Below are 115,343 nucleotides of genomic sequence, written 5' to 3'. Positions count from 1 at the left end.
TGGTTGTCGCCGCCGTTACCTTCGATGTTGTTGTTCAAAGAGTTACCGGTACCGTTCAGGTTTTGCATACCTTGCAAAATCAGGTTTTCAACGTGATCGGTCAGAGTGTAGTCGATAACGGTACGAACAGTATCGATACCGGCTTGTGCATTGCCGTACTCGATAACTTGGTCGTTGGCATTGTCAACGAAGTAAACATCGTTACCGTCGCCACCGCGCATGATGTCAGCACCGGAACCACCGTTCAGGTAGTCGTTACCGGCACCACCTTGCAGGTAGTCTTTACCTTCTTCACCGTACAGAGAGTCACCGTCGGCATCACCGTAAATGGTGTCGTTACCAGCACCGGCGTAGATTACGTCTGTACCGTTGCCACCGTAGATGATGTCTTCGCAAGCAGTACCATAAATGGTATCTTTAGCATCAGTACCGCGGATAACGTTGCCGTCTTTGCAGTCTTCAGCTCGAATGACATTACCTGGGTTTTTGTCTTCGTGACCGTATGAGTTGTTTTGGTTATGGTCGTCAACACAGTCTTTGCAGTCTGGCTCAGGTTTCGGTTCTGGCTTAGGCTCAGGTTTTGGTTCTGGCTTAGGCTCAGGTTTTGGTTGTGGTTTTGGTTCTGGTTGCGGTTCTGGTTGTGGCTCAGGTTTAGGCTCAGGTTTTGGTTGAGGTTTAGGCTGAGGTTTAGGTTGTGGTTTTGGACATGGGATCGGTTTGATTGGATCGCAGTTGTAAGGTGGGCAAACCGGAACACATTTGTAGTTAGGAGTTTTTGCCGGTGGGCAGAAAGCCGCAATAGCAGAAACCAAACCGGTTACCGCGTTAACTACTGACACGCCGACGCTAGCAATGCTAGCGATGCTGCCGATAGAAACAGAAGATTTTGCTGCAGGAGCGCAGTAGTAAGAAGAGTAGGAAGCCTTAGGCGCAGGAGCGCAGTAAGAACTAACCAGGGGTCTAGCATAATACCCCCCGTAACAGTATGCCATAATAATTACTCCCAAAATAGTTAATAAAGATATCGAGCTGACGGAACGAGCAAATCCGCCCTTGCTCAATTATTATTTTAGTAATATTTTTCAAAATATTTACTCAAAAATATCAAACGGTAGAATTTGCCGACAAAAGGATTGAGTTTCGCCTGTTTTTAAATTCCATTATCCTAGCAACAATAAAAACATTAACATTGATTCACACTCTCTCAAACAGCATAGATCCTTTATCTATCTTGTTAAAAGCTGAATTTTAACTCTAGTTATAGTAAACAAACATAATACCAATAAACGGTTATTATTATGGATAGATAATATCGACAATTTACCCAAATACAACTTCCTCTGCATTTTGTTCTACGCCAATAATGTGAATTTGTCGTATTTACACTATAATGACACAAACACCTATTCAACAGCTATCAGAGGAGATACTCAACCATGCGTACTTTATTGACCGGAGCCAAAGGCCAGCTTGCCCGTTGTCTGCGCGACCGCCTGCCCGAAGATTGGGAACTGATTGCTACCGACTCTACTTCGCTGGACATTACTGATACCGAAGCCGTGCATCACATGATCAAAAATTTCCAACCAGATGCCATCGTTAATGCCGCAGCTTACACTGCCGTCGATAAAGCAGAAGAAAACGCAGAGGCTGCTTTTGCCGTCAACGCAACCGCTGTTCACAACCTTGCCGCAGCCGCCCGCGCCGCACACGCCCGCTTTATCCATATTTCCACTGATTATGTATTCGACGGTGAAGGCAAACGCCCTTACCGCGAAACCGACTACACCAATCCGCGCAGCACTTACGGTCAATCCAAAGTGGCAGGCGAGCTTTTGGCTTTAGCCGCGCATCCGGAAAGTACAATCGTCCGTACTTCATGGCTGTTTAGCGAATACGGCAACAATTTCGTCAAAACCATGTTGCGCCTTGCCAAAGAACGTGACTCCCTCTCTATTGTCCACGACCAAACCGGCTGCCCGACTTATGCAGGCGACTTGGCTCACGCCATCATCAGTTTACTGCAACAGCCTACTTCCCCACGCGGCATCTTCCATTACTGTGGCAATAAGTCGGCAACATGGTACGAATTTACCAAAGCCATCTTTCAGACGGCCCACCAATTAGACGACAGCTTCCGCATTCCGGAACTGAACGCGATTACTACCGATCAATATCCCCTGCCTGCTCCGCGTCCGGCATACAGCATCATGGATTGCTCACGCCTAGAGACCGAGTTTGGTATCAAACCGTCAGACTGGCAAAAAGCCCTGCGCGAAATTCTCCGCAAAATCGACTGATAAGCTGATTCATCTATATCAAGGCCGTCTGAAAACATATTTTCAGACGGCCTCTTTGTTTCTTTTATATCAAATGCTTTATCTATCCAGTCTGTCATTTGAAAAGTGCTACAATAGCCGTTTATTTTATTTTTCAGACGGCCTGACAATATGTGCAACCATCATCCCAAACATTCACACGATAATGACACCATCCGCATCCGCGGCGCACGTACACATAATTTGAAAAATGTCGATTTGGACATTCCGCGCCACAAGCTCGTGGTGGTAACAGGATTGTCAGGCAGCGGCAAATCGTCGCTGGCGTTTGATACTTTATATGCCGAAGGCCAACGCCGTTATGTTGAAAGCCTTTCCGCCTATGCGCGGCAGTTTTTGCAGATGATGGACAAGCCCGATGTCGATTTGATCGAAGGCCTGTCGCCCGCAATTTCCATCGAGCAGAAATCCACCAGCCACAATCCGCGTTCCACCGTCGGCACCGTTACGGAAATCCATGATTACCTGCGCCTTTTGTACGCCCGTGTCGGCACCCCCTACTGCCCCGAACACAAGCTGCCGCTGTCGAGCCAAACCGTATCTCAGATGGTCGATGCCGTCTTGAAGCTGCCGGAAGACACGCGCGTGATGATTCTTGCACCGGCGGTGCGCGAGCGTAAGGGCGAGTTTGTCGATTTCTTTGCCGACTTGCAGGTTCAAGGCTTTGCCCGTGTGCGCGTAGACGGCGAAGTCTATCAGCTTGACGAAGTACCGAAGCTGGAAAAAAACATCAAACACAATATCGACGTCGTCATCGACCGCGTGAAAGTAAAAGCCGACATCAAACAACGGCTGGCAGAAAGTTTTGAAACCGCATTACGCCACGGCAACGAACGCGCACTGGCGATGGAAATGGAAAGCGGCGAAGAACATTGGTTCTCCGCGCGTTTTGCCTGCCCCGTATGTTCATACAGCCTGCCCGAATTAGAGCCGCGCCTGTTTTCCTTCAACAACCCTATGGGTTCTTGCCCGACTTGCGACGGCTTGGGCAACACCAACTTCTTCGATCCCGAAAAAGTGGTTGCCCATCCGGAATTATCCTTAGCCGCAGGCGCGATTGACGGCTGGGATAAGCGCAATCAATTCTATTTCCAAATGATTCAATCGCTGGCGCATCATTATAAATTTGATGTCAACGCCGCTTGGGAAACCCTACCGGAAAAAGTCAGAAAAGTTGTCTTGCACGGCTCGGGCAAAGAAGTCATCGACTTCACTTACCTGTCCGAACGCGGTACCACCTTCAACCGCAGCCATGCCTTTGAAGGTATCATTCCCAATCTCGAACGCCGCTACCGCGAAACCGACAGCGAAACCGTACGCGAAAAACTGCGTGAATACCAAAACCACCGCGCCTGCCCGAGCTGCGGCGGCGCGCGTTTGCGCAAAGAGGCACGTTACGTTTACGTTAGCGGCGAACCGTTGCACGAAGTTTCCGCCTGGCCGCTCACCAAAACCCACCAATTCTTCGAAACGCTGGATTTAGACGGCAACAAAAAACAAATCGCCGAAAAAATCCTCAAAGAAATCACCGAGCGGCTCGGCTTCCTGATTAACGTCGGGCTGGATTACCTGAACTTGAGCCGCTCCGCCGAAACCCTATCCGGCGGCGAAGCCCAGCGCATCCGCCTCGCCAGCCAAATCGGCAGCGGCCTGACCGGCGTGATGTACGTATTGGATGAACCCTCCATCGGCCTGCACCAGCGCGACAACGACCGCCTGCTCGCCACCCTCAAACGCCTGCGCGATTTGGGTAACAGCGTGATTGTGGTCGAACACGACGAAGACGCCATCCGCGAAGCCGATTTCGTGGTCGATATGGGCCCCGGCGCGGGCGAACACGGCGGCAACGTACTGATTGCCGACACCCCTGAAAACGTCGCCAAATGCGAAAAATCTATTACCGGACAATACCTCAGCGGCAAAAAATCCATTGCCGTGCCGTCTGAACGCACGCCCGTCAATCCCGACCGAATGCTCGTCCTCAAAGGCGCGCGCGGCAACAATCTCAAAAACGTTACCCTCGAACTGCCGCTCGGTTTGATTACCTGCATCACCGGCGTATCCGGCAGCGGCAAATCCACCCTGATTAACGACACCCTCGCCAAAATCACCGCCCGCGAACTCAACCGCGCCCAAGAAGAACCCGCCCCATACGACGACATCCGCGGCCTCGAACACCTCGACAAAGTCATCAACGTCGACCAATCCCCCATCGGCCGCACCCCGCGCTCCAACCCCGCCACCTACACCGGCCTGTTCACCCCCATCCGCGAACTCTTCGCCGGCGTACCCCTCTCACGCGAACGCGGCTACAACGTCGGCAGATTCTCCTTTAACGTCAAAGGCGGCCGCTGCGAAGCCTGCCAAGGCGACGGCGTGATTAAAGTCGAAATGCACTTCCTGCCCGACGTGTACGTCCCCTGCGAAGTCTGCCACGGCAAACGCTACAACCGCGAAACGCTCGAAATCCAATACAAAGGCAAAAACATCAGCCAAGTCCTCGACATGACCGTCGAAGAAGCCCGCGAATTTTTCGACGCCGTCCCCACCGTATCGCGCAAACTGCAAACCCTGATGGATGTGGGCCTAGGCTACATCCGCCTCGGCCAATCCGCCACCACCCTCTCCGGCGGCGAAGCCCAGCGCGTCAAACTCGCCTTGGAACTCTCCAAACGCGACACCGGCAGAACACTCTACATCCTCGACGAACCCACCACCGGCCTGCACTTCGCCGACATCGCCCTGCTGCTGGAAGTCATAGGCCGTCTGAAAGGCAAAGGCAACTCGATTGTGATTATCGAGCATAATCTGGATGTGATTAAAACTGCGGATTGGATTGTGGACTTAGGGCCGGAAGGGGGTGATGGTGGGGGGAGGATTATTGCTTGTGGTAGCCCCGAGGAAGTGGCGAAGGTTAAGGGGAGTTATACTGGGAAGTATTTAAAAGGGATGTTATTCAATAACAAAAAATAATTTTCTCAACGTTTCAATTAAGAAAGTACACGATGCAAGAATTTTCATTAGAACATGTTGCTGAAAAAATTTACTTTAGCAAAACGAAGGAATATTTTGAAGAAGTTTTGTCTTCATACAACAATGGAAACTACCGTTCTTCGGTAGTAATGCTTTGGTCTGTTGTTGTGTGTGACATTCTATATAAACTTCAAAATTTAGTTGATTTACATAATGATGGACAAGCAAAGAACATCCTTACTTCAGTACAAGATATTCAAAATAGTAATCCCAAATCATCCGAATGGGAGATGAAGTTAGTTGAAGAATCATGGAAAAAAACAAATTTAATCGACAATATTGAGTACACGAATTTAGAATTTTTGCAAAAACAGAGACATTTATCTGCTCATCCAGTATTAACTGGTAATGCTGAACTTCACTCACCCAATAAAGAAGTAGTCCGAGCCTTGCTAAGAAATAGCTTGGAGGATGTACTGATAAAACCCCCATTCTATACAAATAAAATTTTAGATGAGATTTTACATGACATATCCAATAATTCTTCAGCGTTGCAGACAGAAAAAAATATGAAGCGTTATTTGGAAAGTAGATATTTAGATAGAATGAAATCAGAAACAGAAAGCCAAATTTTTAAATCCATGTGGAAACTTGTATTTAGATTGGATAATGAAGAATGCTCAAAAAACAGACTAATAAATTATTCAGCCTTAAGAGTTATTGCAAATCGAAATTCAAATATTAATCAATTATTTGTTTCCAATAAGGAATATTTTAGTCAGATTGCAGATGATCCTTCTATTATTTCTTTGCTTATTGACTTTATATCAACTTTTGATTTTATTTATGAAAACTTGACTGATGATGCAAAAATAAAAATTCAATATGTTATCGACACAACTCCTAATGGAAAGATAATGGGTTGGTTTGCTAGAGAAAATTTAAAACAGCATTATCAGAAAATAAGTGATTGGATTAGTGGAGATGAGAATCCAATCCTTAAATCAGAACAAATCTTAAAATTACGTAATCTTTCCGATAGCGCGGAATGGGATAGCTTATTTTGTAATTTGATTAGTACGTATTACGGTTCAAGTTGGAACTATGATGGAGCAGACAGTAGATTTCCTGTTTTATCATCATTTCTTGAAATTTTTGATAGAGATTCTTTTGCATTTTTGCTTCAAAAAATTGAGGAAAACAATCAAACATTAGATAGAAGACGTGCTCGTATCGACCATGCAAGCCTAAAGGAAAAAATTTGTGAAAAATATCCTGATTTTGACTTTTCTATTTATCCAAAATTTAACGATTCTATTTAGCAAGCCGCAGCCTGCATACCCAAACCGACCGCGTGCGTGGCTGCGCCACACACCCTACCTATGAATTACGCAGAACTTCAAAACCAACGTGTAGGGTGTGTGCGGTACGCACGCACGCGGTTAGTTTGATTAACTGTTTGCTGTTGTACATTTTAACTTAGTTGAAAACGAACACTTTCAGACGGCATGAGAAATTGCCGTCTGAAAACTGAAAAAGCTCATCTAAAATAACTACCCTAATTCACATAACAAAAAACGGATTCCAAATCATTGGAATCCGTTTTTCTGTAAAGCTTAGCCGTATTATTTAGCTTCTTCTTTTGCGTCTTCAGCAGCTTCTTTGGCATCTTCCGCTGCGTCTTTTGCTTCTTCTTTAGCCTCTTCAGCGGCATCTTTGGCTTCTTCGGCTTTTTCTTCAGGAGTTTCGGCAGCAGGAACGCCTTTCAAAGCGTCCAAAGAAGTTTTACAAGTTGCATCGCGTTGGTCTGCCGGCAGGTTTTTCAACGCTTCTTTGGTTTGTTCAAAAGATTTTTGCATCATGTCTTTGGTTGCGGCATCTACGTCTTTAGTTGCTTCGGCAAATGCTTTTTCGTACTCGTCACAAACGGCAGAAGACGATGAGCCTGAACCGCCGCCGCATGCTGACAGGGACAGGGCTGCCAATAAAGCTGCCAATAAAGCTGATGTTTTCATGTGTCTCTCGCTTTTTTAAATTTAGGTTAAAGGATGTTATATGTTAATTCATTATATGAAGACGTCAAGAGTTTTTGTTTATTTTAATCAAAACTATATCATTGAAAGAGCCTGCCTATCTCAACATAATCAAGGCCGTCTGAAGTTTCAGACGGCCTTATGCTTGAAGTAATCTTTTTTTCAACGATTACGCCGCTTTACGGTGATAATGTCTGAGCGCATGCTCTTTGCGCCGTCCGCTACTGAATGCGGATACGCGTTTCAGATAGCCGATGACACGGGTGCCGTAGTCGATGTCGTGGCTGCCACAGGCAGAGCAGGCGTGCAGGGTGCGTTTGTCGATATGGCCGCATTCGTTGCAAATGGTGATGCGCACGTTCACGCAGAAGTAGTTGCAGCCGGTTTGCGCGGCGATGTCCAAGAGCGAACGGTAGCCGGATTCGGGCAGGGCTTCGTCGAGGTTTAGATGCAGCGCGGAGCCGCCGTCGAGCCAGTCCACCAGTTCCTTGCCGTGCAGCAGGAATTTGTCGAGCGCGTTGATTTCTTCGTCTTCGACGACGTAGAAATAGGAGTTGTAGCATTCGCGGCTGACTTTGTAGCCATCGGCTTTGTCCCATTTGGCGTTTTTCACGCCGAGGTTTTCGGCAGGGACAAACTCGGTGTTGAATTTCACGCCGTAGTGTTTGCTGGCGGCTTGGTTGGCTTCAAATATGGTTTTCAGACGGCCTTGGACGAAGTTGATATAGTCGTCGTTGTAACCGACTTTAATGCCTTGCGATTCGGCGGCTTCCGCCATGCCGTTGATGCCGATGGTGAGGAATTGCTTGTCCAGCGTGATGAAGCCTGCATCGTAAACGGGCAGCATGCCGGCAGCTTGGTATTCTTCCATCAGTTTGCGGTAGGCGTATTGGTATTTGTGGATTTTGGCGACTTCGGCGGCAAGGTCGCGCCCGTCTTGTTCCAACCGGTTCATGTTGATGGTAATGACATTGATGGAACCGGTCGCCACGCCGCCCGCGCCGAGTGTATAGCTGAAGGTGCGGTCTTCGATGGCATTGCGCAGACGGCAGCAGGAAGCCAAGGAGTCGGGGTTGTCGGAAAGATAGACGAAGAAGGAATTGCCTTCCGCCAACTCTTTCGCCATTTCGTCGGCGAACACGGTGTCTTTGCATTTGCCGCCATCGGTCAGCATTGCGGCGGTAACGACGGGGAAGGTCAAAACGGCTTTGGTGCGCTCTTGATTGAACCATTTGAGGAAGAAGTTTTGCAGCTTCGCCACGCTCGTCCACAGCGGTTTGCTGAAATCGGGGAAGACGAAATCGCCGAACATCGCGTCGAAATAGTATTGATCGTAAACGGAAATATTCCAAAACACGCTCTGATAGCCGCGCGCGGCGGCAGGCTGGTTGATGCTGTATACCACCTGCTGCATGTGGTTGGCGATTTCTTTGCCGTGGGTTTCCAAATAATCATCGCCGTAGTCTTTGCGGGCGAAGTAGTCGAAATAGGTCAGAAATTCCACCGTCGCCACCGCGCCGGCAAACTGCGCGCTGATGGCGAACACAAGATTGATAAACGAGCCACAAAACGAAGCCAGATGCTGCGGTGCTTTGGATTCACCGCCGAGTTTGCTTAAACCATCAAGCAGGAAGGGATACAGCGTAACCGACACACAATAAGGCTTGAGACTGGTTTCGTCATGCACATAAATCTCGTGCGCCTCAATCTGGCGGATGTATTCGTCGGCGACGGATTGGTCGAAAATTTCGGCGATTTTGCGCGACACTTGGGCGCGGTTAATCTGCACGAAAAAGTCTTTCATGATTTCCGCTTCCATCGTGGCGATGTTTTTTTGCGTTACGTTGGCGTTGGCGTCCATTTTCGAGCCGTCCGCCGCGTTTTGCGCGCTGATGTAGTCGCGCATGAATTGTAGTTTTCCGTTTAACTGTTCGGGATGCAGCCGAATCATGTTAATTCTCCTGTATGGTTTGGTTGATTTATCAAGCAATGACGGTCAGGCCGTCTGAAACATCGCTGTCAGCGAATACAATAAATTCAATTTAAATCAGTGCAATACAGCATTGAGCTAAATTGAAGCCACTGGAAAAACTTTAGGCGCAGGTTTGTCTTTGATAAACAAGCGGTTCAACACTTCGCCCGTACGCAAATCAATAAACTTCTGATTGGTGGTCGGGCTGTTCAAGCCGCCCAGCTCCATCTGCCAGCGGCCGGTTTTCAGATACGTCAGATAAGGCAGAATGCCGTCTGAAACCGCTTCCAGCTCCTCACGCTCCAGGCCAGTGTACAAGCAGGCTTTCAAACCTTCCTGCGTCACAATGGCCAACATTTTCTGCAAGGCTTCCGGCTGCCATTCCCCGCCCATAAACAACACGCAGCTGATCAATCCGTGATAGCGTTTCAGACGGCCTTTTAAATAATCCTCGGTCAATTCCGTGCCGATGCCCTCTTTCCACGTATCGGCACTATGACAGCCTTTACAACGCAGCGGACAACCGGAAAACAGAAACGCCAGCGACACTTCGCCCGGCACTTCCTGCCAAACAATTTGCTCGATTGTGAATTTCAAACCGCTCATTGCAACGCCATAAAACACAAGATATGGTGTGCATTAAAACACAATACTACTAGATATGGTATTTTATTTAACAATCCATCTTTATTTTGTAATAGGTTTTTATAATTTGATAGATTGTAAATTTCAATAATTACATCTACACGGCTCCCTCGATAAAGGCCGTCTGAAAACAATTTCAGTGCATCAATATAAAAAAGAAAAGCAAACTCCGTTATAACAAAGACGGTTTTAACAAATCAAAAAAGGCCGTCTGAAATCATCTTTCAGACGGCCTTAATTTCAGGTTTTAACCCCGATTCGAACCTTTCACCATATCCATCAAAAACAATCGGCAATCCAAATTACCGTTAAACAAAGGAATTTTCCGCTTCGGAGAAAGGCGCATAAATTTCGGCATATCGCGATCACCGGTAAACATTCCTACCAGCCAGCCGGCGTAATATTGTTTCAACCATGTACCGAGTTGCGGATATAAAGCCTGCAAAGCCTGAACCTCCGCAAGGCGCACGCCATAAGGCGGATTGGAAATCATAATGCCGTGTTCGCCGTTCGGCCGCGCGGCCTGCGCATCTTGCACGTCAAAGCGGATGAAATTATCCACTTCAGCTGCTTGGGCATTGGCCAATGCGGCGCGAATCATATAACGGTCGTTGTCGCTGCCGGAAATGGGCGCGGCGGCCAGTTTGATTTGTTTTTCAGCCTCACGGCGCAGCGCTTGCCATTTTTCTTTATCGAAGTTTTGCAGTTTTTCAAAACCGAAACGGCGCATCAAACCCGGCGCACGGCGTGTCGCAATCCATGCAGCCTCAATGGCAATCGTGCCGCTGCCGCAAAACGGGTCTTGGAAAGGCTGCGTACCATCGTAGCCTGCCAAAAGCAGCAAACCTGCCGCCAAGTTCTCTCTCAATGGCGCTTCGCCAGTATCCTGACGATAGCCGCGTTTGAAGAGTGCTTCGCCGGAAGTATCGATAAAGATTTCCACATTGCGCTCATCGATAAAGGCATGAATGCGGATATCGGGGTTGATTTTGCCCACGCTCGGACGCGCATCATAAATATCGCGGAAAGCATCGCAGACGGCATCTTTGATCTTTAAACCGACAAAATCCAAGCTTTTCACATTGGCACGCTTGCCTTCGACTTTGACTTTAAAGGTCTGCTCCAGCTTAAACCAACCTGTCCAATGCAGATTTCGTGCCAGTTTGTAGATATCGTGTTCGTTGCGATAACCGCCTTTGGTCAAGCGCAGCAAAACACGGCTGGCAACGCGTGAATGCAGGTTGATGCGATACACCTGCTCCATCGTGCCTTTACATGCCACACCGCCGTCAACAGCGCGGATATCCTGACATGCCATGCTGTCGAGTTCCTGCGTCAAAGGCGCTTCCAAACCGCGAGGACAAGTGATAAAAAGTGAATAAACCGTCATATAAAACCTTTCCGGGTAGGGCTATCCGAACCACTCGGATAACAAATAAAAACAATATTATAGCTGAAAACCAAAAGGCCGTCTGAAACTTCAGACGGCCTTTGAATAACGCTTGCTTAGTGATCCAAACTATCGGTTTCCACCTTAACCGCTTTATCAGTTTTGTCTTCCGGTAAAACCAAGTTCAACAATACCGCCATAATACCGCCTGCGGAAATTGAATTTTGGAACAATACCGGCAAGTTTTTGAACACTTCCGGCTCAAACGCCACGCCCAAACCCAAACCGACAGAAGTCGCCGCGATAACCGCTTCACGGCGGCGAATACCGTGGCTGACCAAAATCCGCACACCGGCAATCGCAATCAGGCCGAACATCAACACCATCGCGCCACCCAAAACCGGACTCGGAATCGTGGTAAACGCGCGGCCGATGACGGGGAACAAGCCCAACAATACCAAAATCGCCGCAATATATTTGCCCACATGACGCGAAGCCACACCGGTCATTTGAATCACGCCGTTATTTTGCGCAAAAGTGGTCAAAGGCAAAGAGCCCAACGCAGTCGCAATCACAGATACCAAACCATCTGCCAATACGCCGCCGCGCAGACGTTTGGTGTATTCCTCACCCTCAATCGGCTGCTCGGAGACCATCGCAGTCGCCGTCAAATCGCCAACTGCTTCAAATACGCTCAACAAAAAAATCGCACCGGCAACGATAAACGCGTGCCAATCAAATGCGAAACCATATTTAAACGGAACAGGCAGGGTAATCAGCGGCAGGTTTTGCAGGGCGGAAAAATCCACTTTGCCCAAAAACAGCGCAACAATATAACCGACAATCAAACCCACCGCAATGCCGCTCATGCGCAGCAACGGATTTTTTAAGCAGTTGAAAACCAAAACAATCAGCAACACCAGCGATGCCAGACCCAAGTTTTCCATCGAGCCGAACGTACCGTCTGCTTTCGCACCGAAGCCACCGCCGAAATCGGTAATACCGACATGCACCAAGCTCAGGCCAATCAGCATGACGACCACGCCGCTTACAGTCGGCGTAATCACTTTTTTCAAATAAGGCAAAAGCCAAGCGGAGAAGCACACCAAAAACGCGCCAACAAAGGACACGCCCAAGAGCGTTGAAATCATCACATCTTCAGTCAAGCCGCCCTCTTTCATACCAGTACCGAGCGCAATCATCACGGTAACAAAAGAGAAGTTGACCGACTGAATCGACAACATACCCGAACCGACTGGCCCGAAACGGTTGACCTGCAAATAAGTACCGACACCGGAAGCCACCATCGCCATCGACACCAAATAAGCCGTCATTTCAACCGGCAGCTCCAACGCCCCGCCGACAATCAGTGCCGGAGTAATCATCGGAACAAAAATCGCCAGAAGGTGCGTAACCGCACTCAACAACGCATTCCCAAACGGCGGCTTGTCTTCCAAACCATAAACCAAATCAAGCGATTCCGCCTGTTTTTCAGTCATTCCGGCCATGTTGAACCTTCTCTCAAGAATCGTTAAAAAATATTAAGATGCGTATTTTAACCAATTTGAAATGTATCAGCAAATTCAAAACCATCAGGCCGTCTGAAAGTTCCGCCCAGCCGTTTTCAGACGGCCTCAAACCGCCTTAACACATTTTAATTCTTGACATCATTTTTCCATCTAAAAACAAACAAACCAATGATTTAAAAATGTATTATTCATTAAGATAATGACAAGTCACCATTAAACGGCAAAGCTGCTTAGCGGATATGTTTCACACAAACAACAAAGTAAGCTACAATCCACTGCATAATTCACCTACACCATAAAATTAAAGGTTTCCGTATGTTAAAAGGCAGTCTGGTTGCCCTGATTACTCCGATGAATCAAGACGGCAGCATCAACTACGAACAACTTCATGACTTAATCGACTGGCACATTGAAAACGGCACCGACGGCATCGTCGCAGTCGGCACCACCGGCGAGTCAGCCACCCTGCCTGTCGAAGAACATTTGGCCGTTATTGAAGCCACTGTCAAACACGTCAACAAGCGCGTTCCCGTTATCGCCGGCACAGGCGCCAACAATACTGTCGAAGCCATCGCCCTTTCCAAAGCCGCCGAGCAAGCCGGTGCGGACTACACCTTATCTGTTGTTCCCTACTACAACAAACCTTCGCAAGAAGGCATTTACCAACATTTCAAAGCCATCGCCGAAGCCACTTCAATTCCGATGATTATTTATAATGTTCCCGGCCGTACCGTCGTCAGCATGAGCAACGACACTATTTTGCGTTTAGCCGAGATTCCGAATATCATCGGCGTGAAAGAAGCCAGCGGTAATATCGGCAACAATATCGAATTAATCAACAGCGTTCCTGAAGGCTTTGCCGTTTTATCCGGCGACGATCCTACCGGCCTGCCTTTCATGCTGTGTGGCGGCCATGGTGTGGTAACCGTCGCAGCCAACGTTGCACCGAAACTCTTTGCCGATATGTGCCGAGCCGCCCTTGAGGGCGATATTGCGACCGCCCGTCGCCTAAACGAGCAACTTATCCCAATTTATAACACCATGTTCTGCGAGCCCAGCCCGGCCGCACCCAAATGGGGCCTGAGCTTATTGGGCAAATGCGAACCCCATGTTCGTCTGCCTTTGGTAGCACTGACCGAAGCCGGTCAAGCCAAAGTCCGAGCCGCTCTGGAAAAATCAGGACAAATCTGATCCGGAAATAAGGCCAACTGAATCCCAAACACCCTTTTCAGACGGCCTCCCTGTTAAGAACTTCATCCACAGGAAAACAAGATGACCTATATCAAACCCATCGTAGTAGCCCTCGCCCTGATTAGCATGACTGCCTGTTCCGGCAGCAAAAAAGAACAACCCAAACTCGACTATCAAAGTCAATCACACCGCTTAGTCAAACTGGAAGTACCACCTGATTTGAACAACCCAGACCAAGGCAACCTCTATCAATTACCGGCAGGCAGCGGCGCTGTCCGCGCCAGCGACTTCAACAAACGCCGCACTCAAGCCGTACAACAACCTGCCAATGCAGAAGTTTTGAAATCCGTTAAAGGCGTACGCCTTGAGCGTGACGGCAACCAACGCTGGTTGGTTGTCGATGGCAAATCGCCTCGCGAAATTTGGCCGTTGCTGAAAGTGTTCTGGCAAGAAAACGGTTTCGACATCAAATCTGAAGAGCCAGCCATCGGCCAAATGGAAACCGAGTGGGCAGAAAACCGAGCCAAAATCCCTCAAGATAGCCTGCGCCGCCTGTTGGATAAAGTCGGCTTGGGCGGCATCTACTCTACCAGCGAACGCGACAAGTTCATCATCCGCATCGAACAAGGTAAAAACGGTTCGACCGACATCTTCTTCGCCCACAAAGGTATGAAAGAAGTTTATGCCGACCGTAAAAAAGACACTACGATGTGGCAGCCGGGTGAAAACGACCCTAACCTCGAAGCCGCATTCCTCGCCCGCTTTATGCAATACTTGGGCGTTGACGGTCAGCAAGCCGAACAGGCTCTGACCCAAAGCGTTGCTGCCCGCAGCAATGCTTCTGAGTTGGCCCGTGTGGACAACGGTACTCTGTTGCTGGCAGGCGATTACGGCCGCAACTGGCGCCGTACCGCCCTTGCGCTTGACCGCATCGGCCTGACTGTTATCGGTCAAAATGCCGAACGCCGCGCCTTCTTGGTTCAACAAGCGCCAACTGAAGGCGAAGCAGTTGCCAATAAAAAACCGGGCCTGTTCAAACGCGTATTTGGCAAAGGCAAAGTAGAAGCGCCAAAAACGTATCCTGAAATCATCGTGTATGTTGAACCTATCAACAATGGCGCACGCCTCCATCTGTTGAATAAAGACGGCAGCCCATACAAAGGCAGCGATGCCTCCACATTGTTGAGCCGCCTGCACACAGAATTGCGTTAATCCGTTATTCGACTTAAGGCCGTCTGAAATATTCAGACGGCCTTTTTTAACGAATACGGCATGGTTTCAAACTCCCAATCTGACGTTATAATCAGAACATTTTTCCCCCTTACCCAAACTGCCATGACCCGACAAAAAGCCTATCTGATCCTGACCGCCCTGTTTACCCTGATGTTTATCGTCCTGATTCTGTTGGGCGCTTATCTTCTGAGCATTCACAGCAAACAATTTGCCGTTGCCGCCTTTCTGTTTGCCTTTGCCGCCGTTTTTGCCCAAATCGGTAGCCTTGCCCTTTACATCCGTCACAAAGCACGCGCGCAAATGGCTCGTATGCAGCAAACCGAAAACCATTGAGGAAAAACCATGTTTGAAAAAATCGTCCTTGCCAGTGGCAACGCAGGCAAACTCAAAGAATTTGCCCGCCTCTTTGCCGACTTAAACATCGAAGTCCTACCACAATCGCAGTTCAATACGCCCGAATGTCCCGAGCCGTACCATACCTTTGTTGAAAATGCCCTGGCTAAAGCGCACCATGCCGCCAAATACAGCGGCTTACCGGCACTTGCCGACGACTCCGGCATCTGCACCAACGCCTTAAACGGCGCACCCGGCATTTTCTCCGCACGTTATGCAGGTGAAAACCCCAAATCCGATGCCGCAAACAACGCCAAACTGTCTGCCGATCTTGCCGATAAAGACGACAAAAGCTGTTACTACGTCTGCGTGCTCGTCCTCGTCCGCCACGAAAACGACCCGCAACCCATCATCGCTGAAGGCATCTGGCGCGGCCAATGGCAGGCCGAAGCAGCCGGCACAAACGGCTTCGGCTACGACCCGCATTTCTATCTGGCCGAACATGGTTGCACCGCCGCCGAGCTTGACCCTGAAATCAAAAATGCCGAAAGCCACCGTGCCCAAGCATTGCGTGAATTGTTAAGAAAAATCGAGTCCTTATAAATTGGTAACAGGCCGTCTGAAGCCTTCAGACGGCCTACCTCACATTCATTCCCATGCCCAAACCCTCTCCTGAAGAATTGGCAGCCTTTGCAAAACATGTCGCTGCCTTCATCCCAACCACACCTGACGAACTTCTGCAACTCATTGACGATCAAGAAACTGCTATCGTATTTTTAGGCAAACCAAGCTGTTCATACTGTCGCCGTTTTGTTGCAAAACTGCTTACCGTTTCCTTAAACAAGCAGCTTACCGTCCGCTTTACAGATAGCAGCAACAAAGCGACTTTGAAAGATTTTCGTGAACAACACGGCATCAAAACTGTTCCCGCATTACTCAACATCTCACAAGGCAAAATAAAATCCGTCTGCGATTCCAAATTATCAGAAGAAGAAATAGAAGCTTTTTTGAGCGCTTAGACTGCGCAAATTTCCTACTGATTATTTTCCCGGCCGACATTTCAGTTAAAATAAGGCCCTAAAAATTTCAGACGGCCTCGAGCCTCAACACATATCATGACCCAAATCACCTTCCAACGTCCCGGCCAGCTAACCGCCCTGCCTCCTTTATCACTCTATATCCATATTCCTTGGTGCATCAAAAAATGCCCGTATTGCGACTTCAATTCCCACAGCCTGAAAAACGGCCTGCCGGAAGAAGCCTATATCGATGCCCTATTAACCGACTTGCAACTTGAATTGCCCAATATTTGGGGCAGACCTGTGGAAACCATATTCTTCGGTGGCGGCACACCCAGCCTATTTCAAGCGAAATTAATTGACCGCTTGTTAAGCGGCGTGCGTTCATTAGTGCGTTTGCACCCCGAAGCGGAAATTACTTTGGAAGCCAATCCGGGCACATTTGAAATTGAGAAGTTTCAAGGATTTAAAGACGCAGGTATTACGCGCCTGTCTATCGGCGTACAGAGTTTTAATGACGATATGCTTACTCGATTGGGACGCGTTCACAACGGCAAAGAAGCCCTGACAGCCATTGATACTGCCTTGAAATTATTTGAAAAAGTTAATATCGATTTGATGTATGCCCTACCAAACCAAACCGTTCAGACAGCCTTAAACGATGTGCAAACCGCTATTGCAACAGGCGTATCTCATATCAGCGCATATCATCTGACCATGGAGCCGAACACGCCTTTTGGTCATACGCCACCAAAAGGATTGCCGCAAGATGAAGCGGCATTGGACATCGAAGATGCCGTACACGGCGAATTGGAAGGCGCAGACTTTATCCACTACGAAACATCGGCTTTTGCAAAAGCTAATATGCAGTGCCGCCATAATTTGAACTACTGGCAGTTCGGCGATTACTTGGGCATAGGCGCGGGCGCGCACGGCAAAATCTCCTATCCCGACCGTATTGAGCGAACTGCCCGCCGTCGTCATCCCAACGACTATCTTGCCGCCATGCAAAGCAATCCACATGAAGCAGTTGAACGCAAAACCGTTGCCGCCGAAGACCTTCCATTCGAGTTCATGATGAACGCCCTGCGCCTGACCGATGGCGTACCTGCCGCAATGTTGCAGGAACGTACCGGCGTCCCCACTGCAAAAATCATGACACAAATCGAAACTGCCAGACAAAAAGGCCTGCTTGAATCAGATCCGACCGTGTTCCGCCCGACCGAGCAAGGCCGTTTGTTCTTAAACGACTTGTTACAGTGTTTTTTATAAGTGCTTTTTTACAACAGTTGAAACATTTTTAGATTTGCTTAATTTACGACAAGAAAATACAATCAGAATAGTTGTTGGGAGTGAACAGTCCCAGCGATTATCTACTACTTTTAATCCTACATTAAGGACAAAACAATGAAAAAAGCTCTAGTAACACTGATTGCTCTTTCCCTGCCTACATTTGCATTGGCTGATGCAACCAAAGGTTTTTATGTTCAAGCTGATGCTGGTCATGCTACTGTAAAAGTAAAAAATGATGATGCAAGTGGATCGGTTAAAGGCTTTAGCCCACGCATTTCTGCCGGTTACGATTTCGGCGATTTCCGTGTTGCTGCTGATTATACCCACTATAAATCTTTTAGCGAAGATTCTGAAACTCCAACTACCACTTACAAAGACAAAATTAAATTCCAAAGTGTTGGTTTGTCGGCAATTTACGATTTTGACATCAACTCACCTGTCAAACCCTATGTCGGAGCACGCTTAGGAATTAACCGTGTATCTATCGATGAGAGTGAAAAAAGTAAAGTAAGTAACTATTATTCCGAAGAAAGCTATCGCAAAACTCAAACTGGTATTGGTGTAATGGCCGGTGTAAGTTACGAAGTAACACCTAATATTGCTTTAGACGCTGGCTACCGCTACAACTACTGGGGCAAATTTGAAGAGGCCAAAGTACACTCTCACGAAGTATCTGCCGGTGTACGCGTAAAATTCTAATATTTGAATACTTGGCATGAAGCAACGATTGCTTCAAATATCAAGTAACAAAAGGCCGTCTGAAACCTGTTTCTCAGGATTTCAGACGGCCTTTTAACTTCTTTAAATATGTCTAACTTTTTGCTGCTTTTACTTTTTCTGCAAACCACAGCGCCACAGCCGTACCTGCCATATCGGCAATGCCGTCAGCGATCGAACCTTGGCGCGTAGCAGTCAGAAATGCCTGGGCCAGCTCACTTCCTACTGCAAACAATAAAGCGGCAAGCAGAATGCCTTTATAGGGAATAGTCCTATTGTCTTGAATAAATATTTTTGCGCACAGCCATGCCTGTCCGAAAAACAGTCCGAAATGGCCGACTTTATCAAAATGGGGAAATGGTGGAGCGCTATTGCCGCCCTCTTTGAAAAGCAAGGCATAAATGGCGGCGGCAAACCAAATCAAGGCAGCGGCAGTGAATTTGTTTAATGGTAAGGCTTTCATTTGTCGGCCTCTTCATCCAACCATGTTTGGCAGATATCTGCCAAGCGGACAAATTTCCCACCCCGCGTCTTCAAAATATCACGCCATTGTGCCACTTCTTCTGCATCCGGGGCATCTTCAATACTGCATTCATAAAGGCAGAAGTCTAATGTTTCGCCAACAATGCCTGGGGCTTCGGTCTGCATCAGACTGGTCAGTTCGTTCATATTTACTGTTTCTTTGATTGGTTATCGCTAGCCAGACCGCGCCGTCTATTTTCAGGCCGTCTGAACATGATGTGCAAGACTAACCCGTTTGATTCGGGTACGCTTACTTACTGTGCAAAAAACGTGTTGCTTCTTCCCATTCGCCATTCAACACGGCCGGCAATCCTTGCAGGGATTTGGCGATGGAGTCATCAATTTGCTGTCTGTGTTCCGCCGACGGTTTATTCAACACATAACCGACAACCAGATTACGGTCGCCCGGATGATCAATACCCAAGCGCAGGCGGTAGAAATTAGGCGTACCCAAGCGAGCCTGAATGTCTTTGAGGCCGTTGTGTCCGCCGTTGCCGCCGCCAAGTTTGAATTTGATACGGCCGCATGGAATATCCAGCTCGTCATGAACTACCAAGATTTCCTCCGGCTTGATTTTGTAAAACTGAGCCAAAGCGGCAACGGCCTGACCGGATCGGTTCATAAAGGTCATGGGTTTGAGCAGCCAAACATCGCCATCTGGCGTAGTGGCGCGCGCTACTTCGCCGTAAAATTTCTTTTCGTCTTTAAAATTGACTTTCCATTTCCACGCCAGTTCGTCCAACAACCAAAAGCCGACATTATGGCGCGTTTGTTCGTATTCTTGGCCTGGATTGCCCAAACCGACGATTAATTTAATTTTCAAGCTCATTACTGTTCTTTCAGTTTGACAGACCGTCTGAAAAAGTTTCAGACGGCCTTCGATTTATTCTTGCCCAGCGCGTTTACGTCGCGCTTCTTTCGGATCAATCAACAATGGACGATAAACCTCAATCCGATCGCCATCGCGCAACACAGTCTCACTTTTCACGACCTTGCCGAAAATACCCAAAGGCGCTTGCTGTAAATCCAACTCTGGGAACTCCACCTCCAAACCGCTTTGCAGGGCAGCTTCGCGTACGGTTGTACCTTCGGCAACGGTCATACCCTTCAACACTTGCCTATCGGCTAGTCCGTAAACAATTTCAATCTCAAGCATAGCGGCGGTCGGCCTCTTTAATAAAAGCATCCACCAATGTACCAGCAAGATGGCCGAACACCGGGGAAATCATGGCAAAGAGTACGGCATTGGAGAAATCGTATTCCAATCTGAATTCAACTTTGCACATATCATCGCCCAAGTCGATAAATTTCCAAGTGCCGCGCAGGGTTTTAAACGGCCCTTCGAGCAAATCCATACGGATTTCCTGCCCCGGTATATTGTGGTTGTGCGTCGCAAACGACTGCTTGACACGCATATAGTCCATAAACAGGCGCGCTTTGAGCTCATTGCCTTTACGTTCGATGACTTCGGTCTTGCTGTACCACGGCAAAAATTTTGGATAGTCCTCAACTTTGTCCACCAGCTCAAACATTTCCTTAGCGCTATGCAGCACCAATACGTTTTTCTCGACTTTTTTCATGTGGTTGTAGACCTTGTTTTGAATACTTGGGGTTCAGACAGCATGATTTAGAAAAATATCTACCCTACTTTGGGACAAAATTCCTAATTTAAACCGCTTCGCCATTTTGTTTCGCTTCCAGCCATTCCCAGCGTTCCAGCTTTTCCAAAAGCAGCATTTCAATTTCTTCAGCCCTGCTTTGCAATGCACCTGCTTTTTCGTAATCTTTGAAAATTTCAGGATCGGAAAGCTGGGTATTGATTTCAGCCTGCTCGGTTTCCAAAGCGGCGATTTCATCAGGCAGGGCGTCGAGTTCGCGCTGTTCTTTATAGGAAAGTTTGACCGTGCGGTTGGCTTTGGGTTTGACTTTTTCAGGCTCGGCAACCGCTTTAGGCGCAGAGGCCGTCTGAATTTTATCTTCCCGCGATTTTGCGTCGATATAGTCCTGATAGCCGCCGATGTATTCTTTCAGACGGCCTTGTCCTTCGAAAACAATGCTTTGGGTAATCACATTATCCAAGAACATACGGTCATGCGAGACAAGGAATACCGTGCCTTGGTAATCACGCAGCAAGTCTTCAAGCAGCTCTTGGGTGTCGATATCCAAGTCATTGGTCGGTTCGTCCAAGACCAAAATATTAGCAGGACGGGTAAAGAGTTTTGCCAGCAGGAGGCGGTTACGTTCGCCGCCGGAGAGTGATGAAACGGGACTTTGTGCGCGGGCTGGATGGAACAGAAAATCTTCCAAATAGCTCATCACATGCTTTTTCTTACCGCCGACTTCAACGTAATCATTGCCCTGCCCGAGTGTGTAAAACACAGTATCGTTTTCGTTCAAGGCGCTGCGGAACTGGTCGAAATAGGCAACTTCCTGTTTACTGCCGATACGGATTCTGCCGTAGGTCGGCTGCAATTCGCCCAAAATCAGCTTAAGGAAGGTGGTTTTACCGATACCGTTTGGACCGATTAAGCCGATTTTGTCGCCGCGTTGCAAGATGGCGGAGAATTTGTCCATGATAACTTTGTCGCCATAGGCAAACGAAGCGTGTTCCAATTCGGCGATGATTTTGCCGCTTTTTTCGCCACTGTCGAGCTTAAAGTTGACCTGCCCTTGTACGTTTCGGCGTTCGGCACGCTGGCGACGTAGCTCTTCCAAACGGCGCACGCGACCTTCGTTACGGGTACGGCGCGCTTCGATGCCTTTGCGTATCCATGCTTCTTCCTGTGCGTGGAATTTGTCGAAGAGGCGGTTATGTTCCGCCTCGACTGCCAACTCTTGCGCTTTTTTCTCGCTGTATTTGGAGAACGAGCCAGGATAGGAGCGCAGAATGCCGCGGTCAAGTTCAACGATGCGCGTGGCGATATTATCCAAAAAACGGCGGTCGTGGGTAATCACAACCAGGCTGCCTTCAAACGCCTTGAGCAGGTTTTCCAACCAGATAATCGCGTCGATGTCCAAATGGTTGGTCGGTTCGTCCAGCAGCAATACATCGGGCTTTTGCACCCAAGCCTGCGCCAAGGCGACACGCTTTTTTTGACCGCCGGAGAGGTTGCCAATTTTTTCGTTTTCCGGCAAACCGAGTTCCCCCAAAGTCTGCTTGACTGCCGCATCCAGCTTCCAGCCGTCCTTCGCTTCGATTTCAAGTTGCAATTCGTTGAGCTCTTTCAACAAAGCCTCACTCGAACCATTTTCCAACTCATGGCTGACATGATGATAACGGCGCAATAAATCACGAATTTCGCCCAAACCTTCGGCAACGGTATCAAATACAGTTGCATCCTTATCAAAAAAGGATTCCTGCGGCACATAAACGATTTTAAGGTTGTTTTGAACAATAATCTGCCCGTCGTCGAGCTTTTGTACGCCGGCCAGAATTTTTAAAAACGAAGACTTACCCGCACCGTTGCGGCCGATTAAACCGATTTTCTCGCCGCTGTCGAGTTGAAAAGAAGTTTTGTCGAGCAAGGCGACGTGGCCGACGGCAAAAGAAGCATTTTCTACGGATAAGATATTCATGGGGAAACTTCAAAAAAGAAAAGGGGAACATTTTAACCGATTATCGGCAGATATTTGCCGAAAATCATATGAAATTGAAAGTATCAGGCCGTCTGAAAGCGGTTTTCAGACGGCCTTCATTATTATTCTTGAACCTTCAAACCGAAATGCAGATAGGCTCGTTCGGTTGCTACGCGTCCGCGCGGTGTACGTTGCAAAAAGCCCTGCTGAATCAGATATGGTTCAATCACATCTTCGATGGTATCGGTCGATTCTCCAATCGCAGTAGCCACGTTTTCCAAACCGACAGGACCGCCGCTGAATTTGTGCAAAATCGCCTCAAGGAATTTCCTGTCCATCACATCCAAACCTTGCCCATCCACATCCAGCATACTCAAAGCCGCATCGGCAATTTCCGCATCAATGACGCCATTGTTTTTCACATCGGCATAATCGCGCACACGTCGCAAAAGGCGGTTGGCAATACGCGGCGTACCGCGGCTGCGCTTGGCCACTTCCATCGCCCCCTCGTCACCCATATCCAACTGCAATAGTTGAGCAGAACGGGCAACAATAGTTGCCAAATCTTTATTCTGATAAAACTCTAATCGGGATACGATACCGAAACGGTCGCGCAACGGATTGGTCAACATACCGGCACGGGTCGTCGCGCCCACCAATGTAAACGGCGGCAAATCGATTTTGACCGAACGCGCGGCCGGACCTTCGCCTATCATGATGTCCAACTGATAATCTTCAAGCGCAGGATAAAGGATTTCTTCAACCACTGGGCTTAAACGGTGGATTTCATCGATAAACAGCACATCATGCGGCTCGAGATTAGTCAACAAGGCCGCAAGGTCGCCAGCACGTTCCAAAACCGGACCGCTGGTTTGACGCAAATTAACGCCTAACTCTTTGGCGATAATGTGCGCCAAAGTAGTTTTGCCCAAACCCGGAGGGCCAAACAGCAAAGTGTGGTCAAGCGCTTCGCCACGTTTTTTCGCCGCCTGAATAAAAATGGCCAACTGCTCTTTTGCTTTATCCTGCCCGATATAGTCGTCTAAAGTTTTCGGACGTAAAGCGCGTTCAAGCAATTCTTCCTGAGCGGAAATATTTTGAGCAGTGATAATGCGCTGAGGTTGTGCAGAAGTAAGATTATCAGTTTGTAACATAATGTTTCTAAATTCTAAGACCGTTCCCGACCCGTTATTTCAGACGGCCCGAACAATCAGATAAAGCGGTTAAATTATGATTTTGGCCATTATACCCGATAAGGCCGAGCCGCTTTTCCCTCAAATCTAAATCACACAAAAATTTTCGTTTTCAGACGGCCAAAGCAACGTATAATAAACGGTTAATTCAAATACCTATCGCATTCAGGAGAACACATGAGCCTCAAGCAAAAAGTTATCGCCATCGACGGCCCCAGCGCATCCGGCAAAGGGACGGTTGCCTCACGCGTAGCCGAAGCCTTGGGTTTTCTTTACCTCGACTCCGGTGCGCTTTACCGCCTGACCGCGCTTTACGCACAAAAACAAAATGTTGCCTGGACAGATGAAGATGCCGTCAGCACACTGGCAGAAACCTTGCCCGCACAATTTGAAGGCAGCGTCGTATTATTGAACGGCGAAGATGTATCCGAGCAAATCCGTACCGAAGCGATCGGTATGGGCGCATCTGCCGTCGCGCAGTTGCCTAAAGTGCGTACCGCCCTTTTGCAGCGCCAACGCGATTTCTTAACCGAAAAAGGTTTGGTCGCCGACGGCCGCGATATCGGCTCGGTTATTTTCCCTGATGCCGCATTAAAAATTTTCCTGACCGCAAGTGCCAATGTCCGCGCCCAACGCCGTGCCAAACAACTCGGTATCCCATGCGAAGGCGTTGCATTCAAGCGCATTTTGTCAGACATTGAGGCGCGCGACGAAGCAGACCGCCGCCGCCCTGTTGCTCCGTTGAAACAGCTGCCCGATGCTCTGCTTTTAGATACTGATAACCTTTCTATCGAAGAAGCTGTAAAAAAAGTGCTTGATTGGTATCATAAAGTTTAAAATTTGGAGTATAATCGCGAAGTTTTCATTTCAGACGGCCTGTTAATCCTATAACAAGGCCGTCTGAAAACATTTCCCAACCTGCCGCGCCAAGGACGGCAGGTCATTTCAAACCTAACCCGCACCCCTTGGCGGTGTACCGAAAAGAGTATATATGACTATGGAAAATTTTGCCCAGCTGCTGGAAGAAAGCTTTACCCTGCAAGAGATGAACCCAGGTGAAGTGATTACTGCCGAAGTAGTCGGCATCGATCAAAACTTCGTTACCGTTAACGCAGGTCTGAAATCAGAATCTCTGATTGATGTTGCTGAATTCAAAAACGCTCAGGGCGAGATTGAAGTTAAAGTTGGCGATTTCGTTACCGTTACCATCGAATCTGTTGAAAACGGCTTCGGCGAAACCAAACTGTCCCGCGAAAAAGCCAAACGCGCTGCCGACTGGATCGCTTTGGAAGAAGCTATGGAAAACGGCGACATCCTGTCCGGCGTTATCAATGGCAAAGTCAAAGGTGGTCTGACTGTTATGATCAACAGCATCCGCGCATTCCTGCCGGGTTCTTTGGTTGACGTACGTCCTGTAAAAGACACTTCTCACTTCGAAGGCAAAGAAATTGAATTCAAAGTGATCAAACTGGACAAAAAACGCAACAACGTTGTTGTGTCTCGCCGCGCTGTTCTGGAAGCTACTTTGGGCGAAGAACGCAAAGCCTTGTTGGAAAACCTGCAAGAAGGTTCAGTTATCAAAGGTATCGTTAAAAACATCACCGATTACGGTGCATTCGTTGACTTGGGCGGCATCGACGGTCTGTTGCACATCACCGACTTGGCATGGCGCCGTGTGAAACACCCAAGCGAAGTTTTGGAAGTTGGTCAAGAAGTAGAAGCTAAAGTCCTGAAATTTGACCAAGACAAACAACGCGTTTCCCTGGGTATGAAACAACTGGGCGAAGATCCTTGGAGCGGCCTGACCCGTCGTTACCCACAAGGTACCCGCCTGTTCGGTAAAGTATCCAACCTGACCGACTACGGTGCGTTCGTTGAAATCGAACAAGGCATCGAAGGTTTGGTACACGTTTCCGAAATGGATTGGACCAACAAAAACGTACACCCAAGCAAAGTTGTTCAACTGGGTGACGAAGTTGAAGTAATGATCCTGGAAATCGACGAAGACCGCCGTCGTATCTCTTTGGGTATGAAACAATGCCAAGCTAACCCTTGGGAAGAGTTTGCCGCCAACCACAACAAAGGCGACAAAATCTCCGGCGCAGTTAAATCTATCACTGACTTCGGCGTATTCGTAGGTCTGCCCGGCGGTATCGACGGTCTGGTTCACTTGTCTGACCTGTCTTGGACCGAAGCTGGCGAAGAAGCTGTACGCAAATACAAAAAAGGCGAAGAAGTTGAAGCCGTTGTATTGGCAATCGACGTTGAAAAAGAACGCATCTCTTTGGGTATCAAACAACTGGAAGGTGATCCGTTCGGCAACTTTATCAGCGTAAACGACAAAGGTTCTTTGGTTAAAGGTTCTGTGAAATCTGTTGACGCCAAAGGTGCCGTAGTCGCTCTGTCTGAAGAAGTTGAAGGCTACCTGCCTGCTTCTGAATTCGCCGCTGACCGCGTTGAAGACCTGACTACCAAACTGAAAGAAGGCGACGAAGTTGAAGCCGTTATCGTTACCGTTGACCGCAAAAACCGCAGCATCCGTCTGTCTGTTAAAGCGAAAGACGCTAAAGAAAACCGCGAAGCACTGAATTCAGTTAACGCTGCTGCAACTGCCAATGCCGGTACTACCAGCCTGGGCGACTTGCTGAAAGCCAAACTGTCCGGCGACCAAGAATAAGGTCGCAGACATGACGAAGTCTGAATTGATGGTTCGCCTTGCAGAAGTGTTTGCCGAAAAAAATGGCAACCAACTGCTGGCTAAAGATGTCGAATACAGTGTAAAAGTCTTGGTTGATACCATGACCCGCTCACTGGCTCGTGGACAACGTATCGAAATCCGCGGCTTCGGCAGCTTCGACTTGAACCACCGCCCTGCCCGTATCGGGCGCAACCCGAAAACCGGCGAACGCGTGGAAGTGCCTGAAAAGCATGTTCCTCACTTCAAACCGGGTAAAGAGTTGCGTGAGCGTGTAGACTTGGCATTGCAAGAAAGTGCTCATTAATACTTAGTAGCAAAACGCCGCAGAAATGCGGCGTTTTTTTGTTTTCGCAAGAAATACAAAGCCAGCTCTTTTCACACATACCTTAATCGCACACTATTTCAACTATATTTACTACAATGCTTTTGCAAAAAACGCAGGCCGTCTGAAATCATTTATAATAGACCGACTATTCTGTAATGAAAACATCATTCCAACTACCGTCTAAACTATTGCGGATGATGTTTCAACTATCGCCAGTAAAGCATAATAAAGGTTACACATGAGCAATAGAGACCAACTATTCACACCACCTCCATTTGAAAACCACAGCCCATTGACTTGGTATCAAGCTGCAGCCGAACAGCCCAACTTTATCCGCGACGAAGCCCAAGCGCGAGCCATTGAATATTTGGATCGTTTATGGACCGAGCTGATGATGTTCAAACGCAAACGCAACCGTTTTCTCGGCCGTAGCTTGCGTTCCCCTCAAGTACCTAAAGGACTCTATTTTTATGGTGGCGTAGGACGCGGTAAAAGCTTTTTGATGGATGCTTTTTTCGGTTGCCTCCCTTATCGCCGTAAGCGTCGCGTGCATTTCCATGCCTTCATGGCCGAAATCCATCAACGTCTTAAAGTCTTGAAAAGCGAAGCCAATCCCTTAAAAGCCGTTGCAACAGAAATTGCCAAAGAAACACGCGTATTATGTTTTGACGAGTTTCACGTCAGCGATATTGCCGATGCCATGATTTTAGGCCGTTTGCTGGAAAACCTGTTGAGCGAAGGTGTAGTCTTGGTAGCCACTTCCAACTACGCCCCATCCGAACTCTATCCTCAAGGCCAAAACCGCAGCAGCTTTCTGCCAACCATCGCCCTTATCGAGTCCAACCTAACCGTTTTAAATGTGGATGGCGGCGAAGATTACCGCTTGCGTACGTTGCGTCCTGCCGAAATTTTCTTTGTTCCTAATAATGAAGAGAACGAGCAAAAACTGGCTGCTTTATTTAAGGAAATGAGCGGAATCTCTGAATTAAACCCAGGCATCAGCATTATTCATGGACGAGAAATTCCTCACAAAGCCCAGTCAGAACGCGCCATCTGGTTTGATTTCCGCGCATTATGTTTTGGCCCACGCTCACAAGCTGACTACCTGTACTTGGCCGAACATTACGAGATGGTTTTCCTTTCAGGATTGGAACGCCTGACCCCTCAAGAAAAAGCAGAAGCACGCCGTCTGACATGGTTAATTGACGTTTTATACGATTTCCGTGTGAAATTGTGTGCCACCAGCGCAGTTGGCGTAAACGATATTTACGTTGAAGGCGATTTCGCCGAAGAATTTACCCGTACAGCCAGCCGTATGATCGAAATGCAATCCGAAGTCTATTTGGAACAACCACACCTGACTTTAAGCAAATAATGCCTTTCCCAAAAAGGGGCGAAATTTGGTAGAATACACTTCCCTCGCCTCTTGGCTACGGCAACTTACCTATTAATAAAAACAAGGACATAACATGGCCATCGAACGTACGATTTCCATCATCAAACCCGATGCAGTAGAAAAAAACGTCATCGGCAAGATTTACAGCTGCTTTGAAGAAAACGGCTTGCGCATTATTGCGGCGAAAATGAAACATCTCTCTGAGCGTGAAGCAAAAGAGTTTTATGCCGTACACAAAGACCGCCCTTTTTATGAAGACTTGGTTAAATTCATGACTCGCAATCCTGTCATGATTCAAGTATTGGAAGGTGAAAACGCCGTTGCCAAAAATCGCGAATTGATGGGCGCAACCAATCCAGCCGATGCAGCTCCTGGCACAATCCGTGCCGACTTTGCAGAATCTGTCAGTGTCAATGCCGTACATGGTTCTGACAGCATTGAAAATGCTGCAATTGAAATTGCTTACTTCTTCAGCCAAAGCGAAATCTGCCCACGCCAAGAGTAAAAGCCTATAGCCGCTTTACGGCCGTCCGATTTATATCGGACGGCAAAACTGCTTTGTATGTCCTACAAATTAAAGGCCGTCTGAAAACCCAAAGGCTTTTAAAGCAAAGCTGCCCAATAAGCCTCTTTGCTTTAAAAGCTTTACTGAGAAACATAAAAATACATGAAAACCAATCTACTGAACTACGATTTAAACGGACTGACGCAACACTTTGCCGAAATGGGCGAAAAACCTTTTCGCGCCAAGCAGGTAATGCGTTGGATGCATCAAGCGGGTGCACAAAACTTTGAAGAAATGACTGACTTGGCCAAATCATTGCGCGCCAAGTTGAATGAACAAGCCACAATCGAAGTGCCTAAATTAATGATGGCACAAGAATCTACTGATGGTACACGCAAATGGTTGCTGGATGTCGGCACGGGCAACGGTGTAGAAACCGTTTTCATTCCCGAAGCCGAACGCGGTACTTTATGTATCTCTTCCCAAGTCGGTTGCGCATTGGAATGCACCTTCTGCTCTACCGGACGACAAGGTTTCAACCGTAATCTGACTGCAGCTGAAATTATCGGTCAGCTTTGGTGGGCCAATAAAGCCATGGGCGTTACCCCTAAAAACGAACGGGTTATCTCCAACGTGGTGATGATGGGCATGGGCGAACCCATGGCAAACTTTGACAATGTTGTTACCGCTTTGAGCATTATGCTGGATGATCACGGCTACGGCTTGAGCCGCCGCCGCGTGACTGTTTCCACTTCGGGCATGGTTCCACAAATGGACAGACTGCGTGATGCAATGCCTGTTGCTTTGGCCGTGTCTTTACACGCATCCAACGATGAAGTGCGCGATCAGATTGTTCCCCTCAACAAAAAATACCCGCTCAAAGAATTGATGGCGGCCTGTCAACGTTATTTGGTCAAAGCACCCCGTGACTTTATTACCTTTGAATACGTTATGCTCGACGGTATCAACGATAAAGCGCAACATGCGCGCGAATTGATTGAGTTGGTTAAAGACGTACCCTGCAAATTCAATCTGATTCCGTTCAATCCTTTCCCAAATTCCGGCTACGAACGTTCTACCAATGAAAATATCCGTGTCTTCCGCGATACTCTGCAACAAGCCGGCTTTGTCGTTACTGTCCGCAAAACCCGCGGCGATGACATTGACGCTGCTTGCGGACAATTGGCCGGACAAGTACAAGATAAAACACGTCGCCAACAAAAATGGCAACAGATTTTGGTCGAACAATAAGGTTAATTATGAAAATCAAGTTCGGATTCGCTTTACTTACCGCACTGACTCTTTCAGCCTGCGCTTCCTCTTCCGGCCCAAGCCCTAAAGAACGTGCCATTCAGGTTTCTAATATCAAAACCCAACTAGCTGTAGAATATATGCGCGGCCAAAACTACCGCCAAGCTACTGAAAGTATCGAAGAGGCGCTTAAATCCAATTCAAAAAATGACCTTGCTTGGTTGGTACGAGCCGAGATTTATCAGTATTTGAAGGTCAAAGATAAAGCTCAGGAAAGCTTTCTTAAAGCATTGTCTTTAAAACCTGATAGTGCGGAAGTCAACAACAACTACGGTTGGTTCTTGTGCAATCAAATGAATGCACCAGCCGAATCTTTGGCTTATTTTGATAAAGCACTGGCCGACCCAACCTACCCAAGCCCCTTTATTGCCAATATGAATAAAGGCATTTGCAGCGCAAGGTTAGGCCAATACTCTTTAGCCCAAGCCTATTTAGAAAGGTCTTTAGCAGCGAATCCGCAATTCTTCCCTGCTTTCAAAGAACTTGCCCGAACCAAAATGATGGCAGGAAATCTGAACGATGCCGACTATTATTTCCGCCAATACCAAAGCAAAGTTGATGTCCTGCAGGCTGACGATTTGCTTTTAGGCTGGCGCTTGGCCACTGCCTTGGGCAATAAACACGCCGCATACGAATACGAAGCCCAACTTAGGGCAAACTTCCCTTATTCTGACGAACTACAAACTGTTACAACAGGCCACTAAATGGAAAATAACGATAAAATCAACTACGACACACAAGCCGCCAAAACACTGGGGGATGAATTACGAAAACACAGAACTGATGCCAAAATCGATATTGAAGATGTTGCTTCACGTTTAAAACTGTCTGCCGAACAAATTGATGCTTTGGAAAAAGGGGAATATTCAGGCTTTCCCGGCTTAGTCTTTGTTTCAGGCTATCTGCGTTCATATGCACGATTTCTGAAAATCGACGAACAAACCATCGCCAAACATTTGCTCTCCATTACTCCGCAACTTGAAGACCATGTATACGCGGTAACACGCAGTGCCAACACCGGCTTAAGCTACAAAGACACTGAGAAACAAGGCTTCCCAAAATGGATATTGGGGATAGCCGCATTGGCTTTGGCTGTAGGCGGTGTTTACTTTTGGCAAAGTAAATCCAGCTATGAAAACGAACAGGCAAATATTCAAAACAGCAAAGATGTTGCCGATACGATGAAAACGCCTGCTTTGAAAACGGATAATGTTGCCGTTAGCGAAATGACCGAAGAAGGCAAAAAAGAAATTACCAATAAGCCTGAAGTGGCTAATGATCAAGCAGCCTCAGCAGCTTCCGCCGTCGTACAAGATGAGAAGCCTGCCGTCAAAGTTGAGAAAGACGAACTTTGGATTAAAGTCCAATACCGAAGCAATCTGATTATTACAGACAAAGATGGAAAAGTTGTATTCAGCCGTATCGTTCCAGCCGGAAGCGAACAACGTCTGAGAGGCGGCGCACCTTACAATGTTTGGATCGGTATTGCAGCCGGCTCGGAAGCCAATTACGGCGGCACACCTATCGAACCTTTGAAATACCGTGTTGCCGGTGAAAAATCCGCCTCTTTTGTTGCAGGAAAAAACTAAAATGACCACACCTAAACGCCGTCAGACACATCAAGTCAAAATTGACCATCTCATCATCGGCTCCGATACGCCCGTTGTTGTGCAATCTATGACCAATACCGACACCGCAGATGCAGAAGCAACCGCCCGACAGGTCAAAGAGTTGAGCGATGCCGGCTCGGAAATGGTACGCATCACGGTCAATACTCCGGAAGCTGCTTCCAAAGTCGCCGAAATCCGCAGCCGCTTAGACGATATGGGTTATACCACGCCTTTGATTGGTGATTTCCATTTTAATGGCGAACGCTTATTGGCCGAATTTCCTGAGTGCGGCAAGGCCCTGTCTAAATACCGCATCAACCCAGGCAATGTCGGCAAAGGCTCAAAAGGCGATGAGAAATTTGCCTTTATGATTCGTACAGCGGCAGAAAACAATAAAGCCGTACGCATCGGTGTGAACTGGGGTTCACTTGATCAAAGCCTTGCCAAGCGCATGATGGATGCCAACCTAGCTTCTGCCACACCGAAACCGCCTGAAGAAATCATGAAAGAGGCTTTGATTGTTTCTGCGCTGGAATCGGCAGAAAAAGCCGTGGCTTTGGGCTTGCCCGAAGACAAAATCATTTTGTCGTGCAAAGTAAGCGCCGTACAAGACTTGATTCAGGTTTACCGCGAATTGGGCAGCCGTTGCCGCTATCCACTCCATCTTGGTCTGACCGAGGCTGGCATGGGCAGCAAAGGCATTGTGGCTTCCACCGCAGCTCTGGCCGTATTGTTGCAAGAAGGCATCGGCGACACCATTCGAATTTCCCTTACGCCCGAACCCGGCTCCCCACGTACACAAGAAGTCATTGTCGGTCAAGAAATCCTGCAAACCATGGGCTTGCGCTCCTTTACGCCAATGGTTACAGCCTGCCCCGGTTGCGGCCGCACCACCAGTACCGTATTCCAAGAGTTGGCTCAAGACGTACAAAACTATTTACGCCAAAAAATGGCTGTTTGGCGCACTGAATATCCAGGCGTTGAATCATTGAACGTCGCCGTAATGGGTTGCGTAGTCAATGGCCCGGGCGAAAGCAAGCTTGCCGATATCGGTATCAGCCTGCCCGGTACAGGCGAAACTCCGGTTGCGCCGGTTTATGTAGACGGCGAACGAAAAGTCACCCTCAAAGGCGACAATATCGCTGCAGAGTTTTTACAAATCGTTGAAGATTATGTCAAAACCAACTACTGCGAAGGTGGCGCAAAACGTAAGCAAAACCGCGTTATTCCGATTCAATCTGCCTAAAACATTCTCAAGATAAAGAGGCCGTCTGAAAATATGTTGGGCAAACTGGATACTTGGCTGACTGAACATCCCAAACGCAAGGATTTGCATGGTTGGCGACGCTTTATCGTTGAATTTTGGTTTTTCAGTTTGAAAGAAGCACGAGCCTGCTTATTTGCAGGCTTGTTTTTCATTGCCATGTTCCTCGTTCCGAAAACAGGCTGGTTAGGAATTTCACGCTACGACCTACTGCTGATTTTTGCCGTCTCCGTTCAAGCAGCCATGCTGTATTTCAAGCTGGAAACTTGGGATGAAGTGAAATCGATTACGCTGTTTCACTTGGTAGGCTTTGCTTTAGAGTGGTTCAAGACATCAGGCGATATCCAGTCTTGGAGCTATCCGGATGAGGCATACACCAAAATCGGCGGCGTACCACTGTTTGCGGGCTTTATGTATGCCGCAGTCGGCAGCTATATCATTCAAGCATGGCGGCTGTTTGACCTCAAAATCAAAAGCCATCCGCCGTATTGGTTGGGCACTTTGTGCGCACTGGCGATTTATATCAATTTTTTCACCCATCACTATATCGGCGACTATCGCTGGTACCTTGCAGCTTTTGCTCTCGGCCTATACGCCCGGACAACGGTCTTATACACGCCCTATGACACCGCTCGCAAAATGCCGCTCCTGCTCGCTTTCGTCCTGATCGGATTTTTTATTTGGCTGGCAGAAAATTTGGGAACCCTATTCGGCGTTTGGCGTTATCCCAACCAAATCGGCGCGTGGGCATCGGTACATATCAGCAAATGGAGTTCATGGGCATTACTGGTGATGATGACTTTTACCATCGTTGCGAATTTAAAACACATCAAACATACCATCAGCGTATCAAAAGATTAGTTGCTTAATATTTTAAAAGGCCGTCTGAAACTTTCAGACGGCCTCTAATTTTCAACAATCAATTAAACAAACTTAAGGCTTTCACAAAAACCATAATGACGCCATAGCCCAAAGGGATACAGACCAAAGCCCAGCGCCACCATACGCCGATACCGCCCGCTGATACTTTCTTGCTGATCAGATAGGCATCGGATACAGCGGTTTCATCATCGGGGTTGCCGCTATGTGCCGCGACCTTAATGTCTTTTTCGTGATGCTTTTCGTGAACCGAACGGACACTCAAATTACACAACAAACCGACAATCAACAAACCTGCCATAATGTACATGGTAATGCTATAAGCCTCAGCAGCCGGAACACCGCTTTCAATTTGACTTTGGCGGATATAGTTGACCAACACCGGGCCAATAACGGCCGCAGTTGACCATGCCAGCAAAATCCTGCCGTGGATTGCACCGACTTGATAAGTGCCGAACAAATCCTTCAGATACGCCGGAATCGCTGCAAAACCGCCGCCATACATGGAAATGATGACGCAGAATCCAATAACAAACAAAGCCTTGTTCCCGCTCTCGCCAATCGACGGAATGGCAAAATATAACAGCGAGCCGAGCACAAAGAAAATAGTATAAGTATTTTTACGCCCGATTTTGTCGGACACGCTGGACCACAAAAAACGGCCTCCCATATTAAACAGGCTCAACAGGCTCACAAAACCTGCCGCCGCACCCGCGCCAATGGCAGCCTGTTTACCGACAGAAGTTTCAGAAAACAGCTCCTGAATCATGACAGAAGCCTGACCTAAAACGCCGATACCTGCCGTCACGTTCAGACACAATACCCAAAACAAGAGCCAGAATTGCGGCGTTTTCATGGCTTGTGAGACATTGACATGATTACTGCTGACCAATTTGCTTTTGTTTTTCGGCGCAACATAACCTTTAGGTTTCCAGCCATCGGCAGGTATGCGGATGGTAAACGCGCCGAACATCATCAACACCAGATAAAACAATCCTAAAACAACAAAAGCCTGCGCTACGCCAACCGAAGTTTCACTGGAGAAAAAACTCATCAGCGACACGGATAAAGGCGAGGCCAACATCGCGCCGCCACCAAAGCCCATAATCGCCAAACCTGTCGCCATACCCGGTTTATCGGGAAACCATTTCATCAAAGTCGATACAGGCCCGATATAGCCCAAGCCCAAACCAACCCCGCCAATTACACCGTTGCCCAAATAAAGCAAAAACAGATTGTGCGTATGAACGCCGATCGCCGACACAAAAAAGCCTAAACTAAAGCAGCAGGCAGCAACAAACATCGCCTTACGCGGCCCAACGCGTTCCATCCATGTACCGAACATGGCCGCTGACGCGCCCAACATCGCCAAGGCAATACTGAAAATCCAACCTACCGTGGTCAGCTTCCAATCTCCTGCAGCCGACTCAGTAATACCGATAAGCTTGGTCAGCGGCGCATTGAACACGGAATAAGCGTATATCTGCCCGATGGCAAGATGCACAGCCAAAGCGGCAGGTGGTACCAGCCAACGATTAAAGCCGGGTTTGGCAATGGTCGCCTCACGGTCTAGAAATTTCATAAAATCCTCTTGTTTATGTGTATCAAACGCTGATTCCATATCATGCGGAATCAAAAAATTGTTGACAATATTTTAGCATAATCTCCCGTTTATCCTTTTTTTCTGCTCCATGATAATTTTGCGCATCAGACAGAAAAAACATTCATCTAAACCATCTCTTCACGCCCATATCGACAAAAAGGCCGTCTGAAAATTCTTCAGACGGCCTTTTCATTCACATCGTTTTATGCGGCGAAGCGTTTGGCAACTTCATCCCAGTTAACAATTTCCCAGAAACCTTTCAGGTAGTTAGGACGGCTGTTGCGGTAGTCGATGTAGTAGGCGTGTTCCCATACGTCGCAAGTCAACAGCGGAGTGTTTTCAGTAGTCAGCGGAGTACCTGCATTGGAAGTAGAAACCAAATCCAATTCACCGGCAGGCGTTTTCACCAACCATGCCCAACCGGAGCCGAAAGTACCGGCCGCGCAAGCATTGAACGCTTCTTGGAATTTCTCGAAGCTGCCCCATTTGGCGTCGATGGCTGCAGCCAATTCACCGGCAGGTTTGCCTTGACCTTTAGGAGTAAAGCCCAGCCAGTAGAAAGTGTGGTTCCAAGTTTGGGCAGCGTTGTTGAACATACCGCCGGAAGATTTTTTCACGATTTCTTCCAAAGGCATTTCTTCAAACTCAGTGCCTTTGATTTGATTGTTCAAATTGGTGATGTAAGTTTGATGGTGTTTGCCGTAGTGGAACTCCAAAGTCTCTTTGGTCAGATGGGGGGATAACGCATCCAGTTCATAAGGCAATTGTGGCAGCTTGTGTTCCATTTTTATGCTCCTAATTATTGATATTTATATTTTGGTAGTGTGCGTTGTCAAATCGACAACATTGCTATTTTACCTGCTTTAGCCTAAACAAACCAATTGAACTTACACTGCGCTATAATAGTGGATTGCAATTTTCCAGCCAGAGATGCCCGTCATGAGCAATTATTCCGATATGCCGTCTGAAGACCGTGAAATCAGCGCATTGTCACTGCCGCCACATTCCACCGAAGCGGAGCAATCCGTATTGGGCGGCCTGATGCTGGAAAATTCTGCTTGGGACCGTATTGCCGATGTCGTTTCCGGCGAGGATTTTTACCGCCACGAACACCGCCTGATTTTTCGTGCAATTGCCAATCTGATTAATGAAAGCCGTCCTGCTGACGTCATTACCGTTCAGGAAAGTTTGGAACGCAATGAAGAATTGGAAGCGGCAGGCGGATTCAACTATCTGATTACGCTGGCGCAAAACACGCCATCTGCTGCCAATATCCGCCGCTACGCCGAAATCGTGCGCGAGCGTTCCATCATGCGCCAGCTTGCCGAAGTCGGCACGGAAATTGCACGCAGCGCATACAATCCGCAAGGGCGCGATGCAGGCCAGCTTTTGGATGAGGCGGAAAACAAAGTATTCCAAATTGCCGAAAGTACCGCCAAATCCAAACAAGGCTTCCTTGAGATGCCCGATCTTTTGAAAGAAGTGGTCGAGCGCATCGATATGCTTTATTCGCGCGACAATCCTGATGAAGTAACCGGCATATCGACAGGTTTTATCGACCTCGACAAAAAAACATCAGGCCTCCAACCGGGTGATTTGATCATCGTCGCAGGCCGTCCGTCTATGGGTAAAACCGCTTTTTCGATCAATATTGCGGAACACGTTGCCGTAGAGGGCAAGCTGCCTGTCGCTGTATTCTCGATGGAGATGGGCGGTGCGCAGCTGGTTATGCGTATGCTGGGTTCAGTCGGACGTTTGGACCAAAGCGTTTTAAAAACCGGCAGATTGCAAGACGAACACTGGGGCCGTCTGAACGAGGCAGTCGTTAAACTCTCCGATGCACCCATGTATATCGATGAAACTCCGGGTTTGACCGCGCTCGAACTGCGCGCCCGCGCCCGCCGTCTTGCGCGCCAGTTCAACGGCAAATTGGGTTTGATCGTCATCGACTACCTGCAATTAATGTCAGGCTCCGGCCGTTCTGACAACCGCGCTTCCGAGCTTGGCGAAATTTCCCGCTCACTCAAAGCATTGGCGAAAGAGTTGCAAGTTCCCGTCATTGCCCTGTCGCAGTTGAGCCGTACCGTTGAACAGCGTACCGACAAACGCCCGATGATGTCCGATTTGCGTGAATCCGGCGCAATCGAACAAGATGCCGACTTGATTATGTTCATGTATCGTGATGAATACTACAACTCAGAATCACCCGCAAAAGGCTTGGCGGAATGTATTATCGGCAAACACCGTAACGGTCCCGTCGGGAAAGTATTCCTCACTTGGATGGGTCAATTTACCAAATTTGATAATGCTGCCTATGTTCCAGAATCCATGTTGATGGAAGATTGAGACAGGTTATCTGAAAAACTAACCGAATTTCATATTTTATTAGTCACGCATTCCAAAATCGTTTAGAATAAATCCAATAAAAGCAAAAGCATTGCCACAGGCAAATGCAAAAGAGAAAACGTCGGTTACCCCAACACATTACTACCAAAAATCACTCATGTATCAGACACAAAAAGGCTTCACCCTAATTGAGTTGCTGATCGTCATTACTATTGCAGCAGTAATGGCCGTCATCGCACTTCCCAATATGAATCAATGGATTGCCTCCAGACGTGCAGCATCGCAAGCAGAGCAAATTGCCAATCTGCTGCGCTTCGCGCGAAATGAGGCCGTCCGTCTCAATCTTCCCGTTTACATCTGCCCGGTCAAAATCAAATCCGATGGCTCGCCCAATAATGGTTGCGATTCCAAATATGCCGGTAATGGTATGTTGGCCTACGCCGATAAAAACGAAGACTTACGCTATCAAAACGATACTGTCGATTTATCCATCCGCTCCATTATTCTCAATGGAGACACCGACAAAGTGGAATACAGCTTCAACTATATTCCTATCGGCAATGACCGTTCTGCTCTCTCTGCTTCAGCTCCCAAAGAAGTCTGGTGGAGATTTCTTCCCAATGGTACATTTGGCCATTCAACCGATGGCAAGAATTATCAATTTTCAGACGGTCACATCAAAATCAGCCTAACAGATAAATCCGCCGCCGATACTGAAACCAAGAAAGCCCGTGCTACCGTACTTTTAATCAATGGCAATGGGCATGTCGAAATCTGTGCTAAAAACGATGAGCGCAAAATGTGCGAATACTCTTCCAAATAATAACAATGGTATCTTATGAACATTACAAATTCTACTCATCTCAGATCATTTAAAGGCCGTCTGAAAACGAGCTCAACAAGCTTTACCCCAAAACTTCAATCAGGCATGACCCTGATTGAAGTTTTGATTGCCATGTTTGTCCTTGCCATCGGTGTGCTCGCCCTTCTGGCTGTCCAACTGCGTACCGTATCCAACGTGCGTGAGTCTGAAAATCAAACCACTGTCGCCCAAATTACACAAAATCTAATCGAAGGCATGCTCATCAATCCGACGCTCTCTGAAGAAACCGATACTGCAGGCGACAAAACCTCCCGTTATAAAAAATCCTACGATGCTTACATCACATCAAGCTCTGAACAGCTTAAAGACTCAAAGCAAACTAATGAATTTAAAGATAAAATGACAAAAGCGCAACTTGCGCAAGCTCAAATTGCACAGTTTAAAGCCGATTTAGCCAAAGCCCTTCCCGAAGCCCAAGTCTTCTTCACTATCTGCAAAGATTCTTCCGGTGCAGAGCCGACTTACAACAATGACATCCAAGACATCCAACCAAACTGCGAGGACGATGGCAAAGGCGACACGACCATCGTGAAAGTTTTATGGTTGCAAGATGTCGAAGAAGAAAATAGCGTAAAAAATCTCAATACATCGGGGCATCACGTTGTCTATACCTACCAATCACGCGTAAGAGACTAACAATGAACAATAAACGCTTACTCAACCATATTCCCAATAAAACCGCTATTCGAGGCTTCAGCATCCTTGAATTTTTGGTTGCCAGCCTGCTCAGCATGATTGTCTTAATGGCGGTCAGCTCCACCTACTTTACTGCGCGCGGATTGAACAAATCTGCCAATGCCCGTATCGGTATCCAACAAGATTTGCGCAACGCCGCCAATATGATCGTCCGTGATGCGCGTATGGCAGGCAATTTCGGTTGCTTCAATATGTCGAATTCTCCCGCCTCTGCAGTAATAGAAGACAAAAGCTCGGATGAATACACATTGAAAACAGCTAGTGTGAATAAGCTGTTACCGGTTAAAGAAATCAATAAATTAGGCTATGCAGGTTTTGCTCAAACCGGCAAAGCCCTGCTGTTTCAATATGGAATCGACAAAGCAAACCCTGCTGCAAAAACTGCTATTGTCAGTAGCTGCTCAGGCATTGCAAAGCCTCAAACAGAAATTAAAGATTTGGCGGCGGCAAAATTGGCTTTAAAAATTAACGACTCTGATCAAGACGGCAGTATCGCCATCATGAAACATGAAATGATTGCCTACGCTGTCGGCAAACTTGGCGAAGAGAGCGGTTTGTTCCGTTTCCAATTATCAAATGATGGCTCATGGAGTAATCCGCAGCTGTTGATTAAAGGCATTACAATCATGGATATCCACTATATCTATGCAGAATGTCCTAATTCTGAAAATGCATCTGCCAGCGGAGTAAATACAGAATCATTTGATTACAAAAACGCATTGGATATCTCAGCTGAGGCTAAGTCTCCGGCTTCTATCCAAATCGTACTGAATAACGGCAGTATTGACCCATCAAAAGAACAAGACAATAAAGTCGATATCTATAATATTAATGCCACCATCCGCGGAGGAAACGTATGTGCCGACCGATCACTCTAAACAAACCTAACCAGCAGCAGGGCTATGCTTTGTTTATCGTTTTAATGATGATGGTCGTCATCGCCCTGCTCGTGGTCACAGCTACCCAGTCCTACAATACTGAACAGCGTATCAGTACCAATGATGCCGACCGCAAACTGGCAACCACCCTAGCCGAAGCGGCACTGCGTGAAGGTGAAAATCAAATTTTTGATATTGAAGGTAAAAAGACTACTTTTACCGCAAAATGTGAAAAAGGTTTATGTTCCACACCAAACGTAAAATCCAATGGCGATTTTACTGAAGAAGGTAGCCCAACCGTAGATGCTTGGAAGCGCAAATGCGACAAAAACCTGTGTATTGACACCAATGGTACGGAATATCCTTTAGATAAAAAAAGCGGCATCACAAACAATCCACGCTACATCATCGAATATTTAGGCAAATCTACTGAGGGTCGAATTACCTACCGCGTTACAGCCAAAGCATGGGGTAAGAATGCCAATACCCAAGTCGTTCTTCAGTCTTACGTTGCCAGCGAATAATATAATGAATAAAACCTCTACCAAACAACTAGGCTTTACGCTGGTTGAGATGATGATTGCCGTCGCCATCTTAGCCATCCTGAGCGTCATTGCTATTCCGTCTTACAACCGCTACATTGAGCGCGGCTACCAATCACAAGCGCATGCCGAGTTAGTCGCCATCAATTCTGCTTTTAAAAACCAGATGGTTAAAAATCCAAAGTGGAAAACTGATGAGATTAAAACTCAGTTGAATGACTTTATTTCCTCATACAAAGGCCATAAAGATTTGGCAGACAAATACAAATACTCCGCCGAAATGATTGATGCCAGTACAAGCCGAGCCTATCGTTTGAAAGCCATTCCCACAAAAACAGGCTATATCCTTTCCGTTTGGATGGATAGTTTGGGCAATGCTTACAAATGCACTGATATTGATTCTGCCGATAAATTCAAAACCGCAATGACCAATGGCAAAGGTTGCGAATCGGTTTCCAAAAAGAAATCTTCTTAGTCTGGCAAACATAAAAAAGCAGCGTCATCTTACTGACACTGCTTTTTTTTATTTTACTGCTTCCAATCATCGTCTCGGCGTTGGCGTTTCAACAAAATCCTGACTGCGCCATCATTGCCTTGTCGAGGCTCGACATAAGCCAACACGTCAGGATGCTGCATCAACCAGCGGCGCGTCATATTTTTCAAAACCGGTTTATAGCCTGCAGAACCCAAGCCGCTGCCGTGGACAATCTCGCCGCAAACGCCGTGTTTTTTCGTAAACTCAATAAATTCGTTCAATACCTGCTGCGCTTCCTCCTGCGTATAGCCGTGCAAATCTACATCCGCTACCACAGGATAATGACCGTTTCGCAAACGCATCAAATCATTTTTACCCTGCCCGTTTTTACTGAACGAAGCCGGCGGTTCTTCCCAGCCGCCGCTGCCTACATAAAAATAATCTTCCTGCTCCAAAGTCGCCATTTCTTTGGGGCGCGGCTTGATAGGCGATTTATCGCGGGGCTGTTCATAATAATTGCCGGCATTTTTTAACGGCGTAACCTTACCAACCGCCTTGCTGAAATCCACATCCTCTACCTGCTTTTTAGCCTTTGCTTCCGCTTCCCGCTCCGCAGCTTCCTTTTTCGCCTGTTTGCCCAAAGCCTTCAGCGTTTCTTGAAAGTTTGCCGTCATGGTTTGTCCTTTCCAAAAAATTGATTGCACCCATTATAGCAAACCCGGCTATAAGGCCGTCTGAAAGACTCTTATCATCGCTTCTTGTTTAGGGTATAGTATTAACGCATTGCCAGTCTTATAAAAGAGAGAAAATATGTTTAAACGCCCGGAAGAAATCATCGTCTTGATACTTGCCCTATTATGGGTCGGACTCAGCTACTACTTTGCCGCCATCCTGATTTCAGATGCCTACACCATTCTCCTGATTACCATACTGACTTTTGTTTGGGCGGTCATCTGTTTCCTTTTATGGCAACGCAACTTAAGCCGTCATATTTGGCCGCTGTTCCTCGGCAGCCTGGTTGCCTGCTGGTGGCCATACTTCACTTGGCTTGCCAGCGATGTTCCCGAAGGTACATGGTATTCAGGCTGGACATTCAAATCCATTATCGCCCTGATTCCCGTTGTTGCCGCTTATATTTTCAAGTGGAAACGAAGCCGGAAAAACAAAATCTCCAACACCATTGCCTGATACCTCGCGCCGTCTTTTTCAGACGGCGTTTTCCATATCTGACATAACGCTCAGACTGTCAACAATTCCAATAAAATGCTATACTCTTCACACGATTTAACACCCTAAAACAGGCCGTCTGAAAGACTTATCAAGATGATCAGCAAACAAGAATACCAAGCCCAAGCCGCACAAGGTTACAACCGCATCCCACTCGTTCAAGAGCTGCTTGCCGACTTGGACACACCGCTCTCAATCTACCTCAAACTTGCCAACAAGCCTTTCACCTACCTGCTCGAATCCGTTGTCGGTGGCGAACGCTTCGGCCGCTATTCCTTTATCGGCCTGCCTTGCAACCACTATCTCAAAACCAGCGGCAAACATGTCGATGTGTATCAAAACGGCGAAATCGTCGAACAACACGACGGCAATCCCCTGCCCTTTATCGAAGCCTTCCACAACCGCTTCAAAACGCCCGAAATCCCAAGCCTGCCGCGCTTTACCGGCGGCCTGGTCGGCTATTTCGGTTATGAAACCATCTACAATTTCGAACATTTTGCCCACCGCCTGAAACATACGGCCAAAGCCGATCCACTCGGTACGCCCGACATCCTCCTGATGCTCTCGCAAGAGCTTGCCGTAGTGGATAACCTAAGCGGCAAAATCTACCTGATTGTTTATGCCGATCCGTCTCAAACCAACGGCTACGAACGCGCGCGCGAACGTCTTGAAGACATCCGTACCCAGCTACGCCAAAGTTGCGCCATCCCGCTTTCCCTCGGCAGCAAGCAAACCCAAGCAGTCAGCGAATTTGGAGAAGAACCTTTCAAAGCCTGCGTCAACAAAATCAAAGACTACATCTTTGCAGGCGACTGCATGCAGGTTGTCCCCAGCCAACGCATGAGCATGGAATTTACCGACAATCCGCTTGCCCTCTACCGCGCCCTGCGTACGCTGAACCCATCGCCATACATGTTCTACTACGATTTCGGCGATTTCCATATTGTCGGCTCTTCGCCTGAAATCCTCGTCCGCCGCGAACGCGACGATGTCATCGTCCGCCCTATCGCCGGCACACGCCTGCGCGGCAAAACACCAGCCGAAGACCTCGCCAACGAACAAGACCTGCTGAGCGATGCCAAAGAGATTGCCGAACACGTCATGTTGATTGACTTAGGACGAAACGACGTCGGCCGCATCAGTAAAACCGGCGAAGTCAAAGTCACCGACAAAATGGTGATTGAAAAATACTCCCATGTGATGCACATCGTCTCCAACGTAGAAGGCCGTCTAAAAGACGGTATGACCAACATGGACATCCTCGCCGCCACCTTCCCGGCAGGCACACTTTCCGGCGCTCCAAAAGTCCGCGCCATGGAAATCATCGAAGAAGTCGAACCAAGCAAACGCGGCATCTACGGCGGTGCAGTCGGCGTATGGAGTTTCAACAACGACATGGACTTGGCCATTGCCATCCGCACTGCCGTGATTAAAAACAATACCCTCTTCGTCCAAAGCGGCGCAGGCGTAGTTGCCGACTCCGACCCAACTTCCGAATGGCAGGAAACCCAAAACAAAGCCCGCGCAGTAATCCGCGCAGCGCAAATGGTGCAAGAAGGGTTGGATAAATAAATTTCAGACGGCCTATGCTCTGAAATGACTAAACAACAAGATTATGATACTAAACGAAAAACAACTAAAATCCATCAGCAAATTCCTCAGCTTTATTTTGCGTCATCATCCCGAGCAAATCGGTATTACTTTGGATAAAGACGGCTGGGTGGATATTGATACCCTGCTGACGCAGGTAAACCATCCCGAGCGCGGCTTTATGGGCAATCCGCTGACCTACGAAATATTATTGGAAGTGGTCGAAAACAACGATAAAAAAAGGTTTACCCTTTCTGAAGACGGCAAACGTATCCGCGCGGCGCAAGGTCATTCGACGGCACAAGTTCAGGTCGAACACAAAGTGGCAACGCCTCCTCATATTTTGTATCACGGCACGGCTGAGCGCTCTGTTCCGTCTATTTTGGAACAAGGCCTACATTCTGCCTCGCGCCATTTTGTCCATCTGTCTGCCGATGCCGCAACAGCCGTCAACGTCGGCTCCCGACACGGCAAGCCTGTTGTATTGACCATCGACACTGTCGCCATGCTTGCGGCAGGACACCAATTTTATCTGGCGGACAACGGCGTATGGTTAACTGAAAACGTTCCGCCGCAATTTATCGGTAAACTTTAAAACATTAGGCCGTCTGAAGCCGTAAAACCATGTTCAGACGGTCTGCAAACACCCTACCCAATTTCTTCATAAAGCGATTATCCATGAACACATCCCCCATCCTCCCTCCTGCTATGCTCGGCATTCTTGGCGGCGGACAATTAGGCAGAATGTTTACTGTTGCTGCCAAAACCATGGGCTACAAAGTAACTGTACTCGACCCCGACCCGAATGCGCCGGCAGCAGAATTTGCCGACCGTCATTTATGCGCGCCATTTGATGATGAAGCAGCTTTGGAAGAATTGGCAAAATGCGCGGCGGTTACGACCGAGTTTGAAAACGTCAATGCCGACGCGATGCGTTTTCTCGCCAAACATACCAATGTTTCCCCCAGCGGCGACTGCGTTGCCATCGCGCAAAACCGCATTCAGGAAAAAGCATGGATACGCAAAGCAGGCCTGCAAACCGCGCCGTATCAAGCAGTTTGCAAAGCCGAAGACATCACTGAAGAAAGCGTACAATTTCTACCCGGCATCTTAAAAACTGCCACTTTAGGCTACGACGGCAAAGGCCAAATCCGCGTAAAAACATTGGATGAACTCAAAGCCGCATTTGCCGAACACGGAGGCGTGGATTGCGTTTTAGAAAAAATGGTGGACTTGCGCGGCGAGATTTCCGTTATCGTATGCCGTCTGAACAATGACAACGTGCAAACTTTCGACCCTGCCGAAAATATTCACGAAAACGGCATCCTCGCCTACTCCATCGTTCCAGCCCGACTGAGTGCCGACATTCAGCAACAGGCGCGACAAATGGCACAGCGTTTGGCCGATGAATTGAACTACGTCGGCGTATTGGCGGTAGAAATGTTTGTTGTCGGCGATACACATGAATTGGTCGTTAACGAAATCGCGCCGCGTCCGCACAATTCCGGCCATCACACCATCGATGCCTGCGCGGCGGACCAATTCCAGCAACAGGTCCGCCTGATGTGCAACCTGCCTCCGGCTGACACCAAATTGCTAAGTTCTTGCTGTATGGCGAATATTTTGGGCGACGTTTGGAAGGAAGACGGCGGTGAGCCCGAATGGCTGCCACTGCAAAGCAACCCGAACGCACATCTGCATCTATACGGTAAAAAAGTCGCGCGCCAAGGCCGAAAAATGGGCCACTTTACCGTCTTGGCCAACGATGCGGACAACGCGTTCCAAACCGCACAAACCTTACATCAAAGCCTGTAACCTTACCCACTTTTTTCAGACGGCCTTTGATTGCCAAAGGCCGTCTGAAATCAATTTTTCCGACCATCCGCCATGAGCCTTCTGACCATCCTCCGTCCGGCAACCGAAAAAGACTGCCAAGCCATACACAACGCCCATCTGCATGCCGTTCAATACGCCTGCATCCGCAGTTACGATGAAACCATTATGCACGCATGGGAAAGTCTGCTCGACATCAACAGCTATTTGGAAACCATCTCCGATAAAAACAAAGCATTGTGGGTGGTCGAATACAAAGGGCTGATTCAAGGCTTCTTCCAAGTCGATTTCAAAGAAGCGCAATTGGACGCCTTATACGTCCATCCGCTCTTCCACAATCTCGGCTTGGGTACGGCCCTGCTCAGCCGTGCCGAAGAAATGGCACGAAATGCAGGCCTCAGCTTTCTCAAACTGTATGCCTCGCTCAATTCCGTACCTTTTTATCGACTTAACCGCTACGAATCGCTCGGTACTGCCGTGTTGCAGCTGAACAAAACCGTCCGCGTCGAATGCGAATTGATGCGCAAATACCTGTAATTTTCTCTTCTGCCGTTGCTTTTTTGAAAGAAACCGATGTCCCGAATTGCCGCCCTGCCCGACCATCTCGTCAACCAAATCGCCGCCGGAGAAGTGGTCGAACGCCCTGCCAACGCCTTGAAAGAAATCGTTGAAAACAGTATCGATGCAGGCGCGACAGTGATTGATGTCGAGCTGGCAGGCGGCGGCATCCGCCTGATTCGCGTCAGCGACAACGGCAGCGGTATCCATCCGGACGACATCGAGCTTGCGCTCCACCGCCATGCCACCAGCAAAATCAAAACCTTAAACGATTTGGAACACGTTGCCAGCATGGGCTTTCGCGGCGAAGGCTTGGCAAGCATCGCCTCCGTCAGCCGCCTGACCCTGACCAGCCGCCAAGAAGACAGTTCGCACGCGACCCAAGTCAAAGCAGAAGACGGCAAACTCAGCAGCCCTACGGTAGCCGCCCACCCCGTCGGCACCACCATCGAAGCTGCCGAACTCTTCTTCAATACCCCCGCACGGCGCAAGTTCCTCAAATCCGAAAATACCGAATACGCCCACTGCGCCACCATGCTCGAACGCCTCGCGCTGGCGCATCCGCACATTGCCTTCTCACTCAAACGCGACGGCAAACAAGTGTTCAAACTTCCTGCACAAAGCCTGCATGAACGTATCGCCGCCATTGTCGGCGATGATTTTCAGACGGCCTCATTGGAAATTGACAGCGGCAATGGCGCGCTGCGGCTCTATGGCGCGATTGCCAAGCCGACCTTTGCCAAAGGCAAAACCGACAAACAATACTGCTTCGTCAACCATCGCTTTGTGCGCGACAAAGTCATGCTCCATGCCGTCAAGCAGGCATACCGCGACGTATTGCACAACGCGCTGACACCTGCTTTCGTCCTCTTTCTCGACCTGCCGCCCGAAGCCGTAGATGTCAACGTCCACCCGACCAAAACCGAAATCCGCTTCCGAGACAGCCAACAGGTGCACCAACTTGTGTTCCACACGCTCAACAAAGCACTTGCCAACACGCGCGCCGACTTGACCGAAAGCGTCAGCAACGCAGGCGAAGTGTTGCATGACATTACCGGCGTTACGCCTGCACCAATGCCGTCTGAAAACGACAGCGAAAATCTGTTTGATAGCACATCAAACTACCCGACAGGCAACAAACCCGACACACGCAATGCCTTTGGCTCATCAGGCAAAACCGCGCCCATGCCTTACCAAGCCGCACGCGCGCCGCAGCAACGCAGCCTGTCCCTGCGCGAAAGCTGCGCGGCCATGAATACTTATGCCGAACTCTACAAAAAAACCGACGACATTGACCTTGAGTTGAGCCAATTCGAGCAGGCACGTTTCGGCAATATGCCGTCTGAAACGCCTACTCCCAAAACAGATACGCCGCTTTCAGACGGCCTTCCCTCCCAATCCGAATTACCGCCGCTCGGCTTTGCCATTGCCCAATTACTAGGCATCTACATCCTTGCCCAAGCCGAAGAGAGCCTGTTGCTCATCGATATGCACGCTGCCGCCGAACGCGTCAACTACGAGAAAATGAAACGCCAACGTCAGGAAAATGGCAACCTGCAAAGCCAGCGCCTGCTTATTCCCGTAACCTTTGCCGCATCCCACGAAGAATGCGCCGCCCTTACCGATCATGCCGAAACGCTGGCAGGCTTCGGGCTGGAATTGTCCGACATGGGCGGCAATACCCTTGCCGTCCGTGCAGTTCCCGCCATGCTCGGTAAAGCCGACGTCGTTTCGCTGGCCAAAGATGTATTGGGCGAACTCGCCCAAGTCGGCAGCAGCCAAACCATCGAAGAGCACGAAAACCACATCCTCGCCACCATGTCCTGCCACGGCTCCGTCCGCGCTGGCCGCCAACTGACCTTGCCTGAAATGAATGCGCTCCTACGCGATATGGAAAACACGCCGCGCAGCAACCAGTGCAATCACGGCCGTCCGACTTGGGTCAAACTGACTTTAAAAGAATTGGATGCGTTGTTTTTACGCGGACAGTAACGCTAATAAAAAAGCCGTCTGAAAATGCTTTCAGACGGCCTTTTAACTTATTTGCCCTTAACGAATATCCATGGACGCAAACGATTTCACGGTTTCATCAATCGCTTTAACACGGGTCAGGAAGTCTTCCAATTGGGCAAGCGGCAATGCGCTTGGGCCATCGCATTTGGCTTGGTCGGGATTGGCATGGGATTCAAGGAACAAACCAGCCAATCGGGTTGCCATACCGGCAAGCGCCAAGTCCAATACTTGGGCGCGACGACCGCCTGACGCAGCAGCGCCAGATTCGCGCGTTTGCAGGGAATGGGTTACGTCAAAAATAACGGGCAGGTTGTGACACGTTTTTTTCATCACGCCAAAGCCGAGCATATCGACCACCAAATTGTCGTAGCCGAAGTTTGCGCCGCGTTCGCACAAAATGATTTGATCGTTGCCTGCTTCTTGGAATTTCTCCACAATGTTTTTCATTTGAGAAGGGCTGAGGAATTGCGGCTTTTTGATGTTGATGACATTGCCGGTTTTCGCCATTGCCACCACCAAATCGGTTTGGCGTGCCAAGAAGGCAGGCAGCTGGATGACATCGCAGACTTCGGCAACCGGCTGGCATTGGTAAGGCTCGTGAACGTCGGTAATCACGGGAACGTTAAACTCGCGTTTCACCGCTTGAAAAATCTTCATGCCTTCGTCCAAACCCACACCGCGGAAAGAGTGGATGGAAGAGCGGTTTGCCTTGTCGAAAGAGGCTTTGAACACGTAAGGGATGCCGAGCTTATCGGTTACTTTAACGTATTGCTCACAGGCTTTCAGCGTAGAGTCGAGGTCTTCAAGGACATTGATGCCGCCGAAAAGGGTAAAGGGCGCATTGTTGCTGACGGTGATGTTGTTGATTTGGATATTCACGGCAAAGCCTTTCAGATAAGTTGAATTTGGGAAACAGGCCGTCTGAAACGTTTCAGACGGCCTTTGTTTGAATATTACAACACGGTGTGCGGCGGCTCATAAGAAATCACGTCGCGGATTTTATTGTTCTCATCGACGAGGACAACTTTCGGCTCATGCGCTGCAATTTCAGGTTCGGACAATATAACGTAAGACATGATAATCACGATGTCGCCTTTTTGAACCAAACGCGCAGCCGCGCCATTCAAGCAAACGACGCCGCTGCCGCGTTCGCCGGGAATGGTATAGGTTTCAAGACGTTCGCCGTTGTTATTGTTGACGATGGCGACTTTTTCGTTCACACAAATACCTGCCGCATCCAGCAGGTCTTGGTCAACGGTAATGCTGCCGACGTAGTTGAGGTCGGCTTCGGTAACGGTGGCACGGTGGATTTTGCCGCCGAGCATGGTACGAAACATGGGTTTCCTTTTTGATTGTGGGTTGATTTGCGGTTTTAACTTCCGGGAAGTTAAAACCGCTGTTTGTGTGATTGAGGATTAGTTATTGGGAAAGTCTGATTCGTCAAACTCGGGTTCCGGGTCGCTTTGAAGAACTTTTCCGTTTAATTTCAACTCGCTGTTTTGCAGAGTCAGATGGGTTTTGACATTATCGTTTTCTAAGGTCAGATATTTCTCACTTGCCATGCTTTTAATGGTGCTGTCCACCATCAGGCGCAAGGTCTCGTTGATATCGTCGATGCTGGCACGGCCTGCGGCTTCATCTTCGGCATTGACGCTAAACAGGCTACTTGCTTGGTTGACGGCGAGTTGTTCCAACAATTTTTGCGGTACGCTCATGTTAAAGTCGGCTTCGGTTTTTTTCAGCATATCGCCCAGGCTGTTGAGGTCTTTAGCCGTCAAACCTTTAAAGGCAAGCTTGCCGCTGACATCGACATCACCATTAGGCATGGTAAATTTGAAGGTTTTGACGTTTAAAACCGGATTGTTGGTAAACAGGCCTGAAGCCTCGTTCTTGGCCGTCTGAATCAAGGAAGCCTGAATTTCTTCTTCGCTCATTTTCTTCGCGGACACTTCGGCAATTTTGTTTTTCAATGCCAAAAGTGATGCAGAATCCAAATGCTCGGCAGCGACATTGATGTCCAGAGGGCCGTATTTGTCTTCGCCATAGGTCAGGCTTTCAAATTGGAAGCGGCCTTCGCTGTTGATGAATTTATCGACTTCGCCGGTCTGGGTATCGAAACGCAGTTTGTTGACTTCGATTTTAGACGGAGCAATCGTGCCGGTCGGATTGATAAATGCACCGATTTGCAGGTTGGTCACAAGGTTGACCAACTCATTCAACTTAACGTTGTAATCGATATTTTCTTTCCATTGCAGCAGGAATTTATCCAGCGTAATGCTGCTCTTGCCCAAAGAAAGCTTGGTCAGGCCGTCTTCCGTTTCGGATTGGAAGCGCAGGTTTTCCAAAGATACATCGCCTTTGTCGGCCAATTTGACTTGCAAAGACGGCGCAAGATAATCGTGGCGATAGCTTTTGAAGCCTTGGCTGTAATCGGTATTGCCGCTAAAGCCTTTCCAGTTGAGCTTGATACCGGAAAGCTCTTCATAATCGAAGGCGGGAATATTGAGGCTGAGTTTGCCGTCACCGGAAAGGTAAACCGTATTGGTCATGGTCAACGGCGTTTGCTGGCCGAAGAAACGGTCCAAAACCTTTTTGGTTTCCGGATGGTATTGGAACTCGGTTTCCACATGGGCGCGCGTGCCGAAACCTCCGGCAAACGGGCCGTGGGTCACGTGGTTGATGACCGTAATCGGCTCTTGCAGGACGGTTTTCAAATTGTCCGGCAGATATTTTTGCGTATTTTGAAGCAGGGTCGGCTTGAGGCGGATGACGGTCGTCTCGGTTGAACTGAACCAGCCGCGATCGTATTGGTGGGACTCAACGGTCAGGAAACCGGATTCCTGCAACAGCTTTTGTTGCTCGGTCAGGCTTTCTTCCGCTTTGACACCAAGATAATAAGGCGTGCCGAGCGCAGCGGCGACAACGACGGCGGCAGTCGGGATAAGATACTTTTTCATCACTTCAAACAGATTAGGTTCAAAGCGTAAAGCATAGCATTTTTTAGCTGTTTTGTCTTATCCGCCGTTTCAGACGGCCTTTAGGTAAAGATTGTGATATTATGCAAACATAAACGATTTTTACACTTTTGGCAGACCTTACCCTGTCTGCCAAAATGTCATTAAAGGTTTGCAAATGCTTTTATTTATCGACAATTACGACAGCTTCACCTACAACATCGTCCAATACTTTGCCGAATTGGGGCAGGAAGTTTTGGTACGTTGCAACGATGAAATCACCATCGAAGAAATCGAAGCCCTAAAGCCGCAATATCTGGTCATCGGCCCCGGCCCTTGTTCCCCTAAAGAGGCAGGCATTTCTGTTGCAGCCATGCAGCACTTTGCCGGCAGGCTGCCCGTCATGGGCGTGTGCCTCGGCCATCAAACCATGGGCGAAGCGTTCGGCGGTAATGTCGTGCGCGCGCAAACGATGATGCACGGCAAAGTCTCCCCCGTTTTCCACCACGGCACAGGCATGTTTAAAGATCTGCCCAATCCGGTCAACTGCACGCGCTACCACAGCCTGGCCATCGACCGCGCCACCCTGCCCGACTGCCTCGAAATTACCGCATGGACGGAAGACGGCGAAATCATGGGCGTACGCCATAAAGAATATGCCGTCGAAGGCGTACAGTTCCACCCCGAAGCCCTGCTAACCGAACACGGCCACGATATGCTGAAAAACTTCCTGGAAGAATTTAAAGACTATCGTCCGCAAAAATCTTAATGAAAGGCCGTCTGAAATGTGTTTGACAATGTTCAAACCGCATTTTCAGACGGCCTGAATCACATCGGACACGAACAAAGGAAAAATCATGATTACCCCTCAACAAGCGATTGAACGCCTCATCAGCAACAACGAACTTTTCTACGATGAAATGACCGACCTCATGCGCCAAATCATGAGCGGCCAAGTTCCGCCCGAGCAAATCGCCGCCATCCTGACCGGCCTGCGGATTAAAGTTGAAACCGTTTCCGAGATTACCGCCGCAGCCAGCGTAATGCGCGAATTTGCCACCAAAGTACCGCTGGAAAACGCCGATGACTTGGTCGATATTGTCGGTACAGGCGGCGACGGTGCCAAAACCTTCAATATTTCCACAACTTCCATGTTTGTCGCGGCTGCGGCAGGCGCGAAAGTCGCCAAACACGGCGGCCGCTCCGTTTCTTCATCCAGCGGCGCTGCCGATGTCATGGAACAAATGGGCGCCAACCTCAATCTCAACCCCGAACAGGTTGCCCAAAGCATTCAGCAAACCGGCATCGGCTTTATGTTCGCGCCCAACCATCACAGCGCCATGCGCTATGTTGCCCCTGTCCGCCGTTCGCTCGGCTTCCGCAGCATCTTCAATATCTTAGGCCCGCTGACCAATCCTGCCGGCGCGGCAAACCAACTGTTGGGCGTGTTCCACATCGACTTGTGCGGCATTCTTTCCCGCGTATTGCAACAGCTTGGTTCCAAGCATGTTTTGGTTGTGTGCGGCGAAGGCGGTTTGGATGAAATCACGCTGACCGGCAAAACCCGCGTTGCCGAACTGAAAGACGGCAAAATCACCGAATACGATATCAGCCCGGCCGATTTCGGCATGGAAATCCGCCGCAATTTGGACGAAATCAAAGTCGAAAACGCGCAAGAATCCCTGCAAAAAATGAACGAAGTGCTGGATGGCAAAGTCGGTGCCGCACGCGACATCGTCGTCCTCAATGCAGCCGCCGCGCTCTACGCAGGAAATGTGGTCGCATCGCTGGCGGACGGTGTCAAAGCCGCGCAAGAAGCCATCGACTCCGGCAAAGCCAAAGCCAAAAAAGACGAGTTTATCGAATTTGGCAAACAGTTTGCCTAAACTTTAAAACCATAAACAAAGGCCGTCTGAAAAATCTTTCAGACGGCCTTTTATTCTTTAAATATTAAAATTTGCTTTTAATATCATTAATCAAGCCTTCAGCTTTTTCTTTGGCTTCTTCAGCCAAGTGTGCTACTTTCTCTTTGGCTTCACCGGCTAAATGAGCTGCTTTTTCTTTAGCTTCACCTGCAAAGTTTTCTACTTTTTCTTTAGCCTCGCCTGCGAAGTGCGCCGCTTTTTCTTTGGCTTCACCTGCAAAGTTTTCTGCTTTTTCTTTAGCATCCGCAGCAACTTCTTTTGTCTTACCGACGCCTTGTTGAACTACGCCTTCAGCTTTGAGTTTGGAATCGTCAAGAACTTCGCCGGCTTTCTCTTTTACTTCACCGCTGATTTGATCTAATTTGCCAGTCATCATTTATTCCTTCTTAGTTTCATGTTGATAAGAGTAATCACTATACCCCAATAGATATTGGGTTGCAACTTAAAGTCTGTCTCAATATTAAAAACATAATAAAAATGGATTACGTCAAGTTAGCACAACTGTTTCAATATCGCTTCGGCTACTGCCTCGCCTATCATCTTACTGCCGAACTCATTGAAATGAAGTCCATCGCACAGCATCACATCGGTCAAATCCTGCTCAAACATCAGACTGTATAAATCATTGACGGTAAAACCATATTGCCTTGCCAAATCCTCCGCCACACGGTTATAGGCCTTCAAGTCGGCCAGATAGCGGCGCGAGGGTTTGACGATATTGTGTACGCTTTCCAAAAACGGCGTACTGCTCGCCCAAATAATTTTTGCCCCTGTCTGTTTCAGATAATCGAAAATTTGAATCAGGTTGCTGCGATAGGTTTTTATATCGGCCACCGGCTCATTACAGCCTTGATTATGGCGGATGTCGTGCAAACCGCAATTGATGTGGATAATGTCTCCCACAGTCGCGCCCTCTGTCCATTGCCTGATATGCTCTAACACATCATGCGACGAACGGCAGTTTTCCGATGGAGAAACAATATCCACCTCAGGCAAAGCGGCGCGCGTGTAAGGCTCCGAAGCAAGCCGAACGGAGTCGCCGATTAAGTAAACGGTCATTTTTGTTCTCCTCCCTTTATTTGAATCAACAGCAAGGCCGTCTGAAATATCACTTATATTATTATAAGAGTGCTATTTCAGACGGCCTTAACTTCAGTCAAGTTCTATCGTTAAATCATCAATTAGAGCTGACTGTTTTTATAAAAATCAATTAATTGCTTGGCCTGCAACATGGGCAGACCAAAACGGTCGCTTACGACTTTCAAATCCTTCCATTCCTGACCGGTCAGATTTTGCCCAACCCATTTGAGGTTTTCCGGATTGCTTTTGATTTTCTCAAAATACGCCTGCTTGCGTTTCCAGTTACGCGACCACACCAGCAACATGGTAAAAATACATAAAACAATCAATACAATATTGGTAAACAACATCATGTCCATACGACATACTCCCGCTTGAGTCTCGAAATCAGAAAATATGGATTAAAGGCCGTCTGAAAAACAATCTTCAAACGGCCTCAGCGTGACGCTCAACGTTGCATTTCCATCATTAACGCCTGACAAGCGGATTCGTTTTCCAAAGCACAAGATTCGCTCAGTTGGTTTAAACGGCTGTCGCGGTCTGGTGTATTGCCTTGCGCCATCTCTGCTTTAGTTTCTTCAAGATTGGTACAGGCATTTTCATAACCGCCTTTACAGGCTCGCTCGTAGAGCTTGACCGCTGCGGCATAATCCATGCCCAAACCGCTGGACGGATTGAGATACAGATTGCCCAAAACATTGCAGCCGCGCATATTGCCGCCATCGCAGGCTTTTTTCAGAAACGGATACGCATGAGCAGGCGCTTCAAGATAATCGCGCATCCAAATGGCCGCAGTGACGCAACTCTCCAGATTGTTCCGATTGCATTCCCGTATCAGCTTATCGTGCTGCTTCTCGCTGTAATCCTCAGCCTGCACGCTAAATGCAGTGGCAACCAATGCTAAACCAAACAATAAACGAAGTGTTTTCATCTGATTATTTCTCCAAAAATATTTGATGACAGGCCATCTGAAAAAACAGTCTTCAGACGGCCTTTATATTATCACTCAATATTCACCCGTTTCAGGCGCAAGGCATTACCCAATACCGAAACCGAGCTTGCCGCCATTGCCGCGCCTGCGATGACGGGGTTTAAAAAGCCGAGTGCGGCGAGCGGAATGCCCAAGATATTGTAGAAGAAGGCGAAAAACAGGTTTTGCTTGATGTTTTTCAAAGTTGCCTGCGACACCAACAGGGCATCGGCGAGTTGATTGACCGAATGCTGCATCAACGTCGCAGATGCGGTGTGTTCAGCAACGTCCGCACCACCTTTCATGGCGAAGCTGACGTTGGCGGCGGCGAGTGCGGGCGCGTCGTTGATGCCGTCGCCGACCATAGCTACAGTTTTGCCGGCGGCTTTGAGTTTCTGCACTTCGGCAGCCTTGTCGCGCGGACTCATGTTACCGAAGGCGTGTGCGATACCCAGTTGTTTGGCAACATATTCGACCGTGCCTTGGTTGTCGCCGCTCATAATATAGACATCGATATTGTGTTTTTTCAGACGGCCTACGGCTTCGGCGGTATCGGCTTTCAACGCGTCTGCAAGTGCGAATGCGCCGATGGGTTTGTTATCAACCGAGACTGCGACAATACTTGCGATGTCCCAAACGCCGTCTGAAAACTTCGGCAAGGTCAATTCGGCAAATTCGGCTTTGCCCGCTTTCACCAAACCCACGCCTTCGACTTCGGCGGTAATGCCTGCGCCGACAACGGTTTGCGCGTCTTGTGCGGTGGGAATATCCAAACCGCGCGCTTGGGCGGCGGAGACGATAGCACGGGCGAGTGGGTGGGCGGCGTTTTGTTCGACGGCGGCGGCGATGCGGTACAAATCGTCTTCGTCAAAGCCGCTGTCGGGAACGCAATAAACGGCGGCAACCTGCGGCCTGCCTTCGGTCAGCGTGCCGGTTTTGTCCAACACGACGGCATCAACGTGGGCGGCTTCTTCCATCGCCGCCGCGTCTTTAAACCAAATGCCGTGTTTCACCGCCTTGCCCATGCCAACCATAATCGCGGCAGGGGTTGCCAAACCAAGTGCGCACGGGCAGGCAATCACCAAAACGGCAACGGCGTGCATCAGCGCCACCGTCCAATCGCCCTTAATCAGCCAAGTAACGATAAAAGTCAAAAGTGCAATGCCCACGACAGTAGGCACAAATACCGCCGCCGCTTTATCGGCTACGCGTGCAATCGGCGCTTTGCTGCCTTGCGCTTCGGACAGCGCGTTCATCATATCTCCGAGCAGGGTTTGGCTGCCGAGCTGCGTGGCGCGGTACACCACGCTGCCTTCGGTCATCAGCGCGCCCGCCAACACTTTGCCGCCCGCCTTTTTCTCTTCGGGATTGGATTCGCCGGTGAGGTGGCTCTCGTCCGCCCAACCGCTGCCGCTTTCGATAATGCCGTCGGCAGCGATGCGTTCGCCGTGGTTGGCGCGGATAAGGTCGCCGATTTGCACTTGGTCGATGGGAAGTTGTTTCCATTTGCCATCGCGTTGCACGTTGACTTGGGTCGGCGTGAGTTTGAGCAGCAAGCCCAAGCTGTTCAGGCTGGATTTTTTGGTGCGGTGTTCCAAAAATTTGCCCAGCGACACAAAACCGATCACCATCACGCCTACTTCAAAATACACGTGTGCCATGCCGTGCGCCGCGTGCGGGCTGAAAAACAGCATATAGACAGAATAAAGGTAAATCGACACCGTACCGATGGTAACCAGCACGTCCATATTCGCCAGCCCGCCTTTAATGCTCGCCCACGCGCTTTTGTAAAACGGGATTGCCAGCCAAAGTTGCACTATACTTGCCAGTACAAACTGCCATACAGGCGGAATCATCCAATCGTGCCGCCCGATCATCATGCCTGCCATGCCGATAAGGAACGGAATATTAATGGCCAACAAAAGCCACAGCCGCCAGCCGATATGGTGTTCTGCTTCAGGTTGCGGCAATGTATCTTCCGTTTTTTCCTTCGCGCCGTAGCCGGTTTTCTCAATGATTTTGGCGATGTCGGCTGCGGAAGTTTTGCTGTCGTCAAACGTAATCTGCGCCTCCTCGCTGGCGAAGTTCACCCCCGCCGATTCGACAAAATCTTTTTTGTTCAACACTTTTTCAATACGCGAAGCACAGGCCTGACAGGTCATGCCTTCGATTTGGAAACGGACTTTTTGTTGCATGGCAAAGCCTCCTATTGATTGTTTGGCGGGTGTTTTTCGTGTTTATATATTATCAAACGAAAACGACATAATGGCAAAAAGTAAGTTATCAAGAGACAGAGGCCGTCTGAAGCGTTTCAGACGGCCTTTTCAAAATACGCTTATCGGTTACAAAGCCACATCATAGCCGCCATCTTCTACGGCATCAATCAGCGCGTCGGTATCTGTCTTGCTTTCATCAAAAGTAATCACTGCATTTTTGTTTTCCAAGCTGACTTCTGCTTTTTCCACGCCTTCTACGCCTTCGAGGATGCTGGTAACGCTTTTCACGCAGCCGCCGCAGGTCATGCCTTCGATGTTTAATGTGATGGTTTGCATAGGGTTTCCTTTCTGTTGGAATGAGGCTGAGGTTTTAAAGCCCGTTGCAGCCAAAGCTTTCAGGTAACCTGAAATGATGGGTCTGCTCTTGCTTTCCCGCTAAGTGCCGCCACTATAAAGCTTTACCCGAAGTAAAGGTCAAGCATCATGATGAACATCAGCCAGGCCGCGACCGAGAGCGGCCTTTCCGCCAAACAAATCCGCGACTACGAAAAGCACGGCCTAATCGCCCCGGCCGCGCGCAGCGAAGCGGGCTACCGCCGCTACGGACAGGCCGACCTTGTCCGGCTGCGCTTTATCCGCCATGCGCGGGAAGTGGGCTTTTCGCTGCCGCAGATCGGGCAGCTTTTGAGCCTGCAACACAACCCGCAGCGTACCAGCCGCGAAGTGAAAACGCTCACCGCGCGGCACATCGCCGAGCTGGAAGCCAAAATCGAACGCTTGCAGGGCATGGTGGCCGAGCTGCAACGTTGGCACGATGCCTGCGCGGGAGACGACTGCCCGGATTGTGCGATTTTGGCCGGGCTAGAGGAGCGTTAGGCGGCTTGGGCAGAATAGAAACAGGCTACCTGAAAAGTTTCAGGTAGCCTTAGTCGGCCGCTAACGGTTTGGTACAGGCCTCGTCGTAATACGGCAGCCACTTGCCGCCGCTTTGCTTCAGATATGCGCGAAAACTTTTGTTTACCCGTGTGGCGGTGTAATCCAAATAATGGCAAAAAGTAAGTTATCAAGAGACAAAGGCCGTCTGAAGCGTTTCAGACGGCCTTTTCAAAATACGCTTATCGGTTACAAAGCCACATCGTAGCCGCCGTCTTCTACGGCATCAATCAGCGCATCGGTATCTGTCTTGCTTTCATCAAAAGTAATCACTGCATTTTTGTTTTCCAAGCTGACTTCTGCTTTTTCCACGCCTTCTACGCCTTCCAAAAGACGGGTTACGCTTTTCACGCAGCCGCCGCAGGTCATGCCGTCGATGTTGAGGGTAACAGTTTGCATTTGTATTTCCTTTCATTCACACAAATCAAATATGGTTGCCAAATACTTTACTCCTTACACAAACAGCTTGCAAATTCTTCATTAAGGCCGTCTGAAAAATGCAGATAGGTGTACAATAACGCCTTTTGCTTCATCAAACGGACATAATAATGACTTCAACATTCAAACAATGGGTTAGCGTATGCGCTCTGGCGGTGGGGGCGTTTATTTTCAATACCACCGAATACATTCCGATTGCGCTTTTGAGCGATATTGGCCAAAGCTTCAAAATGCAGGCAACGGAAGTAGGCATGATGATCACGGTGTATGCGTGGATTGTTGCGCTCCTATCGCTGCCGCTGATGCTGATGACGAAAAACATCGAACGGCGCAAATTATTGCTGGCGTTGTTTGCATTATTCGTCGTATTCCACGCGCTGTCGTTCTTTTCTTGGAACTTCAACATCCTCTTGATCAGCCGTATTGGTATTGCGCTGACACACGCTGTCTTTTGGTCGATTACGGCTTCTTTGGCGGTACGGCTTGCACCCACCGGCAAAACCAATCAGGCTTTGGGCCTGCTCAGTACGGGTACGGTTTTGGCGATGGTATTGGGTATTCCGTTGGGACGCGTGGTCGGACAATATTTCAGCTGGCAGCTCAGCTTCCTGCTGATCGGCGTCTGTGCTGCCGGCGTAATGCTGGTGTTGGCTAAAAACCTGCCTGCTTTACCCAGCCAAAATACCGGCTCTTTAAGCAGCCTGCCGAGTTTGTTCAAACGCCGCAACCTGATGTTGCTTTATACCATGACGGTGTTGATTATTACAGCCCATTTCACGGCATACAGCTATATCGAACCTTTTGTGTTGCAAGTTGGCGGATTTAAGGCTGAACAAGTCACCATCGTTTTAAGCCTGTATGGTTTGGCAGGATTTGCCGCTTCTTACTTGTTTGGCAAATGGTTTGCCAAATCGCAACGCCTGTTTATGCTCGGCGCAGTGGCGGTCATCCTGCTCTCCGCCCTTCTGCTTCTGCCGTTTGCCTCTTTCCCTTATGCGGTGTATGCGCTGGTGTTTGTTTGGGGCGTGGCCATCGTCATCGTCAGCTTGGGCATGGTGTCGAAAGTCTTGGCATTTGCCTCGGATGCAACAGATGTAGCCAACTCGATTTATTCAGGTTTGTACAATGTCGGCATCGGCGGCGGTGCGCTTTTGGGACATTATGTGACCACTTGGTTCGGCCTTTCCAATATCGGCATTGCAGGCGCGCTCTTGGCTGCGGCCGCTTTGGCCGTGTGCAGCCTGCTGGTTAAAGCACAAGGCAACCCGACACAAAACATTTAAAATCCAATCACTTTCCTAATCGAATGGACAAACAGCCTTCCTGCTGCTTGTCCGTTTTTTATTTTATTTTAAAAAATAATTTACAATTTATTTACACTACATTAAATTACAAATATACTGTCGCTGTCAGGTCGTCTGAAAACGGCCGGCACAAGCGTAAAAGAAAAACCAGCAAATTTCAGAGGAACATTCTATGGATCTGCACGCAAAGGACAAAACTCAGCATCCGGAAAACGTCGAGCTTCTCAGTGCACAGAAGCCGATTACCGACTTTAAAGGACTGCTGACGACCATTATCTCTGCTGTTGTCTGCTTCGGCATTTATTACATCCTTCCCTACAGCCCCGATGCCAACAAAGGTATCGCGTTGTTGATTTTTGTTGCGGCACTTTGGTTTACCGAAGCCGTACACATTACCGTTACCGCACTGATGATCCCTATCCTTGCCGTTGTACTCGGCTTCCCGGATATGGACATCAAAAAAGCGATGGCAGGTTTCTCCGACCCGACGATTTATATTTTCTTCGGCGGCTTCGCGCTTGCAACCGCCCTGCACATGCAGCGTCTCGACCGTAAAATCGCCGTCAGCCTGTTGCGCCTCTCCCGCGGAAATATGAAAGTTGCCGTGTTGATGCTGTTTGCCGTTACCGCCTTCCTGTCTATGTGGATCAGTAACACTGCGACTGCCGCCATGATGCTGCCTTTGGCCATGGGTATGATGAGCCACCTCGATCAAGAAAAAGAACGCAAAACCTATGTTTTCGTCCTGCTCGGCATCGCCTACTGCGCCAGTATCGGCGGCTTGGGCACTGTGGTTGGTTCTCCGCCGAACATGATTGCTGCCAAAGCGCTGAACTTGGACTTCGTCGGCTGGATGAAGCTCGGTCTGCCGATGATGCTATTGATTCTGCCGCTGATGCTGTTCTCTATGTATGTCATCCTCAAACCTAATTTGAACGAGCGCGTGGAAGTTAAAGCCGAATCTATCCCTTGGACTTTGCACCGCGTGATCGCGCTGTTGATTTTCTTGGCCGCAGCCATCGCTTGGGTATTCAGCTCCAAAATCAAAGCCGCATTCGGTATTTCCAACCCCGACACCGTTATCGCCCTGATTGCTGCCGTTGCCGTCGTTGTATTCGGCGTGGCGCAATGGAAAGAAGTTGCCCGTAATACCGACTGGGGTGTATTGATGCTCTTCGGTGGCGGTATCAGCTTGAGCGCGTTGTTGCAATCTTCCGGCGCATCTGAAGCACTGGGTCAGCAAGTTGCTTCTACGTTCTCCCATTCTCCTGCATTGCTGGTGATTTTCGTGGTTGCGACCTTCATTATCTTCCTGACCGAGTTCACCAGTAACACGGCTTCCGCCGCCCTGCTTGTGCCTATTTTCGCCAGCATTGCCGCGCAAATGGGTCTGCCCGAACAAGTCTTGGTATTCGTTATCGGTGTCGGCGCATCTTGTGCCTTCATGTTGCCGGTTGCCACACCGCCTAACGCGATTGTGTTCGGTACAGGCTTGATTAAGCAACGCGAAATGATGAATGTCGGCTTATTGCTGAACATCCTCTGCGTGGTATTGGTTGCTCTGTGGGCTTATGTTGTACTGATGTAAACCATCGACCCAAACAACAAGGCCGTCTGAAAGAATATTTTTCAGACGGCCTTGAAGTTTCTCGTTCAGACACAATTTAACGAATGATTCAAAACCGGATTCTAACGAAAGGAAACCCATGATTATCCTGCACACCAACAAAGGCGACATCAAAATCGAACTCGATTTCGACAAAGCCCCCGTTACTGCTAAAAACTTCGAGCAATACGTTAAAGACGGCTTCTACGACGGCGTAATCTTCCACCGCGTCATCAAAGGCTTTATGATTCAAGGCGGCGGCATGGATGAAAACATGAACGAAAAAGAAACCCGCGATCCGATTCAAAACGAAGCATCCAACGGTTTGCCTAACGAAAAATACACCATCGCCATGGCGCGTACTTCCGATCCTCACTCTGCCAGCGCGCAATTCTTCATCAACACTGCCGACAACGCTTTCCTGAACTTCCGTTCTAAAGAGTTGTACGGCAAAACCGTCGTTCAAGACTGGGGCTATGCCGTATTCGGTAAAGTCGTTGACGGTTTTGACGTTGTCGATGCCATCGAAGGCGTTTCTACCAAACGTCACGGCTACCACGACGACGTACCGAGCGAACCTGTCATCATCACTAAAGCCGAAGTGGTTTAATTGATTTGATTTCCCATAAAAACAGCCTGTCCGAATTAAAACCGGACAGGCTGTTTTTCAATAATGACGCATACCGTCACACATCATAAGTACCGACCACGCATGCAGAATCCAACACATGACCCTGCATGGCAAAATGCAGCTCATTAAAGCGGAAACCGCGCGGCAAATCCAAAACAGTATCCAGCGCGTACACAATCAGTTCATAACGATGGCGGTTGTTCGGTGGCGCCATACCGCCGTAAAAAGAAGCCTCTTCGATTTCAAATTTACCCAATGCGCTCGCCCAAGTGTTCGCACCCTGCGTAAAATCTGTTGCAGAAATACTTTCATTTTCTGCCACGGAAGTACGTTTCAAATCCGAAATCAACCAATGCGTCCATACGAAACCCGATGCTGAAATGGCATCCTTGTCTTCCAACACCACGGCAAACGATTTTGTTCCTTCCGGCGCATCTTCGATCTCAAAAGGAATCGAATAAGAAGGCATACCGCTCGGGCTGAACTGACTGCCGCGCTTGCCGTATTTGTCTTCAAATTCGCCGTTGACAATAGCTTTACTGCTGACTTTCATCTTATATCTCCCAATAGTAGGTTTGTTCATTCTAACAAACCCCAAGGCTGTCTGAAAGATACTGCCGTTTTCACTTTCCCGATGTCGCATTTTCAGACGGCCTCAAGCAATATTCACAATTCGATCAAACACATTTGATATTCCATAGTATAATCCGCCGCATGAAAACTACACAGGATACGCATTATGGATTGGAAAGGCCGTGAACAAAGCCAAAACGTCGAAGATCGCCGCGGAAGCCGTGGCGGCGGTGGCGGTAAAACGCCGGGCATACTCGGCATTATCGTGGTTTTGGTCGGTGCATATTACGGCGTGGATTTGAGCGGTTTGGTTGGCGGCTCATCTTCGATGGGCATTCCTACCCAGCAAGCTACCCGACTCGACAGCCAACAAGAAGCCGAGTTGAACGAACTATCCCGTGTTGTCCTTGCCGATACGGAAAAAGCATGGAGCAAATATTTCCAACAACACGGCCAACGCTATACGCCGGCAACCATGGTGTTGTATGAAGGCGGTACATCCACCGCCTGCGGTACGGGCCAATCAGCCATGGGCCCGTTTTACTGCCCGGGCGACCAAAAAGTTTATTTGGATTTGAGCTTCTACGAAGACATGCGCACCAAGCTCGAATCCGCCAGCGATGCTGCATTTGCCTACGTTATTGCCCACGAAGTCGGCCATCACGTTCAAAACCTGCTCGGCATTCTGCCTAAAGTCCACAAAATGCAGCAGCAAGTCGGCAAGAAAGAGGCCAATGCCCTTTCCGTCAAACTCGAATTGCAGGCCGACTGTTTCGCCGGTATTTGGGGACACTACGCCGTCAACAACAACATCTTCAAAGCCGAAGACATTCAAAAAGCGATGCTGGCCGCCGAATCCGTCGGCGACGACCGCTTGCAGAAACAGGCTCAGGGCTATGTCGTTCCCGACAGCTTTACCCATGGCTCGTCCGAAGAACGCATGACTTGGCTCAAGCGCGGCTTGGAAAGCGGCGATATCAACCAGTGCAACACTTTCAACAATTGATTCGTCCAAACAACACTGTTCTTTGATGTAACGACAAAAGGCCGTCTGAATTCTTCAGACGGCCTTTTAGCCGTGTTAAAATAACGCCTATTATTTTCCCTTAAATTCAAAGGAAATCCACATGGCAAATATCGCCCGCGACATTTTCAAAGCCTACGACATCCGGGGCATCGTCGGTAAAACCCTGACCGACGAAGCTGCCTACTTAATTGGCAAAGCCATTGCCACCAAAGCTTTAGAAAAAGGCATTACCCGCATCGCACTCGGTCGCGACGGCCGTTTGAGCGGTCCCGGCCTGATGGCACAAATTCAACGCGGTTTTACAGACAGCGGCATCGACGTCCTCAACGTCGGCATGGTTGCCACCCCTATGCTCTACTTCGCAGCCATCAACGAATGCGGCGGCAGCGGCGTAATGATTACCGGCAGCCACAATCCGCCCGATTACAACGGTTTCAAAATGATGCTCGGCGGCGACACGCTCGCAGGCGAAGCCATTCAAGAACTTTTAGCCATTATTGAAAAAGACGGTTTTGTTGCTGCCGACAAACAAGGCAGCGTAACCGAAAAAGACATCTCCGGCGAATACCACAACAACATCGTCGGCCACATCAAGCTCAAACGCCCGATGAAAATCGCCATCGATGCGGGCAATGGTGTCGGCGGTGCATTCGCGGGTAAACTCTACAAAGGCTTGGGCAACGAAGTGACCGAACTTTTCTGCGAAGTGGACGGCAATTTCCCTAATCACCACCCCGATCCTTCCAAACCGAAAAACCTGCAAGACCTCATCGTCGAGCTTAAAAACAGCGATGCCGAAATCGGCTTGGCATTTGACGGCGATGCCGATCGCTTGGGCGTGGTTACCAAAGACGGCAACATCATCTATCCAGACCGCCAATTAATGCTTTTCGCGCAAGACGTGTTGAGCCGCAATCCTAAAGCCAAAGTGATTTTCGACGTCAAATCCACCCGTCTGCTCGCCCCTTGGATTAAAGAACACGGCGGCGAACCTGTGATGGAAAAAACCGGCCACAGCTTCATCAAATCCACCATGAAAAAAACCGGCGCACTGGTGGCCGGCGAAATGAGCGGCCACGTTTTCTTTAAAGAACGCTGGTTCGGCTTCGACGACGGTATGTATGCCGGCGCACGTCTCTTGGAAATCCTGTCTGCCTTCGACAATCCGTCCGAAGTGTTGAACAAGCTGCCGCAAAGCATTTCCACTCCGGAACTCAACATCGACCTGCCGGAAGGAAGCAACGGCCACAAAGTGATTGAAGAGCTGGCTGCCAATGCCAAGTTTGAAGGTGCGACCGAAATCATCACCATCGACGGCTTGCGCGTTGAATTCCCTGACGGCTTCGGCCTGATGCGTGCTTCCAATACCACGCCGATTTTGGTATTGCGTTTTGAAGCGGATACGCAAGAAGCGATTGAGCGTATTCAAAACCAATTCAAAGCAATCATTGAAAGTAATCCTGCATTGAAATGGCCGCTGTAAGGGTTTAGGCTAAAACAAAAGGCCGTCTGAAAATCATTTCAGATGGCCTTTAATATTACACATTGATTATTCTAAAGTTTGGAAACCAAGAATATCCTGTTTAGTTATCCAACTTGCGCCAACTGTTGACGCATTTCATCGATAACGGCTTTGTAATCCGCTTTGCCAAAAATCGCCGAACCGGCAACAAACGTATCCGCACCTGCCGCCGCAATTTCAGCAATATTGTCTGTCTTCACGCCGCCATCGACTTCCAATGCGATATGGCGGCCGCTTTGCCGTTCATACTCGTCCAACATCTCGCGCACTTTGCGGATTTTCACCAGCGTATTCGGGATAAAGCTTTGTCCGCCAAAGCCCGGGTTGACCGACATCAGTAACACCATATCCAGTTTGTCCAAAACGTTTTCCAAAATATTGACCGGCGTTGCAGGATTCAATACCAAACCTGCCTGACAACCGTATTCTTTAATCAAACCCAAACTGCGGTCGACATGGCGGCTGGCTTCGGGATGAAAAGTAATAATATTGGCACCGGCTTTGGCAAACTCATGAATCAAATCGTCCACCGGCTCAACCATCAAATGCACATCGACCGGCACGGTTGCATACGGTTTCAAAGCCGCGCAAACCATAGGGCCGAAAGTCAGATTCGGCACATAATGATTGTCCATCACGTCAAAATGAATCAAATCCGCACCGGCGCGGATAACTTCGGCAACCTCTTCGCCCAAGCGGGCAAAATCGGCAGACAAAATACTGGGTGCAATACGGTAGTCGGTCATGTTTATTCTCCTAAAGTGTGTTCCTTTGTCATTATCGCATTTTTAACCCTATGTTGTATGCTGCCGACAACGTCTCTGCCGTCATTTTTATGAATTTACATTTCATATACATTAATGAAACTTATAATCACATAGTAAGGCTTTGAAAATAAATTATTAGATTACATACATGTGCAAAAAAATCTAACATCATTAACAAAAGTTAACTGCATTGATACTGCCTTTCACACGCTTATCGGTTATATTTCCAAACCTGATGAAACATTAGGAAAACACCGTGTCTGTTGCACTTTCCCGCTATCCGACTTTTATTTTCTTAGCACTCGCCCTACTCTGTTCCAGCCTGCCTGCACATGCCGGTCCGTTTCTGGCCACTTTGGACGACTTCCACCCGAATTGCGACATCCGACAGCTTAATTTATCCGCCGACCAACACGCCGCCCTGCGCCGCCTGCGTACCGACTTCAAACAAATCAACGATAAAGCCTACCGCAAAACCGTACGCTCCGACCGCAACCGCCGTCAAACCATCATCAAAATCCTTTCCGGTGATTCATTCGACTCAAACGCCGCCCGCGATTATGTTGAAAACCGCTACCTCTCCAGCATGGACTATGCGGTGGATGAAATGGAAATCCAATACCGCCTCTATCATCTGCTCAATCCGCGCCAACGCCAGCAATGGTTGTCTTCATGCTTACGTTGATGGATAAATAAAAATACAAGAAGGCCGTCTGAAACCATATTCAGACGGCCTTTACTTTTTCAGCCTTAATCCAGCACTCTTTCTTCCGGCAACCGGCCTGCCCAGTCGCAGGCAAACTGCCATGCCGAGCGGCCCGAACGGCTGCCGCGCATTTGCGCCCATTGCAACGCGGCTTGGCGCGCCGTATCGTCAAAAGGCACATTGAAATCTTCCAACCAGTTGGCTACGGCGGTCAAATAATCGTTTTGGTCGAAAGGATAAAAACTCAGCCACAAACCGAAACGGTCGGAAAGGGAGATTTTCTCCTCAACAGCCTCTTTCTGATGAATTTCTCCACGAGTGCCTGTAGTACCGCCGTTTTCATCCATGTATTCGGGAATTAAATGACGGCGGTTGGAAGTGGCATAAACCAAAACATTGGTGCAACGTTGCGACAGTCCGCCGTCTAAAGCAGTTTTCAAGGCTTTATAGGTTTCATCGCCGGTTTCAAACGACAAATCATCGCAGAAAACGATAAATTTCTCGGGACGTTCGGACAACAGCGTCAACAAAGCCGGCAAACTGATTAAATCGCTTTTGTCCACCTCAATCAGTCGCAGGCCGCGCTCGGCGTATTCGTGCAACAACGCTTTAACCAAGGAGGATTTACCCGTACCGCGCGCGCCGGTCATCAAGACATTATTTGCCGGACGACCTGCCAAAAATTGCTCGGTATTGCGTTTCAGCCGGTCGGTTTGCGAACCGACTGCCGCCAATCTGCTCAAAGGAAACGTATGCGGACGCGGCAGGCTTTCCAAAATACCTTTTTTGCCCACACTGTGCCAACGGTAGGCCAAAGCGCGCCAGTCGGTTTTACCGGCTTCGTCAGGCAGGATTAAATCCAGACGGTTTAAAACGGAATTCGCTTTTTTCAAAAAATTGGATAATTTCATTTTGGCTTTCTTTTTTTTCAGACGGCCTTTTGAGCCAATACACGCATCACGGTATCGACAACGGCTTGGGTTTGCGGATCGATTTCAATATTGATGAGGTCGCCTTCTTTGTGACTGCCAAACAGGGTACGCTCCAAAGTCTCCGGAATTAGGTGTACGCAAAATTCGCTGTCGCTGACTTCGCCTATGGTCAGGCTGCAACCGTCCAAACCGACAAAGCCTTTGGTCAAGATGTAGGGCTTGAGGTTTTCCGGCAGCTCAAACCAAACTGTACGGTTGAACTCGCTGGATTCGATACGGGAAATTCGGGTAACCGCCATCACATGGCCGCTCATCACATGGCCTCCGATTTCATCGCCAAATCGTGCCGCGCGTTCCAAATTGACACTGTCGCCGACTTTCAAGCTGCCGAGATTGGTTTTACGTAAGGTCTCGTCCATCAAATCAAAGCTGACTTTGTTGCCGTCGATTCGGGTAATGGTCAGGCAGCAGCCATTGTTGGCGACAGAAGCGCCGATTTGCAGATTGTCGGCGATTTCGGGGGGCAACTCGACAGTGTGGGTACGAAAGTCGGGCGAAGGTTGGGCGATGTCTGTAATTTTGCCCATGCCTTGTACGATGCCTGTAAACATGATGTCTTCTTTCCGATGGTACGATAAGGCGGATATTGTAGCATTTTCCAGGCACAAAGGCCGTCTGAAAGCGGTGATGGCGATGGTTTGGGGTATAATCGGATTTTTATTTCCGCAGCCCGATCATGCTCAGCTACCGCCACGCCTTCCATGCCGGCAACCATGCCGATATGCTCAAGCACTTTACCCTCTTCCTCGTCCTCGAATATTTCAACCGTAAAGACAAGCCCTATTGGTATATCGATACGCACAGCGGTGCCGGTTTGTATGATTTGAGCGGCGATGAAGCGCAAAAAGTCGGCGAATACAAACAAGGCATTGCGCTCTTGGAACAAGCTGACAAGCTGCCTGCCGAATTGGCCGAATTTGTGGGCCGTCTGAAACAAATACTGCCGCAAGGCAACCTTTACTGCGGCTCGCCTTGGCTGGCACAGGCATTCACGCGCGACAGCGACAAAATGCGCCTCTTTGAGTTGCATCCTGCAGATTTTGTCCATTTGCAAAACAATATGCGCGAAGTCCGTCCGCCGCGCAAAGTACAGGTCAGCCAAGCGGACGGTTATCAAGGTTTGATTTCACTCTTGCCTCCTCCGCCCCGCCGCGCCGCCGTCTTGATTGATCCACCCTACGAAGAAAAACAAGACTACCGCCGTGTCGTCCAAGTCTTAAAAGATGCTTTAAAACGCTTTGAAACCGGCTGCTACATGGTTTGGTATCCCTGCTTGAGCCGTGAAGAAAGCCGCAAACTGCCGGACGAACTCAAAAAAATCGCTCCCGACAATTATCTGCACGCCGAGCTTCATGTCCATACGCCGCGCAGCGACGGCTTCGGTATGCACGGCAGCGGCATGTTCGTCATCAACCCGCCCTATATGCTTGCCGAACAGTTGCAAAACAATCTGCCCGAACTTTCCAAAATTTTGGCGCAAGATGCCGGCGCGCATTATGTATTGGAAAACAAAACGAAATAAACGCTGCCGTCTGAGCCTATACCCAAGCGCTTCAATTTTTCCGCCACGCCTGTTCAGACGGCCTTAACCCTTTATACTTAAGCCTTTTTCCACTACAATTCACAACATAACAATTAACGGCCGTCCACTCATGAATATACGCACACCCCTAGCCTGCACACTCCTGCTTTGCGCGTGCAGCGAATCAGTAAAAAACGAATTTAAAGAAGAATTTACCCAAAGTTTCCGCACCGAATTTGTCCGCTCGGCAACCGAAGCCTGCGTGGAAAAAGCCTCCGGAAAAAGCCCGTTTGATTCCGCAACCACTGAAAAAATCTGCCGCTGTATCGGCGAAAAAACAGTTGACCAAATCAATCCTGAAGAAGCGACCTCACTTTTGGGCGGCAGCGACTCCATGAGCGACGAGCTGAAAAAACGCATCAAAGACACCAGCATCGCCTGCACAAAAGAAGTTTTAGGCATGGCCGAGAGCAAAACCAAATGAACACGCCGTTTTCAGACGGCCTGAAATTGAAAAATACCTGATTCAAACTTAGGAAAAGAGTGAAACCATGAAGACATTGAACCAATTCTTAGCCCAACACCTGCCCGAACACAAACTGCCGCAAGAGCTGGCCGGCGTACTGGAATCCGTAGCCGCCGCCTGTTTGGACATCAACGCCAAAGTCCGCCTCGGCGCGCTTTCCGGCGTTTTGGGCATGGCAGGTACCGGCAACATCCAAGGCGAAGACCAAAAGAAACTTGACGTCATCGCCAACAACATCATGATTGATGTTTTAAAAGCCAATGCCAACATCGCAGGCCTTGCCAGCGAAGAAGAAGACACCTATGTCGCCACACACGAAAACGGCGGCTATTTGGTATTGTTTGACCCGTTGGACGGCTCTTCCAATATCGACGTCAACATCTCCGTCGGCACCATCTTCTCCATCTTGGCGAAACCTGAAGGCGCATTGACTACCGAGTCCTTCCTACAAAAAGGCCGCGACCAAGTAGCTGCAGGTTATGTTTTATACGGCCCGCAAACCCAACTGGTACTGACTGTCGGTCATGGCGTGTTCGTCTTCACTCTGGACGATGCCAACCAATTCCTGCTAACCAAAGAAAATCCGCGCGTTCCCGAACCTACTAAAGAATTCGCCATCAATATGTCCAACCAAAGACATTGGTTCGCCCCTGTTCAACAATACATTGACGAATTGCTGGCAGGCGAAACCGGCGTACGCGGCAAAAACTACAATATGCGCTGGGTAGCCAGCATGGTTGCCGAAATCCACCGCATCCTGATGCGCGGCGGCGTATTCATGTATCCGCAAGACAAACGCGATCCATCCAAACCGGGCAAACTGCGCCTGATGTACGAAGCCAACCCGATGAGCCTGCTTATGGAACAAGCCGGCGGCGCATCAAACAACGCCATCAAAGCCATGCTCGACATCCAACCTACCGGCCTGCACCAACGTGTTGCCGTATTCATGGGCAGCCGCGAAGAAGTGGAATACGTTTATAATCTGCATCAAAAATAATCAAATGTATTGATTTCAAACCAAAAAAGGCCGTCTGAAATATGATTTCAGACGGCCTTTTATTAAAAAATAAAAGAAACGAAAAACCAAAAGGGCAGATTCAAATCCGCCCTTTGCTGTTTTTCATCTAATCTTTATTGGATTACGCCGAACGAGCCAGCTCTTCCGCCGCTTTTTGCACAATATCCGGCGTCAGTTTGTTCAAACAATCCGTATGCCCCAACGGACATTCGCGTTTGAAACAAGGCGAGCAATCCAAATTCAAGCTGACGATTTTTGCCTTTTGGCTTAGAGGCGGCGTATGGTCAGGGCTGGATGAGCCGTAAACCGCAACCAATTTCCGATCAAGCGCGGCCGCAAGGTGCATCAGACCGCTGTCGTTGCACACGACCGTATCGGCGCAAGACAACAGATCAATCGCCTCCGGAAGATTGGTTTTGCCGCAAAGATTGGTACACAGGCCGTCTGAAAGTCGGTTGATTTCATCTGCAATATCGAAATCTTTTTGCGAACCAAACAGCCAAACCTGCCAACCCTCGGCTAAATAGCGGCGGCCGAGTTCGGCAAAATGACGCGCAGGCCAACGCTTGGCCGGGCCATATTCCGCACCGGGACAAAATGCCAAAATCGGTTTATCTGTCGTCAGACCATGTTTTGCCAAAGCGGCTTGACGGCTTTCGGGATCAATCTTAAAACACGGATTATCAGAATGCCCGTTAAAATCCTCTTGGGTCGGATGCGCCAACGCAGTATAGCGGTCAACCATCAGAGGCAATGCTGCCTTATCCAACTTACGGATATCGTTCAGTAAAAAATAGCGTGACTCGCCGACGTAGCCCGTACGCTGTTTAATGCCCGTAGCCAAGGCAATAATGGCGGATTTGAGCGAACCGGGCAAAACAATCACTTGATCATAGCCTTCTTTTCCCAATTCACGCCCGATACGCCAGCGTTTTTTCAATTCCAACGCACCATGTCCAAACGGATTTTCCATCACACGGTTGATTTCAGGCATACGCTCAAATACGGCCATCGACCATTTGGGCGCAAAAGCATCAATGGTGCAGCCGGGATGCAGCTCATGCAAACGGCGATAAAGCGGTTGGGTCATGACGCAGTCGCCAATCCAGCTTGGGGTAATAATCAGGATTTTTTTGGACATAATGGAATGTGTTTTTAATTTTGGCTTATTGTAATACGATTTTTAAAAGGCCGTCTGAAACTCGGTTTAATCGCTCAGTTCAAAACGTACTAGTTGATACGCGTCATTTCAACAGATAAACCCTGGTTTGAGCGCATAAAGCGTTTGTCTTCCCAACTATTCTGCAAATACCACGCCCAAAATACCAAGCATAACGTCAGCAAGCAATATTTGCTTCATTTTTAAAACCTTATAAAAACAGAAAGGCCGTCTGAAATATTTTCAGACGACCTTTTTATACTGGTTTAACGATGGTAGTTAGGTGCTTCTTTAGTGATTTGTACGTCGTGAACGTGAGATTCGCTCATACCGGCAGAAGTGATTTCCACAAATTCTGCTTTCTCGTGCATTTCAGCAATATTGGCGCAACCCAAATAACCCATGCTGGAGCGCAGACCTCCGGTCAGCTGGTGGATGATGTTCACAATCGGACCTTTGTAGGGAACGCGGCCTTCAATGCCTTCAGGAACATATTTGTCTGTGCTGTCGGTTTTGTCTTGGAAGTAGCGGTCGGCAGAGCCTTGGCTCATCGCACCCAACGAACCCATGCCGCGGTAAGACTTGTAAGAGCGGCCTTGGTAGAGTTCGATTTCGCCCGGTGCTTCTTCCGTACCGGCAAACATACCGCCCAGCATGACGCTGTATGCACCTGCTGCCAGAGCTTTGGCAATATCGCCGGAGAAGCGGATACCGCCGTCGGCAATCAGGGGAACGCCTGTACCTTTCAGGGCTTCGGAAACATTGTGAATCGCTGTCAGTTGAGGCACGCCCACGCCTGCCACGATACGAGTCGTACAAATCGAGCCCGGGCCGATACCGACTTTAACGGCATCCGCACCGGCAGCAACCAAATCTAAAGCGGCTTTGGCAGTCGCGATGTTGCCGCCGATGACTTGGATGTGCGGATAAGTTTCTTTGACCCAGCGCACGCGATCGATCACGCCTTGGCTATGGCCGTGGGCAGTATCGACCACAATCACGTCCACGCCGGCTTCTACCAATGCTTTGACGCGCTCTTCGGTATCGCCGCCGGTACCCACTGCAGCACCGACGCGCAGGCGGCCTTCGGCATCTTTGTTGGCATTAGGGAATTCGGTTGTTTTCAGAATATCTTTAACTGTAATCAGACCTTTGAGTTCGTCTTGGTCGTTCAATACCAAAACGCGCTCAACTTTGTGCGCATGCATGATTTCACGAGCTTCATCGATGCTGGTACCTTCAGGAACGGTAACCAAACGGTCGCGAGGAGTCATGATGGCAGAAACCGGCAGATCGACACGGTTTTCAAAACGCAGGTCGCGGTTGGTCACGATACCGACTACTTTGCCGTTTTCAACAACAGGCAGACCGGACATTTTGCGTTTGCGTTGTGCGCGCATTTCCAAGACTTCGCGGATCAATGCGGTCGGCGCAACGGTAACGGGATCTTTCACCACGCCGCTCTCATGGCGCTTCACTTTGGAAACGGCACGCGCTTGCAACTCCGGCGTCATGTTTTTATGGATAATGCCGATGCCGCCTTCTTGAGCCATTGAGATGGCCAGACGCGCTTCGGTAACGGTATCCATTGCAGCAGAAAGTAGAGGGAGGTTGAGCGTGATATCGCGGGTGAGTTTGGTTTGAAGTTTGACATCTCGAGGCAGCACGTTTGAGTGCGCTGGAACCAACAAAACGTCGTCGAAAGTATAGGCTTTTTCTACAATACGCATGATGCTCGGTCTTTCAGTTTGTGCAAGATGCACGGCATTATATCACACCGGCTTGATGCTAACATTGGCAATACATGTTTTAACGTTATTTTTTTACATGATCTGATTTAGCGTACAAAAATATGCCAACGCATTGCAGTTTCAAGTAAAATAAGCCGCATGAGAACATCATTTACATAAGGGAAACCCATGAAATCTTCCGTACTCAAAACCTGTCTGGCAGCAGCCCTTCTCTCTTCCACCGCCCTGACCGGCGCGGCCGAGGTGTACACTTGGAAAGGCACGTCGGGCAACAGCTATTCCGATACGCCAAACCGTCTGCAACCGAAGCGTTCCGGCGTGGTCAACATCCGTACGCACAACGTCAAACCTGCCGTTGCGCCTGCTGTTGCAGCATCTGAACCGGTTGCCGAGCAGCCCAACGAACAGGTCGCGGAACAAAACAAACAAATCGAAGAACGCAATAAAAAAATCGAAGAGCAAAACCGCCAAAACAAGCTGGAAAACTGCAAAATCGCCAAAATCAACCGTCAAGTCGCCGAAAGCGCGCGCTTGGCCAATCGCGACAGCCTGATTAAGCAATACCAAAACGACGTTAATAAATACTGCAATTAAGCTCCCAAATAACAATATCAAAAAGGCCGTCTGAAATTTAATTTCAGACGGCCTTTATTTTTCAGCCTATCAATAATACAGCTGAACCAACAACAAACCGATGGCTAAGCTGAATACCATGCTCAACAGGCCCGGAATCATGAAGCTGTGGTTGAAGATAAATTTGCCGATTTTGGTCGAGCCGGTTGTATCGAAGTCGATAGCGGCAATAATCGGGCCGTAGTTCGGAATGAAGAAATAACCGTTTACCGCAACGAATGTGCCGATAATGATGGGCGCAGGAATACCCAGTTTGATGGCAATTGGGAACAGCGTCGCCACTGTCGCGCCTTGACTGTTGACCAATACCGACAAGACAAACAGGGCAAAGGCAAAGGTCCATGGTGCAGATTCAACCAAATGGCTGACGGTCGATTCCACTTCTGTTAAGTGGCCGTTCATCAAGGTATCGCCCAACCAAGCCACGCCAAACACCGCAATCACGGCTCGCATACCGGCATGGAATACCGAACCTCGGGTAATCGCATCGCCATTGGGTTTACACGCCAAAATAATCAGCGCAGAAGCAGACAACATCACAATTTCAATCGTATGCGCCATGCCCATAGGCTTGATCGCGCCATCGTGTTCAAAAGCCGGACGCAGCTCAGGCAGCGCACCCATCACGACCACCAGCAATGCCGCAGTCAAGAAAATACCGACCGACAATTTGGCTTTCGGCGAAATGGCGACATCGGTTTGTTGTTCCTCCACATCGATGTATTCTTTCACATAGTTCGGGTCTTTCAGCAAAGCCTGATAATGCGGATCGTCTTTCAATTCTTTGCCCAGTTTGTTTACGAACACGCAAGCCAAACCGATACCCAAAATCGTGGACGGAACGGTAACTTTCAACACGTCCGCCATCGTGATGTGTTGCGGCTCAAGCATGGTGACGCAGGCAACAACGGCGGCGGCAATCGGGCTGGCGACAATCGCAAATTGGGAAGCGATAACCGCCATTGTCAGCGGACGGGAAGGACGGATGCCATTGCGACGGCTGACTTCGGCAATCACGGGTAAGACCGAGTAAGCCACATGGCCCGTACCTGCCAAGACGGTAAAGGTGTAAGTTACCGCCGGTGCGATAAAGGTGATGTATTTCGGATTGCGGTGCAACACGCGCGTGGCAATCTTAATCATATAGTCCAAACCGCCGCTGGCCTGCATGGCCGCCGCGGCAGACACTACCGCCATAATCATCAGCATCACATCAATCGGCGGGCTGGTCGGCTGAAGATGGAAACCAAAAGACAATACGGCCAAGCCGATACCGCCGAGCACGCCCAAACCAATACCGCCAACCTGCGCACCAATCAGGATACACAGCAGCACAACGGCAAACTGGATAAAAAACATAGTTGACATAACAACTCCCAAAATCCGGCCTTCACCGAAATAAAATTACACATAGTTGGAATTATAGAACACTCTAAATAATGTAACCATTTTTTACCCAAATAAATATCTTAAGTGACCTCTTAGTATTATCTAATACTTAACATCTATTTTTTCGAAAGAAGGTACTTTAATTTCACATATTTATTCATTGTATAGTTTGCATAATTTTTACACAGAGTATAGCCCAGCATCCCATCCAAAAATCCTCTCTTTAAAAAATACATTTTAATAAAAGCGAATAATGGTCGCAAAATCAAATCAAAAAATGGACGGCTAGCCTTACCCTCTTGCTTATACTTTTCAGCTGCAAGCGTAGAGTATTGATTCATCTTTCTCAAATATTGTTCCCATGTTTCATAAGTATAGTGAAGCATAGGAGCTCGAAGCTTCTTATTACCATGCTGATGGACTATTTTAGGATGTACAACCCCTTCTACATAACTACCTGTTCTTGGCATCAACCTGCAAACCCAATCAGGACTTAAAGAACCATGACGTACTAATTTCCGTTGAAAATGATTAAGACGTTTTACCCAATAACCAAAAGGCTGTCCTTGCGCAACAACCTCTTCAATTTCTTTACACAACTCTGGCGTACAACGTTCATCAGCATCAATAAAGAAAATCCAATCTGATTTTGCCTGCTCTATCGCAAACGTTTGTTGTTTTCCCCAATCTCCATTCATATCTCTAGTAATTACCTTAGCTCCTAAACTTTCAGCAATTATAGGAGTTTCATCATTACTATGATCATCAATAACAATAACTTCATTGGCAAAAGTACAGCTTTTAATGCACTCCCCAATATTTTTTTCCTCATTTTTGGCGAGGATAAGCAAGCTAATAGTTGAATTCATAATTATCCTTAATGGGATGACTCCCAACTTACCTACAAACTAGCAAAATTTTGTGTAAATAAAATTTATGGGATTCATTCTAAGTTAGGCAAAACATGATTTAAGAGTGTATTTTAACCGATATACCGCTACAATATGTCCTCCTTTTTTCAGACGGCCTGACTCATGCAGCTTATTCTTGCCCCCATGCAAGGGCTGGTGGACGATGTGATGCGCGACTTGTTGACGCGCATCGGCGGATTTGACGAATGCGTCAGCGAATTTGTCCGCATTACGCACACGGTCCACTCACGCGCCACTTGGCTTAAATATGTTCCCGAAATCGCCCATGCCAACCGCACGCCGGCCGGTACGCCCTGCACTGTCCAGCTTTTGGGCAGCGATGCGGAAAACATGGCCGTTAATGCTTTGGAAGCCGTGCGTTTCGGTGCGGACAAAATCGACCTTAACTTCGGCTGCCCCGCGCCGACGGTCAATAAACACAAAGGCGGTGCAGTCTTGCTCAAAGAGCCCGACTTGATTTACCACATCGTCCACACCCTGCGCCAACGCCTGCCGCAACACATTCCGCTGACTGCCAAGATGCGGCTCGGTTATGAAGACAAAAGTCTGGCATTGGAATGCGCCTCCGCGATTGAAAACGGCGGCGCATGCGCATTAACCGTCCATGCGCGCACCAAAGTCGAAGGCTACGAGCCGCCGGCTCATTGGGAATGGGTGCGCAAAATCCGCGATGCAGTCAGTATTCCCGTTACTGCCAACGGCGATGTGTTCAGCCTTCAAGACTATCTCGACATTAAAACCGTCAGCGGCTGCGACAGCGTGATGCTCGGGCGCGGCGCGGTTATCCGTCCAGACTTGGCACGGCAAATCAAGCAATATGAAAACGGCGAAACAGTGAAAGACACCGACTTTGCCGAAGTTTCCTCATGGATAGTCCAGTTCTTCGACTTATGCCTTGCCAAAGAGGCCAACAACAAATATCCGGTTGCCCGTTTGAAACAATGGCTGGGCATGATGAAAAAAGAGTTTGAACAGGCGCAGGTATTGTTCGACAGTATCCGTGCCGTCAAAGAAGCGGATGAAGTAAAACAGATTCTGCTGTCGTTTGAACAAGAGATGCATTCATGATTCAAAAAGGCCGTCTGAATTTCAGACGGCCTTTAATATGATTACTGACAGATATAATCAGCCAACAGTCTGCCTTTTTCCGCACTGGCTGCATTGGCCATATTCACATGCCTGGTCTCAGGGCCATTTTTGGATTTCAGGGCTTCGCCATATTTTTTGGCAAACTCTTTATTGGCACTGGTCACTCTTGACTCAGTGGCATCCAATATAAACCCGTCTTGCTCATATTTGCCTTGCGCAGTGATAATCAAGATATTTTCAGGCGCAGGATAATCCGGAAAATTAACATAGTTGGTAACCAGCTTGTAAGAAACGCCTTTGCCGTGTTTCATATCCTGACAGATGCCGTTAGGCGCGGTAAAGACTGCATGGCCGATACGACCGTGGCCGAAATCGTAAAAATCGATTCTCTTCGCAGAAGCTAATTGTTTTTTATCGTTGCCGTCATTTACATTTAATGACTTGCCGTTTACCAGAAACAGGGTTGGCAACAAGGGGCTGCCATGAGAGGCTTCCAAATTATATACTTCGCCCAACAGCTTGCCTTGGCGATACACCGTCAAGACAGGCTTTTTCAGACCATTTTCCGGATTGCCGGTTTTCTTAAAAGAAATCTTCTGAACCACATTGCCAAATTCATAATAAGGTCGCGACTGCACACCTGTTTTCGTATCCTGCAAGGCGCTCCAGCTACCGCCCGTCGTTTGGGCGCATGCAGTCACAGCAGCAAACAGAATACCCGATAGTAAAACTTTAGAATGTTTCATTCATAAACTCCTTCTCAAGTAAACAAAAAAACGGATGTGTGCCTTTACTACCTAATTTTGTTTCTTTATTAAAATTTTAGAACTATTGCACTAAATTAGCAAGGGATTAAAGAACAGGCCGTCTGAACATTCAGACGGCCTTGATTAAGCTCAAATTTTAAGAAGCCAAAACGCGGTGGAACAAAATCTCATTTTCCAAATGGATATGGTCTTTCAAATCATCCACCATCTCTTTGGCCAAAGTGTACAAACGGGTCCAGCTGCCGCAAGCGCCTTCGGGAAGCTCAAAATTGTTGGTCAATTCTTCCAGACGCGCGATGGCTTGGTCGTGTTCTTCATGCTCGTGCATCATCACGCTGATGGGCATTGCCGCGCCGCGACCCACGCCCTGATTAATCATTGGGAACAACATGCGCTCCTCTTTCATCATGTGCATCAACAGCTCGTTTTGCATATAGGCCAACAAATCAGGAACTTCGGCAGGGAAAGTATCGGCATGAACCTGAGCCACTTTTTGCGCCAGCGGTACCAACTCTTCAAACTGGGCGCGGTGGACATTGTGATAACGTTGCAGGATATGGTCAATCGTAGAATTGAAAGGCGCGGTTTCCCAAAGGGTAAAGTCGGTCATGGCTGTGTTCCTTTAAAGATTTATATTGAATGAATGTTAGGCGTAAGGATACACGCTGCAAACGGCTTTGTATAGTTTTTTAATTGCTTAATTAATTGATAATAAAAGTTATTTTCAAAATTAAAATACCAAACAGGCCGTCTGAAACATAAAGTTAAAGTTTCAGACGGCCTGCCCTTTTCTTAAATAATCCAACGATATAACGCAATCATCACCGGCATGGTTACCACACAAAGCAAGGTCGTCAGCCCATAAATCGCGCTGGCTTTTTGGGCATTTTTGCCGTAAACAACTGCCATTTGGGTAACTGTCGAAGCGGCAGGCGAAGTCGTTGCCAAAAAGCTGATTAACACAACCGTATCCGCATGCGCATCATGATGGGCAAAACCGCAGGCTTTAACGGCGAAAAGCAATAATACCGGAATCAAAATCAGCCTTAAAAAAGCAACGAGATAAAGCCTCGGCGTCCACACAATCGAACGCAACGGCAAAGAGGCCAGCAGCATGCCCGCCACCAACATGGCAACCGGGCCAATCATGCCGCCCACCGTCGCCAACGTATTATCGATAATATGCGGCAGCTTGATTTGAAAGGCAAACATCAGCAGCCCGACCAACATGGATAAGATGTTGATATTGGTGAAAATGGTTTTCCAAGCCACATTGCCTCGGCCGCAAATCAACAGGCGCAGATGCGTCCAAAACAAAAATGTCTGCACCATGATAAAACCGCTGGTATAAATCACCCATTCCGTACCAAATACCGACATCACCAAAGGGATAATCAGGTTGCCCGAATTACTGTACACCGTCGCCGCGTGTTCGAGTGCATCGAGTTTGAACAAGTGTTTAAACAACCTGCCCAAAACAATCAATACCACATGGAAAAACACCGCCAACATGACGGAAAGCTTCAGCCCTTCGATAATCTGCGGCGTATTGTCCATCTGAAAAGCGTGAATCATGACGGACGGGCTGATTAGGTAAAGCGCGATGACCGAGAGCGTGTAGCTGTTTTCCGATTTCAACAGCCCGGCCTTCACCAAGGCCACGCCCATCAAAACAATCAGCGTCAGCTCGGTAATTTTTCCGGCAAGCAGGAAAGAGGTTTCCATAATAAAAAAGCGGCAAAAACGTTGATTTTACGCTTCTACCACTTGGCATGCCAAATTCAGACGGCCTGAAGCCTTTTTCCAACAACCCGACATAATTTGCCCTACCGCAAAGCAAATCAATATAAATCTGTCCGTATATCCGCTATAATCAGCCATTTTCTTCAAACAGGAAACATCATGTCCCCCAGCCGTTTCAATCAAACGGGCCCCAAAATCGGCCTGAGCGTACGCCTTGCAGAAACCCAAGCTGAAATCGAAGCCGCCCAAAGATTGCGCTATCAGGTTTTTGCCCAAGAATTGGGGGCAGAAATCGAAAGCGATGACGGCCGCGATGTCGATCCTTATGATGAGTATTGCCACCACCTGCTCGCCTTTGACGATGCAACCGGCGAGGTAATCGGCTGCTACCGCCTGATTACCGAAGAAACCGCTAAAAAAGTCGGTGGCTGGTACAGCGAGCATGAATTCGACCTTGAGCCTTTGAAAGACATCCTGCCGCAAACCGTCGAACTCGGCCGCGCCTGTACCCACCCGGACTACCGCAACGGCGGCTTGGTCATGCTGTTGTGGACCGGTTTGGTCAAATTCATGAAAGACGAAAACCTGCGCTTTATGATTGGTTGCGGCAGTATCGAAATGCGCGACGGCGGCAACGATGCGGCCGGCCTATATCATGCTTTAAAAGACAAATACCTCGCTCCGGAACAATGGCGCGTCAAACCGCTCAACCCGCTCAAATGGGACAGCATCACGCCGTCTGAAAATCCGCCTGTACCCGCCCTGATCAAAGGCTATCTCAAAGCAGGCGCGTGGTTCTGCGGCGAGCCTTGCGTCGATGAAGCGTTCAACTGCGCGGATGTGTTGATCATGATGGACATCAACCACCTTTCCGACCGCTACTTGCAGCGTTTTGCCCCTAAAACCGATTCATAATAAAAGGCCGTCTGAAACTTCAAACGGCCTGCCTAATCTTTATAAAAACACACACAATGACCGCCAAAATCCGTTTTATCTTCCGTCTTCTCTGCATTGCCGGCTGCCTTTTATACGGCATGGCCGAAATGTTTTTTCTGTTTCCCTTTTACAGCAGCAAACGCAAACTGCGCGCGATTCAATTATGGTCGCTGCGCGTGCTCGCTTCCTGCGGCATGAAACTGCAAACCTTCGGCACGCCGCCGCAAGAAGGCCGCGGCCAAATGCTTATCAGCAACCATATTTCATGGTTGGACATTATGGCGGTCAACGGCGCATTTCCCGGCCGTTTCGTGGCTAAAGACGATGTGGCCAAATGGCCAGTGGTCGGTTATCTCGCCACACAGGCGCAAACGGTTTATGTCTCGCGCAACCGCGGCATCAAAGGTAATTCTGCCAAAATCGCCGGCGTGACCGAAGCACTGAAAAACGGCGATACCGTCACCATTTTCCCCGAAGGCACCAGTACCGAAGGCCGTGAAATCCTGCCGTTCAAACCCAGCTTTTTTCAGACGGCCTATGATGCAGGCGTACCGATTATTCCGGCACTCTGCCGCTATCCGAATCCGGACGGCAGCAGCCCCAATCCGCACACTGCCTACTACGGCGACATCAGCCTCTGGCAATCTATCTGCATGGTCATCAGCCAACCTTCCAGTACGGTCGAGTTGCATTTCCTCGATCCGATTGAAGCAGGAGAAGACCGCTATGTTACCGCGCTTCAAGTACACGCCCTGTTGAGCGAAAAGCAAAAACAGTTGGGCTGATCAAACAAAAGGCCGTCTGAATGTTCAGACGGCCTTTTCCATTATCTTATGTCTTAAGATGAATATTGCACCGAATCGCTACCGCTTTTCTTTTGAATAAATTCAATTTTGTAGCCGTCCGGATCTTCAACAAACGCAATCACAGTCGTGCCGTGTTTCATCGGGCCGGCTTCGCGTACCACTTTACCGCCCATCTCTTTGACACGCTCGCACGCCGCGTAAGCATCATCGACTTCAATCGCAATGTGGCCGTAAGCATCGCCCAAATCGTAAGACTCGGTATCCCAGTTGTGGGTCAGTTCCAAAACAGTATGGTCCGCTTCATCGCCATAACCGACAAAAGCCAAAGTAAAACGGCCTTCAGGATAATCGCGGCGGCGCAGCAGTTGCATATTCAATACGTTTTGATAGAACTCCAAAGAGCGTTCGAGATTGCCGACACGCAGCATAGTATGAAGCAAGCGCATGATTTTGTTCCTTTCTGAATTATGTTTGGTCATGGATTATAACACATCGGGCATTTGCCCTCCCCAACTTAGAAAATGCCGATACTCAAACCGTGTAGAAATGAAGCGTATCCCCTATCGCCAGTTGAATTTAATTTATTAACAAGCACACCGACTGACTAAATTGCTATAATCGCCACACTTACAACACAACACTTCAAACCGTCATGAAAACCTTTGTTCTTCCAGATACCCGCCCTTATCCGCAGAGCCCTATCAAAAACTACCTTCTGCTCAATGCCTATCAGCTGGCGCACAACTCCTCCTCCGCATCACGCAAACTTTCGGCCGGCCAACTACAAACCGAAATCCGCACCATGCTCAGCCAAAACCATTACATCAACCTTTCATTGGCAATGACCATGGCGCCCGATGTCGGCACTTACACCAGCCTGATTCAAAGCGTAGGCGAAGTCCTGAAGGCAGAAAACGATAACGAAGCCCAATGGTTTGCCCTGCCTGTCGTTTTGGTCGCCGGTTGTAAAAAAGAACAAACCCTGCCACTCACACTGCCTACCGAAGCCCTCTTCGCCTGCCTGCAAAACTACCCCAACCTGCGCACCCTCACGCAAAACACGCAATGGCTACCCTACCTCGTCCAATCTACCGATTTGAGCAGCGTTACCCCGGGCGAGTGGTTCCAAGCTAAGCAAAACGATAAAGCGGCAGGCGCATTCCTGCAAAAATTCGAATACAAACCATTGACGCTGCCCGAAGGTCAATCCGTCCATGTTGTTTACGCGCTGGGCTACGGCAATAAAGACATTCAGACGGCCTTGGGCCTCAACCTGCAACAGGCAGGCCTGCCATTGATGCAGGTTTGGCAAGAGCATCTCGCCCTCGACGGCGTTACCCTCTTTACCAACCCACTCTCGCCCAATACGCCGCTTAACGCGCTTACCGACGGCAGCCACACCCGCCAACGCATGGCCATGGATGTTTTTGCCACCAACGCCATCCGCGCTATCCGTATGCAAAGCCCGCGTGTCGGCGTTGTTGCCGCAGCAAAAGCGGACGGCAAGCTCCAGTTCAGCTTCAACGCAACAGACAGCGCGTTTGAAATCGTTCCGCAGACCTTCACTTGGGAGCTGGCCTCAACCGACAATATCGCCATCGTTCAGCAAAACTTCCTCGACCTGATGGCCGAATGCCGAATCGAGCACCTCTACCTGCTGCACAACCCATTGGGCGAAAACGAGAACATCCCTACTTATGCCCAAGCATTGAAACTGGAAGGCCATAATCCTTTCTTCAGCAATGTAAACTAAATTGAAAATGCAACACGCCAAGGCCGTCTGAAAACGGTTTAGCGTATTGCATTGATTTTCAAACCTTACCGCTCATTTTCACGCATATGAAAACCCACAAAATCCTTTTCGTCTGCCTAGGCAACATCTGCCGCTCCCCTATGGCCGAATACGTCCTGCGCCACCGCGCCCGCGAAGCAGGCATGGGCAATGCCGTCATTACAGCCAGCGCAGGCACGTCAGGTTGGCACGACGGGGAAAACATGCACGAAGGCACGCGCCGTGTACTCAAACAACACGGCATCGACCCGTCAGGCTTTACCAGCAGCAAAATCAAACCCAGCGATGCCGAACATTTCGACTACATCATCGTGATGGACGACAACAACCTCAGAGAAACTGAAAAGCAGCTCGGTTTCCACCCTGGCAAAATCTTCAAACTGACCGACCTTATCCCTGATTCAGGTTACAACCACGTTCCCGATCCGTGGTACACAGGCGACTTTGACGAAACCTACCGTCTGGTCGATGCCGGCAGTTTGGCCTTATTGGAAAAATTGAAACAGGCTTAAACCGGCTTTAACAATAAAAGGCCGTCTGAACAGGTATCTCAAAAGCTATGCTTTCGTGATTACCTGTTCAGACGGCCTTTATCTATGAGCGCAATCAACCTACGCGATAAAACGCCAGACTGCCCAATAAATTCGGCAGATGTTTGACCTGTCGGTTGCCGGTCATGACCGCACGTTCCAGCACGCGGATTTTATTCTTGGCACACAACAAATCAAAGTCTTTGAGGGTACACCAATGGATATTGGGCGTATCGTACCAATGATACGGCATCCGCTCGGAAACCGGCATATGGCCGCCGACGGCGATTTGAAAGCGGTTGCGCCAGTAGCCGAAATTAGGGAAGCTGACAATCGCCTGCTTGGCTACGCGCATCAGGCAACGCAGGATTTTTTCCGTGTTCTGCATCGCCTGAATGGTTTGGCTCAAGACAATCACATCAAAACTTTGATCACCAAAAGCCACCAAGCCTTCTTCCAAATCGGCTTGAATGACGTTCACGCCGCGGGATATGGCGGCAATTACACTGTCGGTATCGATTTCAACGCCGTAGCCGGTGCAATTTTTATGTTCCACCAACGCGGCCAACAGCTCACCGTCGCCGCAGCCTAAATCAAGTACGCGGCTGCCTTCGGGTATCCAATCGTAAATGAGTTGCAAATCGTCGCGCAGATTCATTTTTGGCAGTCCTTGTAAACGTTGTTCATATAAGCGGCAACCGCGCGGATATAGGCTTCGTCTTCCATCAAGAAGGCATCGTGGCCGTGATTGGATTTGACTTCAATGTACTGCACAGATTTTTGCGCGGCAATTAATGCCTTGACCAATTCATGCGAACGTTGTGGCGAGAAGCGCCAGTCGGTGCTGAAGCTAGCAACAAAAAACTTGGCCTGCACATTCTCCACGGCGCGCGTGAGGTTGTGGCCGTAATCGGCGGCCGGGTCAAAATAGTCGAGTGCCTTGGTCATCAGCAGATAAGTGTTGGCATCAAAGCGGCCGACAAACTTGTCGCCTTGATAGCGAAGATAAGATTCCACTTCAAACTCAACGCCGTAACCATACTGATAACCGTCTGATTTTAAATCACGGCCGAATTTTTTACCCAAGCCATCTTCGGCAAGATAGGTGATGTGTCCCATCATGCGCGCAATACGTAAACCGCGTGAAGGAACGGTATGATGGCTGCGGTAATTGCCTTCATGGAAATCGGGATCGGTCAAAATAGCCTGACGGGCAACATCGTTAAACGCGATGTTTTGGGTGGAAAGTTTAGGCGCGGAAGCGATAACGAGCGCGTGGGCAACGCGTTCAGGTAAAGAAATCGTCCATTGCAATGCCTGCATGCCGCCCAAACTGCCACCGACAATGGCCGCCCATTTTTGAATACCGAGATAATCGGCAAGCATGGATTGGGACTTCACCCAGTCTTTGACGGTTACGACAGGGAAATCCGCGCCATATTCATGGCCGGTTTCAGGATTTTCTGATAAAGGGCCGGTACTGCCGTCGCAACCGCCCAAGTTGTTCAAACCGACAACGAAAAAGCGGTCGGTATCAATAGGTTTGCCGGGGCCGACCATATTGTCCCACCAACCGGCGTATTTATCCTCTGCACTGTGCTTGCCGGCAACGTGATGATTGCCTGACAGGGCGTGGCAGATAAGGACGGCATTGCTTTTGTCGGCATTGAGTGTGCCGTAGGTTTCAATCATCAGGTCGAAACGGGGTAAGGTTTTGCCGTTTTCCAGAGCAAGCGGTGTGTCAAACGGGATTTTCTGGGGCGTTACAATGCCCACTGAGGCATTTGTTGTCATTTGTAATTTCCAAGTGAAGCGGCAAAAGGGGTATTATAACGTTTCGTTTTTGTTTTGTGCATGAGGCTTCAGACGGCCTGCCCTGATTAAAGGCAATATTTTTGGGAGAATGTGGAATGATTGGCAGGCTTTTGCGATTTTTTTTCTTTTGCGCCATAGCGGCATTGATTGTGAACCGTTTGTTCAGCCGTAAACAAAAGCGCACCATTCGGGAAATCGCCAAAATCAGCGCGTGGGTATTGCTGGGCGCGGCGGCCGCTACGCTGTTTTGGTATTTGATGATGCTGTTTTTCAAGCATATTCCTAATTCTTATTGAAATAAAATATAAAAGGCCGTCTGAAAACCTTAATCCAGCGTTTTCAGACGGCCTTTTGATGTTCAAACTTAAAACAACTCTTCCGGAATCTTGCAAATCGGAATCGGATTGACTTTGTGCTGCATGGCTTTGTGCAATCGGGTATAGATTGCCAAAACTTCGCGCTGTCTGCCTTCAAAATCTTCAGGCTTGTGGCTGTCGTACACGCTCATCGCCCATTCGAGTTCGGGATAAGATGCGCCCATTTGCTCTTCATCGGTACGCTCGGTATCCCAAAGTCCGTCCGTCGGTACGGCTTTTTGAATGTCTTCCGATACGTCCAGCTCGGCTGCCAACGCGTACACTTGAGTTTTGGTCAAATCGGCAATCGGGCTGATGTCCACGCCGCCGTCACCGTATTTGGTGAAGAAACCGACGCCGAAATCTTCAATTTTGTTACCCGTCCCCGCTACCAGCAAACCATGTAGCTGGCCGTAATAATAAAGCGTCGTCATGCGCAGGCGGCTGCGTGCATTGGCAAGTGCCAGCTGTTTGTTGGGAAATTCGGTTTCGCTGACGTCAACGGTATCGGCAAACGTATCGAACGCCGGAGTCAAATCAACACTTTGCGCTTTTACGTTAGGATAACGCTTTTTCAGACGGCCCATGTGTTCTTGTGCGCGGTTGACTTGGTCGGATTTCTGACGAATCGGCATTTCCAACAACAAAACCGACAACCCGGTTTGCGCTGCAAGGGTGGAAACCACGGCAGAATCGATGCCGCCGGATACGCCGACGACAAAACCTTTGGCATGCGCCTGCTCGGCGTAATCTTTGAGCCATTGAACAATATGGCGGATGATGGCTTGGGTTTGCATAGGGATAAATGTTCGCTTCAAATAAAACGAATGATAGCCTGATTTGCACTTGTCTGAAAGACGACAGGGTATAATGCCCTTTTTATTTCTTGCACACACACCATGTCCAAACCCATCCTTCTGCGCTGGCTCGTTGTCTGCCTGATTCCGCTCGCCACCCTTTTATGGTTTGCCCTCAACCCGCCCGAAGACAAAACGCAACACCTCATCAACGGCATCATCCTTGCCTGCGAAGCCACGTTCCTATTTAAATTTGTCCTCTTTGACGTCATCAAACACCACCTCAAACAAGAGCCCGAATTGAAACGGCAAAGCATTTGGATGTTTATCCCTATTGTTTTGCTGATTGTTTATTTGTTCCACTATTTCGGCGCATTCTGATGTTTTCAGACGGCCTTGGGCATATTTTTCCATGAACACCACCCCACCTTATACTTGCTGGATTTTCTGCAACGTCATCGACAACTTCGGCGACATCGGCGTTTCATGGCGGCTGGCGCGTGTTTTGCAACGCGAACTCGGCTGGCAAGTGCATTTGTGGACAGACGACTTTCCGTCCCTTCAGGCACTCTGCCCTGACTTGGCCTCGATTCCCAATATCCATCAAGGCATCGGCATTCACGCTTGGCAAGCCGACCATGCCGAAGATACCGATACAGCCCCTACCCCCGACATCGTCATCGAAACCTTCGCCTGCGAACTGCCCGACAACATTCAAACCATCATCCGCCGACACCGACCGCTTTGGCTCAATTGGGAATACCTCAGCGCAGAAGACAGCAACGAGAGGCTGCACCTAATGCCTTCGCCCCAGGCTGGCGGCATACAGAAATACTTTTGGTTTATGGGTTTCAGCGAAAAAAGCGGCGGCCTGCTGCGCGAACGTGATTACGCCGAATCTGCCCGCTTTGATACGGAAGCCTTGCGCCGACAACTCAAACTTCCCACAAAAAACGCGCCTGAATGGCTGCTTTTCGGCTATCAAAGCGATATTTGGGCAAAATGGCTGACCATGTGGCAACAAGCCGGCCAACCCATTACCCTGCTGCTTGCAGGTACACAAATCATCGCCAGCCTTAAAAACAGCAGCCTAGTGCCGCAAAACGCCCTGCTTGAAGACGGCAATGTGTATCAGAGCGACCACGTTACCCTGATCAAAATCCCTTTTGTCCCCCAACAGGATTTCGACAAACTGCTCAACCTTGCCGACGGCGCCGTCATACGCGGCGAAGACAGCTTTGTTCGCGCCCAGCTCGCCGGAAAACCTTTCTTTTGGCACATCTATCCGCAAGAAGAAAATATCCATCTCGACAAGCTGCACGCTTTTTGGGACAAAGCGCATCAGGTTTATCCGGATGTTGTCGCCACGGCACACCACCGTCTTTCCGACGAACTCAACAACGGTGAAACACTCAGCGACAGCCAACGCCTGCAAGCATGGCAAACCCTGACGGCACACCAAAATGAATGGCGGCAAAGCGCGGCAAAATGGCGGGATGGACTTTTTGCTCAAAAAAGTGCCGTTGAAAAACTTGCCGCCTTTATTTCAAAGCACAAAAAAATACGCTAAAATAGCGCGTTTTATTACAACCGATTTGATTGGAAAACTACAATGAAAACAGCACAAGAACTGCGCGCCGGCAACGTATTCATGGTCGGCAACGATCCTATGGTCGTTCAAAAAACCGAATACATCAAAGGCGGCCGCTCTTCCGCCAAAGTCAGCATGAAACTGAAAAACCTGCTGACCGGTGCCGCTTCTGAAACCATTTACAAAGCCGACGACAAATTCGACGTCGTTATCCTGTCCCGCAAAAACTGTACTTACAGCTACTTTGCCGATCCTATGTACGTCTTCATGGACGAAGAATTCAACCAATACGAAATCGAAGCCGACAACATCGGCGACGCGTTGAAATTCATCGTTGACGGTATGGAAGACCAATGCGAAGTTACTTTCTACGAAGGCAACCCAATCTCCGTAGAATTGCCTACCATCATCGTTCGCGAAGTTGAATACACCGAGCCTGCCGTTAAAGGCGATACCTCCGGTAAAGTGATGAAAACCGCGCGTCTGGTCGGCGGCACTGAAATCCAAGTGATGTCTTATATCGAAAACGGTGACAAAATCGAAATCGATACCCGTACCGGCGAATTCCGCAAACGTGCTTAATCAGCCCGTAACACAAAAAGGCCGTCTGAATATTCAGACGGCCTTTTTATCAATCTACCTTATTGTTTCTTCAAGCCCTTGGCTGCAACAGTCGCAATCGTACCGTCAATGCCTTTGCTCTTAATCAGCTCGCCAAATTGGTTGCGGTATACCGTTACCAAGCTGGTACCGTCCACGCGGATATTGTAAATCTTATACGCACCGCCACTTTGGTAAAGCTGGTAGGCCACTTCATACTTGGTGCCTTTTTTGGTCTGAATTTCCGAGAAAACATCAAACTTATTGCCGTTTGCCGTCATCTTCGGCAACAGGCGTACATTCGCATCCGCCGCACCAATCAGTGCAGAATGCGAGTACATCGCAATCACCATGTCTTTGAATGCACGGATAAAATCAGTTTTCTGTTTGGCAGAAAATTCACGCCATGGCGCGCCGACAGCCAAAGCCGAAATACGTTCATAATCCAAATAACGGTTGGCATACTGCTCAACCTGTTTCACACGTTGCGCTTCTGTCAAAGAAGTATTGCGTGCAATTTTCAGCACAGCATCAATATTCTGCTGCATCTGCTTTTGCGCAGGATGCGTTTCCGCCGCCACATAGGGCGCGGCAATCACCATCGGCGCGGCCACAATCAAAGTCTGAAGAAAACGGTTCATGACGATATCCATCCAAAATAAAACCGCATTTTAAAAACAATCTATTCCAAAAAACTTAATTCTTTGTAAAAGCAGTCATGAGCAATGAAAAATCCTGCAATCAAATTTCAGACGGCCTGATAAAAATAAGATAACATGTGAACACTATTTTAAAAGGAAAAAGCCATGCCCTACGTCAACATCAAAGTAACCGGCGGCAACGAAGCCCCGAGTGCGGAACAAAAAGCCGAATTAATTCGCGGCGTCACCGAATTACTCTCACGCGTTCTCAACAAAAATCCCGAGACGACCGTCGTCGTCATCGACGAAATCAATATGGACAACTGGGGCATAGGCGGTAAAAGCGTGACGGTTCGCCGTGCTGAAGCGCGCAATAAGTAAGCCTCGGCCGTCTGAAACCCTTTTAATTTACCCACAAAAAGAGTACATTTATCCCATTGTTAACAATTTTACGGAACACACATCATGGAGAAATTCCCTAAATCATCCAAACTGGATCACGTTTGCTACGATATTCGCGGCCCAGTTCACAAAAAAGCCCTGCAACTGGAAGAAGAAGGCAACAAAATCCTCAAGCTCAATATCGGCAATCCGGCTCCGTTCGGCTTTGAAGCGCCTGACGAAATTTTGGTTGACGTCATCCGCAACCTGCCGACTTCGCAAGGCTATTGCGACTCCAAAGGCCTTTACTCCGCACGCAAAGCCATCGTCCACTACTACCAAACCAAAGGACTGCTCGACGTTACCGTCAACGACGTTTACATCGGCAATGGCGTCTCCGAATTGATTACCATGTCCATGCAGGCATTGCTCAACGACGGCGATGAAATCCTGATTCCTGCGCCTGACTATCCACTGTGGACCGCCGCTGCAACACTGGCCGGCGGCAATGTGCGTCATTATTTGTGCGACGAAGAAAATGACTGGTTCCCAAATCTTGCCGATATGGAAGCCAAAATTACGCCGAAAACAAAAGCCATTGTCGTCATCAACCCCAACAACCCGACAGGCGCGGTGTACAGCAAAGAAATCCTGCTCGAAATCGCCGAATTAGCGCGCAAACACGGCCTGATTATTTTTGCCGACGAAATTTACGACAAAATCCTCTACGACGGTGCCGTACATCATCACATTGCCGCCCTCGCCCCCGACTTGCTGACCATTACCTTTAACGGCCTCTCCAAAGCCTACCGCGTGGCCGGTTTCCGCCAAGGCTGGATGGTGCTCAACGGCCCGAAACATCATGCCAAGGGCTATATCGAAGGCCTCGACATGCTCTCGTCTATGCGCCTTTGTGCCACCACACCCATGCAACACGCCATTCAGACGGCCTTGGGCGGATACCAAAGCATCAACGAATTCCTCCTCCCCGGCGGCCGCCTGCTCGAGCAACGCAACAAAGCATGGGAACTGGTCAACCAGATTCCGGGCATATCCTGCGTCAAACCCATGGGTGCATTGTATATGTTCCCCAAAATCGATACCGAAATGTACAGCATCCACGACGACATGAAATTCATCTACGACTTACTCGTACGTGAAAAAGTCCTGTTCGTCCAAGGCACAGGCTTCAACTGGATACGCCCCGACCACTTCCGTATCGTTACCCTGCCGCCCGTTCATCAAATCGAAGAAGCCATGGACAAACTCAAACGCTTCTTGCAAAACTACCATCAATAAACCTAAACCAAACAGGCCGTCTGAAAAAGCAAACTGCTGTTCAGACGGCCTTTTCAATCAATCAGCAACTTGGCAAAGCACGCTGACATGCGTATAATCGACTTTTCCTATCTGGGGGCGATCTTGGTTTCGACGGGGGTTGCAAAGCAGATGCGGGCATACCGGGGTCTCAGATTTCCCGTTAAACACTGAATTTAAATAGTCGCAAACGACGAAACTTACGCACTGGCCGCTTAAGGCCTGCCGTTGCAGCAGTTGGTCAATGGGCTGTGTAGCGCAAGCTACCGCAACGTCATTCTACATTGACTGGTTTTCTGTCGGGTTACTTGGCAGGAAACGAGATTTAAGGTAACTGGTTCTCTGAAGGCCTGTTGGTCGGCATGATGGGGACGAGATTCTAAATAGACACAACTAAGTATGTAGAACGCTCTGTAGAGGACTTTCGGACGGGGGTTCGATTCCCCCCGCCTCCACCAGATTTAAAGCGCAAACTTTTGATTTAAAAAGGTTTGCGCTTTTTTATAAACTTAAAACAGGCCGTCTGAAACGTTTCAGACGGCCTGTTTTTGTCTCAAATATCTAAGTAAAAAAACTTTTTAATACATTACTACCAATAGTGCTTTAAAAAAGATTTCAGTCTTACATTTTTCTATCTAATTTCATATTCATTTTACGATGCGGTCTAACCGTTACACTCAACGGCAGATGATCTGACAAATGTTGCCAGTCTTTACTGTTGTGGATTTCAGAATCGATGACATCAAGATTGCGCGTGTAAATGCGATCAAGGCTGAGGATGGGCAGGCGCGAGGGAAAGGTTTTGGGGCGTTTGCCTGTATTATCGACAAATACTTCGTTCAAATCTAATGCCCTGCCCAGCTCACGTGCTGATTTTTGCCGCCAGTCATTGAAATCGCCGGCAATAATCAAGGGGCTGTCAGGGTTGATGTGGCGGTCGACATAGTCGCTGATGGCGCGGTATTGTTTGAGGCGGTCAGGTTCGCGCAGATTGAGGTGGACACACAGACACACCAGCGGATCTTCCCAACCTTCGGGTACGACCTCGCAATGCAACAGGCCGCGCTGTTCGAGTTTGTTGACGCTGATGTCGAGGTTGTTTTCCGTTTTCAGCGGCAGGCGGCTGAGAATGGCGTTGCCGTGGTGTCGTTTGGGATAGACGGCATTTTTGCCGTAGCTGCGATGATAATCGAGGCTGTCGCCGATGATGTCGTAATGCGGCGCATCGGGGAAGTCGGTACGGCGGCTTCTGTTGAGATGTTGTCCTTGGACTTCTTGTAAAAACAAAACGTCCGAACCCAATGCACCCAACGCGTCAGCCATGCGGTTGACCTGCACTTTGCGGTTGAGCGCAGACATGCCTTTGTGCATATTGTAGGAAGTAATGGTAACTGGACGGGGAGACATGATGTGTGATGAAGCGGTTTATTTGTTTCAGTATAGCACCGGAGCGTGTGGTTTTACGGCAATTTTGGTTATACTTGTTTAAAGAATAAAACAGCGTTTTGACAGGGGATTTCCCAATCAAAACGCCTTCTGTTTTTCAGACGGCCTTGCGTCCGAATCAGTTGTTGATTACTTCAACATTGGTTTCAAAAGTAACGGTGTGTTGGTATTTAGATGCGGTTTTGCGTTTCGGATAAGGATATTTGGAAACGCTTTTCACTGCGCGTTCGTCCATTTCAGGATTGCCGCTGGATTGAATGATATTCACGCGGTCAACATTGCCAGCAGGAGTTGTGAAGACATCCATCAAAACGGTTTTAACGCTGCCGTTTTGCGCTTTCATGGCTTCCAGAGTTTCGGTATCGGCTGCTTGTGCGGTACCGAATACAGCGGCAAACAACAGGACTGAGGCGAGGAGTTTAGTCGTTTTCATGTTTTAGTCCTTATTAGGGTTGTGGTTAGGTTAAATATTTCAGACGGCCTGATTGATCGTTATTTGAAATTCAAAATCGGCCAACCTTTTGCTTTGGCTTCTTTTTCCAGCTCTGCATCCGGATTGACGGCGACAGGTTCGTTCACGATACGCAGCAACGGCAAATCGTTTTTGGAGTCGCTGTAAAAATAAACCTTACCGTAGCTTTCAAAGGTCTCACCTCGCTCGGCAAGCCATTGGTTCAATCGGGTAATTTTGCCTTCTTTCAGGCTGGGCGTACCGACATAGTTGCCGGTATATCGGCCGTCTTCACCGGTTTCAAGCTGTGTGCCGATGACGTTGTGAATACCGAAAAGATGGCAGATAGGGGTAATGATAAATTCGTTGGTCGAAGAAATAACCAACATTTCGTCGCCCGCCATTTGATGGCTTTGCACCAACATACGCTGCATCGAAGAAATGTGCGGAATAATATATTCGGCCATAAACTCGCGATGAAACTCAGCCAATTCTTCCTTGCTGAAACGGGTTAAAGGCGCGAGATGGAATTTGAGGAAGGCATCGATATCAAGACAACCGTTTTGATAGTCTTGGTAGAACTTTTCATTTTGCGCCTCTGTTTCAGCCGCATCGACTATGCCTTTTTTAATCAGGTATTGCGGCCAGGAGTGATCCGAATCGGTATTGATCAAGGTATTATCAAGGTCGAAAATGGCAAGGTTTTTCATTGGGTTTCCTGTTGTTTTAAAAGCTGGCGCAAAAGCGGCAAAGTAATGCGCTTGCCCATCATAACGGCGTAGTTGTCGAGGGTATCGAGCATTTGCATCAGGCTGTTCATATCGCGCCGCCAATGGTTCAGCAGGTATTCGAAAATTTCCGGATCGATGGTTACCTGACGAGCAGCCGCCATGCTGACGAGCACATCGATTTTTTCCCGGTCGGTCAGCGGTTTGACTTCGTAAACCAAGCAATACGCCATGCGTGTGCGCAGGTCTTCGCGGATAACGAGTTGCTGCGGCGTATATTCGGAACTCAAAAGCAAAAAGCCTTTGCCGCTGTTGCGGAAGCGGTTGAAGATGGCAAACAGTAAAGCCTGTTCTTCATTATTAAGCTTTTCGATTTGGTCAATGGCGAGATATTCTGCATCCAACGCGGCTTCTGTCAGCGGCGTAACGGCGGCATCAATATAGATGGCATTTCGTCCGGCATCGAGCGCCTGGGCGACCCATGCCTGCAAGAGATGGCTTTTGCCTGCGCCCTCTTCGCCCCAAACATAGATAAATTGCCCATGTTTGTGCTGCAACACATACACCAGCTCGGCATTTTCTGTTCCCAGAAATTTGTCGAAGCTGGGATAATCATGGTTGGCAAAATCGAAGATGAGCTGGTTCACAAAGGCGCACCGGTTAGGTTGAAATCGGCTTTATTTTACGTTGTTTTGCCGTCCACCATCAAGGATAAAGGCCGTCTGAAGCCTATACCTGCAACATATCTGCACTTCTAAACATATCTTGACGCGCTCACGGCATTGGTTTTATTCCGCTTTGGTTTTACAATGTCGAACTTCTCGCCGAAACATTTGTCTGTTCTTTTTCAGACGGCCTTTTTATTTGGGGAACCCTAGTGATTTCTACCCTTATTGATTTCATCCTCCATATCGACCAACACCTTGTCCACCTTTCCGCCCAATACGGCCCGTGGATTTACGCGATTTTGTTTGTTGTGATTTTCTGCGAAACCGGTTTGGTCGTAACGCCATTTTTACCCGGCGACTCACTGCTGTTTGCTGCAGGCGGTATTGCGGCCATCGGTGGCATGAACATCCACGTCATGGTATTGCTGCTCTTAGCGGCTGCCATTTTAGGCGATGCGGCCAATTTTATGATCGGCAAGTATTTTGGACAAAAACTGTTTGCCAATCCGGATTCCAAAATTTTCCGCCGTTCGTATTTGGAAAAAACCCATGCGTTCTATGAAAAACACGGCGGCAAAACCATCATCATTGCGCGCTTTGTGCCGATTGTGCGGACGTTTGCGCCATTTGTCGCAGGCATGGGCGATATGCACTATGGCACGTTTATCCGTTACAACATTATCGGCGCGGTGTTGTGGGTATTGTCGTTTTCCTATGCAGGCTACTTCTTCGCCAATATCCCCGTCGTAAAAAACAATCTGGGCTTAGTCATGGCGGCAATCATCGTGATTTCGATTTTACCTGCGGTAGTCGAAGTCGTCCGTGCCAAACTTAACGCCAAAAAATAACAATCAATCGAAAAGTTTGAAAGTTTAAACACATCAAGGAATTGTCATGCCGTTGCTGTCTATTGAATTTGCGGTATTCTTTATCATATTTTTGCCGTTGTACTGGGCATTTGCACGTTTTCCGCAAGTTCAAAACGTTTTACTTTTGGTTGCCGGGCTGGGCTGGCTTTACCGTATCGACCCCATTTTTGCCGCGCTGATTTTGGTTTACTCTTCTGTGGTTTACCTGATCAGCGTACTGATGTTTTCTGAAAACGAGAATATCCGCAAATTTTGGCTGGGTTGCGGTATTTCGGCAGCATTGACTGTTTTGTGTTTCTTCAAATATTTCGACTTTTTCCGCCCGATTATTCAGCAATATACGGGGCAAAGCGCCGTCATCGACATCCTTTTGCCTTTGGGCTTGTCTTATTACACTTTCCAATCGCTGGCTTACTTGGTGTATTGCTACCGCGAGCCTAAAGGAGACCGTTTTGAATGGCACGAGCTCCTACTGCATCTGAGCTTCTTCCCCACCATCACATCCGGCCCGATTATCCGTGCGGCCGCTTTTAAAAGCATAGACGGCGAACAAGCAGGCGCATTGGCGCAAATCCGCACCAAACAGGCACGCCAACTGATTTATCCGGCTTTGGCAGTCGGCCTGATTGTGTTGGGCATTGCCAAAAAGTGGTGGCTTGCCGGCGTGTTGGCGGAAGGCTGGGTATCGCCTGTTTTTGAAAATCCGGCCCAGTTCGACGGCTGGGGCGTGTTGTCTGCGATTTATGGCTACACCTTCCAACTCTTTTTCGACTTTTCCGGCTACTCGGATTTGGTCATCGGTTTGGCCATGCTGCTCGGCTTCCAGCTGCCGAAAAACTTTGCCGCGCCACTTCGCGCCATCAACATCCGCGACTTCTGGGACAGATGGCACATCAGCCTGTCCACTTGGATTCGCGACTATATCTATATCCCTTTGGGCGGCAGCAAAAAAGGCTTCGGCCGCACCCAGCTCAATCTGATGATTGCCATGTTGCTTTCCGGCATTTGGCATGGCTACGGCTGGAGCTTTTTGATTTGGGGCGCGTTGCACGGTGTAGCGTTGGTATTCCTTAACTGCGGCGACAAAATCGTCGGCCGCAATGCCTTAGGCCGTCTGAAAATCGGCAAACCGCTTGCCTGGCTGTTTACTTTCCATTTCGTTTGTTTCGCTTTTGTCGTGTTCAACAGCGCAACGCTTGCCGATACGGAAATGCTGTTCAGCGCATTATTTGCCAATGACAAAGGTTGGAACGCGCCTCTGCCGACCAACCTCATGTTGCTGGGTGCATTTGCGATGATGCTTTTGCTGTACCCGTATTTGCTTCGCTTATTTGAAGCATCGGTAAAAGGCTTGGACAAACTGCCTGCATGGCTGTGGTTTATCCCCATCACGCTTATCCTCGCCCTAATTATCATCTTCGCCCCGTCCGGCATTCCCGGCTTTATTTACGCCAATTTTTAAGGAGCAGAACATGAAACGCTTTATCTCCCTGTTTGTTTCTATTCTGCTCAGTGCGGTTGCGCTGACGTGGTTTGCCCAAAACTCCATCAATGCCTATTGGCAGCAGACCTATCATGAGAACAGTCCGCTTGAGCCTTTATCCGAATACGCTTGGTGGCGTATCGGTGCGGATTGGCAACAAAAAGCCTACGAATTTTCAGACGGCCTGAAAGCTTCACTGGAAACGGAAGACGCTTTGGCTTCGGAAGACTCTGGCATTGAAGCAACAAGACCGTCTGAAAATACGGAGAATATTGAAACATCGGACAATCAAAAAGAGCCTGCCGCTTCTGATGCGGCTAACAATACGGATACCACAGCCAGCGAGCCAAGCAATCAGGATGATCAGTCGGCAACGCAGGTCGTATTGAAAAAAGGCAATAAAGTTTTCTTTGCCGGCGACTCACTGATGCAGGGCGTTGCACCTTTCGTACAAAAACACCTCAAGCAAGAATATGGCGTACAATCGGTCAACCTCAGCAAACAAAGTACCGGTTTGTCCTACCCTAATTTCTTCGACTGGCCGAAAACCATCGAACAAACTTTGCAAAAAGAACCCGACATCCGCGTTTTGGTTGTATTCTTAGGCCCTAACGACCCTTGGGATTTCCCGATGGGTAAAAAATATCTGAAGTTCGCTTCCCCCGAATGGGAGGCAGAATACCTCAACCGCGTCCGCCGTATTCTTGATGCAGCCTCCGCACATGATGTCCAAGTCATTTGGCTGGGCATTCCTTACATGAAAAAAGCCAAGCTCAACGAACAGATGCGCTACCTCGACAAAATCCTGTCGGGTACAGTATCGCCTCAAGCCATCTGGCTGCCGACCGACAAACTGTTGAGCAATGGCGCAGAAGAATATGCCGACTCTGTCAAAGTAGATGGAAAAATCATCCGTTACCGCAGCAAGGACGGCATTCACTTTTCCGCAGAAGGCCAAAAACTACTGGCCGGAAAAATTATGGAAAAAATTAATTTTACACACGATACACAACCATGAAATTGAATAAAACCTTACTCCTCACGCTTCTCGCACTCCCTATTACCGCCTGCGCAACCAATGACGGCCTGTTAAGCAACTATGGCTCCAACCGCCCTGCCTGGCTGAACAAACTGCAACAGCTCAACCATACGTCAGACGGCAAGTTCCGCATTATCCAAGTCGGCGACTCACACACCGCCGGCGACTATTTCACCGACCGCCTGCGTCGCCGTTTGCAACAACAATGGGGCAACGGCGGCATCGGTTGGGTTTATCCCAACACCGTCAAGGGCCAGCGTATGGCTACCGTCCGTTACAGCGGCAGCGGTTGGAACACCATCAGCAGCCGCAAATCACACAGCGATTTTTCTTTCGGCGGTATTGAAGCACGCGCCGATGGCGGCAGCGTTACCTTAAGCGCAGCCGACGGCAGCATGGATATGCAACAAATCTCCATTTTCGGCAAACCGGTTTGGTCCGAGCAAACCCTGACCGTCAACGGCCGCGAAATCCCGGCCAAACAAAACGGCTGGCAACTGTTGCATACCAACGCCTCCCTGCCAATGACGCTCAGCAGCAGCATGCCTTGGCAAATCGGTTTCATTAATATCGAACGCCCCGGACGCGGCGTAACCGTTTCCGCCATGGGCATAAACGGCGCGCAGTTATCCCAATGGTCAAAATGGCGGCCGGGTATGTGGGAAGATTTGGCACAAACCAAAGCCGATTTAATCATCCTTGCCTACGGTACCAATGAAGCCTTTTCCGGCAATCTCGATATTTCCTCTACCGAACGGACATGGCGTAATTACATCCGCCAAATCAAAAACACCCTGCCCAACGCAGGTATCCTGATCCTCGGCGCTCCGGAATCTTTGAAAACTGCCTACGGCAGCTGCGGCAACCGTCCGGTCTTACTCAGCGAAGTACAACAAATGCAGCAACGCGTTGCCCGTGACGAAAAAATCATGTTCTGGTCTTGGCAGGACGCGATGGGCGGGGCATGCAGCATGAAAAACTGGATGGCTCAAGGCTTGGCAGCCAAAGACGGCGTTCACTTCTCTGCACAAGGTTACGAAACTGCAGCCGATAAGCTTGCCGACAGCCTGATCCGCTTTGCCCAATAAATTGGCCAAAGCCTAAGTATTTTTCATTAACAGCATACAAAAGGCCGTCTGAAATTAATATTTCAGACGGCCTTTTATTTATCGCTTATTCAGCAAACTGCTTAATTTTTAAGCCAACATATTGCTGCTCATTCGTTGCGTTTGGTTTTCCGTAAAACGAACCAATTTTGCCTGCTTGCCAAAGCCTAATGGCTTGGCGACAAGACGGTTGGGCAGCTTGTTTAAATGATGGTTGTAACTTCCGGCTCTGCGGTTGTAAGTACGGCGTGCCGATGCGACTTCTGCCTCTGCTGCATCCAGCATTTCCATCAAACCAGCCAATTTCTCATCAGGATACTGTTTCAAAAGGCCGTTGACGGCAGTTTGCAATTTTTTCAGCGCATGATTCAATGCTGTTTCGGCTTCGCACAGATGTTTGATTTTGGATTCGGAAAATGTTTTGGCAGTTTGCACCAATGCAGTTTCGACTTCGGTACACATCTGCTGAACGTGTTGATCCGATACAATGCCCTGCTCGTGCAGATGTTTGCTGTATGCATCCAATACATGACGGACGGCCTGATGTCGGCAGTCGAGTGCAATGCGCAAAGAGACAAAGGATTCGCGACAGTCTTTTTTTCGGTCTTTCAACTGTTGTTTGAAATACAATAAGACAGCGGCGATTGATACGAAGATAAGTGCAAGACTAATAATGCCCATAGTGAGTTCCCTAGTTATGATGCCACTCATATCGGTGGCTGATTTTATTAACATCGATTATAATCCAATTTCAATATTTTTTCCCAATTTTCATAAAAAGGCCGTCTGAAATTCAGACGGCCTGAAGTTTATATTTTTATTTCAATGCTTTGACTTGATGTCGATAACCCACACTTCTGATTGCGAACCCAAACGCAGGGGAATACCCCAGAAGCCGTAGCCTGAAGTGGTGAAGAAATGGCCGTTGCCGATTGCTTCATAACCATAAGCAAGACGATAAAGCGTACGGACGATAAGGTTGGCGGGGGCTACTTGGCCGTTGTGGACATGGCCGGAAACCTGCACATCAATCGGCAGCCGGGCATGGGTTTCGATTGAAGTAGGACGGTGGTCCATCAGTAAAACCGGTAATTGAGTATTTTGACCTTCTAAAAGCTGCTCCGTACTAGGACGCTTGCGATCCAAATCATCGCTCCGCCCTACCAGCAACACACCATTTACTTCCAAAACCTGATTGGCCAAAACCGTCAAGCCTGCAGCTTCCAATTCATGCTTGATACGCTTCTGATCGCGGAACCAATCATGATTGCCCAAAGTGGCATAAACGCCCATCGGCGCAGTCAGCTTCTGCAAATGCGGTTTCATGTTTTCTTTCAAGTACGCGTCGACGGTATCGTCCATCAAATCGCCCGGCAGCAACACCATATCGACTTGTTCCTGCTTCATGATGTCCGTCAGCTTGTCTAATTGACGCGCGCCAAACAAAATCCCCAAGTGCAAATCGCTGGCCACGCCGATACGCAGCGGCTTATCCATTTTCTTATTGATGAATACGGTTTGATGGCGGACAACGGGCGTATAGGCGTTATACATCCCAAAACCGAGTAAACCGGCCACAAACAAAGGTGCAAACAGCCGCAGACTTCGTGACAGCGGTTGGCGCGCCATAAAACGGCGCAGCAAAAGATACAGGATAAATGTCGCCAACGCGGCATACATCACAAACAGTAAGATTACCATCCAAAACGCCACCACGCGGAACATTATATGTCCCAACTCCAGCAGCAAGCCGACCAACAAGCCGTTTGTAATGAAATAGGAAATACCCATCAGCCAACGTCTGCCAACTTTGCCAATCCAAGGCGCAAACAGCCATTGCAGTGAACGCCCAAGCCCGAATGTAAACACTTGTAACAGAATGACGCTCACAAAAAACATCTTGCCAAACATGACTTTCCGGCCCTAAAAAAATCAAAAGGCAGATTTTAGGCCGTCTGAAACTTTCAGTGTATAATCTCCCGCGTAAAAACCCATAATATTTTGAAAGGAATCATCATGAGCCAACCTCAATCAGCTATTATTCCTGATCACGCACAAGCCGGTATTTTTATCGAAGCAGACATTTCAGACGGCCGCAACGAAGACATCAAATCTGCCTGCCGCCTTTCTTTGGAATCCTTGGCCAAACTGAAAACCCGTTTTCCAAATGATATTTTGGGTTTGACCATTGCCTTTGGCAGCCGCGCATGGCAATCGTTCGGTCATACTGACGAAGGCAGCGAAATCAAACCTTTCCCTGAATTGGGCAACGGCCTCGCCCCCTCCACCCAACACGATCTCTATATCCACATTCAAGCCACCGAGCAAAAAGCCGCCTATGCCTTAGCTCAATCTGTTTTAGGCGCATTCGGCGACAGCATCCGCGTATCCACTGAAGAACACGGCCTGCGCCTGTATGAAGACCGCGGCTTGGACGGTTTTGTCGATGGTACGGAAAATCCGCAGGGCGATGACAATGTGCGCAATGTCGCCATTATTCCCGAAGGCAAGCCCGATGCCGGCGGCAGCTATGTTTTGCTGCAAAAATACCTGCACGATTTGAAAAAATGGGATACTGTTCCTACTGCCGAACAAGAAGCCAGCGTAGGCCGCAGCAAAGAAACCAATGACGAATTTAGCAAAGACGTGCGCCTGCCAGATTCCCATCTCGGCCGCGTCAATGTTAAAGAAAACGGCGTTGGCCTGAAAATTGTCCGCCGCAGCCTGCCCTTCGGCAAAATCAGCGGCGAACATGGTTTGATGTTCACTTCCTATTGCAACACGTTGCACAATATTGAAGTTCAGCTGCTCAATATGTTCGGCGATGCAGACGGTAAAACCGACTTACTGCTGAAATATTTGTCTAAAGCCGTATCAGGTGCTTACTACTACGCGCCTTCTGTCGAGCGTTTACAAAATCTTTAACGGCTCACAGGCCGTCTGAAAAAACCTGCCTTTTCAAAGGCAGGTTTTTGTTATTTAAATTCCCTTAATCTTTCTATGGTATCATCATAGAAATTTATCCTATCATTGCTTAATAAACCCAGATTACAGACAACGATAAAAACCGATACGCCCAAGCAGCTATTTTCGATAAAATAAACCCAATTATTATCCCTATAAAATTACGACACCATGTATAAATCCCGCCTTCTTCCCCTGCCCGTATTGATTCTTTCCGTGCTAAACACCTATGCGGCCAATACGCCGAATCCGCTCGATCAAATCGATAAAAACGTACCCAACCAATTCGACAAAGACTTCCGCGACAATCTCGACCAGATTCATTCGGTCGAAATCCAAAAACGCGAGCAGTCGGCATGGGATTTACAGAAAAAACAAGATAACGACACGGTTGCACAAGAGGTGCCGTCTGCAAACAATACCGAATGCTTGGATTACACCGGTATCGAGCTTTCCGGTATTACCCTCATCGATTCCAAAAAGATTGAAGCCAAGTTACCCAAATGCATCAATCAAAACAGCATCAACCAACTGAACCGGGATATCGTTGCCGATTATATCGCTCAAGGCTATCCGCACACGCAAATCAAATTTGAAACCACGCCTGAACGCATCCTGAAATTGGCAGTCATCGAAGGCAAAATCCGTGAGATTACCGGCGGCTCCCGTACGGTCAACGTCGACACCCTCTTCCCAAATCATCAAGGCAAACCGCTGAACATCCAATACCTCGACCAAGGTATCGAACAGGCAAACCATGTTGTCGGCAACAACGTCAGCATCGATGTTTATCCGCATGATGACGGCACCGCCTCCATCCAACTCAACAACGATGCCGAAAAACATTGGGGCGGCAGCATTACCATCGACAATAAAGGCAGTAAACCCAATACCACGACACTGCGCGGTAGCCTGAATATTGGCAGCCCGTTGGGATTGAGCGACTCCCTTTATCTAAACGGCTATACCAATCTAAACAACCACGACAGCCATTACAGTCGCGGCGGCAGCCTGTTCTACCAAGTTCCTTATGGCGCATGGACATTCAGCACTTACGCCGCCGCGTCGCAATCGCAAAGCATCTTAACGCCCAGCGTGACCCGCTATGCCTACCGCTCCAAATCCAAAGCGGCAGGAATCAAAGCAGACCGCGTATTTTCACGCAGTCAAAAACACATTACCTCCGCCTATGCCGGTATCGATTATGTGAAACAGACTGCAAAATTTGCCGACAGCAAACTGGAATTGCAAAGTCCGGAAATCTATTCGGCACAAGTCGGCCTGTCGCATACAACCATCCTGCCAAACGGTATTTGGCTCAACAATATCGGCGTGGAACAAGGGTTTGCAAAAAATACCGAACATACGCCGTTCGACAAGCGCTATACCTCTGTATCCTTGCAAAGCAATTTGATTCAAAACCGTCCATTGGGTAAATGGATCGTGCGCAACCATCACCAAATCGATGCCCAATATAGCCCGCATGATTTGTTTGCCGCCAAAGAAATGGACATCGTCGGTTATCAAAATGTACGCGGTTTCCGTTCAACTTCTTTGAGCGCAAACAGCGCAGTCCTGTTAAGCAATACCGTTTATTTCCGCCGTAATACGCCCCACGGCATCTATATCGAACCTTATCTGGGCGCAGACATCGGCGTTGCCAAAAATCATCACGAAGGTTCGCAACGCGCCATGGGCTTAGTGGCAGGTTTGAATTTGGGCAAGGCGGACAAATGGCAGCTTTCTGCCGACTACGGCAAAGGTTTTGCGCGCATACCCAACCAATCAAACAGCGAAATACAGGATCATGTGACTGTTTCTTTGCGCATTCCATTTTAAAGTTATGTAAATATATATCCTTTTATCCAATATATAAACCGCCCATCTTAACATTATTAATTTTCCATTAATATCAATGAGATGAGCGGTTTTTATTTGCATTTGAAATAGTGCACACAAGGCCATACTGGTGGTATGATTGTAAAAAAATTCATAACAATGTTAATACATTCAAAAATTTCCTCAACAGAAATCCAATACTCGATATGGGATTTCTGATTCAATCTCCATCACGATAAATAAGGATTAAAATCCATGAAAATCGACACTTTATATCAGCCTAAGCTCTCAGCTTCCGGCAAAGTAACTGTCGCCGTGTGCTTTGCATTCCTGGGAAATGCAGCGGTAGCCGCCAATATCGAAGCCATCGGCCAAACTTCGGTACAGCAGCAACACAATGTTGACATCGTCAACATTGCCGCACCGACGGCCCAAGGTCTTTCTCACAACCAATATAACAAGTACAACGTTTCCCAACACGGTGCCGTTTTGAATAACGCCCTGTCTGCCGGTAAATCCCAACTGGCTGGAAACCTGTCTGCCAACAAAAACTTCCAAGGTCAGGCTGCATCTGTGATCTTGAATGAAGTGGTCAGCAAAAACCCTTCCCTGATCTTGGGTCAGCAAGAGATCTTCGGTATTGCCGCAGACTATGTTTTGGCAAACCCTAACGGCATTACCCACAACGGCGGCAGCATCCTGAATGCCAACCGTGCATCCTTGGTTGTCGGTACGCCAACCGTTTCAGACGGCACGTTGAAATCTTTCAACATCAGCGACAATGCCAAACAACTGCAAGTAAACGGCAATTTGAGCGGCAACCGCGTGGTTGACCTGCTCGCGCCGCAAGTTGTAGTCGGCAAATCAGCCAACGTTAATGCCGCCGACGCCATCAACGTTTCTTCAGGTAAAAGCAACTTCGACTACAAAACCGCACAAATCGAAGCATTGGACGCTGCTTCAAATGCACCGGTGCTTGACGGCCATATCTTCGGCAGTATGCGCGCCGGTACCATCCGTATCCATGCGACCGACAAACGCGCCAAACAAAACATTCAAAATGCCGCCATTACCGGCACCCGCTACCTGAATATCGACAGCAAAGGCAACCTGAGCATCCAGTCCGCCAATCTGACCGGCACACAAATGGAACTGTTTGCCCGTGATACCGACATCAAAGGCACGGTTACCAGCCATTCTGCCAACAAATCTTCCAGCGGCAAAGAAGCGCAAAATGTTCAGCACTTCCGTTCTGACCGCAACAAAACGGAAACCTTTACCGCCAGCAATATCAATGCATCCGAGTCATTGACTTTGAACAACAGCGGCAGCCTCAACCTGAGCGCAGCCAACATCAATGCCGGCGCGCTGACTGCCTCTGCCACAGGCAACATCAATTCTAACGCGGCAAAAACAATCAACCGTATAGAATCCGACCACACTCAAAGCAAAGGCCTTTGGTACAACAACAACCTGAGTTCTTCTGTTGACGAAAGCCTGCATCAAACCACAATCAATGCCGGTTCTGTCAATATTGCCACCACCGGCAAAGTCCAATTGGACGCGACCGAACTGAACTCGGCTGCCGATGCTCGCATTGCCGCCCAACAAGGCATCGTATTGAGCAGCAACAGCGAAACCGACAGCAGCTCGACTTATGTCAGCTTCAAAAATGAAACTGCCGCGCTGAAAACCGGTATCGCTACAAAATCCTCCAAAAACTCTACCGCCCATGAAACTAAAATTTCCGCAGCCGGTGATATCGGTTTGATTTCCGAAGGCGATTTGAGCACTTACGGCGCAAGCATCGCGGCAAACGGCAATGTCGTTACCGATGTCAACAACATCAACTTGGGTACGCAAACTACCATCAACACCAGCAGCCTCGACGACCAGAAAAAATACTGGGGCGGCCTGTTCGGCGGTGAAAGCCAAGTTCAAAACAACCGTACCGAAAACCTGCACGGCAGCAGCATTACTGCCAACTCAAACGTAGTTTTGGGTGCAAAAAACGGCGTCAACGTTTACGGCAGTACCGTTGAAGGCCAAGCCGGTACATTCGTCAGCTCCAAAGCAGGCAATGTCGATATTAAAAACGCCACCAGCACCGACACTTCCGCACAAAGCGCGCGTAAAGGTACGATTTTCAATATCACGACCTCCAAAACCAGCAGCAACAGCAGCATTGAAAAAGTAACCGGTTCTACCCTGGTTTCCAATGCCGACCTGACCGTTGTTTCCAACAAAGACATCAATGTGATCGGCTCTGCATTGTTTGCGGCACAAAAACTGCAACTGGCTTCCGCAGGCGATTTGACCATCGATGCTGCCAAAGCGGTAGAAAACAAACAGGTCAACGAGTATTCCATCAAAGGCTACTCCGGTACTGAAACCAATAAAGAAAACGGCAGCGTGACTGCCAAAGCCGGTATCAAATTCACCGATACCCACACCGACACTCATTCTGTCGGCCTGAGCGGCAGCATTTTGACCGGTAAAAACACCCAGTTGTCTTCCAACTCAAACGTTACCGTCAGCGGCAGCCAAGTCAACGGCGAAGAATCCGTCAACATTTCCGCAGCCAATGACGTCAATGTTGTTGCCTCCAAAGGCAGCAGCACAGTAACCGAGTCCGGCCGCGTAACCGATTTGGGCGTATCTGCCACTGCATACGGAAAAAATAACGCCGCAGGCGTCGGCGTATCTGTCGGCATTACCAGCACCAAAACGGATGCAGCAACCGTAACGGACACATCCCATGTATCCAACATTAACACCGGCGGCAACGCCACCATCACTGCCAACGGCAATATTAATCAAGAAGGTACCGTGATTAATGCGACCGGCAATGTGGTTGAAGCTGCAAAAAACGTTACCCATGTAGCGGCACACAGCGGTGCGAAATCCGATGTGAAACAAAACGGCGGCGGTTTGGTCGTTTCTTCCGGCATCAGCACCAACAAAGGCATCGGCGGTGAAATCACTGCACAAGGTCAAGGCAACTCTTCGACCCACAATGAATCCACTGCAACCGTAACCACCATCAATGCAGGCAATGCCATCGTTTTGGCGAATAACAAAGTGTCTGATGAAGGTACAAAATACGATGTTACCGGTGCGATCAACATTGACGCAGGTTCATACCACAACACTGCCGCCCACAACACCAGTAACAGCAGCAGCAAACAAGGCGGCGCTTCTTTGACTGTCGGCGCGTACACCAAAGACGGTTCAAACGTTGATGTGAATGCCAACCTGAACGTCAACTACGCTGATGAAAACAAAAAAGAATCTACCGCCGTCAAAGGCGATATGAATGCGACCAATGTTGTCATCAACGCCAAAGACTCTGCTGAAATCGCATCCAATATTACCGCCAACAACAACGTCAACATTACCGCAGGCAACGGCGTAACCTTCACCGAGTCAGCCAATACTGCCTCCAACCAAGGTACAGCTGTTAATGTCGGTATCGGCGGCGGTGCGACAATCAATGTTGAAACCGGTGTTGCCGTTCCTCACGTCAACGGCTCTGTCGGCGTCAACAAAACCGATAACGCTTCTTCCACCGCCGCAGGCGCGAATGTAGCGGCCGGCAACGATATTAAAATCAATGCCAACAACGGCGACGTCAACCTGCACGGTACCAACTTGGTATCCAACAACTCCGTTGAAGTAGAAGGCAACAAAGTCAATACTTCCGGCGCGATCAGCAGCGTTAACGAAAAAAATCTGACCGTCAATGTCAACGGCAGCTACGCTTCAGGCAAACCAAACGGCGGCATCAACGCCAAAGGTAAAAACGACGCCAACGTAACCAATACGGCAAACACCATCCAAAGCGACAATGTTGTTATTACTACCGGCTCTCCAACCGGTTTGAGCGTCAACAATACGACCATCAACGGTAATAATGTTGCGTACTACTATGACGACAGTAAAGCTCCTGCGGTGAACCGTTATACCTATCGTCCTCGCCAACCAAGCTACGCCAAACGCCGTTTGCGCTACTAAGATGCGCTATTGAAGTCATTTAATAGCCATTAAGACATGCCGTCTGAAAACAGAAAGTTTTCAGACGGCATTTTTATCATCAATGCAAAACCACACACTATCTCTGTTATGATAATGCCTCGCTAATATTATTCCGTTCCAACCATGTCTTCCGCCCTTCCTTTTGACGCGCTCACACTTTCCATCGACGGCACCAACCTCATCGAAGCTTCTGCCGGTACGGGTAAAACCTATGGCATTGCCGCGCTTTTTACCAGACTGATTGTTTTAGAAAAAAAAGACATCGAGAAAATTCTGGTTGTTACCTTTACCAAAGCGGCGACGGCAGAACTGAAAACCCGTTTGCGCGCGCGTTTGGACGAAGTGTTGCAGGTTTTGAACGAAATCCAAACTTTGGGCGGCGAGCCGGAACATATTTCAGACGGCCTGAACAAATATTACGAAAAAGAGAAAAAATCCCCCGATGACTTTCTCAATCGTTTGATTCCTTTGGCTTTAGGCGAGCAAGACGGACAAGAAAGCTGCCATCGCCTGGTTCTCCGCCTCAAAGCCGCGCTGAGCCAGTTTGACAACGCATCGATTTACACCATCCACGGTTTCTGTCAGCGCGTTTTGCGCGATTACGCGTTTTTGTGTGGCGCGCCTTTGGATGTCGAGCTGTCGGACGACTCGCGCGAGAGGCTGCTGATTCCTGCGCAGGACTTTTGGCGGCAGAAAGTGGCAACCGATGCCACATTGGCACAATTGGTTTTTGACCGAAAATGCACGCCTGAAGAAATGCTTGCCGAAATCAAAAGCTATACCGGCCGCCCCTATCTGAAATTCAGACGGCCTGAAGGCGATTTGAAAGAAGCCCAAGCCAACCTTCAAGAAACATGGCAAAAAGTTTGCGGCCAACTGGAAGACTTGGAAAAAGCGTTTTGGGCAATCTTTCCCAAACTTAACGGCCAAACCTACAAAAGAAAAACCTTTGAAAATGTTTTTGCCGATTTAAAAACAAACGCCGAATCCAACCGCCTGCCCCGCCTGAGCAAAAAAACGCTAGAAAAATTAAGCCTCTTTAGTATCGACACGCTCAACAGCAAACTAAAAAAAGAATATAAAGCTGATACCGATGCGCCGGAAATTATTCAGCTGCAAGCCTTGGCCAATCTCGGTCGTGATTTGCAGGCAATGGAAAGCGCGGAAGAAGCGGTCTTCATCTGCCTGCAACTCGACCTCCTTTCCTACATCAACCAATCCATTACCGAACAAAAAAAATCACGCCGCGAGCGTGTGTTTGACGATTTGCTGCTGGATGTCCATCAGGCATTGACCACCAATGAACACGGCAACGCGTTGGCAAAAGCGGCGGCGGCAAACTGGGAAATCGCGCTGATTGACGAATTCCAAGATACCGACCCGTTGCAATACGAAATTTTCCGCCAAATTTTTATCGAACAAGGCTGCCCGCTGTTTCTCGTTGGCGACCCCAAGCAGGCGATTTACAGCTTTCGCGGTGCGGACATTTACGCCTATCTGCAAGCCGCGCAAGATGCGGACAGGCATTACACCCTCGCTGTCAACTACCGCAGCCATGCCAAGCTGATTAACGGCATCAGCGCCTTGTTCAAACAAAAAAAACACCCCTTCGTGTTGGAAAACATTGATTACAGCGATGTCTCCGCCAGCCGCGCCGAAAGCCGGCTGTCGCCACACCGCCCCGCCATCCAAGTGCGCTGGCTCAATACGGACGACCAAACCGGCAAAGAAATTTTGCGAGGCCGTGCCGCCGAATATTGCGCCGATGAAATTGCCTTTGCGCTCAATGAAGCAGCCGAAGGCCGTCTGAATTTCAAAGGCCGTGCGTTGGAATCCGGCGATATTGCCGTCTTGGTGCTCACCAACAACGAAGCGGCGATGATTGCAGGGAAACTGAAACAGCGCCGTATCCAAAGCGTGTTGCTGTCGCGCCAATCCGTTTTCGATTCCGCCGAGGCCGACTCGCTGTCCGCGCTGATCGGCTTTTGGCTCAACCCAAGGCAAACCGACTGGCTGCGCTTTGTCTTGACCGGCGTTTTGTTCGGCTATACCGCCAAAGAGATTTACGAACTCAACCACAACGAACACCAGCTGCTGAAATGGCTGGAGTCGTCTGCCGAGGCCATGGAAAAATGGCGGAAAGGCGGCATTTTTGCCGCCGTGCAGCAGTTTGCCGCCCTACATGATATCGAAACACGCCTGCTCAAAGGCGGCAACGAACGTAGCCTGACCAACTACTACCAAATTCTGGAGCTTTTAGCCGAAGAAGACAGCCAAAGCCGCAACCCTGCCGCCCTGCATAAATGGCTGAACGAACAAATCAGCCGTGCGCGCAGCGGCCATTTCCCGTCAGATGCGCAAACCATCCGTCTTGAAAGCGACGAAAAATTGGTCAAAATCGTTACCATGCACGCGTCGAAAGGTTTGCAATATCCTTTGGTTTACTGCCCCTTCGCATGGGATACCAAAGACAATTCCAAAGAAAACTGGAAAATCCTACATACTGAAAACCACGAAACCGAGCTGCTGGCAACATCGCAAACCTCAGAAGCAGAACTAAGCCACCTTGCCGATGAAAAGACGGCAGAAGATTTGCGTCTGCTTTATGTCGCCCTTACCCGCGCCGAAGAACAGCTCAATATCTACGCCGCCGCCAACAAAAACTGTACGCCAAACAATCCTTTTGCCTATCTGCTCGAAGGTTTGCCAGATGCAGGCCGCGAAAGCGTCAGCCAAAGCTATAAAAGCGCGACAGATGTTGTAGAAATGCTCAAAACCAACTGGCAACGCTTTATCAAAAACGCGCCCAAAAATACGGAGTTTGCATTTACGGAAGAAGCCCCGCCGGAAACCGTCTATCAATACAGCCGCCAGCAAGACCAAGCTTTTAGCGCACATAGCATTAAACGCCGCGATTTTGACTTTATCCGCCACACCAGCTTTACCGGTTTGAGCCGGCACACCAAGTCAACCGACGAACAACACGAGCCTTTGCAACCTGCCATCGACCCGGCAGAAAGCGCAGACCGTGCCATGCCGTCTGAAAACCTGCCGTCCCCACTTTCAGACGGCCTCGATATCCACCATTTCCCCCGCGGCACCAATGCCGGCGTATGTTTGCATGAAATGTTGGAAAAACTCGACTTCGCCGCCTCTGCCGAGAGCCAATCCGAAATGATTGCCGAAGTTTTGCAACGCCACAGCTTTGAAGGCAAATGGCTGCCGACGGTAAGTGCCATGCTCGATACCTGCCGCCTGACGCCTTTAATCGGCGAGAGCCTGTCGCAGATTCCGCCAACCCGACGCCTACCCGAAATGGGGTTTACCCTGTACATGGACGATTTCAAACTGGACGACTTGCGCCGTTGGTTTGCCTCAAGCGAAGCAAACCTGCCACCCGAATGCATCCAAGCCGCGCAACTGCTTGATTTCCATGATTTGCAAGGCTATTTAAACGGCTTTATCGATATGGTTTGCCAAGATTCAGACGGCAATGTCGTTTTAATCGACTACAAATCCAACCATTTGGGCAACGATGCAAGCGCCTACACGCAGCAGGCGATGAACGAAGCCGTGGCGCATCATCACTACTACCTGCAAGCCCTGATCTACGCTGTTGCCATTGCGCGCTACTATGCCCTGCGCGGCAAGCCCTTGCCCAAAATCGCCATCCGCTACCTCTTCCTGCGCGGCATGGACGGCTCGGATCAAGGTATTTGGAAATGGGACATCGATACCGCCCTGCTTTCCACTTTTGTTGAACGAAAAACAAATTCTTTATAAATCATTTTGTTATAGTGGATTAAATTTAAATCAGGACAAGGCGACGAAGCCGCAGACAGTACAGATAGTACGGCAAGGCGAGGCAACGCTGTACTGGTTTAAATTTAATCCACTATAAACCGTCAAAAAGGCCGTCTGAAACATTTTCAGACGGCCTTTAATTATTTGTGCAAACCGCATTCCTTACTGTCTTTGCTTTCCCACCACCATCGTCCGGCGCGGATATTCTCGCCCAGCTTGACCGGACGCGTGCAGGGTTCGCACCCAATGCTGGGATAGCCCTGATGATACAGCGCATTGAGCGGAACTTGGTGCTCGTCAGCATATGCCCAAACGTCCTGCTCTTCCCAATCGAAAATAGGATTGAATTTAGCGATGTTGCGGCCAGTATCCAGCTCTTCAAAATTCAATTCGCTGCGCGTTTCGGACTGACTGCGGCGTTGTCCGGTCAGCCATGCAGGCGCGTTGTGCAAAGCGCGGTTGAGCGGTTCGATTTTGCGGATATGGCAACAACGGCGGCGCAACTCGACGCTGTCGTACATGGCGGTCGTGCCGAATTCCGCTTCAAATTCATCGGCGGTTTGCTGGTTGGGATAAAACACTTCCAATTCGGTTTGATAACGCGCATTGGTTTCGGCAATCAGTGCGGCGGTTTCGGGATTAAGTTTGCCCGTATTGAGCGTGATGATGCGGATGGGCAGTTTCAGACGGCACACGGCATCGGTAATGACCATATCTTCAACCGCAAGGCTGGATGCGAACACGGCTTGCGGATAGCACGCGGCAATGTCTTGCAAACGGTGCTCCAAAGCAGCCGCCAACTCAGGCAGGCGGCGGCGTTCGTCATCGCTGATTTCGGGGATTTTCCAGAATTGAGGACGGAATAAAGACATGGCTGGTTGTTCCTAATAATTTTCAGACGGCCTGTTGAAACGGCTGTCGATATGGTTATGGAACGATATTGTCCTTCGCCCTATCTTCAAACGGAAAGAATGCTTTTCTATTTCTTTATAACCAAAGCGTCTGCTGCTGGTTTTTCGGCAGCAAATGACTCACGCCGATACCGATCAGGCGGAAGGCGTCTTCGCGTTGCGGCGGTATGCGTTGCAGCAAAGTATGCGCCGCCTGAAGCAGAGAGGCGCTGTCGGGAAGGACGGAAGAATACGTCAGCGAACGCGTGATAATGCGGAAATCGTGGGTTTTGAGTTTGAGGGTAACGCCTTTGGCTTCGACGTTTTTGCGTTCGATCTGTCGCCAAAGGTCTTCGGCAAGGTGCGGCAAATGGCTTGAAGCCTGTTCCAAAGACAAATCTTCGGGCAAGGTGATTTCGGTTGAGATTTGCAGGCGTTCGCGTTCGGCTTTGACCGGCCGCTCGTCGATACCGCGTGCCAAATCGTAAAGGCGGTAGCCGTAGCGGCCGAAATGGTTTAAAAGTTCGCCGCGCTCAAAACGGCGCAAATCGCCGGCGGTTTGCATACCGAGGGCATTCATCTTTTTCAGCGTGACTTTGCCGACACCGGGAATCTTACCCAACGGCAGGCTCTCCAAAAACGCCATGATTTTTTGCGGCGGCAGCACAAACTGCCCGTTTGGCTTGCGCCAGTCGGAAGCGATTTTGGCCAAAAACTTATTGGGCGCGATGCCCGCGGAGGCTGTCAAACCGGTTTCTTCAAAAATTTCGGCACGAATGCGTTTGGCCACCTCGCTGGCGTACGGGATATTTTCAAAATTTCGGGTAACATCCAAATAGGCTTCGTCCAAAGACAAAGGCTCGATCAAATCGGTATAACGCCGAAACACAGCATGAATCTGCGCCGAAACTTGGCGGTACAAATCGAAATGCGGTGGCACAAACACCGCCTGCGGACACAGCCTTTTCGCCGTCGCCACCGACATGGCCGAGTGCAAACCGAATTTGCGCGCCTCATAAGAAGCGGCACAAATGACCGACCGCGTACCGTCCCACGCCACAACGACCGGCAACCCTTTCAGGTGCGGCTGCTCGCGTAGTTCTACCGAAGCGTAGAATGCGTCCATATCGATATGGATGATTTTGCGTTGGAACATGGGAAAAGATGGATAAGAAAAAGGCTTATTGTAACAAAAGGCCGTCTGAAGTTTCAGACGGCCTCTATGTTTAAGCCCTATTTTTTACTGGAAAGCTGGTCAAATAATCCGCCGTCGGCAAAGAATTTTTTCATGATTTCTTCCCACGGGCCGAATTTCTCATTCGGATTAAACGTCTCAATCTCAGGGAAATCGGCTTTGTGTTTCGCCAATACTTCAACATTGCGCGGACGCAGGTAAAGATTGGCGGCCAACTCTTGGGCCGGTTCGCTCCAGAGGTTTTGCAGATAGGCTTCGGCAGCGGCACGCGTGCCTTTTTTGTCGACTATGCTGTCCACGACGGCAACCGGCGCTTCGGAAAGAATGGTGTAGCTTGGGTAGACGATTTCAAATTGGTCTTGGGTCAGCTTTTTGCTGACGTAGTTGGCCTCGTTTTCAAAGGTAACCAAAACATCGCCGATATGGCGTTGGCTGAAGGTCGTCGTTGCTGCGCGGCCGCCGTTTTCAAACACCGGCGTGTTTTTCAGCAATGCGGCC

The 115,343-nt window shown here is 48.9% G+C and carries 115 protein-coding genes and 1 other RNA gene (2 of these 116 cut by a window edge); 65 read left to right on the top strand and 51 right to left on the bottom strand.

The window, feature by feature from the left end:
• Positions 1–992, bottom strand: the 5' portion of a protein-coding gene (locus O3661_RS02620) for a calcium-binding protein (RefSeq protein ID WP_371492201.1). 415 nt of this gene lie to the left of the window's left edge; the window shows 992 of its 1,407 coding nt (coding positions 1–992); the start codon lies at positions 990–992; its stop codon lies off the left edge, out of view.
• Between the two features lie 444 nt (positions 993–1,436).
• On the opposite strand from O3661_RS02620, the gene rfbD reads away from it, so the two are divergent.
• The 3 genes from rfbD (at position 1,437) to O3661_RS02605 (ending at position 6,634) form a co-directional block, all read left to right on the top strand.
• Positions 1,437–2,300, top strand: coding sequence for a dTDP-4-dehydrorhamnose reductase (rfbD, locus tag O3661_RS02615; protein ID WP_222571194.1), 864 nt, complete (start codon positions 1,437–1,439; stop codon positions 2,298–2,300).
• Between the two features lie 150 nt (positions 2,301–2,450).
• Positions 2,451–5,312, top strand: coding sequence for an excinuclease ABC subunit UvrA (uvrA, locus tag O3661_RS02610; RefSeq protein WP_371492200.1), 2,862 nt, complete (start codon positions 2,451–2,453; stop codon positions 5,310–5,312).
• A 32-nt stretch (positions 5,313–5,344) separates the two neighbouring features.
• The gene (locus O3661_RS02605; RefSeq protein WP_371492199.1) at positions 5,345–6,634 is read left to right on the top strand and encodes a hypothetical protein; all 1,290 of its coding nucleotides are present in this window, start codon (positions 5,345–5,347) and stop codon (positions 6,632–6,634) included.
• 303 nt (positions 6,635–6,937) lie between these two features.
• Here the strand turns inward: O3661_RS02605 and O3661_RS02600 are convergent, their stop codons facing one another.
• From O3661_RS02600 to O3661_RS02580, 5 genes are all read right to left on the bottom strand, one after another.
• On the bottom strand, positions 6,938–7,327 hold the full coding sequence (locus O3661_RS02600) for a DUF5339 family protein (RefSeq protein WP_070504841.1): 390 nt from the start codon (positions 7,325–7,327) through the stop codon (positions 6,938–6,940).
• A gap of 187 nt (positions 7,328–7,514) precedes the next feature.
• A complete protein-coding gene (gene nrdD / locus O3661_RS02595) occupies positions 7,515–9,296 on the bottom strand; it encodes an anaerobic ribonucleoside-triphosphate reductase (RefSeq protein ID WP_371492198.1) in 1,782 nt (593 codons plus the stop codon).
• 117 nt (positions 9,297–9,413) lie between these two features.
• Complete coding sequence (gene nrdG, locus O3661_RS02590) at positions 9,414–9,923, bottom strand: anaerobic ribonucleoside-triphosphate reductase activating protein (RefSeq protein WP_371492197.1); 510 nt, start codon at positions 9,921–9,923, stop codon at positions 9,414–9,416.
• Positions 9,924–10,209: 286 nt separating this feature from the next.
• The gene (locus O3661_RS02585) at positions 10,210–11,352 is read right to left on the bottom strand and encodes a class I SAM-dependent RNA methyltransferase (protein ID WP_371492196.1); all 1,143 of its coding nucleotides are present in this window, start codon (positions 11,350–11,352) and stop codon (positions 10,210–10,212) included.
• A 116-nt stretch (positions 11,353–11,468) separates the two neighbouring features.
• Positions 11,469–12,860, bottom strand: coding sequence for a nucleobase:cation symporter-2 family protein (locus tag O3661_RS02580; RefSeq protein WP_036490659.1), 1,392 nt, complete (start codon positions 12,858–12,860; stop codon positions 11,469–11,471).
• Between the two features lie 336 nt (positions 12,861–13,196).
• Here O3661_RS02580 and dapA point away from each other — a divergent pair, with 336 nt between their 5' ends.
• The 7 genes from dapA to O3661_RS02545 all read left to right on the top strand — a co-directional run bounded on the left by dapA (position 13,197) and on the right by O3661_RS02545 (position 18,649).
• Complete coding sequence (dapA, locus tag O3661_RS02575; protein WP_371492195.1) at positions 13,197–14,072, top strand: 4-hydroxy-tetrahydrodipicolinate synthase; 876 nt, start codon at positions 13,197–13,199, stop codon at positions 14,070–14,072.
• An 81-nt stretch (positions 14,073–14,153) separates the two neighbouring features.
• A complete protein-coding gene (bamC, locus tag O3661_RS02570; RefSeq protein WP_371492194.1) occupies positions 14,154–15,284 on the top strand; it encodes an outer membrane protein assembly factor BamC in 1,131 nt (376 codons plus the stop codon).
• A gap of 123 nt (positions 15,285–15,407) precedes the next feature.
• Complete coding sequence (locus O3661_RS02565) at positions 15,408–15,638, top strand: NGO_0222 family membrane protein (protein ID WP_314511623.1); 231 nt, start codon at positions 15,408–15,410, stop codon at positions 15,636–15,638.
• A 9-nt stretch (positions 15,639–15,647) separates the two neighbouring features.
• The gene (rdgB, locus tag O3661_RS02560; RefSeq protein WP_371492193.1) at positions 15,648–16,241 is read left to right on the top strand and encodes an RdgB/HAM1 family non-canonical purine NTP pyrophosphatase; all 594 of its coding nucleotides are present in this window, start codon (positions 15,648–15,650) and stop codon (positions 16,239–16,241) included.
• Positions 16,242–16,294: 53 nt separating this feature from the next.
• Complete coding sequence (locus O3661_RS02555; RefSeq protein ID WP_314552745.1) at positions 16,295–16,657, top strand: thioredoxin family protein; 363 nt, start codon at positions 16,295–16,297, stop codon at positions 16,655–16,657.
• A gap of 96 nt (positions 16,658–16,753) precedes the next feature.
• A complete protein-coding gene (gene hemW, locus O3661_RS02550) occupies positions 16,754–17,929 on the top strand; it encodes a radical SAM family heme chaperone HemW (protein WP_371492192.1) in 1,176 nt (391 codons plus the stop codon).
• 135 nt (positions 17,930–18,064) lie between these two features.
• Complete coding sequence (locus tag O3661_RS02545; RefSeq protein WP_371492191.1) at positions 18,065–18,649, top strand: opacity family porin; 585 nt, start codon at positions 18,065–18,067, stop codon at positions 18,647–18,649.
• A 112-nt stretch (positions 18,650–18,761) separates the two neighbouring features.
• Here O3661_RS02545 and O3661_RS02540 read toward each other — a convergent pair whose 3' ends face one another.
• The 7 genes from O3661_RS02540 to ruvB form a co-directional block, all read right to left on the bottom strand.
• Positions 18,762–19,130 carry a VanZ family protein gene (locus O3661_RS02540; RefSeq protein WP_371492190.1) on the bottom strand — a complete coding sequence of 123 codons (369 nt, stop codon included), beginning with the start codon at positions 19,128–19,130 and terminating at the stop codon, positions 18,762–18,764.
• On the bottom strand, positions 19,127–19,336 hold the full coding sequence (locus O3661_RS02535) for a dioxygenase (protein WP_371492189.1): 210 nt from the start codon (positions 19,334–19,336) through the stop codon (positions 19,127–19,129). The genes O3661_RS02540 and O3661_RS02535 overlap by 4 nt, the downstream gene beginning before the upstream one ends.
• Positions 19,337–19,439: 103 nt before the next feature.
• Positions 19,440–20,018 (bottom strand): aminoacyl-tRNA hydrolase, encoded by a 579-nt coding sequence (pth, locus tag O3661_RS02530; RefSeq protein WP_003683307.1) that lies wholly within the window; start codon positions 20,016–20,018, stop codon positions 19,440–19,442.
• 54 nt (positions 20,019–20,072) lie between these two features.
• Entirely contained in the window at positions 20,073–20,345 is a 273-nt protein-coding gene (locus O3661_RS02525; protein WP_070460839.1) for an RnfH family protein, read from the bottom strand.
• Positions 20,338–20,769 (bottom strand): type II toxin-antitoxin system RatA family toxin, encoded by a 432-nt coding sequence (locus O3661_RS02520; RefSeq protein ID WP_371492188.1) that lies wholly within the window; start codon positions 20,767–20,769, stop codon positions 20,338–20,340. The genes O3661_RS02525 and O3661_RS02520 overlap by 8 nt, the downstream gene beginning before the upstream one ends.
• Before the next feature lie 88 nt (positions 20,770–20,857).
• Positions 20,858–22,765 carry an ATP-binding cassette domain-containing protein gene (locus tag O3661_RS02515; RefSeq protein WP_137040860.1) on the bottom strand — a complete coding sequence of 636 codons (1,908 nt, stop codon included), beginning with the start codon at positions 22,763–22,765 and terminating at the stop codon, positions 20,858–20,860.
• Between the two features lie 122 nt (positions 22,766–22,887).
• Positions 22,888–23,919 carry a Holliday junction branch migration DNA helicase RuvB gene (gene ruvB, locus O3661_RS02510; RefSeq protein ID WP_371492187.1) on the bottom strand — a complete coding sequence of 344 codons (1,032 nt, stop codon included), beginning with the start codon at positions 23,917–23,919 and terminating at the stop codon, positions 22,888–22,890.
• A 216-nt stretch (positions 23,920–24,135) separates the two neighbouring features.
• Between ruvB and cmk the strand changes: the two genes are divergently transcribed.
• The 10 genes from cmk (at position 24,136) to O3661_RS02460 (ending at position 33,928) form a co-directional block, all read left to right on the top strand.
• A complete protein-coding gene (gene cmk / locus O3661_RS02505) occupies positions 24,136–24,795 on the top strand; it encodes a (d)CMP kinase (protein ID WP_371492186.1) in 660 nt (219 codons plus the stop codon).
• Between the two features lie 154 nt (positions 24,796–24,949).
• A complete protein-coding gene (rpsA, locus tag O3661_RS02500; RefSeq protein ID WP_003678994.1) occupies positions 24,950–26,635 on the top strand; it encodes a 30S ribosomal protein S1 in 1,686 nt (561 codons plus the stop codon).
• Between the two features lie 10 nt (positions 26,636–26,645).
• On the top strand, positions 26,646–26,960 hold the full coding sequence (locus tag O3661_RS02495) for an integration host factor subunit beta (protein ID WP_003678992.1): 315 nt from the start codon (positions 26,646–26,648) through the stop codon (positions 26,958–26,960).
• Positions 26,961–27,219: 259 nt separating this feature from the next.
• A complete protein-coding gene (gene zapE / locus O3661_RS02490; RefSeq protein ID WP_049333700.1) occupies positions 27,220–28,356 on the top strand; it encodes a cell division protein ZapE in 1,137 nt (378 codons plus the stop codon).
• Positions 28,357–28,450: 94 nt separating this feature from the next.
• Positions 28,451–28,882, top strand: coding sequence for a nucleoside-diphosphate kinase (gene ndk / locus O3661_RS02485; protein ID WP_371492185.1), 432 nt, complete (start codon positions 28,451–28,453; stop codon positions 28,880–28,882).
• Between the two features lie 162 nt (positions 28,883–29,044).
• The gene (gene rlmN / locus O3661_RS02480; protein WP_371492184.1) at positions 29,045–30,133 is read left to right on the top strand and encodes a 23S rRNA (adenine(2503)-C(2))-methyltransferase RlmN; all 1,089 of its coding nucleotides are present in this window, start codon (positions 29,045–29,047) and stop codon (positions 30,131–30,133) included.
• An 8-nt stretch (positions 30,134–30,141) separates the two neighbouring features.
• On the top strand, positions 30,142–30,897 hold the full coding sequence (pilW, locus tag O3661_RS02475; RefSeq protein WP_063075505.1) for a type IV pilus biogenesis/stability protein PilW: 756 nt from the start codon (positions 30,142–30,144) through the stop codon (positions 30,895–30,897).
• Entirely contained in the window at positions 30,898–31,782 is an 885-nt protein-coding gene (locus O3661_RS02470; RefSeq protein ID WP_371492183.1) for a helix-turn-helix domain-containing protein, read from the top strand.
• A gap of 1 nt (position 31,783) precedes the next feature.
• Positions 31,784–33,049 carry a flavodoxin-dependent (E)-4-hydroxy-3-methylbut-2-enyl-diphosphate synthase gene (ispG, locus tag O3661_RS02465; protein ID WP_371492182.1) on the top strand — a complete coding sequence of 422 codons (1,266 nt, stop codon included), beginning with the start codon at positions 31,784–31,786 and terminating at the stop codon, positions 33,047–33,049.
• 33 nt (positions 33,050–33,082) lie between these two features.
• A complete protein-coding gene (locus O3661_RS02460) occupies positions 33,083–33,928 on the top strand; it encodes a DUF817 domain-containing protein (protein ID WP_371492181.1) in 846 nt (281 codons plus the stop codon).
• A gap of 58 nt (positions 33,929–33,986) precedes the next feature.
• On the opposite strand, the gene O3661_RS02455 is transcribed toward O3661_RS02460, so the two are convergent.
• Positions 33,987–35,528: an OFA family MFS transporter gene (locus tag O3661_RS02455; protein WP_371492180.1), complete on the bottom strand. Its 1,542-nt coding sequence runs from the start codon at positions 35,526–35,528 to the stop codon at positions 33,987–33,989.
• Positions 35,529–35,752: 224 nt separating this feature from the next.
• A complete protein-coding gene (locus tag O3661_RS02450; protein WP_003683473.1) occupies positions 35,753–36,334 on the bottom strand; it encodes a superoxide dismutase in 582 nt (193 codons plus the stop codon).
• A 154-nt stretch (positions 36,335–36,488) separates the two neighbouring features.
• On the opposite strand from O3661_RS02450, the gene dnaB reads away from it, so the two are divergent.
• From dnaB to O3661_RS02420, 6 genes are all read left to right on the top strand, one after another.
• Positions 36,489–37,895, top strand: a complete 1,407-nt coding sequence (dnaB, locus tag O3661_RS02445; RefSeq protein WP_036490624.1) for a replicative DNA helicase — start codon at positions 36,489–36,491, stop codon at positions 37,893–37,895.
• Positions 37,896–38,052: 157 nt separating this feature from the next.
• Positions 38,053–38,718: a Tfp pilus assembly protein FimT/FimU gene (locus O3661_RS02440; protein ID WP_371492179.1), complete on the top strand. Its 666-nt coding sequence runs from the start codon at positions 38,053–38,055 to the stop codon at positions 38,716–38,718.
• Between the two features lie 15 nt (positions 38,719–38,733).
• Positions 38,734–39,414, top strand: coding sequence for a type IV pilus modification protein PilV (pilV, locus tag O3661_RS02435; RefSeq protein WP_371492178.1), 681 nt, complete (start codon positions 38,734–38,736; stop codon positions 39,412–39,414).
• A gap of 2 nt (positions 39,415–39,416) precedes the next feature.
• Complete coding sequence (locus O3661_RS02430) at positions 39,417–40,352, top strand: PilW family protein (RefSeq protein WP_371492177.1); 936 nt, start codon at positions 39,417–39,419, stop codon at positions 40,350–40,352.
• Positions 40,331–40,876 (top strand): PilX N-terminal domain-containing pilus assembly protein, encoded by a 546-nt coding sequence (locus tag O3661_RS02425; RefSeq protein ID WP_371492176.1) that lies wholly within the window; start codon positions 40,331–40,333, stop codon positions 40,874–40,876. The genes O3661_RS02430 and O3661_RS02425 overlap by 22 nt, the downstream gene beginning before the upstream one ends.
• A 4-nt stretch (positions 40,877–40,880) precedes the next feature.
• The gene (locus O3661_RS02420; RefSeq protein WP_371492175.1) at positions 40,881–41,369 is read left to right on the top strand and encodes a PilX family type IV pilin; all 489 of its coding nucleotides are present in this window, start codon (positions 40,881–40,883) and stop codon (positions 41,367–41,369) included.
• Positions 41,370–41,422: 53 nt separating this feature from the next.
• Here O3661_RS02420 and O3661_RS02415 read toward each other — a convergent pair whose 3' ends face one another.
• On the bottom strand, positions 41,423–42,043 hold the full coding sequence (locus O3661_RS02415) for a Smr/MutS family protein (RefSeq protein WP_371492174.1): 621 nt from the start codon (positions 42,041–42,043) through the stop codon (positions 41,423–41,425).
• 136 nt (positions 42,044–42,179) lie between these two features.
• On the opposite strand from O3661_RS02415, the gene O3661_RS02410 reads away from it, so the two are divergent.
• From O3661_RS02410 to mutL, 6 genes are all read left to right on the top strand, one after another.
• Complete coding sequence (locus tag O3661_RS02410) at positions 42,180–42,557, top strand: hypothetical protein (RefSeq protein WP_371492173.1); 378 nt, start codon at positions 42,180–42,182, stop codon at positions 42,555–42,557.
• A 135-nt stretch (positions 42,558–42,692) separates the two neighbouring features.
• A complete protein-coding gene (gene trpE / locus O3661_RS02405; RefSeq protein WP_371492172.1) occupies positions 42,693–44,168 on the top strand; it encodes an anthranilate synthase component I in 1,476 nt (491 codons plus the stop codon).
• 43 nt (positions 44,169–44,211) lie between these two features.
• A complete protein-coding gene (locus O3661_RS02400) occupies positions 44,212–44,781 on the top strand; it encodes an RNA 2'-phosphotransferase (RefSeq protein WP_371492171.1) in 570 nt (189 codons plus the stop codon).
• Positions 44,782–44,864: 83 nt separating this feature from the next.
• Positions 44,865–46,001, top strand: a complete 1,137-nt coding sequence (locus tag O3661_RS02395; RefSeq protein WP_107848747.1) for a 5-(carboxyamino)imidazole ribonucleotide synthase — start codon at positions 44,865–44,867, stop codon at positions 45,999–46,001.
• A 72-nt stretch (positions 46,002–46,073) separates the two neighbouring features.
• Complete coding sequence (locus O3661_RS02390) at positions 46,074–46,556, top strand: GNAT family N-acetyltransferase (RefSeq protein WP_003747064.1); 483 nt, start codon at positions 46,074–46,076, stop codon at positions 46,554–46,556.
• Between the two features lie 36 nt (positions 46,557–46,592).
• On the top strand, positions 46,593–48,569 hold the full coding sequence (mutL, locus tag O3661_RS02385; RefSeq protein WP_371492170.1) for a DNA mismatch repair endonuclease MutL: 1,977 nt from the start codon (positions 46,593–46,595) through the stop codon (positions 48,567–48,569).
• Positions 48,570–48,626: 57 nt separating this feature from the next.
• On the opposite strand, the gene kdsA is transcribed toward mutL, so the two are convergent.
• The 3 genes from kdsA to O3661_RS02370 form a co-directional block, all read right to left on the bottom strand.
• Positions 48,627–49,469 (bottom strand): 3-deoxy-8-phosphooctulonate synthase, encoded by an 843-nt coding sequence (gene kdsA / locus O3661_RS02380; protein ID WP_107848744.1) that lies wholly within the window; start codon positions 49,467–49,469, stop codon positions 48,627–48,629.
• Between the two features lie 74 nt (positions 49,470–49,543).
• A complete protein-coding gene (panD, locus tag O3661_RS02375; RefSeq protein WP_107848743.1) occupies positions 49,544–49,927 on the bottom strand; it encodes an aspartate 1-decarboxylase in 384 nt (127 codons plus the stop codon).
• A 78-nt stretch (positions 49,928–50,005) separates the two neighbouring features.
• On the bottom strand, positions 50,006–51,547 hold the full coding sequence (locus O3661_RS02370) for a YdgA family protein (protein ID WP_371492169.1): 1,542 nt from the start codon (positions 51,545–51,547) through the stop codon (positions 50,006–50,008).
• 175 nt (positions 51,548–51,722) lie between these two features.
• On the opposite strand from O3661_RS02370, the gene O3661_RS02365 reads away from it, so the two are divergent.
• Positions 51,723–52,313, top strand: a complete 591-nt coding sequence (locus O3661_RS02365; protein WP_003683598.1) for an aminodeoxychorismate/anthranilate synthase component II — start codon at positions 51,723–51,725, stop codon at positions 52,311–52,313.
• Between the two features lie 88 nt (positions 52,314–52,401).
• On the top strand, positions 52,402–53,430 hold the full coding sequence (gene trpD, locus O3661_RS02360) for an anthranilate phosphoribosyltransferase (RefSeq protein ID WP_003747072.1): 1,029 nt from the start codon (positions 52,402–52,404) through the stop codon (positions 53,428–53,430).
• A 64-nt stretch (positions 53,431–53,494) separates the two neighbouring features.
• Here the strand turns inward: trpD and O3661_RS02355 are convergent, their stop codons facing one another.
• From O3661_RS02355 to O3661_RS02330, 6 genes are all read right to left on the bottom strand, one after another.
• A complete protein-coding gene (locus tag O3661_RS02355) occupies positions 53,495–53,845 on the bottom strand; it encodes a CsbD family protein (RefSeq protein WP_003747074.1) in 351 nt (116 codons plus the stop codon).
• 116 nt (positions 53,846–53,961) lie between these two features.
• Entirely contained in the window at positions 53,962–54,528 is a 567-nt protein-coding gene (locus O3661_RS02350; RefSeq protein WP_070460885.1) for a GDSL-type esterase/lipase family protein, read from the bottom strand.
• A gap of 122 nt (positions 54,529–54,650) precedes the next feature.
• Positions 54,651–54,908, bottom strand: a complete 258-nt coding sequence (locus tag O3661_RS02345) for a hypothetical protein (RefSeq protein ID WP_049329664.1) — start codon at positions 54,906–54,908, stop codon at positions 54,651–54,653.
• 89 nt (positions 54,909–54,997) lie between these two features.
• Positions 54,998–55,480 carry a sel1 repeat family protein gene (locus O3661_RS02340; RefSeq protein ID WP_107848741.1) on the bottom strand — a complete coding sequence of 161 codons (483 nt, stop codon included), beginning with the start codon at positions 55,478–55,480 and terminating at the stop codon, positions 54,998–55,000.
• 71 nt (positions 55,481–55,551) lie between these two features.
• A complete protein-coding gene (locus tag O3661_RS02335; protein ID WP_371492168.1) occupies positions 55,552–57,714 on the bottom strand; it encodes a heavy metal translocating P-type ATPase in 2,163 nt (720 codons plus the stop codon).
• 147 nt (positions 57,715–57,861) lie between these two features.
• Entirely contained in the window at positions 57,862–58,071 is a 210-nt protein-coding gene (locus O3661_RS02330; protein ID WP_371492167.1) for a heavy-metal-associated domain-containing protein, read from the bottom strand.
• A gap of 147 nt (positions 58,072–58,218) precedes the next feature.
• Here O3661_RS02330 and cueR point away from each other — a divergent pair, with 147 nt between their 5' ends.
• Positions 58,219–58,611 (top strand): Cu(I)-responsive transcriptional regulator, encoded by a 393-nt coding sequence (gene cueR / locus O3661_RS02325; RefSeq protein ID WP_371492166.1) that lies wholly within the window; start codon positions 58,219–58,221, stop codon positions 58,609–58,611.
• 246 nt (positions 58,612–58,857) lie between these two features.
• Here cueR and O3661_RS02320 read toward each other — a convergent pair whose 3' ends face one another.
• Entirely contained in the window at positions 58,858–59,067 is a 210-nt protein-coding gene (locus O3661_RS02320) for a heavy-metal-associated domain-containing protein (protein WP_004519826.1), read from the bottom strand.
• A gap of 149 nt (positions 59,068–59,216) precedes the next feature.
• Between O3661_RS02320 and O3661_RS02315 the strand changes: the two genes are divergently transcribed.
• From O3661_RS02315 to O3661_RS02305, 3 genes are all read left to right on the top strand, one after another.
• Complete coding sequence (locus tag O3661_RS02315; RefSeq protein ID WP_371492165.1) at positions 59,217–60,389, top strand: sugar transporter; 1,173 nt, start codon at positions 59,217–59,219, stop codon at positions 60,387–60,389.
• A gap of 193 nt (positions 60,390–60,582) precedes the next feature.
• Positions 60,583–61,998: a DASS family sodium-coupled anion symporter gene (locus O3661_RS02310; protein WP_371492164.1), complete on the top strand. Its 1,416-nt coding sequence runs from the start codon at positions 60,583–60,585 to the stop codon at positions 61,996–61,998.
• Positions 61,999–62,116: 118 nt separating this feature from the next.
• Positions 62,117–62,626, top strand: a complete 510-nt coding sequence (locus O3661_RS02305) for a peptidylprolyl isomerase (protein ID WP_004519830.1) — start codon at positions 62,117–62,119, stop codon at positions 62,624–62,626.
• 76 nt (positions 62,627–62,702) lie between these two features.
• On the opposite strand, the gene O3661_RS02300 is transcribed toward O3661_RS02305, so the two are convergent.
• Positions 62,703–63,200, bottom strand: a complete 498-nt coding sequence (locus O3661_RS02300; RefSeq protein ID WP_002232090.1) for a YbhB/YbcL family Raf kinase inhibitor-like protein — start codon at positions 63,198–63,200, stop codon at positions 62,703–62,705.
• 186 nt (positions 63,201–63,386) lie between these two features.
• Here O3661_RS02300 and O3661_RS02295 point away from each other — a divergent pair, with 186 nt between their 5' ends.
• Complete coding sequence (locus O3661_RS02295; RefSeq protein ID WP_371492163.1) at positions 63,387–64,226, top strand: neutral zinc metallopeptidase; 840 nt, start codon at positions 63,387–63,389, stop codon at positions 64,224–64,226.
• A gap of 121 nt (positions 64,227–64,347) precedes the next feature.
• Entirely contained in the window at positions 64,348–65,730 is a 1,383-nt protein-coding gene (locus tag O3661_RS02290; protein ID WP_371492162.1) for a phosphomannomutase/phosphoglucomutase, read from the top strand.
• A 104-nt stretch (positions 65,731–65,834) separates the two neighbouring features.
• Here O3661_RS02290 and rpe read toward each other — a convergent pair whose 3' ends face one another.
• Positions 65,835–66,515, bottom strand: a complete 681-nt coding sequence (gene rpe, locus O3661_RS02285) for a ribulose-phosphate 3-epimerase (protein ID WP_371492161.1) — start codon at positions 66,513–66,515, stop codon at positions 65,835–65,837.
• A gap of 277 nt (positions 66,516–66,792) precedes the next feature.
• Between rpe and O3661_RS02280 the strand changes: the two genes are divergently transcribed.
• On the top strand, positions 66,793–67,221 hold the full coding sequence (locus O3661_RS02280) for a Spy/CpxP family protein refolding chaperone (protein ID WP_049336552.1): 429 nt from the start codon (positions 66,793–66,795) through the stop codon (positions 67,219–67,221).
• A gap of 65 nt (positions 67,222–67,286) precedes the next feature.
• Here the strand turns inward: O3661_RS02280 and O3661_RS02275 are convergent, their stop codons facing one another.
• Positions 67,287–68,153, bottom strand: coding sequence for an ATP-binding protein (locus O3661_RS02275; protein ID WP_049336551.1), 867 nt, complete (start codon positions 68,151–68,153; stop codon positions 67,287–67,289).
• Positions 68,154–68,170: 17 nt separating this feature from the next.
• Entirely contained in the window at positions 68,171–68,785 is a 615-nt protein-coding gene (locus O3661_RS02270; protein ID WP_371492160.1) for a riboflavin synthase subunit alpha, read from the bottom strand.
• A 125-nt stretch (positions 68,786–68,910) separates the two neighbouring features.
• Here O3661_RS02270 and O3661_RS02265 point away from each other — a divergent pair, with 125 nt between their 5' ends.
• The 3 genes from O3661_RS02265 (at position 68,911) to O3661_RS02255 (ending at position 71,282) form a co-directional block, all read left to right on the top strand.
• The gene (locus tag O3661_RS02265; protein WP_371492159.1) at positions 68,911–69,756 is read left to right on the top strand and encodes a 23S rRNA (adenine(2030)-N(6))-methyltransferase RlmJ; all 846 of its coding nucleotides are present in this window, start codon (positions 68,911–68,913) and stop codon (positions 69,754–69,756) included.
• 130 nt (positions 69,757–69,886) lie between these two features.
• Positions 69,887–70,240, top strand: coding sequence for a hypothetical protein (locus O3661_RS02260; protein ID WP_070822287.1), 354 nt, complete (start codon positions 69,887–69,889; stop codon positions 70,238–70,240).
• A 67-nt stretch (positions 70,241–70,307) separates the two neighbouring features.
• Positions 70,308–71,282: a class 1 fructose-bisphosphatase gene (locus O3661_RS02255; protein WP_371492158.1), complete on the top strand. Its 975-nt coding sequence runs from the start codon at positions 70,308–70,310 to the stop codon at positions 71,280–71,282.
• Between the two features lie 142 nt (positions 71,283–71,424).
• On the opposite strand, the gene waaF is transcribed toward O3661_RS02255, so the two are convergent.
• Both waaF and guaB read right to left on the bottom strand, forming a co-directional pair.
• Positions 71,425–72,444, bottom strand: coding sequence for a lipopolysaccharide heptosyltransferase II (gene waaF / locus O3661_RS02250; RefSeq protein WP_371492157.1), 1,020 nt, complete (start codon positions 72,442–72,444; stop codon positions 71,425–71,427).
• A 284-nt stretch (positions 72,445–72,728) separates the two neighbouring features.
• Positions 72,729–74,192 (bottom strand): IMP dehydrogenase, encoded by a 1,464-nt coding sequence (gene guaB / locus O3661_RS02245; protein ID WP_003678893.1) that lies wholly within the window; start codon positions 74,190–74,192, stop codon positions 72,729–72,731.
• Positions 74,193–74,381: 189 nt separating this feature from the next.
• Here guaB and O3661_RS02240 point away from each other — a divergent pair, with 189 nt between their 5' ends.
• Positions 74,382–74,807: a DUF4124 domain-containing protein gene (locus tag O3661_RS02240; RefSeq protein WP_371492156.1), complete on the top strand. Its 426-nt coding sequence runs from the start codon at positions 74,382–74,384 to the stop codon at positions 74,805–74,807.
• Positions 74,808–74,876: 69 nt separating this feature from the next.
• Here the strand turns inward: O3661_RS02240 and O3661_RS02235 are convergent, their stop codons facing one another.
• Both O3661_RS02235 and O3661_RS02230 read right to left on the bottom strand, forming a co-directional pair.
• Positions 74,877–76,205: an anaerobic C4-dicarboxylate transporter family protein gene (locus O3661_RS02235; protein WP_371492220.1), complete on the bottom strand. Its 1,329-nt coding sequence runs from the start codon at positions 76,203–76,205 to the stop codon at positions 74,877–74,879.
• A gap of 146 nt (positions 76,206–76,351) precedes the next feature.
• Positions 76,352–77,104, bottom strand: coding sequence for a glycosyltransferase family 2 protein (locus tag O3661_RS02230; protein ID WP_371492155.1), 753 nt, complete (start codon positions 77,102–77,104; stop codon positions 76,352–76,354).
• A 165-nt stretch (positions 77,105–77,269) separates the two neighbouring features.
• Between O3661_RS02230 and O3661_RS02225 the strand changes: the two genes are divergently transcribed.
• Positions 77,270–78,235 (top strand): tRNA dihydrouridine synthase, encoded by a 966-nt coding sequence (locus O3661_RS02225; protein WP_371492154.1) that lies wholly within the window; start codon positions 77,270–77,272, stop codon positions 78,233–78,235.
• 41 nt (positions 78,236–78,276) lie between these two features.
• Here O3661_RS02225 and O3661_RS02220 read toward each other — a convergent pair whose 3' ends face one another.
• The 3 genes from O3661_RS02220 to O3661_RS02210 form a co-directional block, all read right to left on the bottom strand.
• Positions 78,277–79,002 carry a hypothetical protein gene (locus O3661_RS02220; protein ID WP_371492153.1) on the bottom strand — a complete coding sequence of 242 codons (726 nt, stop codon included), beginning with the start codon at positions 79,000–79,002 and terminating at the stop codon, positions 78,277–78,279.
• 157 nt (positions 79,003–79,159) lie between these two features.
• Complete coding sequence (gene dnrN / locus O3661_RS02215) at positions 79,160–79,633, bottom strand: iron-sulfur cluster repair protein DnrN (protein WP_070460041.1); 474 nt, start codon at positions 79,631–79,633, stop codon at positions 79,160–79,162.
• Positions 79,634–79,815: 182 nt separating this feature from the next.
• Positions 79,816–80,748: an AEC family transporter gene (locus O3661_RS02210; RefSeq protein ID WP_371492152.1), complete on the bottom strand. Its 933-nt coding sequence runs from the start codon at positions 80,746–80,748 to the stop codon at positions 79,816–79,818.
• A gap of 177 nt (positions 80,749–80,925) precedes the next feature.
• Between O3661_RS02210 and O3661_RS02205 the strand changes: the two genes are divergently transcribed.
• Together O3661_RS02205 and O3661_RS02200 are read left to right on the top strand one after the other, a co-directional pair.
• A complete protein-coding gene (locus O3661_RS02205) occupies positions 80,926–81,681 on the top strand; it encodes a GNAT family N-acetyltransferase (RefSeq protein ID WP_150540441.1) in 756 nt (251 codons plus the stop codon).
• A 56-nt stretch (positions 81,682–81,737) separates the two neighbouring features.
• The gene (locus O3661_RS02200) at positions 81,738–82,487 is read left to right on the top strand and encodes a lysophospholipid acyltransferase family protein (protein ID WP_371492151.1); all 750 of its coding nucleotides are present in this window, start codon (positions 81,738–81,740) and stop codon (positions 82,485–82,487) included.
• A gap of 53 nt (positions 82,488–82,540) precedes the next feature.
• Here O3661_RS02200 and gloA read toward each other — a convergent pair whose 3' ends face one another.
• Positions 82,541–82,954 carry a lactoylglutathione lyase gene (gloA, locus tag O3661_RS02195; protein ID WP_049333394.1) on the bottom strand — a complete coding sequence of 138 codons (414 nt, stop codon included), beginning with the start codon at positions 82,952–82,954 and terminating at the stop codon, positions 82,541–82,543.
• Positions 82,955–83,160: 206 nt separating this feature from the next.
• Here gloA and O3661_RS02190 point away from each other — a divergent pair, with 206 nt between their 5' ends.
• Positions 83,161–84,261: a conjugal transfer protein gene (locus O3661_RS02190; protein ID WP_371492150.1), complete on the top strand. Its 1,101-nt coding sequence runs from the start codon at positions 83,161–83,163 to the stop codon at positions 84,259–84,261.
• Between the two features lie 86 nt (positions 84,262–84,347).
• Positions 84,348–84,812: a low molecular weight protein-tyrosine-phosphatase gene (locus O3661_RS02185; RefSeq protein ID WP_036493856.1), complete on the top strand. Its 465-nt coding sequence runs from the start codon at positions 84,348–84,350 to the stop codon at positions 84,810–84,812.
• A gap of 94 nt (positions 84,813–84,906) precedes the next feature.
• On the opposite strand, the gene metW is transcribed toward O3661_RS02185, so the two are convergent.
• The gene (metW, locus tag O3661_RS02180; RefSeq protein ID WP_004519858.1) at positions 84,907–85,488 is read right to left on the bottom strand and encodes a methionine biosynthesis protein MetW; all 582 of its coding nucleotides are present in this window, start codon (positions 85,486–85,488) and stop codon (positions 84,907–84,909) included.
• Positions 85,485–86,624, bottom strand: coding sequence for a homoserine O-acetyltransferase (locus tag O3661_RS02175; protein ID WP_063068764.1), 1,140 nt, complete (start codon positions 86,622–86,624; stop codon positions 85,485–85,487). Before O3661_RS02175 ends, metW begins: the two co-directional genes overlap by 4 nt.
• Positions 86,625–86,740: 116 nt before the next feature.
• On the opposite strand from O3661_RS02175, the gene O3661_RS02170 reads away from it, so the two are divergent.
• On the top strand, positions 86,741–86,941 hold the full coding sequence (locus O3661_RS02170) for a hypothetical protein (RefSeq protein ID WP_003682450.1): 201 nt from the start codon (positions 86,741–86,743) through the stop codon (positions 86,939–86,941).
• 68 nt (positions 86,942–87,009) lie between these two features.
• On the opposite strand, the gene nadE is transcribed toward O3661_RS02170, so the two are convergent.
• A complete protein-coding gene (gene nadE / locus O3661_RS02165) occupies positions 87,010–87,798 on the bottom strand; it encodes an NAD(+) synthase (protein ID WP_107697102.1) in 789 nt (262 codons plus the stop codon).
• Between the two features lie 102 nt (positions 87,799–87,900).
• Here nadE and O3661_RS02160 point away from each other — a divergent pair, with 102 nt between their 5' ends.
• From O3661_RS02160 to efp, 3 genes are read left to right on the top strand one after another with little or no spacing between them, the layout of a single operon-like run.
• A complete protein-coding gene (locus O3661_RS02160) occupies positions 87,901–88,179 on the top strand; it encodes a hypothetical protein (protein WP_003682447.1) in 279 nt (92 codons plus the stop codon).
• 31 nt (positions 88,180–88,210) lie between these two features.
• Positions 88,211–89,368: an elongation factor P maturation arginine rhamnosyltransferase EarP gene (gene earP / locus O3661_RS02155; protein WP_107697103.1), complete on the top strand. Its 1,158-nt coding sequence runs from the start codon at positions 88,211–88,213 to the stop codon at positions 89,366–89,368.
• Between the two features lie 42 nt (positions 89,369–89,410).
• Positions 89,411–89,971, top strand: coding sequence for an elongation factor P (gene efp, locus O3661_RS02150; protein WP_002213793.1), 561 nt, complete (start codon positions 89,411–89,413; stop codon positions 89,969–89,971).
• Positions 89,972–90,030: 59 nt separating this feature from the next.
• Here efp and O3661_RS02145 read toward each other — a convergent pair whose 3' ends face one another.
• Positions 90,031–90,630, bottom strand: coding sequence for a phospholipid-binding protein MlaC (locus O3661_RS02145; RefSeq protein WP_039862173.1), 600 nt, complete (start codon positions 90,628–90,630; stop codon positions 90,031–90,033).
• 165 nt (positions 90,631–90,795) lie between these two features.
• On the opposite strand from O3661_RS02145, the gene O3661_RS02140 reads away from it, so the two are divergent.
• The 3 genes from O3661_RS02140 (at position 90,796) to ssrA (ending at position 92,786) form a co-directional block, all read left to right on the top strand.
• Positions 90,796–91,011 (top strand): 4-oxalocrotonate tautomerase family protein, encoded by a 216-nt coding sequence (locus O3661_RS02140; protein WP_004519865.1) that lies wholly within the window; start codon positions 90,796–90,798, stop codon positions 91,009–91,011.
• A gap of 84 nt (positions 91,012–91,095) precedes the next feature.
• Positions 91,096–92,310 (top strand): pyridoxal phosphate-dependent aminotransferase, encoded by a 1,215-nt coding sequence (locus O3661_RS02135; protein ID WP_371492149.1) that lies wholly within the window; start codon positions 91,096–91,098, stop codon positions 92,308–92,310.
• 113 nt (positions 92,311–92,423) lie between these two features.
• Positions 92,424–92,786, top strand: a transfer-messenger RNA (tmRNA) gene (ssrA, locus tag O3661_RS02130).
• A gap of 163 nt (positions 92,787–92,949) precedes the next feature.
• Here the strand turns inward: ssrA and O3661_RS02125 are convergent.
• The 4 genes from O3661_RS02125 to hda all read right to left on the bottom strand — a co-directional run bounded on the left by O3661_RS02125 (position 92,950) and on the right by hda (position 95,600).
• On the bottom strand, positions 92,950–93,735 hold the full coding sequence (locus O3661_RS02125; protein WP_315115313.1) for an endonuclease/exonuclease/phosphatase family protein: 786 nt from the start codon (positions 93,733–93,735) through the stop codon (positions 92,950–92,952).
• Positions 93,736–93,892: 157 nt separating this feature from the next.
• Positions 93,893–94,207, bottom strand: coding sequence for a TonB family protein (locus tag O3661_RS02120; protein WP_371492148.1), 315 nt, complete (start codon positions 94,205–94,207; stop codon positions 93,893–93,895).
• A 59-nt stretch (positions 94,208–94,266) separates the two neighbouring features.
• Positions 94,267–94,935 carry an HAD family hydrolase gene (locus O3661_RS02115; protein ID WP_371492147.1) on the bottom strand — a complete coding sequence of 223 codons (669 nt, stop codon included), beginning with the start codon at positions 94,933–94,935 and terminating at the stop codon, positions 94,267–94,269.
• Complete coding sequence (hda, locus tag O3661_RS02110) at positions 94,932–95,600, bottom strand: DnaA regulatory inactivator Hda (RefSeq protein ID WP_371492146.1); 669 nt, start codon at positions 95,598–95,600, stop codon at positions 94,932–94,934. The genes O3661_RS02115 and hda overlap by 4 nt, the downstream gene beginning before the upstream one ends.
• Before the next feature lie 230 nt (positions 95,601–95,830).
• On the opposite strand from hda, the gene O3661_RS02105 reads away from it, so the two are divergent.
• From O3661_RS02105 to O3661_RS02090, 4 genes are read left to right on the top strand one after another with little or no spacing between them, the layout of a single operon-like run.
• Positions 95,831–96,469: a DedA family protein gene (locus O3661_RS02105; protein ID WP_371492145.1), complete on the top strand. Its 639-nt coding sequence runs from the start codon at positions 95,831–95,833 to the stop codon at positions 96,467–96,469.
• A 46-nt stretch (positions 96,470–96,515) separates the two neighbouring features.
• Positions 96,516–97,952, top strand: a complete 1,437-nt coding sequence (locus O3661_RS02100) for an MBOAT family protein (RefSeq protein ID WP_371492144.1) — start codon at positions 96,516–96,518, stop codon at positions 97,950–97,952.
• 10 nt (positions 97,953–97,962) lie between these two features.
• Positions 97,963–98,991, top strand: coding sequence for a peptidoglycan O-acetyltransferase PatB (patB, locus tag O3661_RS02095; RefSeq protein ID WP_371492143.1), 1,029 nt, complete (start codon positions 97,963–97,965; stop codon positions 98,989–98,991).
• Positions 98,988–100,100: an SGNH/GDSL hydrolase family protein gene (locus O3661_RS02090; RefSeq protein ID WP_371492142.1), complete on the top strand. Its 1,113-nt coding sequence runs from the start codon at positions 98,988–98,990 to the stop codon at positions 100,098–100,100. Before patB ends, O3661_RS02090 begins: the two co-directional genes overlap by 4 nt.
• Positions 100,101–100,208: 108 nt before the next feature.
• Here O3661_RS02090 and O3661_RS02085 read toward each other — a convergent pair whose 3' ends face one another.
• Together O3661_RS02085 and O3661_RS02080 are read right to left on the bottom strand one after the other, a co-directional pair.
• Positions 100,209–100,799, bottom strand: coding sequence for a LemA family protein (locus O3661_RS02085; protein WP_371492141.1), 591 nt, complete (start codon positions 100,797–100,799; stop codon positions 100,209–100,211).
• 141 nt (positions 100,800–100,940) lie between these two features.
• Entirely contained in the window at positions 100,941–102,029 is a 1,089-nt protein-coding gene (locus tag O3661_RS02080) for a metallophosphoesterase (protein WP_371492140.1), read from the bottom strand.
• Positions 102,030–102,134: 105 nt separating this feature from the next.
• On the opposite strand from O3661_RS02080, the gene O3661_RS02075 reads away from it, so the two are divergent.
• The 4 genes from O3661_RS02075 (at position 102,135) to recB (ending at position 112,739) form a co-directional block, all read left to right on the top strand.
• Positions 102,135–103,043: a Dyp-type peroxidase gene (locus O3661_RS02075; RefSeq protein ID WP_371492139.1), complete on the top strand. Its 909-nt coding sequence runs from the start codon at positions 102,135–102,137 to the stop codon at positions 103,041–103,043.
• Between the two features lie 210 nt (positions 103,044–103,253).
• Positions 103,254–104,921: a ShlB/FhaC/HecB family hemolysin secretion/activation protein gene (locus O3661_RS02070; RefSeq protein ID WP_371492138.1), complete on the top strand. Its 1,668-nt coding sequence runs from the start codon at positions 103,254–103,256 to the stop codon at positions 104,919–104,921.
• 255 nt (positions 104,922–105,176) lie between these two features.
• Positions 105,177–108,935 carry a beta strand repeat-containing protein gene (locus O3661_RS02065; RefSeq protein WP_371492137.1) on the top strand — a complete coding sequence of 1,253 codons (3,759 nt, stop codon included), beginning with the start codon at positions 105,177–105,179 and terminating at the stop codon, positions 108,933–108,935.
• Between the two features lie 144 nt (positions 108,936–109,079).
• Positions 109,080–112,739: an exodeoxyribonuclease V subunit beta gene (gene recB, locus O3661_RS02060; protein ID WP_371492136.1), complete on the top strand. Its 3,660-nt coding sequence runs from the start codon at positions 109,080–109,082 to the stop codon at positions 112,737–112,739.
• A gap of 161 nt (positions 112,740–112,900) precedes the next feature.
• Here the strand turns inward: recB and O3661_RS02055 are convergent, their stop codons facing one another.
• The 3 genes from O3661_RS02055 to O3661_RS02045 all read right to left on the bottom strand — a co-directional run.
• The gene (locus O3661_RS02055; protein ID WP_371492135.1) at positions 112,901–113,632 is read right to left on the bottom strand and encodes a phosphoadenylyl-sulfate reductase; all 732 of its coding nucleotides are present in this window, start codon (positions 113,630–113,632) and stop codon (positions 112,901–112,903) included.
• A 115-nt stretch (positions 113,633–113,747) separates the two neighbouring features.
• Positions 113,748–114,806, bottom strand: a complete 1,059-nt coding sequence (gene dinB / locus O3661_RS02050; protein WP_371492134.1) for a DNA polymerase IV — start codon at positions 114,804–114,806, stop codon at positions 113,748–113,750.
• Between the two features lie 77 nt (positions 114,807–114,883).
• A protein-coding gene (locus O3661_RS02045) for a sulfate ABC transporter substrate-binding protein (protein ID WP_371492219.1) crosses the window boundary here: on the bottom strand, positions 114,884–115,343 show its end. The gene runs 590 nt beyond the window's last position; only the last 460 of its 1,050 coding nucleotides appear in the window; its start codon lies beyond the right edge, outside the window — the gene reads right to left on this strand; it ends in the stop codon at positions 114,884–114,886.

Origin of the sequence: Neisseria sp. 20925_1_37, assembly GCF_041433255.1 — a bacterium.
Lineage (GTDB): Bacteria > Pseudomonadota > Gammaproteobacteria > Burkholderiales > Neisseriaceae > Neisseria > Neisseria flavescens_D.
This window is presented reverse-complemented; position numbering and strand designations above follow the sequence as displayed.

Excerpts from the sequence above, each read along its gene's own strand:
- O3661_RS02135 (WP_371492149.1), top strand. The coding sequence starts at position 91,096 with ATGGAGAAATTCCCTAAATCATCCAAACTGGATCACGTTTGCTACGAT.
- dinB (WP_371492134.1), bottom strand. The coding sequence starts at position 114,806 with ATGTTCCAACGCAAAATCATCCATATCGATATGGACGCATTCTACGCT.
- O3661_RS02145 (WP_039862173.1), bottom strand. The coding sequence starts at position 90,630 with ATGAACCGTTTTCTTCAGACTTTGATTGTGGCCGCGCCGATGGTGATT.
- rfbD (WP_222571194.1), top strand. The coding sequence starts at position 1,437 with ATGCGTACTTTATTGACCGGAGCCAAAGGCCAGCTTGCCCGTTGTCTG.
- O3661_RS02090 (WP_371492142.1), top strand. The coding sequence starts at position 98,988 with ATGAAATTGAATAAAACCTTACTCCTCACGCTTCTCGCACTCCCTATT.
- trpD (WP_003747072.1), top strand. The coding sequence starts at position 52,402 with ATGATTACCCCTCAACAAGCGATTGAACGCCTCATCAGCAACAACGAA.
- ndk (WP_371492185.1), top strand. The coding sequence starts at position 28,451 with ATGGCCATCGAACGTACGATTTCCATCATCAAACCCGATGCAGTAGAA.
- O3661_RS02415 (WP_371492174.1), bottom strand. The coding sequence starts at position 42,043 with ATGACGGCAAACTTTCAAGAAACGCTGAAGGCTTTGGGCAAACAGGCG.
- O3661_RS02240 (WP_371492156.1), top strand. The coding sequence starts at position 74,382 with ATGAAATCTTCCGTACTCAAAACCTGTCTGGCAGCAGCCCTTCTCTCT.
- O3661_RS02440 (WP_371492179.1), top strand. The coding sequence starts at position 38,053 with ATGTATCAGACACAAAAAGGCTTCACCCTAATTGAGTTGCTGATCGTC.
- O3661_RS02185 (WP_036493856.1), top strand. The coding sequence starts at position 84,348 with ATGAAAACCCACAAAATCCTTTTCGTCTGCCTAGGCAACATCTGCCGC.
- earP (WP_107697103.1), top strand. The coding sequence starts at position 88,211 with ATGAACACCACCCCACCTTATACTTGCTGGATTTTCTGCAACGTCATC.
- waaF (WP_371492157.1), bottom strand. The coding sequence starts at position 72,444 with ATGTCCAAAAAAATCCTGATTATTACCCCAAGCTGGATTGGCGACTGC.
- O3661_RS02200 (WP_371492151.1), top strand. The coding sequence starts at position 81,738 with ATGACCGCCAAAATCCGTTTTATCTTCCGTCTTCTCTGCATTGCCGGC.
- O3661_RS02355 (WP_003747074.1), bottom strand. The coding sequence starts at position 53,845 with ATGATGACTGGCAAATTAGATCAAATCAGCGGTGAAGTAAAAGAGAAA.
- O3661_RS02425 (WP_371492176.1), top strand. The coding sequence starts at position 40,331 with ATGTGCCGACCGATCACTCTAAACAAACCTAACCAGCAGCAGGGCTAT.
- O3661_RS02080 (WP_371492140.1), bottom strand. The coding sequence starts at position 102,029 with ATGTTTGGCAAGATGTTTTTTGTGAGCGTCATTCTGTTACAAGTGTTT.
- O3661_RS02115 (WP_371492147.1), bottom strand. The coding sequence starts at position 94,935 with ATGAAAAACCTTGCCATTTTCGACCTTGATAATACCTTGATCAATACC.
- patB (WP_371492143.1), top strand. The coding sequence starts at position 97,963 with ATGAAACGCTTTATCTCCCTGTTTGTTTCTATTCTGCTCAGTGCGGTT.
- O3661_RS02255 (WP_371492158.1), top strand. The coding sequence starts at position 70,308 with ATGAAGACATTGAACCAATTCTTAGCCCAACACCTGCCCGAACACAAA.
- O3661_RS02220 (WP_371492153.1), bottom strand. The coding sequence starts at position 79,002 with ATGAAACATTCTAAAGTTTTACTATCGGGTATTCTGTTTGCTGCTGTG.
- O3661_RS02495 (WP_003678992.1), top strand. The coding sequence starts at position 26,646 with ATGACGAAGTCTGAATTGATGGTTCGCCTTGCAGAAGTGTTTGCCGAA.
- O3661_RS02600 (WP_070504841.1), bottom strand. The coding sequence starts at position 7,327 with ATGAAAACATCAGCTTTATTGGCAGCTTTATTGGCAGCCCTGTCCCTG.
- pth (WP_003683307.1), bottom strand. The coding sequence starts at position 20,018 with ATGAGCTTGAAAATTAAATTAATCGTCGGTTTGGGCAATCCAGGCCAA.
- O3661_RS02455 (WP_371492180.1), bottom strand. The coding sequence starts at position 35,528 with ATGAAATTTCTAGACCGTGAGGCGACCATTGCCAAACCCGGCTTTAAT.
- O3661_RS02470 (WP_371492183.1), top strand. The coding sequence starts at position 30,898 with ATGGAAAATAACGATAAAATCAACTACGACACACAAGCCGCCAAAACA.
- O3661_RS02410 (WP_371492173.1), top strand. The coding sequence starts at position 42,180 with ATGTTTAAACGCCCGGAAGAAATCATCGTCTTGATACTTGCCCTATTA.
- O3661_RS02175 (WP_063068764.1), bottom strand. The coding sequence starts at position 86,624 with ATGACAACAAATGCCTCAGTGGGCATTGTAACGCCCCAGAAAATCCCG.
- O3661_RS02075 (WP_371492139.1), top strand. The coding sequence starts at position 102,135 with ATGAGCCAACCTCAATCAGCTATTATTCCTGATCACGCACAAGCCGGT.
- ruvB (WP_371492187.1), bottom strand. The coding sequence starts at position 23,919 with ATGTTACAAACTGATAATCTTACTTCTGCACAACCTCAGCGCATTATC.
- O3661_RS02210 (WP_371492152.1), bottom strand. The coding sequence starts at position 80,748 with ATGGAAACCTCTTTCCTGCTTGCCGGAAAAATTACCGAGCTGACGCTG.
- panD (WP_107848743.1), bottom strand. The coding sequence starts at position 49,927 with ATGTTTCGTACCATGCTCGGCGGCAAAATCCACCGTGCCACCGTTACC.
- O3661_RS02265 (WP_371492159.1), top strand. The coding sequence starts at position 68,911 with ATGCTCAGCTACCGCCACGCCTTCCATGCCGGCAACCATGCCGATATG.
- nrdD (WP_371492198.1), bottom strand. The coding sequence starts at position 9,296 with ATGATTCGGCTGCATCCCGAACAGTTAAACGGAAAACTACAATTCATG.
- dnrN (WP_070460041.1), bottom strand. The coding sequence starts at position 79,633 with ATGACCGACTTTACCCTTTGGGAAACCGCGCCTTTCAATTCTACGATT.
- O3661_RS02460 (WP_371492181.1), top strand. The coding sequence starts at position 33,083 with ATGTTGGGCAAACTGGATACTTGGCTGACTGAACATCCCAAACGCAAG.
- O3661_RS02520 (WP_371492188.1), bottom strand. The coding sequence starts at position 20,769 with ATGAAAAAAGTCGAGAAAAACGTATTGGTGCTGCATAGCGCTAAGGAA.
- O3661_RS02205 (WP_150540441.1), top strand. The coding sequence starts at position 80,926 with ATGTCCCCCAGCCGTTTCAATCAAACGGGCCCCAAAATCGGCCTGAGC.
- O3661_RS02565 (WP_314511623.1), top strand. The coding sequence starts at position 15,408 with ATGACCCGACAAAAAGCCTATCTGATCCTGACCGCCCTGTTTACCCTG.
- O3661_RS02260 (WP_070822287.1), top strand. The coding sequence starts at position 69,887 with ATGAATATACGCACACCCCTAGCCTGCACACTCCTGCTTTGCGCGTGC.
- O3661_RS02100 (WP_371492144.1), top strand. The coding sequence starts at position 96,516 with ATGCCGTTGCTGTCTATTGAATTTGCGGTATTCTTTATCATATTTTTG.
- rpe (WP_371492161.1), bottom strand. The coding sequence starts at position 66,515 with ATGACCGACTACCGTATTGCACCCAGTATTTTGTCTGCCGATTTTGCC.
- O3661_RS02580 (WP_036490659.1), bottom strand. The coding sequence starts at position 12,860 with ATGGCCGGAATGACTGAAAAACAGGCGGAATCGCTTGATTTGGTTTAT.
- gloA (WP_049333394.1), bottom strand. The coding sequence starts at position 82,954 with ATGCGCTTGCTTCATACTATGCTGCGTGTCGGCAATCTCGAACGCTCT.
- O3661_RS02365 (WP_003683598.1), top strand. The coding sequence starts at position 51,723 with ATGCTTTTATTTATCGACAATTACGACAGCTTCACCTACAACATCGTC.
- O3661_RS02350 (WP_070460885.1), bottom strand. The coding sequence starts at position 54,528 with ATGACCGTTTACTTAATCGGCGACTCCGTTCGGCTTGCTTCGGAGCCT.
- O3661_RS02545 (WP_371492191.1), top strand. The coding sequence starts at position 18,065 with ATGAAAAAAGCTCTAGTAACACTGATTGCTCTTTCCCTGCCTACATTT.
- rpsA (WP_003678994.1), top strand. The coding sequence starts at position 24,950 with ATGACTATGGAAAATTTTGCCCAGCTGCTGGAAGAAAGCTTTACCCTG.
- ispG (WP_371492182.1), top strand. The coding sequence starts at position 31,784 with ATGACCACACCTAAACGCCGTCAGACACATCAAGTCAAAATTGACCAT.
- O3661_RS02290 (WP_371492162.1), top strand. The coding sequence starts at position 64,348 with ATGGCAAATATCGCCCGCGACATTTTCAAAGCCTACGACATCCGGGGC.
- O3661_RS02420 (WP_371492175.1), top strand. The coding sequence starts at position 40,881 with ATGAATAAAACCTCTACCAAACAACTAGGCTTTACGCTGGTTGAGATG.
- hemW (WP_371492192.1), top strand. The coding sequence starts at position 16,754 with ATGACCCAAATCACCTTCCAACGTCCCGGCCAGCTAACCGCCCTGCCT.
- O3661_RS02515 (WP_137040860.1), bottom strand. The coding sequence starts at position 22,765 with ATGAATATCTTATCCGTAGAAAATGCTTCTTTTGCCGTCGGCCACGTC.
- O3661_RS02450 (WP_003683473.1), bottom strand. The coding sequence starts at position 36,334 with ATGGAACACAAGCTGCCACAATTGCCTTATGAACTGGATGCGTTATCC.
- recB (WP_371492136.1), top strand. The coding sequence starts at position 109,080 with ATGTCTTCCGCCCTTCCTTTTGACGCGCTCACACTTTCCATCGACGGC.
- O3661_RS02395 (WP_107848747.1), top strand. The coding sequence starts at position 44,865 with ATGAACACATCCCCCATCCTCCCTCCTGCTATGCTCGGCATTCTTGGC.
- O3661_RS02330 (WP_371492167.1), bottom strand. The coding sequence starts at position 58,071 with ATGCAAACCATCACATTAAACATCGAAGGCATGACCTGCGGCGGCTGC.
- O3661_RS02275 (WP_049336551.1), bottom strand. The coding sequence starts at position 68,153 with ATGAAATTATCCAATTTTTTGAAAAAAGCGAATTCCGTTTTAAACCGT.
- O3661_RS02225 (WP_371492154.1), top strand. The coding sequence starts at position 77,270 with ATGCAGCTTATTCTTGCCCCCATGCAAGGGCTGGTGGACGATGTGATG.
- O3661_RS02270 (WP_371492160.1), bottom strand. The coding sequence starts at position 68,785 with ATGTTTACAGGCATCGTACAAGGCATGGGCAAAATTACAGACATCGCC.
- O3661_RS02335 (WP_371492168.1), bottom strand. The coding sequence starts at position 57,714 with ATGCAACAAAAAGTCCGTTTCCAAATCGAAGGCATGACCTGTCAGGCC.
- pilV (WP_371492178.1), top strand. The coding sequence starts at position 38,734 with ATGAACATTACAAATTCTACTCATCTCAGATCATTTAAAGGCCGTCTG.
- O3661_RS02125 (WP_315115313.1), bottom strand. The coding sequence starts at position 93,735 with ATGTCTCCCCGTCCAGTTACCATTACTTCCTACAATATGCACAAAGGC.
- efp (WP_002213793.1), top strand. The coding sequence starts at position 89,411 with ATGAAAACAGCACAAGAACTGCGCGCCGGCAACGTATTCATGGTCGGC.
- zapE (WP_049333700.1), top strand. The coding sequence starts at position 27,220 with ATGAGCAATAGAGACCAACTATTCACACCACCTCCATTTGAAAACCAC.
- O3661_RS02055 (WP_371492135.1), bottom strand. The coding sequence starts at position 113,632 with ATGTCTTTATTCCGTCCTCAATTCTGGAAAATCCCCGAAATCAGCGAT.
- O3661_RS02400 (WP_371492171.1), top strand. The coding sequence starts at position 44,212 with ATGATACTAAACGAAAAACAACTAAAATCCATCAGCAAATTCCTCAGC.
- O3661_RS02190 (WP_371492150.1), top strand. The coding sequence starts at position 83,161 with ATGAAAACCTTTGTTCTTCCAGATACCCGCCCTTATCCGCAGAGCCCT.
- O3661_RS02345 (WP_049329664.1), bottom strand. The coding sequence starts at position 54,908 with ATGGACATGATGTTGTTTACCAATATTGTATTGATTGTTTTATGTATT.
- metW (WP_004519858.1), bottom strand. The coding sequence starts at position 85,488 with ATGAATCTGCGCGACGATTTGCAACTCATTTACGATTGGATACCCGAA.
- rdgB (WP_371492193.1), top strand. The coding sequence starts at position 15,648 with ATGTTTGAAAAAATCGTCCTTGCCAGTGGCAACGCAGGCAAACTCAAA.
- O3661_RS02160 (WP_003682447.1), top strand. The coding sequence starts at position 87,901 with ATGTCCAAACCCATCCTTCTGCGCTGGCTCGTTGTCTGCCTGATTCCG.
- O3661_RS02585 (WP_371492196.1), bottom strand. The coding sequence starts at position 11,352 with ATGACGGTTTATTCACTTTTTATCACTTGTCCTCGCGGTTTGGAAGCG.
- O3661_RS02235 (WP_371492220.1), bottom strand. The coding sequence starts at position 76,205 with ATGTTTTTTATCCAGTTTGCCGTTGTGCTGCTGTGTATCCTGATTGGT.
- O3661_RS02140 (WP_004519865.1), top strand. The coding sequence starts at position 90,796 with ATGCCCTACGTCAACATCAAAGTAACCGGCGGCAACGAAGCCCCGAGT.
- O3661_RS02390 (WP_003747064.1), top strand. The coding sequence starts at position 46,074 with ATGAGCCTTCTGACCATCCTCCGTCCGGCAACCGAAAAAGACTGCCAA.
- nrdG (WP_371492197.1), bottom strand. The coding sequence starts at position 9,923 with ATGAGCGGTTTGAAATTCACAATCGAGCAAATTGTTTGGCAGGAAGTG.
- uvrA (WP_371492200.1), top strand. The coding sequence starts at position 2,451 with ATGTGCAACCATCATCCCAAACATTCACACGATAATGACACCATCCGC.
- dnaB (WP_036490624.1), top strand. The coding sequence starts at position 36,489 with ATGAGCAATTATTCCGATATGCCGTCTGAAGACCGTGAAATCAGCGCA.
- O3661_RS02370 (WP_371492169.1), bottom strand. The coding sequence starts at position 51,547 with ATGAAAAAGTATCTTATCCCGACTGCCGCCGTCGTTGTCGCCGCTGCG.
- O3661_RS02170 (WP_003682450.1), top strand. The coding sequence starts at position 86,741 with ATGATTGGCAGGCTTTTGCGATTTTTTTTCTTTTGCGCCATAGCGGCA.
- O3661_RS02310 (WP_371492164.1), top strand. The coding sequence starts at position 60,583 with ATGGATCTGCACGCAAAGGACAAAACTCAGCATCCGGAAAACGTCGAG.
- cmk (WP_371492186.1), top strand. The coding sequence starts at position 24,136 with ATGAGCCTCAAGCAAAAAGTTATCGCCATCGACGGCCCCAGCGCATCC.
- O3661_RS02305 (WP_004519830.1), top strand. The coding sequence starts at position 62,117 with ATGATTATCCTGCACACCAACAAAGGCGACATCAAAATCGAACTCGAT.
- guaB (WP_003678893.1), bottom strand. The coding sequence starts at position 74,192 with ATGCGTATTGTAGAAAAAGCCTATACTTTCGACGACGTTTTGTTGGTT.
- bamC (WP_371492194.1), top strand. The coding sequence starts at position 14,154 with ATGACCTATATCAAACCCATCGTAGTAGCCCTCGCCCTGATTAGCATG.
- O3661_RS02085 (WP_371492141.1), bottom strand. The coding sequence starts at position 100,799 with ATGGGCATTATTAGTCTTGCACTTATCTTCGTATCAATCGCCGCTGTC.
- O3661_RS02070 (WP_371492138.1), top strand. The coding sequence starts at position 103,254 with ATGTATAAATCCCGCCTTCTTCCCCTGCCCGTATTGATTCTTTCCGTG.
- O3661_RS02340 (WP_107848741.1), bottom strand. The coding sequence starts at position 55,480 with ATGAAAACACTTCGTTTATTGTTTGGTTTAGCATTGGTTGCCACTGCA.
- O3661_RS02065 (WP_371492137.1), top strand. The coding sequence starts at position 105,177 with ATGAAAATCGACACTTTATATCAGCCTAAGCTCTCAGCTTCCGGCAAA.
- O3661_RS02230 (WP_371492155.1), bottom strand. The coding sequence starts at position 77,104 with ATGAATTCAACTATTAGCTTGCTTATCCTCGCCAAAAATGAGGAAAAA.
- O3661_RS02320 (WP_004519826.1), bottom strand. The coding sequence starts at position 59,067 with ATGCAAACTGTTACCCTCAACATCGACGGCATGACCTGCGGCGGCTGC.
- O3661_RS02295 (WP_371492163.1), top strand. The coding sequence starts at position 63,387 with ATGGATTGGAAAGGCCGTGAACAAAGCCAAAACGTCGAAGATCGCCGC.
- O3661_RS02430 (WP_371492177.1), top strand. The coding sequence starts at position 39,417 with ATGAACAATAAACGCTTACTCAACCATATTCCCAATAAAACCGCTATT.
- mutL (WP_371492170.1), top strand. The coding sequence starts at position 46,593 with ATGTCCCGAATTGCCGCCCTGCCCGACCATCTCGTCAACCAAATCGCC.
- O3661_RS02525 (WP_070460839.1), bottom strand. The coding sequence starts at position 20,345 with ATGCTTGAGATTGAAATTGTTTACGGACTAGCCGATAGGCAAGTGTTG.
- O3661_RS02315 (WP_371492165.1), top strand. The coding sequence starts at position 59,217 with ATGACTTCAACATTCAAACAATGGGTTAGCGTATGCGCTCTGGCGGTG.
- trpE (WP_371492172.1), top strand. The coding sequence starts at position 42,693 with ATGATCAGCAAACAAGAATACCAAGCCCAAGCCGCACAAGGTTACAAC.
- O3661_RS02535 (WP_371492189.1), bottom strand. The coding sequence starts at position 19,336 with ATGAACGAACTGACCAGTCTGATGCAGACCGAAGCCCCAGGCATTGTT.
- cueR (WP_371492166.1), top strand. The coding sequence starts at position 58,219 with ATGATGAACATCAGCCAGGCCGCGACCGAGAGCGGCCTTTCCGCCAAA.
- rlmN (WP_371492184.1), top strand. The coding sequence starts at position 29,045 with ATGAAAACCAATCTACTGAACTACGATTTAAACGGACTGACGCAACAC.
- pilW (WP_063075505.1), top strand. The coding sequence starts at position 30,142 with ATGAAAATCAAGTTCGGATTCGCTTTACTTACCGCACTGACTCTTTCA.
- O3661_RS02540 (WP_371492190.1), bottom strand. The coding sequence starts at position 19,130 with ATGAAAGCCTTACCATTAAACAAATTCACTGCCGCTGCCTTGATTTGG.
- O3661_RS02300 (WP_002232090.1), bottom strand. The coding sequence starts at position 63,200 with ATGAAAGTCAGCAGTAAAGCTATTGTCAACGGCGAATTTGAAGACAAA.
- nadE (WP_107697102.1), bottom strand. The coding sequence starts at position 87,798 with ATGCAAACCCAAGCCATCATCCGCCATATTGTTCAATGGCTCAAAGAT.
- O3661_RS02605 (WP_371492199.1), top strand. The coding sequence starts at position 5,345 with ATGCAAGAATTTTCATTAGAACATGTTGCTGAAAAAATTTACTTTAGC.
- dapA (WP_371492195.1), top strand. The coding sequence starts at position 13,197 with ATGTTAAAAGGCAGTCTGGTTGCCCTGATTACTCCGATGAATCAAGAC.
- O3661_RS02555 (WP_314552745.1), top strand. The coding sequence starts at position 16,295 with ATGCCCAAACCCTCTCCTGAAGAATTGGCAGCCTTTGCAAAACATGTC.
- O3661_RS02120 (WP_371492148.1), bottom strand. The coding sequence starts at position 94,207 with ATGAAAACGACTAAACTCCTCGCCTCAGTCCTGTTGTTTGCCGCTGTA.